This is a genomic window from Pseudactinotalea terrae, assembly GCF_009733845.1.
GTDB lineage: Bacteria > Actinomycetota > Actinomycetes > Actinomycetales > Beutenbergiaceae > Pseudactinotalea > Pseudactinotalea terrae.
In genome coordinates, this window is sequence record NZ_WNXZ01000003.1 from 168204 (window position 1) to 282385 (window position 114182).

The 114182-nt window shown below is 71.0% G+C and carries 105 protein-coding genes (2 of these 105 cut by a window edge); 65 read left to right on the top strand and 40 right to left on the bottom strand.

The genetic code is table 11. The features are described from left to right. On the top strand, positions 1–84 hold the 3' end of the coding sequence (locus GPA03_RS11615; protein ID WP_156252182.1) for an alpha/beta fold hydrolase. The gene continues 633 nt to the left of window position 1, outside the view; only the last 84 of its 717 coding nucleotides appear in the window; its start codon lies off the left edge, out of view; the stop codon is at positions 82–84. On the opposite strand, the gene GPA03_RS11620 is transcribed toward GPA03_RS11615, so the two are convergent. Then, entirely contained in the window at positions 85–855 is a 771-nt protein-coding gene (locus GPA03_RS11620) for an ROK family protein (RefSeq protein WP_156252183.1), read from the bottom strand. A gap of 46 nt (positions 856–901) precedes the next feature. Between GPA03_RS11620 and truA the strand changes: the two genes are divergently transcribed. Further along, the gene (gene truA / locus GPA03_RS11625) at positions 902–1759 is read left to right on the top strand and encodes a tRNA pseudouridine(38-40) synthase TruA (RefSeq protein ID WP_156252593.1); all 858 of its coding nucleotides are present in this window, start codon (positions 902–904) and stop codon (positions 1757–1759) included. A gap of 72 nt (positions 1760–1831) precedes the next feature. Here the strand turns inward: truA and GPA03_RS11630 are convergent, their stop codons facing one another. Next, on the bottom strand, positions 1832–2287 hold the full coding sequence (locus tag GPA03_RS11630) for a DUF5709 domain-containing protein (RefSeq protein ID WP_156252184.1): 456 nt from the start codon (positions 2285–2287) through the stop codon (positions 1832–1834). A gap of 338 nt (positions 2288–2625) precedes the next feature. Here GPA03_RS11630 and rplM point away from each other — a divergent pair, with 338 nt between their 5' ends. The 4 genes from rplM to GPA03_RS11650 all read left to right on the top strand — a co-directional run bounded on the left by rplM (position 2626) and on the right by GPA03_RS11650 (position 5973). Then, a complete protein-coding gene (gene rplM, locus GPA03_RS11635) occupies positions 2626–3075 on the top strand; it encodes a 50S ribosomal protein L13 (protein WP_156252185.1) in 450 nt (149 codons plus the stop codon). 26 nt (positions 3076–3101) lie between these two features. Beyond that, entirely contained in the window at positions 3102–3584 is a 483-nt protein-coding gene (rpsI, locus tag GPA03_RS11640) for a 30S ribosomal protein S9 (protein ID WP_156252186.1), read from the top strand. Between the two features lie 112 nt (positions 3585–3696). Then, positions 3697–5049, top strand: a complete 1353-nt coding sequence (glmM, locus tag GPA03_RS11645; RefSeq protein ID WP_156252187.1) for a phosphoglucosamine mutase — start codon at positions 3697–3699, stop codon at positions 5047–5049. A gap of 180 nt (positions 5050–5229) precedes the next feature. Continuing rightward, positions 5230–5973 carry a DedA family protein gene (locus tag GPA03_RS11650; RefSeq protein ID WP_156252188.1) on the top strand — a complete coding sequence of 248 codons (744 nt, stop codon included), beginning with the start codon at positions 5230–5232 and terminating at the stop codon, positions 5971–5973. 7 nt (positions 5974–5980) lie between these two features. Here GPA03_RS11650 and GPA03_RS11655 read toward each other — a convergent pair whose 3' ends face one another. Next, the gene (locus GPA03_RS11655) at positions 5981–7459 is read right to left on the bottom strand and encodes a carboxylesterase/lipase family protein (RefSeq protein ID WP_162458348.1); all 1479 of its coding nucleotides are present in this window, start codon (positions 7457–7459) and stop codon (positions 5981–5983) included. Further along, the gene (gene coaA / locus GPA03_RS11660; protein ID WP_156252190.1) at positions 7459–8409 is read right to left on the bottom strand and encodes a type I pantothenate kinase; all 951 of its coding nucleotides are present in this window, start codon (positions 8407–8409) and stop codon (positions 7459–7461) included. The genes GPA03_RS11655 and coaA overlap by 1 nt, the downstream gene beginning before the upstream one ends. A 467-nt stretch (positions 8410–8876) precedes the next feature. Between coaA and glmS the strand changes: the two genes are divergently transcribed. From glmS to rimI, 7 genes are all read left to right on the top strand, one after another. Further along, positions 8877–10736, top strand: a complete 1860-nt coding sequence (gene glmS / locus GPA03_RS11665) for a glutamine--fructose-6-phosphate transaminase (isomerizing) (RefSeq protein WP_156252191.1) — start codon at positions 8877–8879, stop codon at positions 10734–10736. Positions 10737–10739: 3 nt separating this feature from the next. After that, a complete protein-coding gene (locus GPA03_RS11670) occupies positions 10740–11150 on the top strand; it encodes a holo-ACP synthase (RefSeq protein ID WP_156252192.1) in 411 nt (136 codons plus the stop codon). Then, complete coding sequence (locus GPA03_RS11675) at positions 11147–12637, top strand: NAD(P)H-hydrate dehydratase (RefSeq protein ID WP_156252193.1); 1491 nt, start codon at positions 11147–11149, stop codon at positions 12635–12637. The genes GPA03_RS11670 and GPA03_RS11675 overlap by 4 nt, the downstream gene beginning before the upstream one ends. A gap of 69 nt (positions 12638–12706) precedes the next feature. After that, a complete protein-coding gene (gene alr / locus GPA03_RS11680) occupies positions 12707–13831 on the top strand; it encodes an alanine racemase (protein WP_156252194.1) in 1125 nt (374 codons plus the stop codon). Further along, on the top strand, positions 13828–14319 hold the full coding sequence (gene tsaE / locus GPA03_RS11685) for a tRNA (adenosine(37)-N6)-threonylcarbamoyltransferase complex ATPase subunit type 1 TsaE (RefSeq protein WP_156252195.1): 492 nt from the start codon (positions 13828–13830) through the stop codon (positions 14317–14319). The genes alr and tsaE overlap by 4 nt, the downstream gene beginning before the upstream one ends. 120 nt (positions 14320–14439) lie before the next feature. After that, entirely contained in the window at positions 14440–15114 is a 675-nt protein-coding gene (tsaB, locus tag GPA03_RS11690; protein WP_156252196.1) for a tRNA (adenosine(37)-N6)-threonylcarbamoyltransferase complex dimerization subunit type 1 TsaB, read from the top strand. Further along, positions 15111–15599 carry a ribosomal protein S18-alanine N-acetyltransferase gene (rimI, locus tag GPA03_RS11695; protein WP_156252197.1) on the top strand — a complete coding sequence of 163 codons (489 nt, stop codon included), beginning with the start codon at positions 15111–15113 and terminating at the stop codon, positions 15597–15599. Before tsaB ends, rimI begins: the two co-directional genes overlap by 4 nt. On the opposite strand, the gene GPA03_RS11700 is transcribed toward rimI, so the two are convergent. Further along, a complete protein-coding gene (locus GPA03_RS11700; RefSeq protein ID WP_156252198.1) occupies positions 15532–16482 on the bottom strand; it encodes a permease prefix domain 1-containing protein in 951 nt (316 codons plus the stop codon). The genes rimI and GPA03_RS11700 overlap by 68 nt on opposite strands. After that, a complete protein-coding gene (locus GPA03_RS11705; RefSeq protein WP_156252199.1) occupies positions 16479–16823 on the bottom strand; it encodes a PadR family transcriptional regulator in 345 nt (114 codons plus the stop codon). The genes GPA03_RS11700 and GPA03_RS11705 overlap by 4 nt, the downstream gene beginning before the upstream one ends. 287 nt (positions 16824–17110) lie before the next feature. Here GPA03_RS11705 and GPA03_RS11710 point away from each other — a divergent pair, with 287 nt between their 5' ends. Further along, positions 17111–20152 (top strand): alpha-mannosidase, encoded by a 3042-nt coding sequence (locus tag GPA03_RS11710; protein ID WP_156252200.1) that lies wholly within the window; start codon positions 17111–17113, stop codon positions 20150–20152. 93 nt (positions 20153–20245) lie between these two features. Here GPA03_RS11710 and GPA03_RS11715 read toward each other — a convergent pair whose 3' ends face one another. Continuing rightward, positions 20246–21037 carry an SH3 domain-containing protein gene (locus GPA03_RS11715; RefSeq protein ID WP_156252201.1) on the bottom strand — a complete coding sequence of 264 codons (792 nt, stop codon included), beginning with the start codon at positions 21035–21037 and terminating at the stop codon, positions 20246–20248. Positions 21038–21111: 74 nt separating this feature from the next. Here GPA03_RS11715 and GPA03_RS11720 point away from each other — a divergent pair, with 74 nt between their 5' ends. From GPA03_RS11720 to GPA03_RS11730, 3 genes are all read left to right on the top strand, one after another. After that, positions 21112–21987 carry a sulfurtransferase gene (locus GPA03_RS11720; protein WP_156252202.1) on the top strand — a complete coding sequence of 292 codons (876 nt, stop codon included), beginning with the start codon at positions 21112–21114 and terminating at the stop codon, positions 21985–21987. Positions 21988–22143: 156 nt separating this feature from the next. Then, the gene (gene tsaD, locus GPA03_RS11725; RefSeq protein ID WP_156252203.1) at positions 22144–23199 is read left to right on the top strand and encodes a tRNA (adenosine(37)-N6)-threonylcarbamoyltransferase complex transferase subunit TsaD; all 1056 of its coding nucleotides are present in this window, start codon (positions 22144–22146) and stop codon (positions 23197–23199) included. After that, positions 23196–24863, top strand: coding sequence for a glycoside hydrolase family 3 N-terminal domain-containing protein (locus GPA03_RS11730; protein ID WP_156252204.1), 1668 nt, complete (start codon positions 23196–23198; stop codon positions 24861–24863). Before tsaD ends, GPA03_RS11730 begins: the two co-directional genes overlap by 4 nt. Before the next feature lie 33 nt (positions 24864–24896). Here the strand turns inward: GPA03_RS11730 and GPA03_RS11735 are convergent, their stop codons facing one another. The 3 genes from GPA03_RS11735 to GPA03_RS11745 all read right to left on the bottom strand — a co-directional run bounded on the left by GPA03_RS11735 (position 24897) and on the right by GPA03_RS11745 (position 26380). Beyond that, positions 24897–25400 carry an HAAS signaling domain-containing protein gene (locus tag GPA03_RS11735; protein ID WP_156252205.1) on the bottom strand — a complete coding sequence of 168 codons (504 nt, stop codon included), beginning with the start codon at positions 25398–25400 and terminating at the stop codon, positions 24897–24899. Beyond that, a complete protein-coding gene (locus GPA03_RS11740) occupies positions 25397–25741 on the bottom strand; it encodes a PadR family transcriptional regulator (RefSeq protein WP_156252206.1) in 345 nt (114 codons plus the stop codon). The genes GPA03_RS11735 and GPA03_RS11740 overlap by 4 nt, the downstream gene beginning before the upstream one ends. A 120-nt stretch (positions 25742–25861) precedes the next feature. After that, on the bottom strand, positions 25862–26380 hold the full coding sequence (locus GPA03_RS11745; protein ID WP_156252207.1) for an rRNA adenine N-6-methyltransferase family protein: 519 nt from the start codon (positions 26378–26380) through the stop codon (positions 25862–25864). Positions 26381–26512: 132 nt separating this feature from the next. On the opposite strand from GPA03_RS11745, the gene GPA03_RS11750 reads away from it, so the two are divergent. The 5 genes from GPA03_RS11750 to GPA03_RS11770 all read left to right on the top strand — a co-directional run bounded on the left by GPA03_RS11750 (position 26513) and on the right by GPA03_RS11770 (position 30992). Further along, on the top strand, positions 26513–27265 hold the full coding sequence (locus GPA03_RS11750; RefSeq protein ID WP_156252208.1) for an APC family permease: 753 nt from the start codon (positions 26513–26515) through the stop codon (positions 27263–27265). 153 nt (positions 27266–27418) lie between these two features. Continuing rightward, positions 27419–28354: an ABC transporter ATP-binding protein gene (locus tag GPA03_RS11755; RefSeq protein WP_156252209.1), complete on the top strand. Its 936-nt coding sequence runs from the start codon at positions 27419–27421 to the stop codon at positions 28352–28354. After that, the gene (locus tag GPA03_RS11760) at positions 28351–29109 is read left to right on the top strand and encodes an ABC transporter permease (protein ID WP_156252210.1); all 759 of its coding nucleotides are present in this window, start codon (positions 28351–28353) and stop codon (positions 29107–29109) included. Before GPA03_RS11755 ends, GPA03_RS11760 begins: the two co-directional genes overlap by 4 nt. Before the next feature lie 12 nt (positions 29110–29121). After that, a complete protein-coding gene (locus GPA03_RS11765; RefSeq protein WP_156252211.1) occupies positions 29122–30372 on the top strand; it encodes a sensor histidine kinase in 1251 nt (416 codons plus the stop codon). Then, complete coding sequence (locus GPA03_RS11770; RefSeq protein WP_156252212.1) at positions 30369–30992, top strand: response regulator; 624 nt, start codon at positions 30369–30371, stop codon at positions 30990–30992. Before GPA03_RS11765 ends, GPA03_RS11770 begins: the two co-directional genes overlap by 4 nt. A gap of 158 nt (positions 30993–31150) precedes the next feature. Here the strand turns inward: GPA03_RS11770 and GPA03_RS11775 are convergent, their stop codons facing one another. From GPA03_RS11775 to GPA03_RS11785, 3 genes are read right to left on the bottom strand one after another with little or no spacing between them, the layout of a single operon-like run. Beyond that, positions 31151–32290 carry a glutamate--cysteine ligase gene (locus GPA03_RS11775; RefSeq protein WP_156252213.1) on the bottom strand — a complete coding sequence of 380 codons (1140 nt, stop codon included), beginning with the start codon at positions 32288–32290 and terminating at the stop codon, positions 31151–31153. Positions 32291–32300: 10 nt separating this feature from the next. Further along, positions 32301–32891 (bottom strand): pyridoxamine 5'-phosphate oxidase family protein, encoded by a 591-nt coding sequence (locus GPA03_RS11780; RefSeq protein ID WP_156252214.1) that lies wholly within the window; start codon positions 32889–32891, stop codon positions 32301–32303. A 4-nt stretch (positions 32892–32895) separates the two neighbouring features. Beyond that, positions 32896–34104, bottom strand: a complete 1209-nt coding sequence (locus GPA03_RS11785; RefSeq protein WP_421958418.1) for a class I SAM-dependent methyltransferase — start codon at positions 34102–34104, stop codon at positions 32896–32898. Between the two features lie 145 nt (positions 34105–34249). Between GPA03_RS11785 and GPA03_RS11790 the strand changes: the two genes are divergently transcribed. From GPA03_RS11790 to GPA03_RS11810, 5 genes are all read left to right on the top strand, one after another. Next, entirely contained in the window at positions 34250–35401 is a 1152-nt protein-coding gene (locus tag GPA03_RS11790; RefSeq protein ID WP_156252215.1) for a branched-chain amino acid ABC transporter substrate-binding protein, read from the top strand. Between the two features lie 107 nt (positions 35402–35508). After that, positions 35509–36504 carry a branched-chain amino acid ABC transporter permease gene (locus GPA03_RS11795; RefSeq protein ID WP_156252216.1) on the top strand — a complete coding sequence of 332 codons (996 nt, stop codon included), beginning with the start codon at positions 35509–35511 and terminating at the stop codon, positions 36502–36504. Then, positions 36501–37730, top strand: coding sequence for a branched-chain amino acid ABC transporter permease (locus tag GPA03_RS11800; RefSeq protein WP_156252217.1), 1230 nt, complete (start codon positions 36501–36503; stop codon positions 37728–37730). Before GPA03_RS11795 ends, GPA03_RS11800 begins: the two co-directional genes overlap by 4 nt. A 46-nt stretch (positions 37731–37776) precedes the next feature. Beyond that, positions 37777–38556: an ABC transporter ATP-binding protein gene (locus GPA03_RS11805; RefSeq protein WP_241681297.1), complete on the top strand. Its 780-nt coding sequence runs from the start codon at positions 37777–37779 to the stop codon at positions 38554–38556. Next, positions 38546–39265: an ABC transporter ATP-binding protein gene (locus GPA03_RS11810; RefSeq protein WP_156252219.1), complete on the top strand. Its 720-nt coding sequence runs from the start codon at positions 38546–38548 to the stop codon at positions 39263–39265. The genes GPA03_RS11805 and GPA03_RS11810 overlap by 11 nt, the downstream gene beginning before the upstream one ends. A 171-nt stretch (positions 39266–39436) precedes the next feature. Here the strand turns inward: GPA03_RS11810 and GPA03_RS11815 are convergent, their stop codons facing one another. Further along, on the bottom strand, positions 39437–40225 hold the full coding sequence (locus GPA03_RS11815) for an ABC transporter permease (protein WP_156252220.1): 789 nt from the start codon (positions 40223–40225) through the stop codon (positions 39437–39439). Beyond that, positions 40222–41103, bottom strand: a complete 882-nt coding sequence (locus GPA03_RS11820) for an ABC transporter ATP-binding protein (protein WP_156252221.1) — start codon at positions 41101–41103, stop codon at positions 40222–40224. Before GPA03_RS11820 ends, GPA03_RS11815 begins: the two co-directional genes overlap by 4 nt. A gap of 71 nt (positions 41104–41174) precedes the next feature. Here GPA03_RS11820 and GPA03_RS11825 point away from each other — a divergent pair, with 71 nt between their 5' ends. From GPA03_RS11825 to GPA03_RS11870, 10 genes are all read left to right on the top strand, one after another. After that, entirely contained in the window at positions 41175–42131 is a 957-nt protein-coding gene (locus tag GPA03_RS11825; RefSeq protein ID WP_162458349.1) for a TetR/AcrR family transcriptional regulator, read from the top strand. Positions 42132–42186: 55 nt separating this feature from the next. After that, complete coding sequence (locus GPA03_RS11830; protein WP_156252223.1) at positions 42187–43521, top strand: PrsW family intramembrane metalloprotease; 1335 nt, start codon at positions 42187–42189, stop codon at positions 43519–43521. A gap of 206 nt (positions 43522–43727) precedes the next feature. Continuing rightward, the gene (gene groES, locus GPA03_RS11835; RefSeq protein WP_156252224.1) at positions 43728–44024 is read left to right on the top strand and encodes a co-chaperone GroES; all 297 of its coding nucleotides are present in this window, start codon (positions 43728–43730) and stop codon (positions 44022–44024) included. 190 nt (positions 44025–44214) lie between these two features. Continuing rightward, positions 44215–45726: an IMP dehydrogenase gene (guaB, locus tag GPA03_RS11840; protein WP_156252225.1), complete on the top strand. Its 1512-nt coding sequence runs from the start codon at positions 44215–44217 to the stop codon at positions 45724–45726. A 63-nt stretch (positions 45727–45789) separates the two neighbouring features. Then, entirely contained in the window at positions 45790–46914 is a 1125-nt protein-coding gene (locus tag GPA03_RS11845; protein ID WP_156252226.1) for a GuaB3 family IMP dehydrogenase-related protein, read from the top strand. A 120-nt stretch (positions 46915–47034) separates the two neighbouring features. Next, positions 47035–48003 carry a Gfo/Idh/MocA family protein gene (locus tag GPA03_RS11850; protein WP_206673529.1) on the top strand — a complete coding sequence of 323 codons (969 nt, stop codon included), beginning with the start codon at positions 47035–47037 and terminating at the stop codon, positions 48001–48003. Positions 48004–48309: 306 nt separating this feature from the next. Continuing rightward, complete coding sequence (locus tag GPA03_RS11855) at positions 48310–49443, top strand: glycosyltransferase family 4 protein (RefSeq protein WP_156252228.1); 1134 nt, start codon at positions 48310–48312, stop codon at positions 49441–49443. Beyond that, positions 49440–50558 carry a glycosyltransferase gene (locus GPA03_RS11860; RefSeq protein WP_206673530.1) on the top strand — a complete coding sequence of 373 codons (1119 nt, stop codon included), beginning with the start codon at positions 49440–49442 and terminating at the stop codon, positions 50556–50558. The genes GPA03_RS11855 and GPA03_RS11860 overlap by 4 nt, the downstream gene beginning before the upstream one ends. A 16-nt stretch (positions 50559–50574) precedes the next feature. Continuing rightward, a complete protein-coding gene (locus GPA03_RS11865; protein WP_162458350.1) occupies positions 50575–51414 on the top strand; it encodes an SGNH/GDSL hydrolase family protein in 840 nt (279 codons plus the stop codon). Positions 51415–51424: 10 nt separating this feature from the next. Then, the gene (locus GPA03_RS11870) at positions 51425–51880 is read left to right on the top strand and encodes an NUDIX hydrolase (protein WP_241681256.1); all 456 of its coding nucleotides are present in this window, start codon (positions 51425–51427) and stop codon (positions 51878–51880) included. On the opposite strand, the gene GPA03_RS11875 is transcribed toward GPA03_RS11870, so the two are convergent. Continuing rightward, positions 51867–53063 carry a glycosyltransferase gene (locus GPA03_RS11875; protein ID WP_206673531.1) on the bottom strand — a complete coding sequence of 399 codons (1197 nt, stop codon included), beginning with the start codon at positions 53061–53063 and terminating at the stop codon, positions 51867–51869. The two genes, GPA03_RS11870 and GPA03_RS11875, sit on opposite strands and share 14 nt — an antisense overlap. 90 nt (positions 53064–53153) lie before the next feature. Next, on the bottom strand, positions 53154–53690 hold the full coding sequence (locus tag GPA03_RS11880; protein WP_156252230.1) for a hypothetical protein: 537 nt from the start codon (positions 53688–53690) through the stop codon (positions 53154–53156). Positions 53691–53797: 107 nt separating this feature from the next. Here GPA03_RS11880 and GPA03_RS11885 point away from each other — a divergent pair, with 107 nt between their 5' ends. Next, positions 53798–55198, top strand: a complete 1401-nt coding sequence (locus GPA03_RS11885; RefSeq protein ID WP_156252231.1) for a class II fumarate hydratase — start codon at positions 53798–53800, stop codon at positions 55196–55198. Positions 55199–55309: 111 nt separating this feature from the next. Here the strand turns inward: GPA03_RS11885 and GPA03_RS11890 are convergent, their stop codons facing one another. Genes GPA03_RS11890 through GPA03_RS11905 form a run of 4 tightly spaced genes read right to left on the bottom strand, consistent with a single transcriptional unit; the run spans position 55310 to position 59680 of the window. After that, positions 55310–56356: a glucose 1-dehydrogenase gene (locus tag GPA03_RS11890; RefSeq protein ID WP_156252232.1), complete on the bottom strand. Its 1047-nt coding sequence runs from the start codon at positions 56354–56356 to the stop codon at positions 55310–55312. Continuing rightward, positions 56353–58176, bottom strand: a complete 1824-nt coding sequence (locus GPA03_RS11895) for a glycoside hydrolase family 15 protein (RefSeq protein WP_156252233.1) — start codon at positions 58174–58176, stop codon at positions 56353–56355. Before GPA03_RS11895 ends, GPA03_RS11890 begins: the two co-directional genes overlap by 4 nt. Before the next feature lie 40 nt (positions 58177–58216). Then, positions 58217–59068, bottom strand: coding sequence for a sugar phosphate isomerase/epimerase family protein (locus GPA03_RS11900; protein WP_156252234.1), 852 nt, complete (start codon positions 59066–59068; stop codon positions 58217–58219). 60 nt (positions 59069–59128) lie between these two features. Continuing rightward, a complete protein-coding gene (locus GPA03_RS11905; protein ID WP_156252235.1) occupies positions 59129–59680 on the bottom strand; it encodes a cob(I)yrinic acid a,c-diamide adenosyltransferase in 552 nt (183 codons plus the stop codon). Positions 59681–59937: 257 nt separating this feature from the next. On the opposite strand from GPA03_RS11905, the gene GPA03_RS11910 reads away from it, so the two are divergent. The 4 genes from GPA03_RS11910 to GPA03_RS11925 are packed head-to-tail and all read left to right on the top strand — an operon-like array spanning position 59938 to position 64091. After that, the gene (locus GPA03_RS11910) at positions 59938–60657 is read left to right on the top strand and encodes a hypothetical protein (RefSeq protein ID WP_156252236.1); all 720 of its coding nucleotides are present in this window, start codon (positions 59938–59940) and stop codon (positions 60655–60657) included. Further along, entirely contained in the window at positions 60654–61724 is a 1071-nt protein-coding gene (locus GPA03_RS11915) for a CbiQ family ECF transporter T component (RefSeq protein ID WP_156252237.1), read from the top strand. Before GPA03_RS11910 ends, GPA03_RS11915 begins: the two co-directional genes overlap by 4 nt. Beyond that, a complete protein-coding gene (locus GPA03_RS11920) occupies positions 61721–63316 on the top strand; it encodes an ABC transporter ATP-binding protein (RefSeq protein WP_156252238.1) in 1596 nt (531 codons plus the stop codon). Before GPA03_RS11915 ends, GPA03_RS11920 begins: the two co-directional genes overlap by 4 nt. Beyond that, on the top strand, positions 63309–64091 hold the full coding sequence (locus GPA03_RS11925) for an ECF transporter S component (protein WP_156252239.1): 783 nt from the start codon (positions 63309–63311) through the stop codon (positions 64089–64091). The genes GPA03_RS11920 and GPA03_RS11925 overlap by 8 nt, the downstream gene beginning before the upstream one ends. Positions 64092–64539: 448 nt before the next feature. Here GPA03_RS11925 and icmF read toward each other — a convergent pair whose 3' ends face one another. From icmF to GPA03_RS11970, 9 genes are all read right to left on the bottom strand, one after another. Further along, on the bottom strand, positions 64540–67776 hold the full coding sequence (gene icmF / locus GPA03_RS11930; RefSeq protein WP_206673532.1) for a fused isobutyryl-CoA mutase/GTPase IcmF: 3237 nt from the start codon (positions 67774–67776) through the stop codon (positions 64540–64542). A gap of 4 nt (positions 67777–67780) precedes the next feature. After that, positions 67781–68281: a GNAT family N-acetyltransferase gene (locus tag GPA03_RS11935; protein ID WP_156252240.1), complete on the bottom strand. Its 501-nt coding sequence runs from the start codon at positions 68279–68281 to the stop codon at positions 67781–67783. 125 nt (positions 68282–68406) lie between these two features. After that, a complete protein-coding gene (locus GPA03_RS11940; RefSeq protein ID WP_156252241.1) occupies positions 68407–68829 on the bottom strand; it encodes a hypothetical protein in 423 nt (140 codons plus the stop codon). 20 nt (positions 68830–68849) lie between these two features. Further along, a complete protein-coding gene (locus GPA03_RS11945) occupies positions 68850–69335 on the bottom strand; it encodes an SRPBCC family protein (protein WP_156252242.1) in 486 nt (161 codons plus the stop codon). A gap of 1 nt (position 69336) precedes the next feature. Then, positions 69337–69687, bottom strand: coding sequence for an ArsR/SmtB family transcription factor (locus tag GPA03_RS11950; protein ID WP_156252243.1), 351 nt, complete (start codon positions 69685–69687; stop codon positions 69337–69339). 70 nt (positions 69688–69757) lie between these two features. Beyond that, positions 69758–70954 carry an acetate/propionate family kinase gene (locus GPA03_RS11955; protein WP_156252244.1) on the bottom strand — a complete coding sequence of 399 codons (1197 nt, stop codon included), beginning with the start codon at positions 70952–70954 and terminating at the stop codon, positions 69758–69760. Continuing rightward, the gene (gene pta, locus GPA03_RS11960) at positions 70951–73029 is read right to left on the bottom strand and encodes a phosphate acetyltransferase (protein WP_156252245.1); all 2079 of its coding nucleotides are present in this window, start codon (positions 73027–73029) and stop codon (positions 70951–70953) included. The genes GPA03_RS11955 and pta overlap by 4 nt, the downstream gene beginning before the upstream one ends. 97 nt (positions 73030–73126) lie before the next feature. After that, positions 73127–74263: a hypothetical protein gene (locus GPA03_RS11965; RefSeq protein WP_156252246.1), complete on the bottom strand. Its 1137-nt coding sequence runs from the start codon at positions 74261–74263 to the stop codon at positions 73127–73129. Between the two features lie 51 nt (positions 74264–74314). After that, entirely contained in the window at positions 74315–76792 is a 2478-nt protein-coding gene (locus GPA03_RS11970) for a phosphoketolase family protein (RefSeq protein ID WP_156252247.1), read from the bottom strand. A 135-nt stretch (positions 76793–76927) separates the two neighbouring features. On the opposite strand from GPA03_RS11970, the gene GPA03_RS11975 reads away from it, so the two are divergent. Further along, the gene (locus GPA03_RS11975) at positions 76928–77734 is read left to right on the top strand and encodes an SURF1 family protein (protein ID WP_156252248.1); all 807 of its coding nucleotides are present in this window, start codon (positions 76928–76930) and stop codon (positions 77732–77734) included. 120 nt (positions 77735–77854) lie between these two features. Here GPA03_RS11975 and GPA03_RS11980 read toward each other — a convergent pair whose 3' ends face one another. From GPA03_RS11980 to GPA03_RS11990, 3 genes are all read right to left on the bottom strand, one after another. Then, positions 77855–78739, bottom strand: coding sequence for an endonuclease domain-containing protein (locus GPA03_RS11980; RefSeq protein WP_156252249.1), 885 nt, complete (start codon positions 78737–78739; stop codon positions 77855–77857). A 259-nt stretch (positions 78740–78998) separates the two neighbouring features. Then, positions 78999–80732: an ABC transporter ATP-binding protein gene (locus tag GPA03_RS11985; RefSeq protein WP_156252250.1), complete on the bottom strand. Its 1734-nt coding sequence runs from the start codon at positions 80730–80732 to the stop codon at positions 78999–79001. After that, entirely contained in the window at positions 80729–82510 is a 1782-nt protein-coding gene (locus tag GPA03_RS11990) for an ABC transporter ATP-binding protein (protein ID WP_241681257.1), read from the bottom strand. Before GPA03_RS11990 ends, GPA03_RS11985 begins: the two co-directional genes overlap by 4 nt. Positions 82511–82690: 180 nt before the next feature. On the opposite strand from GPA03_RS11990, the gene GPA03_RS11995 reads away from it, so the two are divergent. The 14 genes from GPA03_RS11995 (at position 82691) to GPA03_RS12060 (ending at position 96249) form a co-directional block, all read left to right on the top strand. Next, complete coding sequence (locus GPA03_RS11995) at positions 82691–83086, top strand: DUF3817 domain-containing protein (RefSeq protein ID WP_241681258.1); 396 nt, start codon at positions 82691–82693, stop codon at positions 83084–83086. 1 nt (position 83087) lies between these two features. Beyond that, positions 83088–83414, top strand: a complete 327-nt coding sequence (locus GPA03_RS12000) for a hypothetical protein (protein ID WP_156252251.1) — start codon at positions 83088–83090, stop codon at positions 83412–83414. A gap of 97 nt (positions 83415–83511) precedes the next feature. Next, positions 83512–85101, top strand: a complete 1590-nt coding sequence (gene guaA / locus GPA03_RS12005) for a glutamine-hydrolyzing GMP synthase (protein ID WP_156252252.1) — start codon at positions 83512–83514, stop codon at positions 85099–85101. 46 nt (positions 85102–85147) lie between these two features. Further along, positions 85148–86320 (top strand): glycosyltransferase family 4 protein, encoded by a 1173-nt coding sequence (locus GPA03_RS12010; RefSeq protein WP_156252253.1) that lies wholly within the window; start codon positions 85148–85150, stop codon positions 86318–86320. A gap of 122 nt (positions 86321–86442) precedes the next feature. Then, positions 86443–86700 carry a hypothetical protein gene (locus GPA03_RS12015; protein WP_156252254.1) on the top strand — a complete coding sequence of 86 codons (258 nt, stop codon included), beginning with the start codon at positions 86443–86445 and terminating at the stop codon, positions 86698–86700. A gap of 31 nt (positions 86701–86731) precedes the next feature. Beyond that, the gene (locus GPA03_RS12020) at positions 86732–88072 is read left to right on the top strand and encodes a DUF6895 family protein (protein WP_156252255.1); all 1341 of its coding nucleotides are present in this window, start codon (positions 86732–86734) and stop codon (positions 88070–88072) included. A gap of 15 nt (positions 88073–88087) precedes the next feature. Further along, on the top strand, positions 88088–88426 hold the full coding sequence (locus GPA03_RS12025) for a hypothetical protein (RefSeq protein WP_156252256.1): 339 nt from the start codon (positions 88088–88090) through the stop codon (positions 88424–88426). A 248-nt stretch (positions 88427–88674) separates the two neighbouring features. Next, positions 88675–89940: an ABC transporter substrate-binding protein gene (locus GPA03_RS12030; RefSeq protein WP_156252257.1), complete on the top strand. Its 1266-nt coding sequence runs from the start codon at positions 88675–88677 to the stop codon at positions 89938–89940. 59 nt (positions 89941–89999) lie between these two features. Beyond that, positions 90000–90941: a carbohydrate ABC transporter permease gene (locus GPA03_RS12035; RefSeq protein WP_156252258.1), complete on the top strand. Its 942-nt coding sequence runs from the start codon at positions 90000–90002 to the stop codon at positions 90939–90941. Further along, positions 90938–91792, top strand: a complete 855-nt coding sequence (locus tag GPA03_RS12040; protein WP_156252259.1) for a carbohydrate ABC transporter permease — start codon at positions 90938–90940, stop codon at positions 91790–91792. The genes GPA03_RS12035 and GPA03_RS12040 overlap by 4 nt, the downstream gene beginning before the upstream one ends. Beyond that, complete coding sequence (locus tag GPA03_RS12045) at positions 91789–93738, top strand: DUF8034 domain-containing protein (protein ID WP_156252260.1); 1950 nt, start codon at positions 91789–91791, stop codon at positions 93736–93738. Before GPA03_RS12040 ends, GPA03_RS12045 begins: the two co-directional genes overlap by 4 nt. Next, complete coding sequence (locus GPA03_RS12050; RefSeq protein WP_156252261.1) at positions 93735–94517, top strand: RraA family protein; 783 nt, start codon at positions 93735–93737, stop codon at positions 94515–94517. The genes GPA03_RS12045 and GPA03_RS12050 overlap by 4 nt, the downstream gene beginning before the upstream one ends. Beyond that, the gene (locus GPA03_RS12055; RefSeq protein ID WP_156252262.1) at positions 94496–95437 is read left to right on the top strand and encodes an aldo/keto reductase; all 942 of its coding nucleotides are present in this window, start codon (positions 94496–94498) and stop codon (positions 95435–95437) included. Before GPA03_RS12050 ends, GPA03_RS12055 begins: the two co-directional genes overlap by 22 nt. Next, positions 95434–96249 (top strand): amidohydrolase family protein, encoded by an 816-nt coding sequence (locus GPA03_RS12060; RefSeq protein ID WP_162458351.1) that lies wholly within the window; start codon positions 95434–95436, stop codon positions 96247–96249. Before GPA03_RS12055 ends, GPA03_RS12060 begins: the two co-directional genes overlap by 4 nt. Here the strand turns inward: GPA03_RS12060 and GPA03_RS12065 are convergent. Together GPA03_RS12065 and GPA03_RS12070 are read right to left on the bottom strand one after the other, a co-directional pair. Beyond that, positions 96237–96908 carry a GntR family transcriptional regulator gene (locus GPA03_RS12065; RefSeq protein ID WP_156252264.1) on the bottom strand — a complete coding sequence of 224 codons (672 nt, stop codon included), beginning with the start codon at positions 96906–96908 and terminating at the stop codon, positions 96237–96239. The genes GPA03_RS12060 and GPA03_RS12065 overlap by 13 nt on opposite strands. 117 nt (positions 96909–97025) lie before the next feature. Then, complete coding sequence (locus GPA03_RS12070) at positions 97026–101129, bottom strand: Ig-like domain-containing protein (protein ID WP_241681259.1); 4104 nt, start codon at positions 101127–101129, stop codon at positions 97026–97028. Positions 101130–101425: 296 nt separating this feature from the next. Between GPA03_RS12070 and GPA03_RS12075 the strand changes: the two genes are divergently transcribed. Together GPA03_RS12075 and GPA03_RS12080 are read left to right on the top strand one after the other, a co-directional pair. Next, positions 101426–101905, top strand: a complete 480-nt coding sequence (locus GPA03_RS12075) for a DUF456 domain-containing protein (protein WP_241681260.1) — start codon at positions 101426–101428, stop codon at positions 101903–101905. 70 nt (positions 101906–101975) lie between these two features. Then, complete coding sequence (locus GPA03_RS12080) at positions 101976–102746, top strand: SDR family oxidoreductase (protein ID WP_156252266.1); 771 nt, start codon at positions 101976–101978, stop codon at positions 102744–102746. A 23-nt stretch (positions 102747–102769) separates the two neighbouring features. Here GPA03_RS12080 and GPA03_RS12085 read toward each other — a convergent pair whose 3' ends face one another. The 3 genes from GPA03_RS12085 to GPA03_RS12095 are packed head-to-tail and all read right to left on the bottom strand — an operon-like array spanning position 102770 to position 108042. Next, complete coding sequence (locus GPA03_RS12085) at positions 102770–104788, bottom strand: alpha-glucosidase (RefSeq protein ID WP_156252267.1); 2019 nt, start codon at positions 104786–104788, stop codon at positions 102770–102772. Further along, positions 104778–106229 (bottom strand): glycoside-pentoside-hexuronide (GPH):cation symporter, encoded by a 1452-nt coding sequence (locus tag GPA03_RS12090; protein ID WP_206673533.1) that lies wholly within the window; start codon positions 106227–106229, stop codon positions 104778–104780. Before GPA03_RS12090 ends, GPA03_RS12085 begins: the two co-directional genes overlap by 11 nt. Positions 106230–106257: 28 nt before the next feature. Beyond that, entirely contained in the window at positions 106258–108042 is a 1785-nt protein-coding gene (locus tag GPA03_RS12095; protein ID WP_156252268.1) for a lipase family protein, read from the bottom strand. A 123-nt stretch (positions 108043–108165) separates the two neighbouring features. Here GPA03_RS12095 and pcrA point away from each other — a divergent pair, with 123 nt between their 5' ends. From pcrA to GPA03_RS22880, 3 genes are all read left to right on the top strand, one after another. Then, complete coding sequence (pcrA, locus tag GPA03_RS12100) at positions 108166–110628, top strand: DNA helicase PcrA (RefSeq protein ID WP_156252269.1); 2463 nt, start codon at positions 108166–108168, stop codon at positions 110626–110628. A gap of 116 nt (positions 110629–110744) precedes the next feature. After that, positions 110745–110981 (top strand): type II toxin-antitoxin system VapB family antitoxin, encoded by a 237-nt coding sequence (locus GPA03_RS12105; RefSeq protein ID WP_156252270.1) that lies wholly within the window; start codon positions 110745–110747, stop codon positions 110979–110981. A 148-nt stretch (positions 110982–111129) separates the two neighbouring features. Then, positions 111130–111321 (top strand): type II toxin-antitoxin system VapC family toxin, encoded by a 192-nt coding sequence (locus GPA03_RS22880; protein ID WP_241681261.1) that lies wholly within the window; start codon positions 111130–111132, stop codon positions 111319–111321. A 46-nt stretch (positions 111322–111367) separates the two neighbouring features. Here GPA03_RS22880 and GPA03_RS12115 read toward each other — a convergent pair whose 3' ends face one another. Further along, positions 111368–111757, bottom strand: coding sequence for a hypothetical protein (locus GPA03_RS12115; RefSeq protein WP_156252271.1), 390 nt, complete (start codon positions 111755–111757; stop codon positions 111368–111370). 152 nt (positions 111758–111909) lie between these two features. After that, a complete protein-coding gene (locus tag GPA03_RS22460; protein ID WP_162458352.1) occupies positions 111910–112518 on the bottom strand; it encodes a TetR/AcrR family transcriptional regulator in 609 nt (202 codons plus the stop codon). 75 nt (positions 112519–112593) lie between these two features. Between GPA03_RS22460 and GPA03_RS22465 the strand changes: the two genes are divergently transcribed. The 3 genes in view from GPA03_RS22465 to GPA03_RS12130 are tightly spaced (at most 31 nt apart) and all read left to right on the top strand, a layout consistent with a single transcriptional unit that may run on beyond the window. Next, entirely contained in the window at positions 112594–113034 is a 441-nt protein-coding gene (locus tag GPA03_RS22465) for a DUF6463 family protein (protein WP_162458353.1), read from the top strand. A gap of 31 nt (positions 113035–113065) precedes the next feature. Continuing rightward, positions 113066–113929, top strand: a complete 864-nt coding sequence (locus tag GPA03_RS12125) for an alpha/beta fold hydrolase (protein WP_156252273.1) — start codon at positions 113066–113068, stop codon at positions 113927–113929. Continuing rightward, positions 113926–114182: the 5' end (the start) of an EamA family transporter gene (locus GPA03_RS12130; RefSeq protein ID WP_206673534.1), read on the top strand. The gene runs 595 nt beyond the window's last position; only the first 257 of its 852 coding nucleotides appear in the window; the start codon lies at positions 113926–113928; the stop codon falls past the right edge of the window. Before GPA03_RS12125 ends, GPA03_RS12130 begins: the two co-directional genes overlap by 4 nt.

Sequence of the window (114182 nt, forward strand, 5' to 3'; positions counted from 1 at the left end):
CTGGTGGCCCTTGACCAGCCGCAGGCCTTCTGCACGGTGCTGATGGACGTCGTCGAGCACGCGGATGCGAGCGCTGCGCCCTGACTACGCCTGCCCAGGCAGCGACCACACGCGCACGCCGCCGACGATCCCGGCCGAGTTCGGGACGATGACGACGTCGTCGCCCAGCTTGTCGAGCACGGTTGCCACGATCCGGCGCGAGTTGCCGCCGCCCACGTAGAGGCGGTCCCACAGGTACATCGGTCGCAGCCCGTCGATCACGCGCCGCACGCGGCGCGACCACATGGCGTCACCGAGCCGGAGCCGCTCGTGCTCGCCGATGTACTCGTCATAGGTCAGGCCCCACTTGACCGGCCCCTGACTGAGCTCGAGATGAGGAGCGAGCCGGCCGCCGTCGAACATCGCGTTGCCCAGGCCCGTGCCGAAGGTGAGCATCAGCTCGAGCCCGGTCCCGGCGATCACACCGGCGCCGTGGACCTCGGCGTCGTTGAGCACGCGGGCGGGCAGGCGCAGCTCGTGCTCGAGCGCGCGCTGCATGTCGAACCCGGACCACGCGTTCATGAGCTCGGGGAGCACCTTGGTCCGAGGGCCGGAGCGGGTCACGTAGTGCGGGGTCGCGACGACGACGCCGTGCCGGATCATGCCCGGCATCCCCACCGTGACGCGGCCCGCCTCGGGGAGCTTCGCGGCGAGATCGGCGACGACGCCGACGAGCCGCTCGGGCGGCAACGGGTAGGGGGTGGGCGTGCGGACCGGTTGCGCGATCATCGTGCCGGAGGCGTCGAGCACCGACGCCTTGATCCCGCCCCCGCCGCAGTCGACCGCCAGGGTCGGCGGGTCGCCGCTGTAGTCCACCAGCCCAGGGTAGAGGGCTACCGTGATCTCCGTGGCAGACGCTGGGCTGGTGAGGCTGAGACTCGACCTTGCTTACGACGGCGGTGCGTTCGTCGGGTGGGCACGCCAGCCCGGTCTGCGGAGCGTCCAGGGCGAGCTCGAGAAGGCGCTCGGGACCGTGCTGCGGCTCGGTGAGCCGGCCTCGCTGACGGTCGCCGGTCGCACCGACAGCGGGGTCCACGCGCGCGGGCAGGTCGCCCACGTGGATGTCCCGGTGGTCGCGTACGAGGCGTCGCCTGGCCGCAGCGACCGACCGCCGGCGGAGGCGCTGGCCCGCCGGCTGTCCGGGGTGCTGCCCGCCGACGTCGTGGTGCATCGCGTGAGCGTGGCGCCCGCGGGATTCGATGCGCGGTTCTCAGCGATCTGGCGGCGCTACAGCTACACGGTGGTGGACACCGAGGGGCGGCGGGACCCGCTGCTGCGCGGCTCGCAGCTATGGCACCCGCGCAGGCTCGACGTCGAGGCGATGGACGCCGCGGCGCAGCAGCTCGTGGGGGAGCACGACTTCCTGGCCTATTGCAAGCCCCGCGAAGGCGCCACGACGATCCGCGAGCTGCTGGCCTTCGGCTGGCGGCGCGTGGGCGGGGTCGTGGTGGCCGAGGTCCGTGCCGACGCGTTCTGCCACTCGATGGTGCGCTCGCTCGTCGGTGCCTCGCTGGCGGTGGGGGAGGGTCGCTGGCAGGTGGCGCGCCCCCGGGAGCTGCTCGAGCGGGCGCAGCGGGACAGCACGGTCACCGTGGTACCCCCGGGTGGCCTCGTGCTCGAGGAGGTCGCCTACCCGCCCGATGACGCGCTCGCCGACCGGGCGAGCGTGGCCCGGTCGCTGCGCACCGCCGTCGTCCCCGACCCCCACCGGTCGAGGTGATCGGGGACCTTCTGCTGGCCGCGGTTTGCCTCGACCCCGCCAGGCCGGGGCCAGGGGGTGGTGGTCCCGGGGTCAGTCGGTGTCGTCGGTGTCCGGCTCGGGCTCGGTGAAGACGTCGACAGGGTCGTTCTCGTCGCGGTACTCGGGCTCGAGGTGCACTGCGGCCTCTTCCGCGCCGGCGGCGCCGCCGGCCACCCCGGCGTCGTGGGCGAAGCGGTCGGTGCCCCGACCGGCGTCGTCGATGTCCTCCAGACGGCCGGCGCGGTCGGGCTGGCTCTCGCCCGCTGCCTGACCGGGTTCCGACTCCCACACCTCGGGCTCCTCGGCCCGCAGCTGCTGCGCGGTCTCGTCGTCCGGGTCCAGGCCACCCATGCTCTGGATCGGGTCACGGTCGGGAGGGGAGTACCCCTCGTCGAGCAGATCGTCGACCCCGCGGTCAACCAGCGTGTCCTCGCGGGGGAGCTGGTCGTTGTCGCCCTCAGAGCCGAGGGCGGGGTCTGTCGAGGTGCCAGGAGTGTTCTCGGTCATGGTTCTAGTGTGCGTGATTGCTCGCGCGTCTGGCAGGCGAACGAGGGGTGCCGATGACGCCGAACGGGTAACGTGCCGAAGAGCACAGCGGCTGTCTGTCGGCTCGCTTTGACCCACACCGTGCTGGCAGGTACCCTGGGACGTCGTTGTGCGTGCTCACGTGTGCATGCGGTGGCCCTGGTTCCCACACCGCAGCGCTCGTGTACCGCCCGCGAAGACCACAGCTCTGCTCTCCGGTCCGCGTGCGTCCGCAGCCCACGATCACCTTGCCGGGTTCGTGAGTGTGGCGCGGTGCGACCGAGACAGGGAACTACACCAGATCGAAGGCTCCACTAACCGTGCGTACTTATACCCCCAAGGCCGAAAGTGCGGCCGCCGAGCGCAGCTGGTACGTCATCGACGCTACCGACGTCGTCCTCGGCCGTCTCGCGAGCCAGGCCGCCACGCTGCTGCGGGGCAAGCACAAGCCCACCTTCGCGCCGCACGTCGATGGTGGTGACTTCGTCGTCATCATCAACGCCGACAAGGTCGCCCTCACCGGCAGCAAGCGCGAGGACAAGATCGCCTACAGCCACTCCGGGTACCCGGGCGGGCTGAAGGCCACGAGCTACGCCCAGCTGCTGGCGACCCGCCCCGAGCGCGTCGTCGAGAAGGCGATCCGCGGCATGCTCCCCAAGACCTCGCTCGGGCGTGCACAGCTGCGCAAGCTCAAGGTCTACACCGGCGCAGAGCACCCGCACAGCGCACAGCAGCCCCAGCCGTTCGAGATCACCCAGGTCGCGCAGTAAGCGCGCCTGACATCAAGGAGTAATCAGTGGCGCAGCCCACCATCGACGTGACAGAGGACGAGGCCCCCTCGTCCTACACCTCCGAGTCCGCCGCCCCCGAGGGCCGTGGCCAGTCCGTGACCGCCCCCGGCGCCGCTCTCGGCCGCCGCAAGGAGGCCGTGGCACGTGTTCGCCTCGTGCCCGGCAGCGGCGAGTGGAAGGTCAACGGGCGCTCGCTCGAGACCTACTTCCCGAACAAGCTGCACCAGCAGCTCGTGAACGCTCCGTTCACGATCCTCGAGCTCCAGGGCCGGTTCGACGTGGTCGCCCGCATCAACGGTGGTGGCCCCTCGGGCCAGGCCGGTGCGCTGCGCCTCGCGATCGCTCGCGCGCTCAACGAGATCGACGGCGAGGCCAACCGCGCCACGCTGAAGAAGGCCGGCTTCCTCACCCGTGACGCTCGCGTCACGGAGCGGAAGAAGGCTGGTCTCAAGAAGGCCCGCAAGGCCCCGCAGTACTCCAAGCGCTGATCTCGCGACGGCGCGAGTCACGCTGCAACGTCATACGGACGGTGGAAGCTCTTCCACCGTCCGTATGACGTTGTGCGGGTAGTTTGAGCGACGCACAGCACGGAAGGTGGCCATGAGCCGACTGTTCGGGACCGACGGGGTCCGTGGACTCGCCAACAGGGAGATCACCGCTGATCTCTCCCTCCGCCTCGGGGCCGCCGCCGCGCGCGTCCTCGCCCAGCAGGGCACGTTCGAGGGGCACCGCCCCCGCGCGATCGTGGGCCGTGACCCTCGGGTGTCCGGCCAGTTCCTCTCCGCCGCCATGGTCGCCGGCCTCGCGTCCGCAGGTGTCGACACCGAGGACCTGGGCGTGCTGCCGACTCCTGCGGTCGCGTACCTGACCGGCGCGGAGGATGCCGATCTCGCGGTGATGATCTCCGCCTCGCACAACCCGATGCAGGACAACGGCATCAAGTTCTTCGCGCGCGGCGGGCACAAGCTCGACGACGCCGTCGAGGACGCGATCGCGGCCGCGCTCGACGAGGACTGGGAGCGCCCCACCCACGCCGCCGTCGGTCGTATCACGCTCGACCGGGGCTCCTCCGGCGAGCGCTACGTCGAGCACCTGCTCCGCACCCTCAACCACGACCTCACGGGCCTGCGCATCGCGGTCGACTGCGCCAACGGCGCGGCGAGCGAGGTGGGTCCGGTCGTGCTGCGCGAGGCCGGCGCCGAGGTGATCGTCATCAACGCCTCGCCCGATGGTCGCAACATCAACGAGAACTGCGGCTCCACCCACCCCGAGCAGCTGCAGGCCGTGACCGTGGCCTCCGAGGCGCACCTCGGCGTCGCGTTCGACGGCGACGCCGACCGGTGCCTCGCCGTCGACCACACGGGCACTCTCGTGGACGGCGACCAGATCATGGGTGTCCTTGCCACCGCGCTCAAGGAGCGCGGCGCGCTGGCCCACGACACGCTCGTCGTCACCGTGATGAGCAATCTCGGGCTGCTGCTCGCGATGCGCGAGGCCGGGATCACGACCGTGCAGGCAGGGGTCGGCGACCGGTACGTCCTGGAGGCGATGCGCGCCGGCGGGTTCAGCCTCGGTGGCGAGCAGTCCGGCCACCTCATCCTCGCCGACCACGCCACCACCGGCGATGGCGTGCTCACGGCGTTGCAGCTCGCCTCGCGCGTGGCCCAGACCGGACGCACGCTCGCTGACCTCGCCTCCGCCGTCGAGCGCCTGCCGCAGGTGCTGATCAACGTCTCGGGCGTCGACAAGGCGCGAGTGAGCGCGGACACCGAGCTCACCGATGCCGTGGCAGCCGCCGAATCCCGTCTCGGCGACACCGGTCGCGTGCTGCTGCGGCCCTCGGGCACCGAGCCGCTCGTGCGCGTGATGGTCGAGGCTGCGACCGCCGAGCAGGCGCAGCGGGAGGCCGACGGGCTCGCCGGGGTCGTCGCGGCCCGCCTCGCACTGAGCTGAGCAGTCTGCTGCGGGCCTCGTATCCGCCCAAAGGATGACATCGGCCCGGTAGCGACGGTCCTGTCGGGGGATTCACCCGGGGGACAACCCCCAGCATGATCAGGGATTACCAGATAGCGCGATGACATACCCCGCGCATAGCGTTGTACCTGATCAGTCAACAGTGGTGGAGGATCGACCATGCTCGAAGGGCTCGCTGAGGCCGCAGACACGGCGGCAGCGTGGTTGGCGAGCCTCGGTGACATGGTGCTGGAGGTCGCGGCCACGCCGTGGAGCCTCGTGCTGCTGTTCGTGTTCACGATCGTCGACGGCTTCTTCCCGCCGGTGCCGAGCGAGAGCATCGTCATCACGCTCGCGAGCCTGTCGATGACCGGTGACGGGCCGCCGCTGTGGGGCATCATCCCGGTGGCGGCGCTCGCCGCCTTCCTCGGTGACGTGATCGCCTACACGATCGGGACGAAGGTGCCGTTGCGCCGGTTCCGGATCTTCCGTGGCAAGCGCGGTGCCCGCACCCTCGCCTGGGCGGAGCACACGCTGCAGCACCGTGGCGGTGCCTTCATCCTGGCGGCGCGCTACATCCCGATCGGGCGGGTCGCGGTCAACATGTCAGCGGGCGCCCTCGACTTCCCACGCCGCCGCTTCGTCCTGTTCGCGGCCATCGGCGGCGTCTGCTGGGCGGTCTACTCGACCCTGCTGGGCATCGGTGCGGGTGCCGTGCTCAAGGACCAGCCACTGCTGGCCGTGGGGGTCGGCATCGTGCTCGGCATCGTCATCGGCACGCTCGTCGACGTCGCGATGCGGAGGATCTTCGGTGGGCCCCAGGTCGAGCCAGAGCCAGAGCCAGAGCCAGCGGCCGCGACCGAGGCCGAGCCGCTCGTGTGCGAGGACCCGGAGGGTGAGCGGGCGGTCGTCGACGCGGTCTGAGCCCCGCTCAGATCACCTCGAGACCGAGCCTCTCGAACCGGTAGGGGTCGCGGCCGAGCCAGGGAGTCTCGTCGTAGACCTTGGCCACCGGGGCGTCGTTGGTGAAGGGCTGCCAGGGCACGACGGCGGAGCGTACGAAGGTGGCGATGTCACCGCTCATCTCGGTCGCCAGTGCAGCCGGTGGGCGCTCGCCCGCGATCCGATCGACGCGAACCCCGTCGAGGGCGTCCCAGGCGAACGGCAGGTCGATGCAGTGGCGCGCCGGCCCGTCGGTGGGGTGCCAGCGGAAGTCCCAGACCGCCACGGGTGCCCCGGCCCGTTCCCGCGCTCCGGCGACCTGCAGCACCGTCATCCGGAACACGCGGTCGCTGAGCGCCTGGCCCAGCAGGGCAGCAGCGGTCAACCCGGGGTAGGCGCGGGGGTAGGCGCGTGCCAGCGGCGCCGCGAGCCCAGCGGCGCCCAGCACGGGTGTCGGCGTCGTGCGCCCCAGCAGCTGCTCCAGCGGCGCGGTGCTGAGGTTGAACTCGTGACTGGTGGAACCGATCATGACGGGCCGGTCGTCGGACGCGGCTAGCGCCGGGAGCGGGTCGGGGATCAGGTCGGTGCCCACGATCGGTCCCACCTGCGTGAGCTGCCCCGTGCGGGACAGCGCGCGATGCAGGTGCCCGAGGCTCGACCACGGACCGTAGGTGTCCAGCTGCCTGTCGATCACGGCGAGCTGCTCGCGCGACAGGCCCTGCCACCCGGCCAGCGTGTTCGCGACGCCGTGCTCACGTGAGAGCCGCGCTCCGAGGCGCCCTGCGTCGTCGGGATCGATGTCCGGCAGCGGGGCCGAGTGGATGACGGCCCCGCGGAAGAGGCCACGGGCGGCGGGCGAGGCGAGCAGCGCGAGCACGAGACCGCCGCCGGCGCTCTGACCACCCACGGTGACCCGGTCGGGGTCACCGCCGACGCCCGCGATCTCCTCCGCGACCCAGCGCAGCGCGGCGATGCAGTCGAGCACGCCGCGGTTGTCGGGGGCGCCGGGGATGTGCCCGAACCCCTCGATGCCGAGGCGGTAGGTGATGCTCACGACGACCACACCGGTGCGAGCCATGCTCGCGCCGTCGAACCAGCCGCCGTTGGGCGTGCCGCTCAGGTAGCCGCCGCCGTGGATCCAGACGTAGACGGGCAGCGGGCCTGCGGCGTCCAGCGGTGCCGTGATGTTGAGGTTGAGGATCTCCTCGCCCGGTGTGGTGGGCTCGGGGATCGAGGAGGTCTCCGAGTCGGGCGGCAGCAGCGGGGTCGCGCCGAACTCAATCGCGGCCCGCTCACCCTCCCACCCAGGGTGACGCACCGGCTCCCGAAATCGCAGCTCCCCGGTCGGGGCGGCGGCGTACGGGACGCCGCGGAACCGCGCGAGACCGGCTCCGGCGTCGACCTGGCCGCGCAGCACACCGGCCCGCGTGGTGAGCACGGCTGGACCGTGCGAGGGGGCCAGTGACATCAGATCCTCCGCAACCGCACTCGTTCGATCCGGTGCTCGGCGTCCTTGGTCAGCACGAGCGTGGCACGACCGCGCGTCGGCAGCACGTTCTCGACCAGGTTGGGCTCGTTGATCGACGACCATATCTGCAGGGCTCTGTCGCGGGCCTGCGCGTCGGAGAGGTCCGCGTAGCGGTGGAAGTAGGAGCGCGGGTCGGCGAACGCCGTCGAGCGCAGATCGAGGAACCGGTCCACGTACCAGCGGCGCACGTCGGCGACCTCGGCGTCGATGTACATCGAGAAGTCGAAGAAGTCGCTGACGGCGAGCGACCCCCCACCCTCGGCGGTGACCCTGGCGGGGGCCAGCACGTTCAGACCCTCGACGATCAGCACGTCGGGGTTGCGCACCACGATCCGCTCGTCCGGGACGATGTCGTACGTCAGGTGGCTGTAGACCGGGGCGGAGACCTCGGGTGCGCCGCCCTTGACCCGCTCCAGGAACCGCAGCAGCGCCCGCCTGTCGTAGGACTCGGGGAAGCCCTTGCGGTCCATCAGGCCGCGCCGCTCGAGCTCGGCGTTGGGGTAGAGGAAGCCGTCGGTGGTCACGAGCTCGACGCGCGGGGTCTGCGGCCAGCGGCGCAGCATCTCGCGCAGCAGCCGGGCGGCTGTGGACTTGCCCACGGCCACCGAGCCCGCGACGCCGATCACGAAGGGGGTGGCGTGCGTCCACTCGCCCAGGAAGGTCGAGGTGGCGGTGCGCAGGTGCTGCGAGGCCTCGACGTACAGCGTCAGCAGGCGCGACAGCGGGCGGTACCCGGTGTCGACCTCGCGCAGGTCGATCGGGTCGCCCAGGCCACGGAGGTTGTCGATGTCGGCCTGCGTCAGCGGCAGCGGTGTCGACTCGGCGAGCTTGCTCCACTCGGTGCGGTCGAACTCGACGAACGGTGCGTCGTCGCTGATGGAGACGGTCACGGGCACACACTCTGTCACTGCTGGTGGCGTGACGCACAATCCGTGGCCAGTGGCGCACCTGGGGGTCCATGGGGGGCGTTGCTGGCCGCTGAGCTGCCGATGCCGGGCGCGGGTGGCCGCTGGCGCACCAGGCTCCCCGCTTCGGGTCCGTCCGGTGCGCGAGCGGTTCTGCTCGCTGGCCACGTTGCGCAAGTGACATCTCGGCGGGAACTGCTACGTATCGGTGGGCCCGGCGTTGCGGAAGTGACCTCGGGGTGAGAACTGCAACGCCACGCCAAGCCGCGCCGCGTTCGGTCGCAGTGGTGGCGTAGGGCCCAGCTTGCGGGGGCGCGATGAGGGGGCCCACGCGCGTCGCCGCAGGATCCGCTCCCTCGTGTGGTCGCCACCGTGAGGGAGCGTGGGGTCCGGGGCGCCGCGCGCACAGCGGGATGCGGAAAGCCGTGACGGCGCCGTTACCCTTGTCCCTCATGTGCGGCATCGTGGGATACGTCGGCCCTGACACGCCCAGTGATCGTCCTCTCGAGGTGGTCATCGAGGGGTTGCGACGCTTGGAGTACCGCGGCTACGACTCGGCGGGAGTCGCCGTGGTGACGCCGGAGGGACTGGCCAGCGCCAAGAAGGCGGGCAAGCTGACCAACCTGATCTCCGAGCTCGACTCGCGCCGGATCCCGGCGGGCGTCTCGGCGATCGGGCACACCCGGTGGGCGACCCACGGCGGTCCCACGGACGCGAACGCGCACCCGCATCTCGCCGGTGGCGGCAAGCTGGCGCTGATCCACAACGGCATCATCGAGAACTTCCACCAGCTCAAGCGGGAGCTGATCGAGCAGGGCGTCACGTTCCTCTCGGAGACCGACACCGAGGTCGTCGCGCACCTGCTCGCCGGCGCGCACGCCGAGACCGGTGACATCACGACGGCGATGCGCGCCACCGTGGCCCGCCTCGAGGGCGCGTTCACGCTGCTCGCCGTGCACGCGGACCAGCCCGGCACCGTGGTGGGCGCGCGTCGCAACAGCCCGCTGGTGATCGGCCTCGGCGACGGCGAGAACTACCTCGGCTCCGACGTCTCCGCGTTCATCGCGTACACGCGTGAGGCGATGGAGATGGGTCAGGACCAGGTCGTGACGATCACGGCCGACAAGGTCGAGGTGACCGACGCCCAGGGCAACCCGGCCGAGGCGAAGCGGTTCACGGTCGACTGGGACGCGAGCGCCGCCGTCAAGGGTGGCTTCTCCTCCTTCATGGAGAAGGAGATCCACGACCAGCCGCAGGCGGTGGCCGACACGCTGCTGGGGCGCGCGGCCGAGGACGGCCGGCTCGTGCTCGACGAGATGCGGATCCCGGAGTCCGTGCTGCGCAGCGTCGACAAGATCGTGGTGATCGCGTGCGGCACGGCCGCCTACGCGGGCCACGTGGCCAAGTACGCGATCGAGCACTGGTGCCGGATCCCCACCGAGGTCGAGCTCGCGCACGAGTTCCGCTACCGCGACCCGGTCGTGAACGAGCGCACCCTCGTGGTCGCGATCAGCCAGTCCGGCGAGACCATGGACACGATCATGGCGGTGCGGCACGCCCGCGAGCAGGGTGCCAAGGTGCTGGCGATCGTCAACACCCACGGGTCCACGATCCCGCGCGAGTCCGACGCGGTGCTCTACACGCACGCCGGCCCCGAGGTGGCCGTCGCCTCCACCAAGGCGTTCCTCGCGCAGATCACCGCGTGCTACCTGCTGGGCCTCTACCTCGCCCAGCTGCGCGGCAACAAGTTCCCGGACGAGATCGCCGAGGACCTCGCGCAGCTGCGCGCGATGCCGGAGAAGGTGCAGCGGATGGTGGACCAGGCCGAGCAGGTGCGAGAGGTCGCACGCGAGATGAAGGACGTGCCCACGGTCCTGTTCCTCGGCCGGCACGTCGGTTTCCCGGTGGCGCTCGAGGGTGCGCTCAAGCTCAAGGAGCTCGCCTACATCCACGCCGAGGGCTTCGCGGCCGGTGAGCTCAAGCACGGTCCGATCGCCCTGGTCGAGGAGGGGCAGCCGGTCTTCGTGATCGTGCCCTCGCCGCGTGGCCGCGACCAGCTGCACGGCAAGGTCATCTCCAACATCCAGGAGATCCGGGCGCGGGGTGCACGCACGCTCGTCATCGCCGAGGACGGTGACGACGGCGTGGAGCCGTTCGCCGACTACGTCTTCCGGGTGCCGCAGACCCCCACGCTGCTCGCGCCGCTCGTCACCGTGGTGCCGCTGCAGATCTTCGCGGCCGAGCTCGCCAGCGCCAAGGGCCTCGACGTCGACCAGCCGCGCAACCTGGCCAAGTCCGTCACGGTCGAGTAGGTCATGACCTCCGACGGCGGAGCTCCCCCTGCGTCCCCGGGCCCGGCTGGGTCCGTGGTCGGGGTGGGGATCGACGTCGTGGACGTGACCCGGTTCCTGCTCGCGCTCGACCGGGCACCCCGGCTGCGGGAACGGTTGTTCACCCCGGCCGAGCGGGATCTGCCGCCGAACTCGCTCGCGGCCAGGTTCGCGGCCAAGGAGGCCATCGCGAAGGCGCTCGGATCCCCCGGCGGCATGCGGTGGCACGACTGCACCGTGCACCGCGTGGTCGGTGGGCCGCCGCGGGTGGAGATCACCGGCACGGTTGCCGAGGTGGCGGATCGGCTCGGGGTCACGCACTGGCACCTGTCGATCTCGCACGACGCCGGCATCGCCTCGGCGATCGCGATCGCCAGCGGCGGGGGTTCCCGATGATCCGCGGCTACCCGGCCGAGGCGATCCGTGCTGCTGAGGCGCCGGCGCTCGCAGCGGGGGAGCCGTTGATGCTCCGCGCCGCCGACGCGGTGGCCGAGGCGGTACGGCTGCGGCTGGCCGGCGAGACCGACCCCGCGGTGCTGGTGCTCGTCGGTGGCGGTAACAACGGTGGCGACGGCTTGTACGCGGCCGCGGTGCTGGCGTCGGTCGCGCGGGTGAGCGTGGCGCTGGCACGGTCGGATGTGCACGCCGGGGGACTGGACGCGGCGCGGGCTGCCGGGGTCGAGATCCTCGACGTCGGCGCCGACCCCTCGGGCCGCGTGCTGGCGGCCGCGGCCGAGGATGCGCACGTGTGGGTGGACGCGCTCGCCGGCATCGGCGTGCGGGGTGCGTTGCGGGGTGCGGCGGCAGAGATCGTCGAGGTGCTCACGGCGGTGGCCGACGGGGCACCGGTGCCGCCGGTGGTGATCGCGGTCGACATCCCGAGCGGTGTCGACGCCGACACGGGCGCGGCTGCGGGGCCGGTGCTGGCCGCCGATCTCACGGTGACGTTCGGCGGCGCGAAGGCCGGGCTGCTGCTGCCGCCGGGGGACCGACTGGCGGGTGAGGTGCAGGTGGTGGCGCTCGGCCTCGACGAGGATCTCGCGGCTCAGATGCCGACGGTGTCGAGGCTGCTCGCCGCCGATGCCGCCGACCTCTGGCCGGTCCCCGGGTTCGCGGACCACAAGTACACCCGGGGCGTGCTCGGTGTGCTCGCCGGCTCGGCCGGCTACCCCGGGGCGGCCGTGCTCTGCACCGGCGGCGCGCTCCGGACCGGCTGCGGCATGGTGCGATACCTGGGTCCGGAGCGCGCCGAGCAGCTGGTGCTCTCCCGCTGGCCGGAGGTCGTCCCGGGCTCCGGGCGGGTGCAGGCCTACGTGGTCGGTCCGGGCATCGGTCCCGACGACGACGCCCGCCGCGCCGAGATCGCGGCAACGATCGAGACCGCGGTGAGGGACGCCGTCGGGTTGGTGGTCGATGCGGGTGCCCTGGACCTGCTGCCTCCCGGCGAACAGCTGGCCGGTGTCAGGGTGGTGCTCACCCCGCATGCGGGCGAGCTCGCCACGCTCCTGGGAGCCAGGGGCGAGCAGATCGATCGGGAGGCTGTCGAGCAAGATCCGCGCCGCTGGGCCGCCCGCGCGGCCGAGCTCACCGGCGCAACCGTGCTGCTCAAGGGTGCGACCACGGTGGTCGTCGCACCCGACGGCGAGACCTACGCCCAGGCCGACGGCACCGGCTGGCTCGCCACCGCCGGCTCCGGCGATGTCCTCGCGGGCATCCTCGGCGCGCTGCTGGCGGGGCTCCCGGATGTCTCGGTCGCCCGGGTGGCCGCCCTGGCCGCGCTCGTCCACGGCCGCGCCGGTCGTGCGGCGTCGAACGGTGCGCCGATCGTCGCGACCGACGTCGTCGACGCCCTCCCGGCCACGATCCGCGCGCTGCTGGGGTAGTCGGGGCGGGGAGCAGCGAGCTCGGTGTTGAACGCGGGGGTGAGGCGGGCGGGCTGGCACACTGACGAGGTGAGTTCGTACCCGGCGCGCGTGAGCGTCGATCTGTCGGCGATCCGCGGCAACGTCGAGCGGCTGCGCGAGTACGCCGGGCCGGCGCAGGTGATGGTGGTGGTCAAGGCGGATGCCTACGGGCACGGCCTGATCCCGGTCTCACGGGCCGCGCGCGATGCCGGCGCGAGCTGGCTGGGGGTCGCCCAGCTCAGCGAGGCGCTCGCGCTCCGCAACGCCGGCGACACCGGCCGGCTGCTCGCCTGGCTCTACGCCCCGGGAGCGCCGCTGGCCGAGTGCATCAGTGCCGACATCGATCTCTCCGTCCCCGCGCCGTGGGCGCTCGGCGAGGTGCGGGCAGCCGCGGCCGAGGCCGGCAGGCCGGCGCGGATCCACCTCAAGCTCGACACCGGGATGGGTCGCAGCGGCCAGTTCCTGCCCGAGTGGACGCTGATGCTGCAGGAAGCCGTGGCGGCACAGACCGAGGGGCTGGTCGAGGTCGTCGGTGTCTGGTCGCACCTCGCGCGTGCGGACGAGGTCGACCACGACAGCGTGCGGGCCCAGTTCGAGGTGTTCGCCGAGGGCATCCGACTCGCCGAGGCCGCGGGCGCGCACCTCGAGGTGCGCCACCTCGCCAACTCCGCCGCCACCCTGACCGAGCCGGCGGTGCACTACGACCTCGTGCGCCCGGGGCTGGCCTCCTACGGCCTGTCCCCGCTCCCCGGCGTCGAGCCGAGCCGCCTCGGACTGCGCCCGGCCATGCGTCTGGAGGCCGAGCTCACGGTGGTCAAGGACGCCCCCGCCGGTCAGGGCGTCTCCTACGGCCACACCTACACCACCCGCTCGGACACGCAGCTCGCGGTCGTCCCGCTCGGGTACGGCGACGGCATCCCTCGCCACGCCAGCAACGTCGCCGAGGTCCAGCTCGGTGGGCACCGCTACCGGATCGCCGGCCGCGTCTGCATGGACCAGCTCGTCCTCGACATCGGCGAGGCGCAGGCCGCCGCGGGCGACCGGGTGATCCTGTTCGGCCCCGGCGACGACGGCGAGCCCACCGCGCAGGACTGGGCCGAGGCTGTCGGCACCATCAACTACGAGATCGTCACCCGCGTGGGCGCGCGGGTGCCGCGGGAGTACCTGGGATGAGCACGACCATCGACCTCCCGGACGCCGAGCAGACCCGAGCACTGGGCGAGCGGCTCGCGACCGTGCTGCGCGCGGGCGATCTCGTCGTCCTCGTCGGCGATCTCGGTGCCGGCAAGACCACCCTCACGCAGGGCATCGGCGCGGGGCTGGGGGTGCGCGGCCAGGTCGCCTCACCCACGTTCATCATCGCGCGCGCCCACCCCTCGCTCGGCGACGGACCCGACCTCGTGCACGTCGACGCCTACCGCCTCGGCTCGCTCGACGAGGTCGACGCGCTCGATCTCGACTCGACGCTCGAGGACTCGGTCACGGTCGTCGAGTGGGGCGAAGGGCTGGTCGAGCAGCTCAGCGAGAACTGGCTCGAGATCCGCCTCGAGCGGCCCCGTGGTGGCGACGGCGCCGCCGACACCCGGGTCGCCCGCGTCACGGGGCACGGGCCGCGCTGGGCCGGGGTCGCGATCCGGGGGGACGAGCCGGGCGAGGGGTGACCCAGGATCCACGCCCGGGGCAGCAGCAAACCGATGGCGTTGCCCGAGGGCCTCGAGCGTGGGATCCGTCTCACCGCGCCGCGGCGCGGGGCGGCCGGTCACGCTCCTAGAGTGGAGCCCATGCGTTGGTTGGCGATCGACACCTCGGGCGGAACCACGGTGGGCGTCGTCGAAGCGCCCGACGGCGGAGCTCTCCTCGAGCTGTCCTCGCTTCGCAACCCCGACCCCCGTGGGCACGTCGAGGCGCTGACCCCGATGATCGGGCGGGCGTTGGAGGAGGCCGGGCTCAGGCCCTCCGACCTGGACGCGGTGGTGGCCGGCACCGGCCCCGCCCCGTTCACCGGCCTGCGCGTCGGGATCGCGAGCGCGGTGGCCTTCGCGCGCGGTGCCGGCTGCGACGTCCGCGGCGTCTCTTCTCTCGACGCGATCGCGTGGGCCACGACCGGCTCGGTCGTCGTCACCACCGACGCCCGCCGCCGCGAGGTCTACTGGGCTGCCTACGCGAGCGGGCTCGGCCCTGCCGACGAGGACTGGTGCGTGCACGGGCCAGCGGTCGGACCGCCGTCGGACGTGCTCGACTGGCTCTCCACCCACCGCGCCCGGGCGGTCGGCCCCGGCACGACGCTGTACCCCGAGCTGGCGAGCGAGGGCAGCGAGGAGCCGACTGTGACGCCGATGGGGCTCGTGGCGGTGGCATGTGCGCGCAAGCGCGTGGGCGCGCCCACGCCGCTGGCACCCATGTACCTGCGCCGACCGGACGTGCACGTCGGGACCGGGCGCAAGCGCGCCACATGACGGCCGTCCTGCGGCCGCTCACCGCAGCAGACGTCGACCGCGTCCTCGAGCTCGAGGTGATCCTGTTCGGTCCGGGAGCCTGGACGCGGGGGATGTACGAGGAAGAGTTCAGGGCGGCCGGGAGGCGGTACGTCGCCGTCGAGGAGGCGGGCGTGCTGGTGGGCTACGCCGGTGCGCTCATCGCCGAGGAGAGCCACATCATGACGATCGGTGTCGCTCCCGAGGCCCGGCGGCGGGGATACGCCTCGATGATGCTCGCCGAGCTCATGCAGGCGGCCCGCCGTCATGGCGCGACCTCGATGATTCTCGAGGTCCGCGCCGATGACGACGGGCCGCAGCAGCTGTACCGCCGGTTCGGCTTCGAGCAGATCGGGATCCGCCCGGGGTACTACCAGCTCGAGGGTGTGGACGGCGTGGTCATGCGCGCCGACCTCGAGGGCGCCGCGCTGCCCGGACGAACCCCGCCGCCACCTCCCAGGCCGTGATCAGCAGGATGACGGCGGCCGCCACCACATCGCCGCGCTCGGTCTGACCGGTCCAGCCGAGGTGCTCGAGCAGCTCGGGGTTCAGCACGCGGTGCGTGAGCAGCAGCGGCACCACGATCGCCGCGAAGGCAACCGCGATCACGGCGTTGACCGTCGCCACCGCCCAGGTCCATCCCCGGCGGAAGAGCCAGACCGCGTGCACGGCCTCCACCACCAGCACCACGAGCAGCAGCACGAACCATGGGACCCACAGGTCGGGATTGAGGATCGGGATGCGGCCGTCGGCGCCCGAGACCGGCGAGCCGAGGTGCTGCCACACGAGCGCGACCGCTCCGATCGCCAGCGCCACCAGCGAGGCGATCATGTCCGAACGCCGGGAGCCGCCACCGGTGCCGGGAGCCTCGGGGAGCATGTCCGGGTTCCAGGCGCCCGGGGGCTGCGGCACGACCCGCTCGAGGACGGCGAACACGAGCGTGGTCCAGAACGCGACGTGCAGGGCGATCGAGAGGCCCGCCGAGATCCCGCCTCCGATCACGTCGCCGGCGTCGCCGCCGTCGGACCACTCGAGCAGCGCCGAGATCACCGCGACGATCGGCGCGGACGTGCACACCGCGATCAGGAGGACCCGCACGTAGGTGTAGAAGTACCGCGGTCCGATCAGGTGGCTGTTGCGCTGCCGGTACTGATCGCTGAGCAGCAGCGGGTCACCGAGGTCGGTCAGCGCCTGACGCTCGGCCTCCTCGGCGTCGTGCCCCTCCGCACGAAGGGCGGAGACGGTGTCGTCGATGCGCTCCTGGAGCTCGAGCCTGAGCTCCTCGCGCTCGTCGGTGCTCTGGACGAAGCGCGTGGCGGCGTGCACGTAGCGCTCGGTCAACGTACTCATGAGGTCTCCTCGGTGAGGGCGCGCAGGTGCTGATCGAGGCGGCGCCAGTCGGTCATCAGGTCATGGGCGAGGCGGGTGCCCTCCTCGCTCGTGCGGTAGAACTTGCGCGGTCGCGCCTCCTCGGTGTTCCACTCGCTGGTGAGCAGGCCCTGCTTCTCGAGGCGCCGCAGCAGCGGGTAGAGCGTGTTGGCATCGACGGCGAAGCCCTGGTCGGTCAGCGACTCCAGGAGCGCGTACCCGTACCCGGGCTCCCGCAGGACCACCAGGGCCGCGAGCACGACGGTGCCGCGCCGTAGCTCCTGGAGGTGGCCCGCGGTGATGTCGGGGTCGTCGGTGTTCATGAGTCACACCATAGTGTGTGTCACACAGCATTGCAACGGGGACATTGTGGTGACGACCGTCGTCCAGCGGGCACTGAGGTCGTGGTCCGGTCAGCGGCTGGCCTGGTCACGAGATCGTCGATGCGGCACGAGATCGCCCTCGTGCGGCGACGATCTCGTGCCGTACCGACGGTCTCGTGGGAGCGGCTCGCGGCTGCGGGCGCGGGAGCGGGGGATGTTTCGATCCGTCGTCCAACGCTGCAAGGATTGACCCGACCGCACAACGCGACCCCAGCACAGGAGCCGGAATGCATCGTCATGAGCCCATCGACGCACAGCGCGTCGCCCGTCATCTCTCCGACCGCATCGCGCCGGCCGCGACGAGCGTGGTGGTGCCGCTGGATGTCGAGGTGTGGGAGCCGGTCGCAGCCTCCGGCGTGGTGGGGCAGGCCGAGCCGGTCCCTGTCACCGAGGGGCTCGCCGCCGACTACCAGCCCTTCGAGGTCGGCTCGAGCTGGGGCCCGCCGTGGGGCACCACGTGGTTCCGGCTCACCGGGGTGGTCGCGCCGGAGGACCGCGACGGCGACCTCGAGGTCGTGGTCGAGCTCGGCTGGGCCGATCACTCGCCGGGCTTCCAGTGCGAGGGCACGGTGTACCGCCCCGACGGTTCGATCATCAAGGGCATCCATCCCCGGAACACCTGGATCCCGGTCGAGCTCGACGCCGAGGGACGGTTCCAGGTCTACCTCGAGGCCGCCTCGAACCCGGTCATCAACTCCTGGTCGAGCACCGAGCGCGGCGACGTGCTCACGAGCGACTCCAAGCGGCAGTACGAGCTCCTGCGTGCCGACATCGTGCGCGTGCACCGCGAGGTGCGTGAGCTGGTGAGGGATGTCCAGGCGCTCGAGGGCCTCGTGCTCACGCTCCCGGAGGACTCGCACCGCCGCGCCGAGCTCCGGGTGGCGCTCGACCGAGCGATGGACGCGCTCGACCTGCAGGACGTCCCCGCCACCGCGACCGCGGCGCGCGCGCGGCTGGCCGAGGTGATGAGCCGCCCGGCCGAGGGCAGCGCGCACCGGGCGATCGCCGTCGGGCACGCGCACATCGACTCGGCCTGGCTGTGGCCGGTCCGGGAGACCCGGCGCAAGGTCGCGCGCACGATCGCGAACGTGCTGCGCCTCGCCGACGACGGCGAGCCCATCGTGTTCGCCTTCCCGGCCGCGCAGCACTCCGCGTGGTTGCAGGCCGACCACCCGGACCTGTTCGCACGGCTGCAGACCGCCGTCGCGCAGGGTGTCGTGGTGCCGGTCGGCGGTATGTGGGTCGAGTCCGACGCGAACCTGCCCGGCGGCGAGGCGATGGTGCGCCAGCTCGTGGAGGGCGCCGCGTTCTTCGAGGAGGCGTACGGCTTCCGGTGCCAGGAGGTGTGGCTGCCGGACTCCTTCGGGTACTCGGGCGCGCTGCCGCAGCTCGCGCGGCTCGCGGGTGCGCGCTGGTTCCTCACGCAGAAGATCTCCTGGAACCAGGTCGACGACTTCCCGCACCACACGTTCCACTGGGAGGGCATCGACGGCAGCCGCATCCTCACGCACTTCCCGCCGGTCGACACCTACAACTCCGACCTGTCCGCCCGCGAGCTGCACCACGCGGCCAGCAACTTCCGCGACAAGGGTGCGGCGGGGACCGCGCTGATCCCGTTCGGGCACGGCGACGGCGGTGGCGGACCCACCCGGGAGATGCTCGCCCAGGCAGCGCGCACCGCGGACCTCGAGGGCTCGCCGCGGGTCACGGTGACCACACCGAGCGCCTACTACGAGGCCGCCGTCGCCGAGTACGAGAACCCCCCGGTGTGGGTGGGTGAGCTGTACCTGGAGATGCACCGCGCCACGTACACCTCGCAGGCGCGCATCAAGCGGGCCAACCGCACCGGCGAGCACCTGCTGCGCGAGGCGGAGCTGTGGGCCACCACGGCTGCCGTGCGCGCCGGCTACGAGTACCCGGCCGCCGAGCTCCAGCAGCTGTGGCGCACGGTGCTGCTCGGCCAGTTCCACGACATCCTGCCGGGCAGCTCGATCTCGTGGGTCTACCGCGACATGCTCGCCGAGCACGCCCAGGTGCAGGAGCGGCTCCACGAGATCATCGGCGAGACCCAGCAGCTGCTGGCCGGCTCCGGCGATCAGCCGATCTCGTTCAACGCCGGGCCGCTGGCCCGCGCGGGGGTGCCCGCGCTGGGAGGTGCGGTGATCGAGCAGGCGAGCTCCGCCGTCGGCGTCCAGGAGGACGGCGAGGGCTACGTGCTGGAGCACGAGGCGCTCAGGGTGCGCATCGACGGCGACGGCCTGCTGACGAGCATCTGGGACAAGGTGAACGAGCGCGAGGTCGTGCCGCCCGGGCAGCGGGGGAACCTGCTGCAGCTGCACCAGGACTTCCCTAACGCCTACGACGCGTGGGACGTGGACCCGTTCTACCGCAACAACGTGGTCGACATCGCGCACGCCGATGCCATCGAGAGCTCCTCGGACGCGGGCTCGGCGACCGTGACCGTGCGGCGCACGCTCGAGGGTCGGCCGGTCACCCAGACCGTGACGCTGCGCGCCGACGACCCCGGCGTGCACATCGGGGTCGAGGTGGAGTGGGCGGCCAAGGACAAGTTCCTCAAGCTCGGATTACCCGTGGACGTGCACACCGACCACGCGCGCTACGAGGTGCAGATGGGGCATCTCACCCGCCCCACGCACACCAACACCTCGTGGGACTTCTACCGGTTCGAGGTGTGGGCGCACCGGTGGCTGCACGTGGCAGAGCCCGGCTACGGCGTCGCGCTCGCGAACGAGGCGACCTACGGTTACGACCTCACTCGGCACCCGCGCGAGGGCGGCGGCACGTTCCACATGGTGCGCGCGAGCCTGCTCCGCGGGCCTGGGTACCCGGACCCGCGCACCGATCACGGCACGCACTCGTTCGGCTTCGTGCTCGTGCCGGGGGCGAGCGTCGACGACGCGATGGCGGCCGGCTACGCCGCCAACCTGCCGTTGCGCGAGATCACCGGCTCACCGGTGGAGCCGCTGGTGAACCTCGACGGCGGAGCCGTGGTCGAGGCGGTCAAGCTCGCGCAGGACGGCAGCGGTGACGTCGTCGTGCGCCTCTACGAGCCGCACGGTGCCCGGTCGACGGCGCAGCTCGCCGCCTCCTTCGACGTCGCCGATGTCACCGAGGTCGACCTGCACGAGCGGCCGCTGAGCGAGGAGACGGTGGTGGCGCCGTCGGCGATCGAGACGGTCGAGGGTGGGACCGTGAGCCTGCAGCTCCGCCCGTTCCAGGTGGTGACGGTGCGGCTCCAGCGGGCCTAGGAGCGGTGAGTGAGCACACCGACGGTGACTGCGCACACGGCACAGTGCGCTCTCACCGTCGGTGTGCGCACTCAGGGCCGGGCGGGCGGCGCGCTACGCGCAGTCGCCGGTGCCCGAGACACCGCGGGCGCACAGCTGGGTGGCGGTGACGCGGGTGACGGTGAAGGTGTCGTCGGCCTGCGCGGCGACCACGAACAGGCGGGCGCCGAGGACCGAGTCGTCGCCCTTGACCAGCACGTCGATGCGGACCTGCAGGTTCTCCTGCACCACGATCGGTCCGTACACGACGATCGCCTGCGGAGACCCGGTCTGGTCCCAGGCGGCGACCACGGCGTCGATCAGGGCGCGGCGGCTGTCACCGGTCGGGGGCGGGTCGAAGGTGTCGGTGACATCGCGGCTCGCGCCGGGCTCGGCGACGTAGCGGGAGATCACCCAGCCGACGTCGTCGCCCGCCCGGACCTGGTACCAGATGCCGGCCCCGCCGCCGAGGTCGCGGTTGCGGCCGGTCGCGACGAGCGGGGTGTCGGGCGCGAGCCGGGCGATGGAGTCGAACTCGATCCCCGGCCCGATGCGGAGGTTGAGGATCTCCTGGGCGTTCACGCCCACGATCAGCAGACTGGTGCCGGCCTCCGGGTAGCCCTCCACGACCGTGCCGGGCAGATCCTCCTCGGCGGGCGTGGTGGGGTCGGCTTCGGTGGGCTCCCCGGACGCGGTCGCGTCCTCGACCTCGGCCCCGGCCGCCGTGTCGGTGGGTGTCGGGTCGGAGGTGGGCGCCGTCGTCGTGCTCGGATCGGGGCTGGGATCGGTGACGAGGTCGCACGAGCCCAGCAGGCCCGCCAGGAGGAGTGCCGCGGCGGCGGCCGCGCTCGCCCGTGCTCGCTGCATGGCGCCAACCTACGCGGAGACCGGGCGGCGCCCTACGATGGCGGGCGGAGTGTGACGCGATCGGGAGGGGTGAGATGACCGAGGAGACCTTGCGCAAGGGCGTGCTCGTGGACGCCGAGGAGCTGCGCGCGCTGCTCGTCGAGGACGCCAGGCTGGTGCTGCTCGATGTGCGGTGGTCGCTCGCCGATCCCGACGGTCACCGCGCCTACAGCCTCGGCCACCTGCCCGGTGCGCTCTTCGTGGACCTCGACCAGGATCTCGCCGCCGCGCCGAGCCCCGAGCAGGGGCGTCATCCGCTGCCCGATCTCGAGGACCTGCAGGCGGCCGCGCGTCGCTGGGGGATCGACGACGGCGACCCGGTGGTCGTGTACGACGACTCCGGCGGCACCTCCGCCGCACGCGCCTGGTGGCTGCTGCGCTGGGGCGGGCTCACCGACGTGCGGATCCTCGACGGCGGGCTGCAGGCGTGGATCGGCCAGGGCGGGCTGCTCGAGGACGGCGACGTCCAGGTACCCCCCGGTTCGGTCGTGCTGACCCCGGGGAACATGCCGGTCGCCGAGGCCGACGACGTGGCCGACCTGCCCGGGCGTGGCGTGCTCCTCGACGCGCGCGCCGACGAGCGCTACCGCGGCGAGGTCGAGCCGGTCGACTCCCGCGCCGGGCACGTGCCCGGTGCGGTCAGCGCCCCGACCACGGACAACCTCCGCGAGGACCAGACCTTCAAGTCCGGGGGCGAGCTGAACGAGGTGTTCTCCGCCGTCGGGATCGAGAAGGAGACCGAGGTCGCGGTCTACTGCGGGTCCGGCGTCACGGCCGCCCACGAGATCGCGGCCCTGGAGACGATCGGCGTGCACGCGAAGCTCTACCCCGGCTCCTGGTCGCAGTGGTCGGCCGACGAGGCCCGCCCCGTCGCCACCGGCATCGAGCGCCCCGGCTCGTCCGTCACCTGACTGGCCCGACCACGGCGCCGAGTTCGTCCCCGACCGCCGAGCTCGTCGGGTGTGCCAGACGAACTCGCCGGTCTGCACCGAACTCGATGGGCGGGGGTGTGTGGCGGCAGGGCGAGCCGGCAGGGCGAGTGGCAGCGGGAAGCGTAAGGTGCTCGGGTGTCTGATGCACCGCTCGTTCTCGGGATCGAGAGCACCTGTGACGAGACCGGCGTCGCGCTGGTCCGAGGGCTCGATCTCCTCGCCGATGTCACCGCGTCCTCGATGGACGACCACGCCCGTTTCGGCGGGATCGTGCCCGAGGTCGCGTCGCGCGCGCACCTCGAGGCGTTCGGTCCCACGCTCGAGGCAGCTCTCGAGCAGGCCGGCGTCGCGCTCGAGGATGTCGACGCCATCGCGGTCGCGGCCGGCCCCGGGCTGAGCGGCTCGCTCGCCGTCGGAGTCGCCTCCGCCAAGGCCCTCGCGCTCGGGCTCGGGATCCCGCTGCACGGGGTCAACCACGTGATCGGGCACGTCGCCGTGGACGCTCTCGTGCACGGCCCGTTCCCCGAGAGGTTCCTCGGCCTGGTGGTCTCCGGCGGGCACTCCTCGCTGCTGCGGGTGGGCAACATCGCCACCGACGTCACCGAGCTCGGTCAGACCCTCGACGACGCCGCCGGCGAGGCCTTCGACAAGGTCGGCCGCCTGCTCGGCCTGCCCTACCCGGGCGGCCCGCACGTGGACCGCGCCGCCGCCGCGGGCGATCGCGAGGCGTTCGCGTTCCCGCGCGGGCTCTCGCGCCCCAAGGACCTCCAGCGCCACCCCTACGACTTCTCGTTCTCGGGTCTCAAGACGGCGGTCGCGCGGGTCGTCGAAGGGTTCGAGGATCGGGGCGAGGAGATCCCCGTGGCCGACGTCGCAGCCTCCTTCTCGGAGGCCGTCGCCGATGTCCTGGTCACCAAGACCCTCCGTGCGTGCGAGCTGAACGAGGTCGACACGGTCGTGGTCGGCGGCGGGTTCTCCGCCAACTCGCGCCTCCGGGGGCTCGCGGCGGAACGGTTCGAAGCGGCCGGCATCGAGCTGCGGATCCCCCCGATCCGCTACTGCACCGACAACGGCGCGATGATCGCGGCACTGGGCTCCGCCGTCGTGCAGGCAGGGCTGCCGGCCTCGCCGCTGGACATCACGATCGACTCCCAGATGCCGCTGACGCAGGTGGTGATGAGCGCCGCATGACGCGTCGCCGACTCGCCCTCGCCGCGCTCGCGGCCGCACTCGTGCTCGTCGGCTGCACGGACCCGAACGGGGGCGGCGATCAGACCTCGTCCGGCGAGCCCACGCCCTCGACCACCTCGCCCTCGGCCACCCCGAGCGAGACCCCGACGGCGGAGCCCACCCTGGCCTGGGGGCCCACCGAGGCCGAGCTCGAGCAGGCGATGACCGATGCCGCTGCGCTCAGCGACGAGGAGGCCGCCGGTCAGGTGCTCATCGGCACCTTCAGCGGCACCGACCCCGCCGCGGCGGGTGCGGCCGTGACCGATCTCGGCCTGGGCGGCGTCATCGTGTTCGCCGGGAACGTCGCCTCGCTCGAGCAGATGATCGCGGTCGGCGACGCCGTGCAGGAGGCCGTGGGCGCCACACGCGACTGGCCGGGCATCGTCTCGGTCGACAACGAGGGCGGCATCGTGCAGCGCCTCTCGGCGCAGACCGGGCCGTGGACCACGTTCCCGCCGTTCCAGGTCGCGGGCGCGGCATCGGGCAGCCCCGAGGTGGTCTCCGCCGCCTACGAGGCGATGGGCCGCGAGCTCCTGGCGAGCGGGATCACGATGAACTTCGCGCCGGACGCCGATGTCACGGTCGGCCCCTCCGATGTCACGATCGGGAGCCGCTCGGCCGGCTCGGACCCCGACCGGGTCGCGCAGACCGTGGTCGCCGCGTACGAGGGCTTCAGCGCCGGCGGCATGCTCACCAGCGCGAAGCACTTCCCTGGCCACGGCAGCCTCGACGTCGACTCCCACGAGAGCCTCCCGGTCCTCGACATCCCCACGGCGGAGCTCGCCTCGCGCGACCTCGTCCCGTTCGAGGCCGCGGTCGAGGCCGGTGTGCCGGCGGTGATGATGGGCCACATCGCCGTGAGCGACTGGGACCCGGGTGTGCCGGCGTCGCTCTCGCCCGCTGCGTACTCCTACCTGCGGGACGAGCTCGGGTTCACGGGCGTGGCGGTCACCGACGGCCTCGACATGGGGGCGCTCACGAGCACCTGGAGCGACGGCGAGATCGCCGCGCAGGCGCTCATCGCCGGGGCGGACCTGCTGCTGGGGCCGACCGATCTGCGGGCAGCGCGTGACGGCATCCTCGGCGCGCTCGCCGACGGCAGCCTGAGCCGCGATCGCCTCACCGAGGCGGCCGGCCGCGTGATCGCGCTGGTGCGGTGGCAGGCGGAGCTGGCGCAGCGGGCGGGTGCCGAACCGGCCGACGTCGGCGCGAGCGCTCCTGAGCTCGCGGACCTCGCGGCGGCAGCAGTGACGCTCGTCGCGGGGGAGTGCTCCGGCTCGCTCGCCGGCCCGCGCATCCACGTGCGCGGCGGCACGGAGGATGTCTGGAACGCGTTCGTGGCCACCGCCCAGGAGGCCGGGCTCGAGGTGGTGCCGCTGGAGCAGCCGGCCGACACCGACGTGCGGCTGTTGACCGCAGGTTCCGACGGCTCGGCCGCCGCCGATGTCGCGATCGCGCTGGACTCGCCCTACCCGCTCGCAGCATCTCCGGCGCAGACCCAGGTCGCGGCCTACGGCAGCACGCCCGAGGCGATGGCGGCCGCCGTCGCCGTGCTCACGGGCGCTGCGAGCGCACCCGGCCGGCTACCGGTCGAGGTCGGTGACCTGCCCGCCTCCGTCTGCTGAGCGCACGGGCGACCGGCTCGTGCTCGGCTGGCACTACCGCCGGATCGGCAGCGCCCGCCAGGCGGCAGACGCGACGAGGAAGCCGATCAGCGCAGCGATGGTGACCGGCCAGGACCAGCCGGACAAGCTCCAGGAGAGCTCGGCGTCGGTCGCGACCGCGACGATGTGCACCCCGAGGAAGTTCCCCTCCACGGTGCCGCCGCCGGCGCCGAGCACGCCGTCGGTCAGGCCGAACAGGTAGCCCATGCCGGCCAGCATCGCGATCAACAGCACCGCGCCCGCACCGAGCACCCCGAACGACCAGGACGGCCGCCGTCGGGGCTCGGCCTCGACCAGCTCACGAGCGAGGGCGCGCGGCTTCCCGAGATCCTCGATCGCCCGGGGCATCCCGACGTCGGCAGCAGCGTCGGCGAGGTTGGTGCGCAGCTCGTGGAGCACCTCACGGCGGCGGCGCCGGGACATCGGGTCGAGCCAGAGCTCGACATCCTGCAGGTAGCTCCATCGACGGAGGCGGTCGGTCAGCGACAGCGTGCTCACTGGTGCTCCTCTCGTTGGGCGGCGACGGCGTGCACCACGCCGCCCAGGTCGCCCCAGGCGGCGAGCGCGTCGCGGTAGTGGGCCTCCCCGGCCGGGGTGGGTCGGTAGTACTTGCGGGCAGGGCCCGACGGCGAGGGCACGAGGTGCGAGGTCAGCTTGCCCTCGCGCTCGAGCCGGCTCAGGGTGGGGTAGACGGTGCCGGTGGCGATGCCCTCGAGGCCCGCTGCCTGGAGCCGGGTCACCAGCTCGTACCCGTACGACTCGGCAGTCCCCAGCAGGCCGATGACGAGTATCGGCAGCACGCCTTTGAGGAGCTGGGGGTCCCGCTCGAACGTGCTCATGCGCACAAGTTATGCCCACTAGTAGGCAATGTCAATTAGCGTGACGATGTCACGGCCCGCATGCGGCCGTGTGCTGCCGACGAGCGCAGACGAGTCTCTGCGGGTGAGGGAACGAGCTGACTACCGGATCTGCAGCACGGCGGCGTCGACTCGCGGCGGCGGTCGGAACGCTGATCGAGGCACACGGAGGCCGACACGCAGCCGACGCCTGCGCACGCGGTTCCGTTCCGCCCAGCGCCGGGCCGCGGCCTGCTGGAGCACGAGGTCGGCGCTGAGCATCCCGGGTGCGGCGAGCAGCGAGCGCACCAGGGTGGTCGCGCCGTCGAACGGTGGGTTCGCCACCACACGGAACGGCCGCGACGGCAGCCGGAGCTCGGCGAGGTCGAGCTCAAGGACCCGCACGTCAGCCGCTGCGAACCGCTCGCGCAGCGCGGCGGCCCGCCGTGCGTGCAGCTCGACGGCGAGCACCCGCGCCCCGGCAGCGACCAGGGGAGCGGTCAGCGCGCCGTCGCCGGCGCCGAGGTCGAGCACGAGATCGCCGGGGCGGACGCCCGCCGAGGCCACGACGCGCTCGGCCCAGTCAGGGCTGAGCGGGTGCCAGCCCCATCGGCGTCGCGACCCGGAGCGATACCCGGACACGACGCACCATCGCGGTCATGAGAGCCATGGATGTGACCGTAGGCTGATCCAACCGGCGAGCGCACGGTGTTTTCTTGTTGTCCGTGCCATGAGTGTCGGTCGCTTGATCCCGCCCCAGGAGGAGACCTCGAAGTGAATGCGTCGGAGCGCCGTGCCGCCTATCTCGACGATCTCGGAGGTCTGCTGCGGCCCCTGACCGCGCTGCAGCGCATCGAGGTCATCGACGGCGTCCGCGACCGTATCGACACAGCGGTCGCGGCGCTCGGGCGCGAGCCCAGCGACGCCGACATGGTGCACATCCTCGAGGGGATCGGGTCGGTCGAGTCGGTCGCCCAGGAGGCCCTGGCGGGGCGCACCCCGGTCAGCGAGCAGGTCGGCCAGACGGCGTCGTCGAGCACGCCAGCCGTCAGCGCGCAGGCGCCCGCGGCGGTCCAGCGCACGCCCCGGCCCACGACCGAACGGAACTTCGACCTCTCCAGTATCCCGGCGATGGAGTGGCCCGACGACGCGGCGCCGCGACCCTCGATGACCCGCCGCTGGCTGCCCTTCGTGGTGCTGCTGCTCATCGGTCTCGGCTCGTTCTTCCTGATGTTCCTGCTGCCGGCACTGGCGCTGATCGTGGGCGCGATCCTGCTGTGGATCTCGCCGCTGTGGAGCAGGGCCGAGAAGGTGATCGGCACGGCGGTCCCCGCGATCGGGCTCGGCGCGTTCCTGCCCCTGGTCGCGCTCGGTGCGAGCGAGGGCGGCAACCCGATGCTCGTGATGGTCGGCTTCGTGCTCGTGCTGCTCGGTATCGCCGCCATGATCTTCGTCGCGCTGCGGGGGTTCCGCTCCGCGCGCGCGATCGACGTCGAGTACCCGGCGGTAGCCAAGCGCAAGCGCTGACAGTCAGCAGAACCCCGAGCTCGAGGTAGTCCATGACCGGGCGGGTTCAGGGGATAGCGCAGCGAGACCGGCCTCGGGGGTCAATCGATCGGTTGATGAGGGCGCAGCCACCTGCGTGATGTGCGCACCGGCGTCGGTCTCGATGCTGGGGGTATGACAGCCGACACGAGTGACCCCGCCGTCCTGGTCGAGGGTCTGCGCAAGACATACGGGAGCAAGGTCGCGGTCGACGAGGTGAGCCTCGCCGTCGAGCGCGGTGAGATCTTCGGCATCCTCGGCCCCAACGGGGCGGGCAAGACCACCACGGTGGAGTCGATCGCCGGGCTGCGCACCGGCGATGCGGGCAGGATCCGTGTGCTCGGCCTCGACCCGTGGACCGAGCGCGAGGCGCTGGTGCAGGTGCTGGGTGTCCAGCTCCAGGAGAGCAAGCTGCAGCCGAAGATCACGGTGCGCGAGGCGCTCGAGCTGTGGACGGCGTTCTACGACGACCCGGTGCCCTGGGCCGATCTGGCGGCGCAGCTCGGGCTGGCCGAGCATCTCGACCAGCGCTTCGGCCAGCTCAGCGGGGGTCAGCAGCAGCGGCTCTCGATAGCCCTGGCGCTCGTGGGACGGCCGCGGGTCGCGATCCTCGACGAGCTCAGCACCGGGCTCGACCCCCGCGCGCGGCGCGAGGTCTGGCAGCTGGTCCGCGACCTCCGCGAGGGCGGCGTCACGGTCGTGCTCGTGACGCACTCGATGGAGGAGGCCTCCGAGCTGTGCGACCGGATCGCGATCATCGACCGTGGCCGCGTGCGCGCCCTCGGCACGCCCGAGGAGCTCGTCCAGTCCGGTGGTGTCGCGACGATCACGAGCTTCGAGGCGGCCTCGATGGACCTGGAGGTTCTCCGAGGTGTCGCCGGCGTCGCCGCCGTGCGTGCCGAGGGCGACCGCGTGGTGGTCGAGGGCGGCGAGGACGTGGTCCTCGGTGTCCTCACGGCGCTCGCCGGCCACGGGATCGTGCCGCGCAAGCTGCGTGTCATCGCAGGCTCGCTCGATGTGGCCTACCTCGACCTGACCGATGAGACCAACGACAAGGTGGAGGCATCATGAGCCGGACCCTGATCAAGCCTGCGACGACCGCGGTGCTCAAGACCGAGGCGACGCTGTTCGCCCGCGAGCCGGCCTCACTCTTCTGGATCGTGGCGTTCCCGCTCGTGCTCGCGTGCGTGATGGGTGTGGTGCCCGGGTTCCGCGACCCCGATCCCGACCTGGGCGGCATGCGGGTGCTCGACCTGTACGTGCCGATCAGCGTGCTGCTGTCGATGATCATGGCGGCGATCATGTCGATGCCGCCCGTGGTCTTCGGCTACCGCGAGAGCGGGGTGCTGCGCAGGTTGCGCACCACCCCGGTGCGGCCGCTGGTGCTGCTCGGCGCCCAGGTCGCGATGCACGCGGGCGCGGTCGCCGCCTCGACCGTGCTGCTGCTTGCCGTGTCGCGGCTGCTCTTCGACACGCCCCTCCCGGCCGCCCCCGGGTGGTACGTGCTCACGTATGTGCTCGCGCTGCTCGCGTCGTTCGGGCTCGGCGCGATCGTGACGGCGGTCGCGCCCAACGCGCGGATCGGGATGGCGATCGGGATGCTCGTGTTCTTCCCCTCGATGTTCACGGCCGGCGTGTGGTTCCCCGTGCAGGGCATGGGCGGGATGCTGCAGCAGATCGTGGAGCTGACGCCGCTGGGCGCCGCCTCGCAGGCGCTCTACCAGTCGATGGCCGGGCAGGTTCCCGAACCCCAGCATCTGGCGGTGATGCTCGTGTGGATCACGATCACCTACGGCGTCGCCTCCCGCACGTTCCGGTGGGAGTGAGAGGATCGGGCCGTGGTTGCCTCATCGAGCGTTGAGCGGTGGGAGCGGTGGATCACGGTCGTGCCATTCGGGGCGCTCGTCGTCGCGACGGCTGCGGCGATGGCCGCCGGTCCCTCGATGGGGACCACCACGCCCACGGCGCGGCTGGTCGCCCAGCTCGCGCTCGCCGTCGTCGCGGCGGTGTACCTGTGGTGGTTCACCGTGGCGCGGCCAGAGCTGAGCGAGAAGCGCCCGTGGTCGGTCGGCTTCTACGTGGGGCGGACCGCGCTGGCGCTCGCGCTCACGCTGCTCAACCCGCTGTTCTGCATCTTCGCGTGGGTCGGGTACATCGACGCGCACGTGATCTTCCGCGGCCGGGCGCGCTGGCTCGCGCTCGGGTTCTCGGCGGCGATCATGGCGACCGGCCAGAGCGGCCGGCTGCCGCTCGTCCTCGACGGGCAGGCGGCGCTCTGGGTCGTGCTGCTGGTCGTGAACCTCGGTCTGGCGACCGTGTTCGCCAGCTACGGCAACTCGATGGCGGAGTCGAACACCGAGCGCGCCGCCACGATCAGCGAGCTCGAGCGGCTCAACGCCGAGCTCGAGGAGGCGCTGGCCGAGAACGCGCAGCTGCACGAGACGGTGATCGTGCAGGCACGATCCTCCGGCGTGCAGCAGGAGCGGCAGCGCCTGGCCCGCGAGATCCACGACACGATCGCGCAGTCGCTGGCCGGTGTGCTCGCCCAGCTCCAGGCGGCCCACGAGGAGACGGACCCGGCCGCCGTCCGGGCGCGCATGGGCAGGGCCCGGGAGCTGACCAGGGAGGCGCTGGCCGAGGCGCGGCGGTCGGTGATGAACATGGTGCCGGAACCGTTGAGCGCGAGCTCGCTGCCGGAAGCGGTGTCCGCGCTGGTCAGCTCCTGGGGAGCCACGAACGGCGTGCGGGCGCAGGCGGTGCTCGCCGGGGAGCCGCGTCCGCTGCACCCCGAGGTCGAGGCCACGGTGCTGCGGATCACGCAGGAGGCGCTCACCAACGTGATCAAGCACGCCTCGGCGAGCAGGGTGGGCGTGACGCTCACCTACGACGACGACGAGGTGGTCCTGGACGTGCGCGACGACGGCGTCGGTTTCGACCCGGAGGGCCCGACGCGGCCGACCTGCTTCGGGCTGCGCGGCATGCGCCAGCGCACGGATCGGCTCGCCGGCACGCTGGAGGTCGAGGCGGCGCCGGGGGCCGGGACCGCGATCTCGGTGCGGCTGCCGGCCCTGGAGCGGAGCGCTGCATGATCCGCATCGTCGTGGCCGACGACCACCCCGTGGTCCGCGACGGCGTCGCCTCGACCCTGTCCTCGACCCCCGGTCTGGAGGTCGTCGGGCAGGCGTCGGACGGTCCCGAGGCGGTCGAGCTGGTGGCGGCGCTGCAGCCGGATGTGGTCGTCATGGACCTGCGCATGCCTGGGGGCGGCGGCGTCGAGGCGGTGCGTGAGCTGCGCCGCCGTGGCGCTTCGGCTCGCGTGCTGGTGCTCACGACCTACGACACCGACTCCGACACGATCGCCGCTGTCGAGGCCGGCGCCACCGGCTACCTGCTCAAGGACGCGCCCACCGAGACCCTGGTGGCCGCCGTCCGCTCGACGGCGGCCGGTGAGGCCGTGCTCTCGCCCGCGGTGGCGAGTCGGCTGGCCTCGCACGTGCGGAGCCCGCAACGCAGCGCTGCCCTGAGCGCCCGGGAGCGGGAGGTGCTGGCACTGGTGGCCCAGGGCCGGTCGAACCGTCTGATCGCCCGCGACCTGTTCGTCAGCGAGGCCACCGTCAAGACGCACCTGGTGCACATCTACACCAAGCTCGGCGTGACCGACCGCGCCGCGGCCGTCGCGAGCGGCTACCGGCTGGGGATCCTCACCTGATCCGAGCCGCCGCTGGCGAGCGAACCCGCCCGGCCCGGCCTGCTGAGTGCGCACATCGACGGTGAGTCCGCACCGTGCACGGTGCGCACTCGCCGTCGATGTGCGCACTCAGGCGGGAGAGGCGGGAGAGGCGGGTGCCGGCGAGCCGGCGAGCCTGGTCACCGCGGGGGGAGGGGGCGCCCGGCGCGGAACTCCTCGACCAGGTGCGCGACCACGTGGTCGAGCGCGCCACCGTGGGCTGCGGCGACCGCGCGCTGGCGCTGGTAGGAACCGGTCAGACCCAGCACGCCCTCGAGCTCGTCGCTGCAGCCGAGATCGGCGGCCACCGGGCGCAGCGAGGAGATCAACCGGGCCAGTGAGTCCGTGACCAGCTCCTCGTTGCCGGCCTCGTCGAGGATGACGATCGCCTCCATGCCGTAGCGGGCTGCGCGCCACTTGTTCTCGGTGAGGAACCAGGGCGTGATCGTGGGCAGCGTCTCGCCGGCGTCGAGCCGGCGTGAGAGCCACTCCACGAGGGAGTGCACCAGCGCCACCAGGGAGGCGAGCTCGGCACGGTTCGTGACGCCGTCGAAGATCCGCATCTCGATCGTGCCGAACGTGGGCGAGGGCCGGATGTCCCAGCGGACCTCGTCGAAGGAGTCGATGACGCCGGTGTGCAGCATGTCGTCGACGTACCGCTCGAGCTCGGTCCAGGTGGTGATGTTCGTGAAGGGCAGCCCCGCCGTCGGGAGCTGCTGGAAAAGCAGGGCGCGGTTGGAGGCGTAGGAGGTGTCGCGGCCGTCCCAGTACGGTGAGGAGCAGGACAGCGCGAGCAGGTGCGGGTAGTACGTGAGCAGCGCGCCCAGGATCGGCAGCACCTTGTCGCGCCTCTCGATGCCGACGTGCACGTGCACGCCGTAGATCAGCATCTGCCGGCCCCACCACTGGGTGCGGTCGATCAGCGTGGCGTAGCGCGCCTTGTTCGTGACCTTCTGGTTCGCCCAGTGCCCGAACGGGTGCGTGCCCGCGCACATCAGCTCGACCCGCAGCGGGTCCGTGACCTCGCGCACGAGCGCGACGCTGCGGTCCAGGTCGGCCATCGCCTCGCCGACCGTGCGGCACACCCCGGTCACCAGCTCCACCGTGTTGAGCAGCAGCTCCTGCCGGATCGTGGGGTGCTGCGAGCCGTCCGCGGGAGCGACCGCGTCGAGCACGGTCTGCGCGACCTGCCGGAGGTCGCCCGTGTCGGAGTCGACCAGCGCGAGCTCCCACTCCACGCCCAGCGTGGAACGCTCCGACGGAGCGAAGTCCAGTGTCACCGGGACATCTTCACCCGCGTGAGCCCCCGGCGTCGGCCGGATGGGGAGCCTCTCGCTCCTCGAACGCAGGCAGCCCGTCGAGGCTCGTGGTGTTCTTGAGGGCGCGGTAGGCGCGCACCCCGTCGAGACCGCGGCGTTCCATGTTCGGGATCAGCATGTCGCGCTCGGTGGCGCCCTCGAAGAGCGGCAGTCCGTAGCCGCAGGAGTCGGAGACCCGCTCCACGTCCACCACGATCACTGCACGGGTCGCGATCGTCTCCGGGAACCGCGGCTGCCACCGCGCGAACTCCTCGTCGTAGATCGACACCACGCGCCCGCGGCCATGGAGCCGCAGGATCTTCGGCTGCCGCTCGAACGAGCAGAACATGACGGTGATGCGGCCGTTCTCGCGCAGGTGCGCGTGCGTCTCGGCGCCGCTCGCGGTGATGTCGAGGTAGGCGACCGTGTGCTCGTCGACCACCGCGAACGTGCCGTCGATGCCCTTCGGAGAGACGTTGACGTGCCCGTGCTCCGAGAGCGGGGCGGTCGCCACGAAGAACACGTGCTGCCTCGCGATGAACTCCTGCAACCGCGGCGTGATCGCCTCGTAGACCTGTCCCACGGGCTCAGCCTCGCACGGGTAGCGGTTCGACCACGATCACGCTCTGCTTCCCGGACAGCCGGGTCAGCACGATCGTCGCCTCCTCGGGTCCCTTGAGGCCGAGCTGCTGGCGCAGCTGATCCGGCACGACGGCGGTGCCTCGCTTCTTGATGGTCACTCGCCCCACGTTCCGGTCCCGGAGGTAGGCGCGCAGCCGTTTGAGCCCGAAGTCGAAGGAGTCGAGCACGCGGAAGCCGGCGGCGAACGGCGTGGGACGCTCCGCCGTCGTCGTGACGTACGCGATCGAGGGATCCACCAGGGTGCCGCCGAGGTCGGCGGCGATCCGGGCGACCAGGCCCGCGCGGATGACAGCGCCGTCGGGCTCGTAGAGGAAGCTGCCGAGCGGGCCGGACTCGGCGCGAGCCGCGGCGGCGTCGGCGTCGCCGGCCTGGCTGAGCAGGTGCGTGCCGCGCGCGCCGAGGAGCAGGGCGCTGCGGCCCGATCCCTCGGGGGCGAGCGGCCCGAACCAGAGGCCCGCCTCGACGACGTCGCCGTCGACGCTGACCCATTGCGCGTGCGTCTCGCTCGGCAGCGCCCGGTACGGGATCCCCGGGCCGACCTTGAGGCCGAGCGCAGGCACGGTGGAGCGCAGGGCCAGCAGCGTGTCGAGGTCGGGGGAGTAGGAGCGGGGGTCGAAGACCCGGGTGCCGCGGCGCGTGCGCCGGGCGGGATCGGCGAAGACGGCGTCGATCCCCTCGGCGGCCAGGTCGACCTCCAGCGCGTCCCCGTGGCGGACCGTGGTCGACTCGAAGGCGCGCAGGTTGACGGCGGCGATCGCTGCGGTGACCTCGTCACGCTCGACCGCGAGCACCGAGAGGCCGAGCGCGCCGAGGGCCATCGCATCGCTGCCGATGCCGCACCCCAGGTCGGCGACCTTGGTCACGCCGGCGTTCGCGAACCGTTGCGCGTGCCGTGCCGCGACCGCGAGCCGGGTGGCCTGCTCGAGCCCTTCGGGCGTGAACAGCATCTCGTTCGCGAACTCGCCGAACTTGCCCTGGGCCCGGGTGCGCAACCGGCTCTGCGTCAGCACCGCGGCGACCAGGTCCGGGTCCACGCCGCGCTCGCGCAGGCCGGTGGCGAGCTGGAGCGCACGGTCCTCGTCGTAGGGAGGCATCTGCGACAGCAGGCTCCACCCCTCCGGGGTCAGCAGCAGGTCGACAGCGCGCACGTCCACAGGGAGCGATCCTGCCAGCCCCCGTTACGACTGAGTAACAACTGAGCGGGTCGGCGGCGGCGGGTTGACGGCGGTGTTAGGTTCCACGCACCCCATCCGTTCGGGCGAGGACGCCCGACACAGACCTCCCGTGGAGGAACCCCGAATGACTCGATCCACGACCATCTGGCGCACCGCAGGCCTGCTCACCGCAGCCGGTCTCGCTCTCGCCGCGTGCGGAACCACCGGCGGCGACGGAGGCAACGGTGACGGCGGCGACGGCGGCGATGGAGGCGGCGACTGCGCCGGCGTCCTCGCGTACGTCGGCCCGCTCACCGGACCAGCCGCCAACCTCGGCATCAACATCGTGAACGGCTCGAAGCTCGCGCTCGAGCAGTTCCAGGAGGCGAACCCCGACTGCGAGGTCACGATCGAGGAGTTCGACACCCAGGGCGACCCGGCGCAGGCGAGCCCGCTGGTCTCAGAGATCGTCGGCAACGACGACATCATCGGCGTGATCGGCCCCACCTTCTCCGGTGAGACGGCGGCCACCGGCCCCGTGTTCGCCGAGGCTGGCCTGGTCACGGTCTCGCCCTCGGCGACCAACCCCGATCTCGCTCTCAACGGCTGGGACACCTTCCACCGCATCATCGGTAACGACGACACCCAGGCACCGGCCGTCGCTACCTACCTCACCGGCATCGACGCCCAGAGCGTGTTCGTCATCGACGACGCCTCCGAGTACGGCGCCGGTCTCGGAGCAGGCGTGGTGGAAGCGCTCGGCGACCTCGTGGTCGGGACCGAGACGATCCAGGTCGGCGACACGGACTTCGGTCCCGCCGTCACGGCCGTCAACGCCTCCGGCGCCGAGGCGATCTACTTCGCCGGCTATTACGCGGAGGCCGGCCTGCTCGTCAGCCAGCTGCGCTCCGGTGGCTATGACGGGCTGTTCATGTCCGGTGACGGCACGCTCGACCCGGGCTTCGTCGAGGCGGCCGGCGCGGCTGCTGATGGTTCGGTGCTGACGTGCCCGTGCGCACCTGCCGACGACGAGTTCGCCGCGGCCTACGAGGAGTCCGCGGGCCAGGCCCCGGGCACGTACTCGACCGAGGGGTACGACGCCGCGAACATCCTGCTCCAGGGCATCGTCGACGGGAACCTCGACCGTGCCTCGCTGCTCGAGTGGGTGAACAACTACGACGCCGACGGCGTCACCAAGCACATCCAGTTCGACGAGACCGGTGAGGTCGCCGAGGTCGTCGTCTACGCCTATCCCGTCGAGAGTGGTGAGATCCTGCTGGGCGAGCCGATCGAGTAGCTGCTGACCGCCCGGGGTCGACACCGATCCCGGGCGGTGCTCATGTTCGACGGTGGTCGGGGAGCTGGGCGCTCCCCGGCCACGCCCTGATGTGAGGAGCTTCCACGGTGCAGTTCCAGTACGTCCTCGACAACTTCGTCAGCCTGTTCGTCGGCGGTCTCGTGTTCGGCGCTGTCTACGCGCTCGTCGCACTCGGCTACACGATGGTCTACGGGGTGCTTCAGCTCATCAACTTCGCGCACTCCGAGGTGTTCATGTTCGGCACCTTCGCCACCGTGTGGGCGTTGTGGCTCATCGGCGCCGACACCTCGACCATGGGCGTCGCGCTCGTGCTCTCGTTGGCGTTCGCGATGGTGGTGTCGATGGTGACCTCCGGAGGCGTGGCGCTGCTGCTGGAACGCGTGGCCTACCGGCCGCTCCTGAAACGCGGGGCACCGCGTCTCGTGGCTCTCATCTCCGCGATCGGCGCCTCGTTCGTGCTCTCGGAGGCGATGGGACTGCGCGGTGCGATCGCCAGCGCGCTCGGGCTCGAGAGCGTCCTCGGTCGATACGTGGCCCGGTCCCGCGAGAACCTGGGACTTCCGACGGACCGCACCTTCACGGTGCAGTTCGAGATCTTCGGCTACGGGGTCACGAACCGCGACATCATCATCGTGGTCGCGGCCGTGCTGATGATGGTCCTCGCTGACCAGTTCATCCGACGTACGCGCACCGGCCGCGGCATCCGCGCGGTGGCGCAGGACCCGGAGACCTCGTCCCTCATGGGTGTCAACAGCACGCGCGTCATCCAGATCACCTTCCTCATCGGTGGTCTGCTCGCCGGTGCGGCAGCGACGCTCTACATGCTTCAGGTGGGCGCGACCCGTTACAACGCGGGCTTCATCCTCGGTGTCAAGGCCTTCACCGCGGCCGTGCTCGGCGGTATCGGCAACCTGCGAGGCGCCCTCCTCGGCGGTTTCGTCCTCGGCATCGCCGAGAGCCTGGGCGCCGGACTGTTCGGCGGCGAGTGGCGCTCGGTGGTGGCCTTCGTGCTGCTGGTGCTGATCCTGCTCTTCCGACCGACCGGTCTGCTCGGTGAGTCGCTCGGGAAGGCACGCGCATGAGCGGGACGACGACAGCAGGCGCGCCTCGGGCACCCCGCCGGGGAGCGCTTCTCGACGGCGTCCGGGCTCGCCTGCGGAAGACCCCGCGCTGGGCACAGTTCCTCTTCATGACGGCCCTGGCGCTGCTGTGCTACCTGCTGCCGCTACTGGAGCTGCCGATCATCTCGACGCCCGGCACGGACTTCGGTGGTGTCCTGTTCACCGTCGCGGTCTACGTGCTGGTCGCGGTCGGTCTCAACATCGTGGTCGGTTACGCAGGGCTGCTCGACCTCGGGTACGTCGGCTTCTACGCCATCGGCGCGTACACGGTCGGTGTACTGACCTCGCAGCACGCCACCTGGCCGTGGCTGCTCAGCCTGCCCGTGGCGCTCGGCGTGACGATGCTCTCGGGCGTGCTGCTCGGGTGGCCCACCCTGCGTGTGCGTGGCGACTACCTCGCGATCGTGACACTCGGCTTCGGTGAGATCGTGCGGCTGACGCTCATCAACACCGAGTGGCTCGGTGCCGCCCCCGGGATCAGCTCGATCCCGGCGCCGCCGAGCCTGCCGTTGATCGAGCTCCCCCACCTCGACTGGAGCACGGGTGTCCCACTCGTCGACTTCAGCGACACGACGACGTTCATCCAGTTCACCGTCACCGACCCGGTGCCGTTCTACTGGCTCGCGCTGACGCTCGTGATCCTGGTGCTGCTGGCTGACAAGCGCATCAAGAACTCGCGGGTGGGCCGCTCCTGGGAGGCAACGCGCGAGGACGAGGACGCCGCCGAGCTGATGGGCGTTCCTACGTTCCGGTTCAAGCTGCTGGCGTTCGCGCTCGGTGCGTTCGTGGGTGGCATCGCGGGCTCGTTGTTCGCGACCCGGCAAACCTTCATCAACCCCGAGTCCTTCACGCTGCTGATCTCCATCCTGTTCCTGTCCGCCGTCGTGCTCGGCGGCCAGGGCAACCGGTGGGGCGCCGTGATCGGCGCGATCGTGGTGGCGTACCTGCCCGAGCGGTTCCGCGGGTTCGAGCAGTGGCGTGTGCTGGTGTTCGGCATCGCGCTCATGCTGCTCGCGATCTACCGGCCGCAGGGGCTGCTGCCACCACGGCGCACGATTCGGGCTCAGCAGATGCGGGAGACCGAGGAGTCGCTCGAGACCGCCGACCCGACCCTCGTGGGCAGGGTCGCGACCGAGGACGGCGACGTCGGACGCGATGCCCAGGAGAAGGGGGAGGATCGTGGCTGAGCCGGTCGAGGCGCCGCCGAGCGCCGCGCCGATCCGATTGCTGGAGATGGACGACATCACGCTGCGGTTCGGGGGCGTGACCGCGCTGGACGGCGTGAGCTTCCACATCGACCAGGGCGAGATTCTCGGTCTGATCGGCCCGAACGGCGCGGGCAAGACGACGGCCTTCAACGTCATGACCGGGATCTACCGGCCGACGTCGGGTCGGGTGAGCTTCGACGGTCACCCGACGTCAAGGTTGAAGCGCTACCAGATCGCCAAGCGCGGCATCGCGCGCACGTTCCAGAACATCCGTCTGTTCAAGGCCATGACCGCGCTGGAGAACGTCATGGTGGGGGCCGATGCGCGTCACAGCACCGGACCCATCTCGGCCCTGCTGGGGCTGCCGAAGCACCGCCGTGAGGAGGAGGCGGGGCGGGAGCTGGCACACGAGCTGCTCGACTTCGTGGGGGTCCGCGGCCGCGCCGACGAGCTCGCGGGCAACCTCTCCTACGGCGATCAGCGGCGGCTGGAGATCGCGCGGGCGATGGCCACGCAGCCGAAGCTGCTGTGCCTCGACGAGCCGGCCGCGGGCTTCAATCCCTCGGAGAAGCAGGCGCTGATGGAGCTGATCCGGAGCATCCGTGACCGCGGTCTCACGGTGCTCCTGATCGAGCACGACATGCGGCTGGTGATGGGTGCCGTCGACCGCTTGGTGGTACTGGAGTTCGGGCGGAAGATCGCCGACGGCACCCCGGCCGAGGTCCAGAACGACCCGGGCGTGATCGCCGCATACCTCGGGGTGGACGAGGACGAGATGGGGGAGGTCGACGACGATGCTTCTTGAGGTGCGTGACCTCTCGGTCAACTACGGCCACATCGAGGCGATCCGCGACATCAGCTTCGATGTCCCCGAAGGTTCGGTGGTGACCCTGATCGGCGCCAACGGCGCCGGCAAGAGCACCACGCTCAAGACGATCTCGGGGCTGCGCAAGATGCGGACCGGATCGATCTTCTACGACGGGCAGGACCTGGCGAAGATCTCGCCCGACAAGCGCGTGCAGATGGGCATCAGCCAGGCGCCCGAGGGCCGTGGCATCTTCCCCGGCATGACCGTGCGCGAGAACCTCGAGATGGGCGCCTACGTGCGGCGCAACCGCAGCGCGGCCGCTCTGGCGCCCGACTTCGACCGGGTGCTGACGCTGTTCCCGCGACTCCAGGAGCGGATCAAGCAGCCCGCCGGGACCCTGTCCGGTGGCGAGCAGCAGATGGTCGCGATCGGCCGGGCGCTGATGGCCCAGCCCCGGCTGGTGCTGCTGGACGAGCCCTCGATGGGCCTGGCACCCAAGCTGATCCAGCAGATCTTCAAGATTATCGAGGAGATCAACGCCCAGGGCACCACGGTGCTGCTGGTGGAGCAGAACGCGGCGCAGGCCCTCCGCCGCGCTCATCACGCCTACCTGCTCGAGACCGGTGAGATCGTCCGCTCCGGCACGGGCGCGGAGCTCGCGGGTGACCCTGCGGTCCGCGCCGCCTACCTGGGCGGCGACATCTAGCGCGACCGGCCACCACTGGCCACCCGCCACATCGCCCCCGAGAGGGCGCAGGCCTGACGGCGGGGCGTGGCGAGCCACTCCCCGCCGTCACGCTTGCGCCCTTTCGGTAGCTGCAGCGACGCAGCCGGAACCGTGGCGGCAGGAGTGGCCGGGCAGCAGCGGCCGCCGTCGTCAGCGGGCGGTGCGGCGAGAGAAGGTGACGCCCACCAGCACCGCGGCGATCACCACCGCGCCGACGCACCACGCCACGCCCACCGGGCCTGCGCTGCCGAGCTCGGTGCCGGTGAGCAGGCCGCGGACCGTCTCGATGATCGGTGTGATCGGCTGGTGCTCGGCGAACCCCCGCAGCCAGCCCGGCATCGTCTCGACAGGCACGAAGGCACTCGAGACGTACGGCAGGAACAGCAGCAGGAACCCGTAGCCGTTGGCACTCTCCGGGCTCCCTGCCACCAGGCCGATGAACGCGAAGAGCGCCGTGATCGCCAGGATGTAGAGGGCGACGAGCCCCAGTGCGAGCACCCACTCGACCGGGTTCGCGGTCGGTCTGAACCCGAGCGCGACGCCCACGCCGATGACGATCCCGGTGGCCAGCAGGTTGCGCACCAGGCTCGCGACCACGTGCCCGACCAGGACCGTGGGGCTGACGATCGGGAGGGTCCGGAACCGGTTGATCGCTCCGGTGGTGAGGTCCCGATTCACCGACACCGCCACCCCCGAGGCCCCGAAGCCCGCGCACAGCAGGATGATCCCGGGCACCACGTAGGTGAGGTAGCTGCCGTCGCTGGCGATCGCGCCACCGAACACGTACGTGAACGTCAGCATCAGGATGACCGGCAGCAGGATGGCCATGAGCATGGCCTCGCCGTCGCGAAGGTTCTGCCGCAGGCTCCGCTCGACGAAGATGCGCGCGGCGCCCAGCGGGCTCGCCCCGCGCCCGGAGGGGATGGTCAGAGTGGTCATGCCGCCACCTTCTCCCGGTCGATACCCGAGCCGGTCAGCGACGCGAACGCGTCTTCGAGCGTCGGGCGCCGCAGCTCGACGTGCAGCCCGGCAGCATCCGAGCCCAGCTGAGCCAGGGCTGCGGCGACTCCGCCTGCCGTGCCGTCGGTGGTCAGCGTCCGGACGACCTCGCCGTCGCCGGTGGTCAGCACCAGCTCCTCGCCGCCGATGCGCGCCGTGAGCTCGGCAGCCGTCCCCTCGGCGACGATCCGCCCCTGCGCCAGCACCCCGATCCGGTCGGCCAGCGCTTCGGCCTCCTCGAGGTACTGGGTGGTGAGCAGCACGGTCGTGCCGGTGCGCGCGAGCGCCCGGATGTCGGCCCACAGCCGCCGCCGGCTGGTCGGGTCGAGCCCGGTGGTGGGCTCGTCGAGGAACAGCACCTTCGGCTGCTGCACCAGGCTCATGGCCAGGTCGACCCGGCGCGCCGTGCCGCCGGAGAGGTCGCGCACCAGCTTGCCGGCCGAGGCGCTCAGGTCGAAGGAGTCGATCAGCTCGTCCGCCCGGCCGCGGGCGCGGCGGGCGCTCATCCCGAGCAGCCGCCCGATCAGGACGAGGTTCTCGGCCGGAGTCAGCAGCGCATCGACAGCGGCGAACTGGCCGGTCACGCTGATCTGCTGCCGCACGCAGCGACGGTCCGTGAGCGGGACACCGCAGATCGAGGCGGTCCCGCCGTCCGGCTTCACGAGCGTGGTGAGGATGTTGACGAGCGTCGTCTTGCCGGCCCCGTTGGGGCCGAGGAGCGAGTAGATCCCGCTCGGCACGGTGAGGGTGAGGTCGGAGAGCACGACGGCGGAGCCGTAGCTCTTCCGGAGCGCGTCCACCTCGATCGCGGATGCCATCGGAAGACCCTTTCTGTGTATCGGACATACAGAGTATGGCATACACAGTGTGCGTTGCATACAGTAGCGCCATGGTTGAGGACGGACTGCCGCGCACCGTGGCCGTGGCCTGGGGCATCGCCGAGTCGCCGCAGCGCGGGCCGAAGCGCGAGCTGAGCCACGAGGGGATCGTCGACGCGGCGATCGAGATCGCGGACGCTGAAGGCCTCGACGCCGTCACGATGCAGCGGGTCGCTTCCACGTTCGGCTTCACCACCATGGCGCTGTACCGGTACATCGCGAGCAAGGACGAGCTGCATCGCCTGATGCTCGACGCCGCGGTGCAGACCGAGGAGCTGGCCGCCATCCCCGACGACGACTGGCGGGCCGGGCTCCGGGCCTGGGCAGAGCTGCTCGTCGGCTGCTACCGGCGGCACCCCTGGGTGCTGCATCTCCGGGTCGACGCGGACCTGCTGATCATGCCCAACAACATGGCGTTCGTGGACGCGGGACTTCGCGCGCTCCGCACGCTGGCGGTCCCGGGCGAGGAGCGGCTCGCGATCATCGTCACGTGCGCGGTGCTCGTCCGCGGGTTCTCGGGAGTCTCGGGCGACCTCGAGGGCGCGCAGATGTACTCCGACGCGACGGTCGCGGCGATCCGGGAGGTCGTGACCCCCGCCCGGTTGCCCGATCTCGCCCCGTTCGTGGCGTCGGGGATGTATCTGGGTGACGTGGAGGCGCCTGATCCGGGCGAGTTCGGCCCCGACCTCGAGTTCGCCCTGACCGCGTTCGTCGACGGTCTCGCAGCTCGCGCTGCCGGCAAGGTGCCGGAGCGGGTGGAGGAACCACCGCCGTCGACCCCCCGCGAGGCCTTCGAGAGAGCAGAGCGCAGCTGGCGCGAGGCGATCGCCGTCCGGAAAGCCACCGAGCAGCGGGTCAAGGAGATGTACCGGCGCGAGTCGGAGCTCGAGCGTGCGAAGAACGATGCCAAGGAGCTCATGAAGACGGCCGAGAGGATCGAGCGCCGCTCCTCGGGTGGGCACGGGTAGTTCGACCCCGTCGTCGAGGAGACAGCGTGCACCTCCGACCACTAGCGTCCCTGCGGTGACCAACCCGAACCAGCACCCGCAGCCGCAGCCGTTCCAGCAGGCGCCGCAGCCGGACGCCTCGCTGCACGGCTACCCGCAGCAGCCGGGACTCGCGCCGAACGGCTACCCCCAGCAGCAACCCGCGTACACCCAGCAGGGCTATGGCTATCAGCCGCAGGCCGTGCAGGTGCAGCCGCCGGCCGGAGCGATGATGCCCCAGCAGGGGATGGTGCCGTGGGCGGCGCCGAAGCGGAAGCGGCCGATCGCGCTCGAGATCGTGCTGGTGATCGTCGGTGGTCTGCTCGCGTCGGTCTTCGTGTGGCTGATGACGCTCATGACGAGCGGCTCCGCGGTGTTCGTGGCGGCCCTGCTGGGTCTGGTGCCGCTGGTGATGATCGGCGCCGTGGTGCTGTGGATCGACCGGTGGGAGCCGGAGCCGCGACTCCTGATGATCGGGGCGGTCTTGTGGGGCGGTGGCGTCGCGGTGGCTGTCGCGAGCCTGCTGAACGGCGTCGTCGGTGTGGCGATCGGGGAGGCGGTCGGCTCCGACCTGCCGCCCGAGATCGCGCCGGCCGTGTTCGGTGCGCCGATCGTCGAGGAGGCCGCCAAGGGGCTCGGGATCCTGCTGATCTTCTTGGTGCGTCGTCGGCAGTTCAACGGCCCTGTCGACGGCGTCGTGTACGCCGCGCTGGTGGCGTTGGGTTTCTCGGTGGTCGAGGACGTGCAGTACTTCGCGCTCAACGCCGATGACATGGGTTCGGTCTTCGTCATGCGCGCCCTGCTGAGCCCGTTCGGCCACCTCATCTACTCGTTGCCGATGGGTATCGCGCTCGGGTTCGCGGGGCGGATGCGGTCCAAGGCTTCCTGGCTGTGGCTGTTCCCGCTCGGGTACGTCGTCGGCGTCGGGCTGCACATGGCATGGAACGGGAGCCTGACCTACGTCAGCTCGCTCGGGGACATCCTCGCGATCTTCGTGTTCCTCAACTGGGTGCCCTTCGCGGTGCTCGCCGCGATCGTGATCTGGTTGCGGCGCCGCGAGTCGGCGGTGGTGCTGAACCGTCTGCGCGACTACGTGCCCAGCGGGTGGCTCACCGAGGAGGAGGCGCAGGGCCTGTCCTCGATGCGCGCGAGCCGGGCCGCTCGCCAGTGGGCGGCGCGATTCGGGGCGGAGGCCAAGAAGGCGATGCGCGACTACCAGCGCGCCGCGACCCGGCTGGCCTACGCGCGGCAGGACCTGTACACCGGGCATGCCGGGAATCGTGCTCGTATCGACGAGGGCGACCTGCTGAACGCCATGGCCCAGGCGCGTGCCGAGGTCGGTGCGCGTGCCCAGGCCGCTCAGGTGCGGTAGCACCGCCGGCGACCCGTCCACGGACCGACACTTTTAGCACTCGCCTTGACCGAGTGCTAACGCAAGCCTAGATTGTGACCGAGGGCTCCACTCGGAGCTCGTGACCGTGCCGAAGGGCCGGTCGTCGACCCCCGCGACGGCGACGACCAGTCACCGGTTCGGCCCCATGTCCTGATCAGTTGAGATAGCGAAAGGGGAGGTCCGTAGTGTCGGTCTCCATCAAGCCGCTCGAGGACCGGATCGTCGTCAAGACGAGCGAAGCCGAGCAGACCACGGCCTCTGGCCTCGTCATCCCGGACACCGCCAAGGAGAAGCCCCAGGAGGGCGAGGTCCTGGCGGTCGGCCCGGGTCGTGTCGACGACAACGGCAACCGCGTTCCCGTCGATGTCGCCGTCGGCGATGTCGTCATCTACAGCAAGTACGGCGGCACCGAGGTCAAGTACGGGGGCGAGGACCTTCTGATCCTCTCCGCCCGCGACATCCTCGCCGTCGTCGCGAAGTGAGCTGACGCCACCAGGCGCTCAGTCTCAGCCGCCGGCCCCGGTCACCCTCGCGGTGACCGGGGCCGTCTGCGTCGTGCCGCGTCGATCGACTCCGCGAGAGGGTCGAGGCATCGGCCGAGGTGAGGGACGTCACCGGTGAGGGAGGAGACGGGAGGTCGAGTCGCCGTCGGGCCCGACCTACACTGGCAGCGTGACGCAGCCGCCGACCGATCCGTTCGGTTTCATCGGACTCACCTACGACGACGTCCTGCTGCTGCCCGGGGAGACCGATGTCATCCCGAGCGATGCGGACACGACCACGCGCCTGACGCGAGAGATCTCGATGAAGATCCCGCTGGTCTCGGCCGCGATGGACACCGTGACCGAAGGTCGTATGGCCATCGCGATGGCGCGCCAGGGCGGCGTGGGGATCCTTCACCGCAACCTCCCGATCGCCGAGCAGGCGGCGCAGGTCGACCTGGTCAAGCGGTCGGAGTCAGGGATGGTCAGCGACCCGCTGACGATCGGTCCCGACGCCACGCTCGCCGAGCTCGACGCGTTGTGCGCCAAGTTCCGCGTGTCCGGCCTGCCGGTGGTCGACGGCGAGGGCAAGCTCCTCGGCATCATCACCAATCGCGACCTGCGGTTCGTCGACCTCAGCCGTTTCGAGACCACCCGCGTGCACGAGACGATGACGCGGATGCCGCTGGTGACGGCGCCGGTGGGCGTCTCGCGCGAGGAAGCCTCCACGCTGCTCGGCAAGCACAAGGTCGAGAAGCTGCCGATCGTGGACGCGGACAACAAGCTCACCGGTCTGATCACCGTCAAGGACTTCGTGAAGTCCGAGCAGTACCCGCTGGCCACGAAGGATGGTGAGGGCCGCCTCGTGGTAGGCGCCGCCGTCGGGTTCTTCGGAGATGCCTGGGAGCGGGCGACCGCGCTGGTCGAGGCCGGCGTGGACGTGCTGGTGGTCGACACCGCCAACGGGCACGCGCGCCTCATGCTCGACATGGTCCGCAAGCTCAAGTCCGACCCGCTCACCAAGGGTGTGCAGGTCATCGGCGGCAACATCGCCACTCGCGAGGGTGCGCAGGCGCTCGTCGACGCCGGCGTCGACGCGGTCAAGGTCGGCGTGGGCCCGGGGTCGATCTGCACCACGCGCGTGGTCGCGGGTGTGGGCGTGCCGCAGGTGACGGCGATCTACCAGGCCTCGCTGGCCGCCAAGCCGGCCGGGGTGCCGGTGATCGGCGACGGCGGCCTCCAGTACTCCGGTGACATCGCCAAGGCGCTGGTGGCCGGCGCCGACTCCGTGATGCTGGGCAGCCTGCTCGCCGGGACCGACGAGGCGCCCGGCGACCTCGTGTTCTCCGGCGGCAAGCAGTTCAAGCTCTACCGGGGCATGGCCTCGCTCGGCGCGATGCAGTCGCGCGGCGACCGACGCTCCTACTCCAAGGACCGGTACTTCCAGGGTGACGTCTCCGACGACGACGTGATCACCGAGGGCATCGAGGGCCGGGTCGCGTACAAGGGCGCCGTCGGGCAGGTCGCGCACCAGCTCACGGGCGGGCTGCACCAGTCGATGTTCTACGTGGGCGCCCGCACCATCCCCGAGCTCCAGGAGCGCGGCCGGTTCGTACGGATCACCGCCGCGGGCCTCAAGGAGTCGCACCCGCACGACGTGCAGATGGTCTCCGAAGCCCCGAACTACTCCTTCCGCGGCTGAGGCCCGGCCCGGCGGGGCCGCCGGGCGGGCGGGCATGACGACGGCGGCCGGTAGCCTGAGCCGGTGACTTACGAGATCGAGATCGGCCGGGGCAAGCGTGGCCGCCGTGCGTACTCCTTCGACGACATCGCCGTCGTGCCGTCGCGCAGGACCCGCGACCCCGAGGACGTGTCGGTGAGCTGGCAGATCGACGCCTATCACGTGGACCTGCCGGTGCTCGCCGCACCGATGGACTCGGTGATGAGCCCCGAGACCGCGATCCTGCTGGGCCAGCTGGGCGGCATCGGCGTGCTCGACCTCGAGGGTCTGTGGACCCGGTACTCCGACCCGGCGCCGGTGCTTGCCGAGATCGCCGAGCTGCCCGCGGACCGGGCTACCGCACGCATGCAGGAGCTGTACGCGGCGCCGATCATCCCCGAGCTCATCACCGAGCGGCTCGGTCAGATCCGCAAGGCGGGGGTCACGGTGGCGGGTGCGCTCTCCCCGCAGCGCACGCAGGAGCACTGGCGCACGGTGATCAGCGCGGGTGTGGACCTGTTCATCATCCGCGGCACCACGGTCTCGGCCGAGCACGTCTCCTCGAACGCGGAGCCGCTCAACCTCAAGCGCTTCATCTACGAGCTCGACGTCCCGGTGATAGTCGGCGGCGCCTCCACCTACACCGCCGCGCTGCACCTGATGCGGACCGGTGCGGCGGGCGTGCTCGTGGGGTTCGGCGGGGGAGCGGCTCACACGACTCGCACCACGCTGGGCATCCACGCGCCGATGGCCTCCGCGGTCGCGGATGTCGCGGCGGCTCGCCGTGACTACCTCGACGAGTCGGGCGGCCGTTACGTGCACATCGTGGCCGACGGCGGCGTGGGCCGCTCGGGCGATCTCGTCAAGGCGGTCGCGTGCGGCGCCGACGCCGTGATGCTCGGCGCCGCGCTCGCGCGCGCCACCGAGGCACCGGGCCGCGGCTGGCACTGGGGTCCGGAGGCTCACCACCCGCACCTGCCGCGCGGCGAGCGCGTCAAGGTCGGCACCGTCGGCACCCTGGAGCAGATCCTGGTAGGCCCGGGCAGCCAGGCCGACGGCACCGTCAACCTCATCGGGGCGCTCCGACGCGCGATGGCCACCACCGGGTACTCCGACCTCAAGGAGTTCCAGCGGGTCGAGGTCGTCGTCTCCCCGTACCACCCCGCCTGAGCCGCGCTCGGGAGCCAGCGGCGTGAGGCGAGCAGCGACAGCCCCGCACGCCACGCGCCCCACGACATCCGTGCGGCGGGCTCGACGTCGTCGTCAGCTGCTTGGCACGGGCAGATGAGCATGGCCCGGGTGAGGTGGGGCGTGATCGGGCTCGGTGACGTCGTCGAGCGCAAGAGCGGGCCGGCACTTCAGTCGGTACCGGGCTCGAGCATCGCCGCGGTGATGCGCCGCGACGGCGCCCGGGCGGCCGACTTCGCGCGCCGGCACGGCGTTCCCCGCTGGTACGACGACCCGCAGGCCCTGGTCGAGGACGAGGGCGTCGACGCCGTCTACGTCGCCACGCCGCCGGGAAGCCACGCCGAGCACGCGATCCGCGCCGCCGAGGCAGGCAAGCACGTGTACGTCGAGAAGCCGATGGGCCGTGCGGCCGTCGAGTGCGAGTCGATGATCGATGCCTGCGATCGTGCAGGAGTCGGGCTGTTCGTTGCCTACTACCGCCGGGCCCTGCCGCGGTTCGTCGCCGCGCAGGCTGCGATTCGCGACGGTCGGCTCGGCGAGATCGAGAGCGTACGGGTCACGCTGCTGCGCCGGTCCGCAGGCGGCGGCTGGCGGCTCGACCCGATCCTCTCCGGTGGTGGACTCTTCGTGGACCTCGCCTCCCATACCCTCGACTGGCTCGACCTGGCGGTGGGCGCGATCACCGAGATCGGTGGAACCGTCGACGGCGGGCCGGCCGAATCAGCGGTCTCGGCCTCGTTCTCCTTCGGCCCGACCGTGACGGGGCGCGGGCGTTGGGACTTCGCCGCGGATCAGGATCTCGACGAGGTCGAGATCCTCGGCAGCCGCGGATCCTTGCGGATGTCGGGCTTCGGTACCGATCCTGCGGTGCTGACCACCTCCGAGGGCACCATCCAGCTCCCGGCCGATCAACCGCCCGTGGTTCAGCAGCCGCTGATCGCGAACGTGGTCGGTTCGCTGCTCGGGCAGGCCGAGCCGATCAGCACGGGCACGACGGCGATCCGCACCACGCGCGTCATCGACGCCGTGCTCGCCGGGCACCGCGAGCGGCACGGGATCAGCTTCGGCTAGCCGCGGCGCGGACCGGTCAGGCGCGCCGCCGCGCCCCGCCGGCCGCTGTTCTCTCGAGTTCGTCGCTGACCGGCGAGGTCGTCGGGAGAACCCAACGACCTGGCCGATGTGGAACGAACTCGGCGGGTACGCGCCGGCAGGGCAGGCGGCCAGCAGCTCGTGGTGCCCGGGCACGCGACGGTCGCAGGGTGCGGGCAGGTGGTGACCGTAGGTGCAGCTGGGTCGCCCGTCGAGGTTCATCCCGCGTTCGCACGACACGCACCCAGGCATCTCCTCCCGGTCGCCCAGCGCTGGGGTGATGATCACGTGCGGATCGCGATCGTCGCCGAGTCCTTCCTCCCTCACACGAACGGCGTCACCGGGTCGGTGCTCCGGACCCTGACCCATCTGTTGGCCGGTGGTCACGAGGCGGTAGTCCTGGCCGCGGGGCACGGCGCTCCCGTGGATCACGACGGCGCCCCGGTCCTTCACCTTCCCTCGTTCGGTCTCCCCGGGTATCCCCAGGTGCGGCTCAACATGGCCGGGCAGCGGCGCGTGAGCGATCTGCTCGCCGCGGTCGAGCCCGACGTCGTGCACCTGGCGGCCCCGATGCTGCTCGGCCACAAGGGAGTGCGCGCCGCCGCTGCGCTCGGGCTGCCCACCGTGGCGGTGTTCCAGACCGACGTCGCGGCCTACGCCGAACGCTACGGCTTCCCCGGCTGGTCCGAACGCGTCTGGAACCGCATCAGCGAGATCCACGAGCAGGCGGACCTCACCCTGGTTCCCTCGACGCACTACCGCGACGAGCTCAGCGACCGCGGGGTGTCCAACCTGCAGATCTGGGGCCGCGGTGTCGACCAGGTGCAGTTCGACCCGGCCCGGCGCAGCGAGAGCGTCCGGTGCTCCTGGGGCGTGCAGCCCGGGGAGGTGGTGGTGGGGTTCCTCGGGCGGCTCGCTCCCGAGAAGCAGGTCGAGGACATGGCGGTGCTGACCGACATCCCGGGCGTGCGGATCGTCCTCGTCGGTGACGGGCCGGCGCGCGCGAGCATCGCGGCGGCGCTGCCGCACGCCGTCCTGGCAGGCCACCTCGCCGGTGAGGAGCTCGGCGCCGCGGTCGCCTCGTTCGACATCCTGGTGGCGCCCGGCGAGAGCGAGACGTTCTGCCAGTCGCTGCAGGAGGCGCTCGCAGCCGGCGTCCCGGTCGTCGCGCCGGCCGCCGGTGGTCCGCGCGACCTCGTGGACGTCTCCCGCACGGGCTGGCTCTACGCCCCGGGCGACCTCGCGGGGTTGCGCTCCGCCGTCGTCGACCTCGTGGGTGACGAACGCAAGAGGCGAGCGTTCGGGCAGGCGGCGAGGGCCGCCGTCGCTGATCGGACCTGGTCACGGATCGGCGACGAGCTCCTCGACCACTACCGCTGGGCCCGCTCGCACGCCGCCGGGTCGCGAGGAGGTGCGCGGTGAACGCTGAGCAGCGGCACATCGTCGCCGTCGCGAACTTCTTCGGCCCGCGGACGGGCGGCCTCAAGACCGCCCTGCTCGCGATCGGGCAGGGCTACCGCGCCGCCGGGCACCGGTACAGCCTCGTGGTTCCGGGGGAGCGTGACGACGTGATCGAGACCGCCGCCGGACCGATGTACACGGTGGCCGCACCGGTGGTGCCGGGGTCGGGTGGTTACCGCGTCATCGTGCGGACCGGCGTGGTGCGACGCCTGCTCAGCGCGCTGGCGCCCGACCGCGTCGAGCTGTCCGACCGCACCACGCTGCACGGACTCACCCGCTGGGCACGTGCGCGGGGGATCCCGTGCCTGCTGACCGCGCACGAGCGGCTCGACGGCGTCCTCCTCAGCGCGGGCGTGCCCCACGGCCTGGCCACGGGATTGGCTGATGCGCGGAACCGCGTGAGCCTGGCGTCGGGGGCGGTGCTGGTCGCGACCACAGCATTTGCGGCGCAGGAGCTCGAGCGTGTGGGCGGACGGCCCCACCGCGTGCCGCTGGGCGTGGATCTGGACGCGTTCGCGCCGGTACCCCGGCGGCGCCACGAGAGCGTCGAGCTGCTGCTGTGCAGCCGGCTCTCGCGCGAGAAGCAGCCCGCGCTGGCGATCGCGACGGTGCGGACGCTGCTCGCGCGAGGTGTCGACGCGCACCTCACGGTGGCCGGGCACGGACCGTTGCGAGCTGCCCTGGAGCGGCAGGCGACCGGGCTGCCGGTGCGGTTCCTCGGCTTCGTGTCCGGTCGCGCTGAGCTCCGCCAGGTGCTGGGCACGGCAGACATCACGCTCGCGCCGGGACCGATCGAGACCTTCGGGCTGGCGGCACTGGAGAGCTTGGCCTGCGGCACCCCGGTGGTCGGCAACGCGGCCTCCGCGCTGCCCGAGGTGATCGGCGACGGCGGTATCACCGCGACCGGTTCCCCCGAGGCGTTCGCCGATGCCGTGCAGGCCTTGCTGCGGATCCCGGAAAGAGCGCGGCGAGATGCTGCGCGCCGCCGCGCGGAGACCTTCCCGTGGCATCGCACGACGGCCGCGCTGCTCGCGCTCGCGCCCGAGCCGCAGGAACCGCTGCCCAGCCAGGTCTGAGACGCCAGGAGGAGCTGTGACCACCACCATCCCCACCACGATCCGCAGTCGGACCTCACCACGCCCGACCCCACTGCTGTGCGCCCTCGGAGACTCGGCGAGCGCGGGGGTGGGCGATCGGATGTCCACCGCCTCCCGCGCAGGCGTCCGTGACCTGCCCGGCTGCGGCTGGCCCGTGCACCTGGCGAGCGCGCTCGGGACGAACATGCGCAACCTCGGTACCAACGGCGCCCGCGCACGCGACGTGCTCGCGGACCAGCTCCCGCTCGCCGTGGCCGCACGACCTGAGCTCGCCACCGTGCTGATCGGTGGCAACGACGTGCTCCGCGGCGACTTCGACATCCTCGAGGTGAGTGCCGCACTCGCCTCCGTCACGAGCTGCCTGCTCGACGGCGGGACGCAGGTCGTGCTCGTCGTGCCACCTCAGATCGGCCCCGACCTGCCTGCGCCGAGCTCGGTACGACGCGTCCTCGGCAGCCGGATGGCGCATGTGCGGCAGGCGACCCGAGAGGTCGCCGCCGCACACGCACGCGACGGGCTGCTGCTGGTGGACGCCGACCCGCTCCGTGCCGTGGCACGCGACGTCATGCACGTCGATCGGATCCATCCCTCCCCACGTGGGCACCGGCTGCTCGCGGAGCTGGTCGCGGATGAGCTCGGCGGCCGGGGCTGGCCGAGGGTCGGCGTGGTCGACGAGGTGCCACCGGCTCCCGGCGTGCCGGCGCGGGTCGCGTGGATGCTGGTGCGGGGTGCGCCGTGGTTCGTCCGGCGCAGCCGTGACCTGCTGCCGGAGCTCGTCCGGGTCGTCGTCAGCGAGGAACGACAACGCCGCCGGCGCGGGCGGGCGCCCGCGTAAAGTGCGGCGGGTGCTGCACTTCACCGAGTACGACACCCGACTGGCCGGCTACGCGGTCATCACCCGCGAGGACACCATCCTGCTGACCTGGTTCAACGGCGCGAAGCCCTGCTGGTCGCTGCCCGGTGGCGGGATCGAGTTCGACGAGTCCATCGAGGAGGGCGTGATCCGGGAGGCGAAGGAGGAGTCCGGGTACGACATCGTGCTCGGCACGCTGCTGGGCACGCACTCCTTCACCGATGTCGATCCCGACCGCGCCCGACCCTTCAAGTCGGTGCGGATCTTCTACAGTGCCGAGATCACCGGCGGCACCCTCGGCACTCTCGAGGTCGGCGGCACCACCGACTACGCGGAGTGGGTCTCGTTCACGGATCTCGCCGACCAGCCCTGTGCCGAGATCGTCGACCTCGCCGTGGGCTACGTGCGCCCGGACCGGGTGCGGCGGCCGCAGGTCAGCGGGCGCTGAGGAGAGCGCGGTACGTCTCGACCGTCGACTCGGCCACATCGCCCCAGCGGCGCGTCAGGGCATGCTCCCGGCCGGCCGCCCCGAGCGCCGCGACGCGTGCCGGGTCGCCGAGCAGCTCCGTCACCGCATCGGCCCACTGCTCCGGGTCCCAGCCAGGCAGCAGGACGCCCGTGACGCCGTCGATCACCGACTCCGCCAGCCCGCCCGTCAGGGCGGCGACGACCGGCACCCCGCTGGCAGCCGCCTCCAGAGCAACCAGCCCATAGGTCTCCGAGTGCGAGGGCACCAGCACGAGCGTGGCCGCCCGCATCAGCTCCGCGAGCTCGTGGCGACCCTGCGGACCCACGAGGGCGACGTCGTCGGCAACTCCTGTCGACTCGGCCAGGCGGGCGAGCGAACGGGGGTACTCCTCATCGCTGGTGGCTCCGCCGGCGACGACCAGCCGGGGCCGGGGCTCGCCAGGGCCGCGGCGTGAGATCACCCCGGCCAGCGTCTCGATCGCGAGGTCGATCGCCTTCAGCGGCTCCAGGCGTGCCGCCGCGAGCAGCACGGGCTGCTCGCCGGCGTCGTCTCCGGGTCGGAACAGGTCCGCGTCGACACCGGGATGGACGACATGCAGGATGCCGGGATCCGCGCCGAGCCGGTCGACCACCGTGCGCGCCTCGGCGTCGGAGATCGCGATCACGGCGTCGGTGCTGCGGGCGAGCCATGCCTCTCCCTCGAGCCGGGCCGGCGACTCGGGCCGTTCCCCCTCGGACAGGGCGGTCTGCGGCGGTGCGGCGATGCTGTGGAAGGACTGCACGTGCAGCACCCCGAGCTCGCGCGCCAGCGGCAGCGCAGCCACGCCGGAGAACCAGTGGTGGGAGTGCAGCACGTCGACCTCCGGCTGCTCCCGTTCGAGCGCGGCGGCGAACTCCTCGATGAGGTCGTCGTGCTCGTTCTTGAGGATCGTGCGGGCAGGCCCCACCGGCAGCCGGCGCACGCGCACCCCCTCGAGCACCTCGTCCTGGGCGGCGCCCTCGCTGCTCAGCCGCGTCCACACGGTGACGCGATGCCCGGCGGCCGCCATCGCCACGCTCGTCTGCTGCACCACCACGTTCATGCCGCCCACATCCCCGGAACCGGGCTGCTGGAACGGGTCGGTGTGCAGGCACACGACGCCGATGCGCAAGGGGGAAGGCACGTGCGCATTCTCCCCGAAGGTGACCACCGCCGTCGGACCGATCTACAGACCGGACACGCCGCAGCGTCTCTTGGCCGCCGATGCCGGGGCTCAGGTCGTCGCGAACGCCTGCCTGAAGAGCACCACGGCCAGCACGATGCCGACCCATGGACCGACCACCCCGAGCCCGATCGCGACGATGCCCTGCACGACGCCTCGCTTCTGCGCGAGCGCCACGATGCCTTGGACGATGGCCCACAGACCGAACAGGAACCAGACCAGCAGCCCGTTGAGCAGCGCGATCGCGAGCAGCGCCACGGTGTTGCCGGCGCCGCCGTCGAGCGAGGCTGGCGAGAGCAGGCCGACGGCGATCAGGGCGTTGATCGTCGAACCACCGAGGGCGATCAGCCCGGCGACGAGCGCGACCCAGCCCAGCGCCGGGGACGTCGACCGTGGTGGGACCTGACGACCCGAGTAGTCGACGTACGCGTCCGGGGCGGCGTACCCACTCGCATCGATAGCGTCACCGGAGCGGTCAGCAAGGGGATGGCCGCCGCCCATGGGCTGGCCCGAGTACTCGGGCGGGAACGAGCCGTACGGTCCGCTCGGAGCGGCGCCGTCAGGGGTCTCGCGCTGCGGTTCAGCCATACCCCGGAGTCTCCCAGACCGGTGCTTCGGCTAGCAGGTCCGGGGCCGGGCACAGGTCCCCGTGGTGGGATACTCGAGGCGCCCTGAACCCCCTGACGGAGTGGACGATGACTGCGAGCGACGAGCACGCCGAGTACCGGATCGAGCACGACACGATGGGGGAGGTCCGGGTCCCGAAAGCGGCGAAGTACCGGGCGCAGACCCAGCGAGCGGTCGAGAACTTCGCGATCTCCGGCGTCGGGATCTCCCGCCACCACATCGCGGCGCTCGCTCAGATCAAGCGAGCAGCAGCTCTCGCGAATGCCGAGCTCGGCGTCATCGATCAGGCGAGGGCCGACGCGATCGTGGCCGCCGCCGACCGCGTGATCGCCGGCGAGTTCGACGCGCACTTCCCGATCGACGTGTTCCAGACCGGTTCGGGAACGTCCTCGAACATGAACACCAACGAGGTGATCGCCACGCTCGCGACCGAGGCGGGCACCGAGGTGCACCCGAACGACCACGTCAACGCGAGCCAGTCCAGCAACGACGTGTTCCCGGCATCGATCCACATCGCGGCCACGGAGGCCGTCATCAGCGAGCTGCTGCCGGGGCTCGAGACCCTTGCGATCTCGCTCGAGGCGAAGGCCACCGAGTTCGCCGAGGTGGTCAAGGCCGGCCGCACGCACCTGATGGACGCCACGCCCGTGACGCTCGGACAGGAGTTCGGCGGCTACGCCCAGCAGATCCGTAACGGGATCGCGCGAGTCGAGGCTGCGCTGCCGCGGCTGGCACAGCTGCCGCTCGGCGGCACGGCTGTGGGCACCGGCATCAACACCCCGCCCGGCTTCCCGCAGCGCGTGATCGCGCTCGTGGCCGAGAACACGGGGCTACCTGTCACCGAGGCGCCGAACCACTTCGAGGCGCAGGGCGCGCAGGACTCGCTGGTCGAGGCGAGCGGGGCGCTGCGCACGGTCGCGGTCTCGCTCGTGAAGATCTGCAACGACCTGCGGTGGATGGGCTCCGGGCCGCGTACCGGGCTCGGCGAGATCGCGCTGCCCGACCTGCAGCCGGGTTCCTCGATCATGCCGGGCAAGGTCAACCCGGTCATCCCCGAGGCCACGCTGATGGTAGCCGCCCAGGTGATCGGCAACGACGCGACGATCACGTTCGCGGGTGCCTCCGGCAACTTCGAGCTCAACGTCATGCTGCCGGTCCTCGCGCGGAACCTGCTCGAGTCGATCAACCTGCTCGCCAACTCCTCGCGCGCGCTCGCAGGCACGTGCGTGGACGGCATCACGGCCAACGTGGAGCACGCGCGTCAGCTCGCCGAGTCCTCGCCGTCGATCGTCACCCCGCTCAACCGGGTGATCGGGTACGAGGCTGCGGCGAAGATCGCGAAGCACTCGGTCACGCAGGGGATGACCGTGCGCGAGGCCGTCATCGACCTCGGGTACGTCGAGCGCGGTGAGGTCACCGAGGAGCAGCTCGACGCGGCGCTCGACGTGATGTCGATGACCCACCCGTAGCGGGCGTCGTGCGGGACAAACTCCACGCTCGATGGGCTCAACCCGGCTCCGCAACCGGTTGCGGCGGGTTCGAGCGTGGACTTTGTTGCAGGGACAGCACGCGGGAACCGGTCACGCCTGGAGGTCGATGACCACCTTCACATCGCCGTCGTGGGGCTCGAACGCCTCGGTGGCCCGCTCGAGCGGGACCCGGCGGGTGATCAGGCGCTCCAGCCACGCGAGGTCGGCACGGGAGAGCGCCTCGACGCCTGAGCGGTAGTGCGAGAGGTTGGCGTTGACCGAACCCACCACGACGTCGTTCTCCAGCACGATCTCGCGGTTGGCCGCTCCCACGTCCACCTGGACGCGCCGCCCGGCCGACGAGACCCCGGTGAGGCACGTGATCCCGTAGGAGCCGGTCGCCGCGATGGCGTCGATCACCACGGCGCTCGCACCGGTCGCCTCGATCACCACGTCCGGCGTGAACGACTGGGCCACCTCGCTCACCGAGGTCGCGTGGTAGGTCGCGCCGAGGTCGGCCACGAGGGTGGGCTTCGGACCGTCGGTGACCCGGTCGAGGACGTGCACGTCGAGACCGCGCTGCACGCCGATCATGGCGGCCAGCAGGCCGATCGGCCCGGCGCCGGTCACCAGCACCCGCTCGGGCTCGTACCAGGCCCGACTCCCGATCCGGTCGACCTGCTCCCACGCCTTCGCGACCACCGTGGTGGGTTCCAGCAGCACCCCGACGCGCTCGAGCGCTGCCGGGATCGGGACGGCGTAGTCGGCCTCGACCACCCACTGCTGGCTGGCGAAGCCGTGCAGGCCCTTGATACCGCGCTCGGTGTACCGGCCGTTGCGGCACATGTCGAACTCGCCGTGGGCGCACGCACCACACGGGACCGGGTCGGGGCGGCGGACCACCCCGACCACCAGGTCACCGGCTGCGAAGCTCCCGGCGGGCTGCCGCACCCGGCCCAGCGACTCGTGCCCCAGCACCAGGCGCTGCTCGCCCGGCGGAGCGGTGCCGTACTCGGCGGCCGCGATCTCACGGTCGGTGCCGCACACGCCGACGGCGAGCCCGTCGACCAGCAGCTCGCCGTCCCCGGGCGCCGGCGGCGTCATCTCGGCCACCGCCAGGGTGCCTGTGCGGCCCGGGATGCACGTCAGTGCTCTCATCGGATGTCCCCAGGTTCCGCCGTCGAGGTCTTCGCAGGGATCGCGCTGCCCAGATGGAGGGCTGCGTTGACGAGCCCCACATGACTGAACGCCTGCGGTGTGTTGCCCAGGTGGCGGCCGGTCACGGGGTCGTACTCCTCGCTCAGCAGGCCGAGATCGTTGCGGAGGGTGAGCAGCCGCTCGAACAGGGCCACCGCCTCGTCGCGCCGGCCGATGCCGAAGAGGGCGTCCACGAGCCAGAAGCTGCAGATGAGGAAGGTGGCCTCGCTCCCGGGGAGCCCGTCCACGCGGTCGTCGGCGTGCGTGTGGTAGCGCAGCAGCAGTCCGTCCTGCGAGAGCTCGCGCTGCACCGCCTCCACCGTGCCCACCACACGCGGGTCGTCCCACGGCAGGAAACCTACGCGTGGGATCAGGAGCAGCGCCGCGTCCAGCCCCTCGGAACCGTAGAACTGCGTGAACGTGTTGCGGCGGGTGTCGAACCCGCGGCGACACACGTCGGCGTGGATCTCCTCGCGCAGCGCCCGCCAGCGGTCGACCGGCCCGGCGAGCCCGTGCTCCTCCACGGCCTTGATGCCACGGTCGACACCCGCCCACGCCAGCACGCGGGAGTGCACGAACGCCCGCCGCGGGCCGCGCACCTCCCACAGGCCGTTGTCGAGGTCGGACCAGTGACCCTCGAGGAAGTCGAGCAGCGCGCGCTGCAGCGCCCAGGCGTCGTCGGTCGCGGCAAGACCGCTGCCGCGCGCCAGGTGCAGGCAGTCCAGCACCTCGCCCCAGACGTCGAGCTGGAGCTGGCTCGCGGCGCCGTTGCCGATGCGCACCGGTGCCGAGCCCTCGTACCCGCTCAGCCAGTCGATCGTGTACTCGGGGATACGACGGCGGCCGTCGAGCCCGTACATGATCTGGAGGTCGGCCGGGTCACCCGCAACGGCGCGGAGCAGCCACTCCCGCCACGCCTTGGCCTCCTCCACGTAGCCGGTGCCGAGCAGAGCCTGCAGCGTGAAGGTCGCGTCGCGGAGCCAGCAGAACCGGTAGTCCCAGTTGCGGGAGCCGCCGAGCTCCTCGGGCAGGGACGTCGTGGCGGCTGCGCAGATGCCGCCGGTGGGCGCGTACGTGAGGGCCTTGAGCGTGATCACGGAGCGACGCACGGCCTCCGCCCACGGGCCGTCGTAGTCGATCCGACCCGCCCACTCGCGCCAGTACTCGGTCGTGCCGGCGAGCGACGCGGCCGCGCCGACCGGCGTCGGCGCCGGGAGGTGCGACGCGTGGTGCATCAGCACGAACGGCACCGAGTCGCCCTCGCGCAGCACCCGGCGGGCGGTGAGGTCGCCGTTGTGCCGGGTGATCTCGACGGGCGTGCGGAGCACGACGGCGTCCGGTCCCGCGACCGCGCTCACCTCACCCTCGTCGGTGGTCACCCACGGGACCACGCTGCCGTAGTCGAAGCGCAGCCGCAGCTCCATCGACATCGCCACCTCCCCGCGGACGCACTCGACGATGCGCACGACATCGGCGGCCGCTCCCCGTGGCGGCATGTGGTCGATCAGGCGCAGCGTGCCCTCAGGGGTGTCCCACTCGGTCTCCAGGATGAGCGTGTCCGGGCGATACCGGCGCCGCGTGCAGGGGCCGCCGCCCTCGGGCCCGATACGCCAGAAGCCGTTCTCGGCATCGCCGAGCAGGGCGGCGAAGCACGCGGGGGAGTCGAAGCGAGGAACGCACAACCAGTCGATCGAGCCGTCCCGACCGACGAGCGCTGCCGTCTGCAGGTCGCCGATCAGCCCGTAGTCCTCGATCCGCTGGCTCGTTCGTGTCGTCGGCATGCCTTCACGCTACGACCGCCGGCAAGCCCGATGCCTGATCTCAGCCGAGGAGATCGCCGAAACCGAGCTCGACCAGGTGTCGGTGGGAGAGCGCGAGGGCGTCGAACTCGTCGACGCCGTAGGTCGCATCCTGCTCGACGAATGCATGAGGGGCATCGATCTCGACGGCGGTGCGCACGATCTGCTCCATGTCCAGGGTGCCTTCGCCCACCTCCGCGAACTGCACACCGAAGAGCGCCTCGCGCACGGGACCGGGATCGCCCGCGCGCAGCGCCTCGTAGGCCTCGGCGTTCGGGAGCGCCAGCCGGTAGTCCTTCAGGTGCACGAGCGCGACGCGGTCGCCGTAGTGGCGCAGCGTCTTGACCGGGTCGAGCCCGCCGCGATGGATCCAGTGCACGTCGAGCTCGAGCTGCACGAGCGGGGCGGTGTCGAGGATGACGTCGAGCACCCGATCCCCGCCCACCCGCGCGAACTCGATCGCGTGGTTGTGGAAGCAGAGGGTGACGCCCTTGTCCGCGAGGACAGGTGCGGCCTCGTTCGCCTGCCGTGCGGCTGCGCGCAGGGTGTCGGCGTTCTCGTATGCCGCTGTCGGGAACATGCCGATCCGCACGAACCGGCTCCCGAGCTGGACGGCCGCGTCGGCGACCCCCTGGGCGTCCTGCGTCAGGGAGTGGCCGTCGTCAGCGGTCAACGGGGCGCTGGTCGCATCGACCGCGACGCCGTGCTCCCGGGACGCGGCGGCGATCTCCGCCACGTTCTCCGGCGTCATCGCGAGGGCAGAGATCTCGATCGAGCGGTAGCCGATCGCGGCCACCCGACGCAACGTCTCCGTGATGCCGAGCTCCGCGAACCGCGTGCGAAGCGTGAACCCCTGAGCGCCGATGGTCGTCATGGCAAGACGTTAGGAGTCCCACCACCTGCGCGCACAGACTTGCCGCGCGTTGCCAGGGCGTCAGCCGCGGCTGGTCGGTTCCTCGTCACCCGCCGCGCGGCGGGCGAGGACGAACAGCAGGTCCGAGAGGCGATTGAGATAGCGGCGAGCGTCATCGCTCACGTGAGCGCCGCGCTCGGATGCCGCGATGGCACACCTCTCGGCCCGCCGGGCAACCGTGCGCGCGAGGTCGAGCGCAGCCTCGGTCGGGTGGGAGCCCGGCACGATGAACACCGGCCGCAGCGGCCGGGCGGTGATCTCGGCGTCGATCCGGGCCTCCAGCGCGGCGACCATCGCAGGGGAGACCCGGGAGACGCCGTCCTCGAGCTTGTCGCGGCGCTCGGGGTGGGTGGCCAGATCGGCGCCGACGACGAACAGCTCACGCTGCAGCGCCAGCAGGTCCGCGGCGAGGTCGGCGTCCGGGCACGCCGCCCGCGCCACTCCGAGGACCGCCGTGAGCTCGTCGACCGCGCCGTACGCATCGACGATCGCGTCGGCCTTCGAGACGCGGCCACCGTGGAAGAGCCCGGTGGTGCCGTCGTCGCCGGTCTTGGTGTAGATCGAGGAGGCCATCTGGTGAGCATGCCACCCAGCAGGGATGGCGGTGCGCGAGAATGGGCCCACAACTCCACACCCGCACCGGGACCAGGGGAAGTCGGTCGAAACCCGACGCTGACCCGCAACCGTAGATCGCGCACCGCGATGAGCCGGATCGCCTGCCCGGAGCGAGAGGAACCCACCGCCGTGGTCTGCGGATGGGCCCGAACGGGCGGCGCTCCGGCGCGTGCTCGGCTGGGTCGTGCCGCGGACCCTTCACGAGAGCCGACGCCATGACCAGCAGCACCGCCCGCATCGCCACCACCGCCGTGCTCGGGGCGGTGACCCTGATGACCTCGGCCGCGGTGCTCGCCGCACCGGCGAGCGCGGACGCGGTGGCCGTCGCCACCCAGGACTGCGACGGCGTGACCGTCGTCGTCGACTTCACCGATCTCGGCGGCGCGGTCGAGACCGGGTGCGCCGAGGGCGACCCGGCGTCCGGCCGCGAGGCACTCGAGCTTGCTGGGTTCACCCCCGCCGACGGCGCCACCCCCGGCCTCATCTGCACGATCGACGCCCAGCCCGACCCGTGCCCCACCGAGTTCGAGGGCAGCTACTGGGCGTACTGGCAGGTCATCGACGGCGAGTGGGCCTCCTCGCTGGTCGGTCTCGACGAGGCCGACCCGACCCCGGGCGGGATCGAGGGCTGGCGCTACAACGACGGCTCCGCCCCGCCTCCGCTGCCTGGCTCGGACGAGGAGGGCAACGAGGGCACGCCCAGCCAGGCAGCCACCGACGAAGCCTCGGCAACCGAGACGACCGCCGATGCGAACCCCTCGACCGCCGCCAGCATCGACCCGGATGCTGCCGAGGAGGACACCGCGGACGGCGGCGTCAGCCCGGCGCTGTGGGTGGCGATCGGCGTCGTCGTGCTCGCGCTGGTGATCGGTGCGGTCGTCCGCGTCACCGGCGCCCGCGCCGAGAAGGAAGCGCCCGGGTCGGACGAGAGATGAGCACGACGGCGGTCGCCGAGCAGACGCCCCGACCCACGCTCGCGGGGCTTCACCCGCTCGCGTGGTGGGCGTGGGCGCTCGCGCTCGCCGTCGCGCTCAGCCGCGTGACCAACCCGATCGTGGTGGTGCTCCTGGCGGTCGCGATCACCGGGGTCGTGCTGATGTGCCGCAGCGCGGGCCGGTGGGGTCGTGCGTTCCGTGGTTACCTCGTGCTCGCCTGCGCGGTGGTGGTGATCCGGCTGGTGTTCCACCTGCTCGTGGGGGTCGACGGCGGAGGTCCGGTGCTGCTCGACCTGCCGCGTCTGGAGCTGCCCGCCTGGGCAGGCGGGCTCGATCTCCTCGGACCGGTGCGCCTGGGCGGACTGCTCAGCGTGCTCTACGGCGGGCTCGCGCTGGGTGCGCTGCTGCTCTGCTTCGGCGCCGCGAACAGCCTCGCCGACCCGATCCGGGCGCTGCGGAGCCTGCCGGCAGCGCTGCACCCGATCGGCACCGCTGTGGTGGTGGCGGTGACGGTCGCGCCCCGGCTCGTGACCTCGTTCGCCCGGGTACGCCGGGCACAGCGGCTGCGCGGCCTCTCCGCGACGGGCTGGCGCGGCCTGTCGGCGACCGTGGTGCCGGTGATGTCCGATGCCCTCGACCACGCGCTCGCGATGGCCGCCTCGATGGACTCGCGCGGGTACGCCCGCACCCTCTCCGCGCGGCGCGACGTGGGGATCGCGCTGACCCTCGCGCTCGCGGCTGCGGTGGTCGGCACCTACGGGCTGCTCGACGGGCAGGCACCGCGCTGGCTCGGCGTACCGATGCTGGCGCTGGGCACGGCGGTCGCGGTCGTGGCCGGCTGGGTGGCCGGCCGACGCGCGCAGCGCACCCGCTACCGCCCGGACCGCTGGGGAGTGGCAGAGACGTTCGTCGCCGGGTGCGGTGTCGCCGCGGCGGCGATCGCGCTGCTCAGCCCCACGCTGCGGCAGACCGGGCTGCCCGGCGCGCCGCCGCTGGCATGGGAGGCGGTCGCGGTCGCTGCGCTCGCGGCGATGCCCGCGATGCTGGGGCGGGGAGCGAGCCGATGATCAGGCTCACCGACGTCACGCTGACCTACCCCGGGGCGAAGGCGCCTGTCCTCGAGGAGGTGAGCTTCGCCGTCGAGCCCGGGGAGCTCGTGCTGGTGGTCGGCGGCACGGGCTCGGGCAAGTCGACGCTGCTCGCGGCGATCACGGGCAGGTTCCCGCACAGCACCGGTGGTGAGCTGCGCGGGCAGGTGCGGGTGTCCGGGCGTGACACCCGGGAGCACCGGCCGCGGGATCTCGCGGACGTGGTCGGTGTGGTCGGGCAGGACCCGGAGGCCACGTTCGTGACCGGCACCGTGGAGGCGGAGCTCGCCTACACGCTCGAGCAGCTCGGGCTCCCGGCGGCGGTGATGCGCACGCGCGTGGAGGCGACGCTCGACCAGCTCGGGCTCAGCGAGCTCCGGAACCGTGCGCTCGACGAGCTCTCGGGCGGCGAGCAGCAGCGGGTCGCGATCGGGGCCGTGCTGACCGCGCACCCGCAGGTGCTGGTCCTCGACGAACCGACCTCCGCGCTCGATCCCGCCGCAGCAGAGGACGTGCTCTCCGCGGTGCACCGGCTGGTGCACGACCTCGGGCTCACGGTCGTGCTGGCCGAGCACCGGATCGAGCGAGTGGCCGGGCTGGTGGACAAGGTCGTGCTGGTCAAGGACGGCCGCGTACGCGTGGGCGCGCCGGCCGCGCTGCTGCCCGAGTACGAGGGCGCGCCGCCTGTCGTGGCGCTCGGCCGACTCGCCGGGTGGCAGCCGGTGCCGATCACGGTGCGTGAGGCGCGCCGGCAGGCGGGACCCTTGGCTGCTCGGCTGGGTGCGGCACCGGTCGCCCCGGCACGTCGCGTCGGCGAGCGGCTCCTCAGTGCGCGGCGGGTGAGCGTCCGGCACGGGGTGACCACCGCCGTCGACCATGTCGATCTCGACCTGCACGCGGGTGAGGTCGTGGCGCTGATGGGTCGCAACGGTGCGGGGAAGTCCTCGTTGCTGTGGGCCCTGCAGGGTTCGGGCCGGCGTGCCAGCGGTACCGTGCGCCTCGCGGACGGCGTGGACACCGCTGGGCTCTCGCCCGAGGTGGCGCGCTCGAAGGTGACGTTGTTGCCGCAGCCCGCCTCCGACCTGCTGTACCTGCCGGGCGTCGCGGCAGAGTGCGCGGCCGCTGACGGCGGCACCGGGCGGGCCCGGGCCGAGCTCGACGCGCTCGTGCCGGGCATCGGCGACGACACCGACCCGCGCGACCTCTCCGAGGGGCAACGGCTCGCGCTGGCGCTCGCGGTGCAGCTGAGCGCCGACGCCGCCGTGGTGCTCCTCGACGAACCCACGCGAGGGCTCGACGGCGGTGCGAAGGCCGTGCTGGCTGCTCGCATCCGCGAGGTGGCCGGGCAGGGCAGAGTCGTGGTGGTGACCACGCACGACGTCGAGTTCGCGGCCACGTGCGCGGACCGGGTGGTGGTGCTCGCGGGCGGTCAGGTGGTGGCCGACGGCGCAGCGACCGACGTCCTCCGCGCCTCGCCGATGCTCGCTCCCCAGGTGGCGAAGGTGCTCCCGGACGCGGGTGTGCTGACGGTGGCGGACGTCGCCACCAGGTTGGCAGCCCGTGATGGGTGAGGCGATCCCGCTGGGGCTCCGCTCCGCCGTCGTGCTCGGGATGGCCACCCTGGTGGGCGTGCTCGCGTTCTGCTGGCCGCTGATCGTCGACACCGGCGCGATCCTCGACGACGCCACCGTCGCTCCGCTGGTGCTCGGTGTGGTGCTGCTCGGCGTGCTCGCGGCGGTGCTGGTGGCCTTCGGCGAGGACGGCCTCGACGTCCGCGCGGTCGCGATGCTGGGCCTGCTCGCAGCGGTGGGGGCGGTGCTGCGGCCGCTCTCGGCCGGTGCGGCTGGCATCGAGACCGTGCTGGTGCTGGTCATCCTGGGCGGTCGCGTGTTCGGCGCCGGTTTCGGGTTCGTGCTCGGTGCGACCACGTTGTTCGCGTCGGCGCTGCTGACCGGCGGGGTCGGCCCGTGGTTGCCGTTCCAGATGCTCGCGGCGTCCTGGGTGGGGCTGGGCGCGGGGCTGCTGCCGCGCCTGCGACGCGTGGGCGGCTGGGGTGAGATCGCGCTGCTGTGCGGCTACGGTGCGGTGGCCGCTGTCGTGTTCGGCTTCGCGATGAACCTGTCGTTCTGGCCGTTCACGCTGGGCATCGGCAGCGACCTGTCCTTCGTGCCAGGTGGCGAGCTGGGCGAGAACCTGCGCCGGTTCCTCACCTTCAGCGTGGCCACCTCGCTGGGGTGGGACCTGCTGCGTGCGGTCACCACGTGCCTCGGCCTGGCCGTGATCGGCCGCGTGGTGCTGCCCCTGCTCCGCCGCACCGCCACCCGCGCCCGCTTCACCCACCCCTGACCGATTTCAACGCACTTCCGACCGGGGAACGATTTCAACGCACTTCGGGCACAGCCCGTCCCAAGTGTCGAAAGTGCGTTGAAATCGTGGTGGTGTCGAAAGTGCGTTGAAATCAGGCTCTTCTGCTGCACCTGTGGGTTCAGCCGGGGTGCGGGGCGTCGCCTTTGCCGCAACGCCACGGTGGGCTGGGCGTTGCGGAGGTGACATGCGGGTGGGGAACCGCAACGTCGCCGTGGCTGGGTGTCGCCGCCCTGGTAGCAGCAGCCGGTTCCGCGTGTCCTGGGTGGGAGCCCGCGCGGTAGTCCGCGGCGCGAGCAGGTGGTTGTGCTGCTTGCTGCCACCGAACAGGGGGTGCTGCCCGGAATGGAGCGCTATCCGGGCAGAACCCGCTGGTCGGCGGGCGCACCGGGCAGAACGTGACCTAGAGATGGGTCAGGAGCGCCTGGGATCAGACGTTGCGGCGGTAGCGGCCGCCGACGTCGAAGAGGGTCTGCGTGATCTGACCGAGGCTCGCGACGCGCACGGTGTCCATGAGGACGTCGAAGATGTTGTCGCCCGCCAGGGCGGCCTGGCGGAGCCGCTCCAGCGCTGCGGGGGCGTCCTGCGCATGGCGCGCCTGGAACTCGGCGAGCCGCAGCACCTGACCCTGCTTCTCCTCCTCGCTGGAGCGCATCAGCGCCACCGGTGCACGCTCCTCCTCGCCCTCGGGCGCGCGGAAGGTGTTGACCCCGATGACGGGCAGCGAGCCGTCGTGCTTGCGCATCTCGTACAACATCGACTCGTCCTGGATCCGCCCGCGCTGGTACCCGGTCTCCATCGCGCCCAGCACGCCGCCGCGCGCGGAGATCTGCTCGAGCTCGCTCAGCACCGCCTCCTCGACGAGGTCGGTCAGCTCGGTCAGCAGGAACGACCCCTGGTTGGGGTTCTCGTTGAGTGACAGCCCCCACTCGGAGTTGATGATCATCTGGATCGCGAGCGCCCGCCGCACCGACTCCTCGGTGGGTGTGGTGATCGCCTCGTCGTAGGCGTTGGTGTGCAGGCTGTTCGCGGAGTCGTACAGGGCGATCAACGCCTGCAGGGTGGTGCGGATGTCATTGAAGGCGATCTCCTGCGCGTGCAGGCTCCGGCCCGAGGTCTGGATGTGGTACTTCAGCTTCTGAGAGCGCTCGCTCGCGCCGTAGCGGTCCCGCATGACGATCGCCCAGATCCGGCGCGCCACCCGGCCCAGCACCGCGTACTCGGGGTCCATGCCGTTGCTGAAGAAGAACGACAGATTCGGTGCGAAGTCGTCGATCGCCATGCCGCGCGCCAGGTAGGCCTCCACGTAGGTGAAGCCGTTGGCCAACGTGAAGGCGAGCTGGCTGATGGGGTTCGCCCCGGCTTCAGCGATGTGGTAGCCGCTGATCGACACCGAGTAGAAGTTCTTCACCTCGTGCTGCACGAACCACTCGGCGATGTCGGCCATGACCCCCAGCGAGAAGTCTGTCGAGAAGATGCAGGTGTTCTGACCCTGGTCCTCCTTGAGGATGTCCGCCTGCACCGTGCCGCGCACCGTGCGCAGGGCGTGCGCGCGGACGGCGGCTGCCTCCTCGCCCGACGGCGTCCTCCCGTGCTCCTGCTCGAACCTGGCCAGCTGCTGGTCGATCGCCGTGTTGAGGAACATCGCCAAGATGGTGGGCGCGGGCCCGTTGATCGTCATCGACACCGATGTCGACGGTGCGCACAGGTCGAAGCCCGCGTACAGGGTCGCCATGTCGTCGAGCGTCGCGACGGAGACGCCGGAGTTGCCGACCTTGCCGTAGACATCGGGCCGCTCCGCCGGGTCGTTGCCGTACAGCGTCACCGAGTCGAACGCGGTCGACAACCGCGTCGCCGGCTGCCCTTGCGCGAGGTAGTGGAAGCGCCGGTTGGTGCGGGCAGGATCGCCTTCGCCCGCGAACATCCGCGCGGGGTGCTCGTCGGTGCGGCGCCGTGCGAACACTCCCGCCGTGAACGGGAAGTGCCCCGGCAGGTGCTCGCAGCGAAGCCAGGTCAGCAGGTCGCCGTCGTCATGCAGCCGCGGCAGCGCGAGGCGCGGCACCTCGGTGCCCGCGAGCGAGATCCCCGGCTCGGCCGTGCGCGCGGCCTCGGCCTGCTCCGGCCAGGCCACGAGCAGCGCTCGCGCCCAGGGCGCGATCTCGCCGTCGACGGCGGCACTCGCCTCCTCGAGGTGGGCCACCGGCAGACCACGTTCGCTCAGCTCGGCGACCGCACCCCGCAGGTGCTGCGACCGGCGCACGAGCGCACCCTGCTGCGCCGTCGATGCGTGGTAGCCGCGTACCAGGGCGGCGGACTCGGCGAGGTGCTGCACACGGCTCGCCGGGATCAACGGGGAGACCCGGGTCGAGACCCGCACGCCCGTCTCGCCCAGGGTCGAGGAGGTGACGTCCAGCCCGTACCTGGCGAGCGCGTCCCGCAGGAACCCCCACAGCCCGGTGACGCCGTCGTCGTTGAAGCGTGAGGCGACCGTCCCGAACACCGGCAGCTGCTCGTGCGGCGTGGTCCATGCCTCCCGGCTCCGTGCGACCTGTCGACGCACGTGCCGCAGCGCGTCCGGAGCGCCTGCGCGGTCGTACTTGTTGACCACCACGGACTCGGCGAGCTCGAGCATGTCGATCTTCTCGAGCTGCATCGCGGCACCGAACTCGGGTGTCATCACGTAGATCGGGACGTCCACGTGGTCCACGACGTCCGCGTCGCCCTGGCCGATCCCCGGGGTCTCGACGATCACGAGACCAGCACCCCACGCCGCCGCCGCAGCGATGACGTCGTCGAGGCACGTGGGCAGCCCAGACCCGGCCACCCGGGTCGCGAGGGACCGGAAGAACACGTTCTCGCCGTCGAGCGCGTTCATGCGGATGCGGTCGCCGAGCAGCGCGCCGCCGCGGCGGCGCGAGGGGTCGACAGCCAGCACCGCTACCCGCAGGGAGTCGCCCAGATCCAGGCGGAGTCGGCGCAGCAGCTCGTCGGTCAGTGACGACTTGCCGGCGCCGCCGGTCCCGGTGATCCCGAGGACCGGCACGGTCAGCTCGGCGGCTCGCGAGCGCAGCTGTCCCAGCAGGTCCTCATGGAGCGCCTCGACCTCCAGCGCGGTGATCGTTCGTGCCAGCGCGCGGCGGTCCCCCCGCAGCAGCGCGCTGAGATCGGCGACCGGCGCAGGCGTCACCGCCGGATCCACGTCAGCGGTCGACACCACGGCGTTGACCATGCCCGGCAGCCCGAGGCGCTGACCGTCCTCGGGGGAGAAGATCCTCGCCACGCCGCGGGAGTGCAGCAGCTCGATCTCCTCGCTCACGATCACGCCGCCACCGCCGCCGAACACCGGCACGTGCCCGCATCCCGCTCGTTCGAGCTCGCTCAGCAGGTGCGTGAAGTACTCGACGTGCCCGCCCTGGTAGGAGGAGATCGCGACGGCCTGCGCGTCCTCGTCCGCTACGGCGCGCACCACCTCCGCCACCGAGCGGTCGTGACCCAGATGAATGACCTCGCACCCCTGCTGCTGCAGGATCCTCCGGATGATCGTGATCGCGGCGTCGTGGCCGTCGAACAGGCTCGCCGCCGTGACCACCCGGACCGGGTGGGTGGGCACGTGCAGCCCGGGCTGCACGTTCGTCTCGACCTCGTCGTCGAGACCGGGCCGGCTCATCGGCTCAGGCGAGCCGCAGGATGATGTCGTCGACCATCCGGCCCCGCATGGCATCGAAGCCGGTGTCCTGTCCGATGTGCTTGAAGCCGTTGCGCTTCAGCACCACCAGCGATGCCTCGTTGCTTCGATTCTGCCGCGCGAAGATCGGCCGCTCGGGGACGACGTCGTCGAGAAAGATCCGCAACGCGTTCGTACCGATGCCGCGGCCCCAGTACTCCCGGTCCACCCAGTACTTCACGTAGGGGCGTTCCTCGTCCTCGAACTTCTCGATGTGCCCCACCACCCCGTGGTCCGGGTCGTCGGCGAGCGCGATCGTGCGCGTCACCGCGGTGGGGGAGCGGCGCAGCTTCGCCCAGTACGAGTCGAACGCCTGCGGGTCGGTGCCGTCCTCGACCGAGGACGACGCCATCGACTGTGCCTGCGGATCCTGCAGGTAGGAGTAGAACGCGTGCAGGTCCGCGTCCTCGACGTCACGCAGCACGATCGCTACGGGGTTCTCGCTCATCACACCTCAGTTGTTCGGGGGCGGCGGGGCGGTCCCTTGCATGCTATGCCCCGTCCCGCACCCCCGGGTCCGAACACGTCGGCCAGGCGCCCGACGGCGATCCCGAGCGCCGGTATCTCGGGTCGTCATCGGCCTCGTCCCCGCTCCTGTGCGCTCACCGGGAACCGCGGTGTCTCGCCGAACCAGCGCCACAGCAACCGTGCCGACGCCAGAACGATCGTCAAGAACGCTCCTTGTCCGATGAGCCCGGCTGGCGACAACACCCCGCTCGCCGCCTGCACCGTGGCGTTGACCGCGACGTCCGTGACCATGATGACGACGCCGAGCACGACCCCGGTGCGCCGGCGCAGCAGCACGAGCGCGATCACGATGGGGTCGAGCACGGTCAGCGAGACCCAGAACAACCGGATCGGAGTCGGGAAACCCTGGTAGCTGCCGGTGCCGGCGCTGACGATGTCTGCGACATGGCTCGCGGTCCCGACGAGGAACCCGAGAACCCAGACGACCCGGATCCCGCTCGCGAGGCGGGTCCGGGTCGGGTGGTGCATGGATCCAGGCTAGACGCGCCTCACGCGGCCACCAGCGAGTCGATCTGGCCCATCGCCTCGGTCATGCCCTCGGCCATGCCCATCTCGGTCATGGCCGTGAGCTGTTCGGCCGAGCGGAACCTGGTCTGGACGCTCATACGAGTGCGGTCGCCGGCCGGCTCGATCGTCACGGTGACCGTGCCGTAGTCCTCGGGATCGGTCGGCTCACCGTCGTCGCCGGCGAAGCCGTCCTTGAACACGAGCCGGTTCGGTGCATCGGTCTCGACGATCGTGAACCAGCCGTGGCCCTTGGAGCCGTCGGGTCCGGTCATGAAGTAGCGGCTCTCCCCGCCCGGTTCGAACTCATGGCGGTGAAACGTCGCGGGCCAGGTCGGTGGTCCCCACCACTGCTCGAGCTGGCGGTGGTCCGCCCACAGCTGCCACGCCCGCTCGGGTGTGGCGTCGATCTCGGTGACGACCGTCAGCGTCAGGTCGTCGGTGTCCAGACGGGTGTCGAGGACAGGCATGTCAGTCTCCTTGCGTCGTGTCGGTCTCGGCGAGCAGCGCGTCGATGCGTGCCACCCGATGCCGCCAGAGGTGCTCGTAGCTCTCCAGCAGCGACTTCGCCTGATGGATGACATCGAGGCCCGCGTGCACGATCTGCTCGCGCCCGCGGCGAACCTTGCGGACCAGCCCGGCGCGCTCGAGCACTGCCACGTGCTTCTGCACCGCCGCGAAGCTCATCGAGTACCGCTCCGCGAGGTCCGACACCGACTGCTCGGCGTGCAGCACCCGCGTCACGATGTCCCGCCGCGTCCGGTCCGCCAGTGCGTGGAAGATCCGGTCCGCGTCGTCCTCGGAGAGCCCATGTACAACCATCGAGTTGTACGTTAGTCCATCATCGCCTGATGCGCAACCATGTGGTTGTGTGTCGTTGCGGGGATGGCGATCAGGCGCCGGTGACCCGCACGGCGTCCCGCGCGATCTCGAGCTCCTCGTTGGTGGGGATCACGAGCACACGCACTCGTGAGCCGGCCGTCGCGATGTCGCGAGGCTCCTTCGAGCGGGCGCGGTTCGCCTCGCCGTCGACCTCGATTCCCAGGCTTTCCAACCCGCGAAGGGACAGCTCGCGAACCTCGTCGGCGTTCTCGCCGACCCCGGCCGTGAACACGATCGCGTCCACCCGGCCGAGGACCGCCAGGTAGCTCCCCACGTACTTGCGGACCCGGTAGCAGTAGATCTCCAGCGCGAGCTGCGAGGCCTCGTCACCGGCGTCGGCCGCCTCGGCGAGGTCCCGCATGTCCTGCCGCCCGGAGAGCCCGAGCACACCGGACCTCTTGTTCAGCAGGGTGTCGATGGCGTCGATATCCATGCCGGCGGTACGCGAGAGATGGAACACGACCGCTGGGTCGATGTCGCCGCTGCGGGTCCCCATCACCAGGCCCTCGAGCGGCGTCAGACCCATCGAGGTGTCGACCGAGACCCCACCGCGCACCGCACATGCCGATGCCCCGTTGCCGAGGTGGAGGACGATCGTGTTGGTCTCCGCCACCGGCTTGCCGAGGAGCTCGGCAGCCTGCCGGGAGACGTAGGCGTGCGAGGTGCCGTGGAACCCGTATCGGCGGATGCGGTTCTCGGCGGCGACTTCACGGTCGATCGCGTACGTGTGCGCGACCGCCGGCATCGAGAGGTGGAAGGCGGTGTCGAACACGGCCACATGGGGAAGGTCGGGGAACTGCTCCCGCGCCACCCGGATGCCCGCGGCGTTGGCGGGGTTGTGCAGGGGTGCGAGGTCGGACAGGTCGTCGATGATCGCCAGCGCGTCGTCATCGATCTGCACCGAGTGCCCGAACCGGGCGCCACCCTGCACGACGCGGTGCCCGACGGCGACCAGGCCTGCCTCGGCCAGGTGGGGCCCGTGCTCGGTGAAGGCCTCCGCCATCGCCGCCATCGCCGCCGCGTGGTCGGGGACCTCGACCTCGATCCGGAACTTCTCGCCGTCGACCGTGTGGGTGAGGGCGCCCGTGCCGGAACCCCCGATGCGCTCCACCAGACCGACGGCGAGCGCCTCGCCACTGACCGCGTCGACCACCTGGTACTTGAGCGACGACGAGCCGGAGTTGATCACCAGGACCGGCTTGCTCATCGTGCCGCTGCCTGCGCCGCGACCGCCTGGGCCTGGATGGCCGTGATCGCGACCGTGTTGACGATGTCCTGCACCAGCGCTCCTCGCGACAGGTCGTTGACGGGCTTGCGCAGTCCCTGCAGGACCGGCCCGACGGCGACAGCTCCTGCCGAGCGCTGCACCGCCTTGTAGGTGTTGTTGCCGGTGTTGAGGTCGGGGAACACCAGCACGGTCGCGTGCCCGGCGACCTTCGAGTCCGGCATCTTCGAGGCCGCGACCGAGGGCTCCACCGCCGCGTCGTACTGGATCGGTCCCTCCACGATCAGCTCGGGCGCTCGCTCCCGCACCAGCGCGGTCGCGCCGCGGACCTTGTCCACGTCGGCGCCCGAGCCCGACTCACCGGTCGAGTAAGAGAGCATCGCGATCCGCGGGGCGACGCCGAACTGCTGAGCCGTGGCTGCCGAGGAGATCGCGATGTCGGCGAGCTGCTCCGCCGTCGGGTCCGGGTTGACCGCGCAGTCGCCGTAGACGAGCACGCGGTCCTCGAGGCACATGAAGAACACGGACGACACGATCGAGACCCCAGGCGTGGTCTTGACGATCTCGAAGGACGGCTTGATCGTGTGGGCCGTGGTGTGCTGCGCGCCCGAGACCATGCCGTCGGCCAGACCGAGGTGCACCATCATCGTGCCGAAGTAGGAGACGTCGACGACGATCTCCCGGGCCCGGTCCACCGTCATCCCCTTGTGGGCTCGAAGCTCGGCATAGGTGGTGGCGAACCGCTCGCGCAGCTCTGTGTCGGTGGGGGAGATCACCGTGGCGGCGGAGAGGTCGAGACCGAGCTCGCTGCCGCGCGCGCGGATGGTCGCCTCGTCACCGAGGATCGTCAGATCGACGACGTCACGCGCCAGCAGTGTGCTCGCGGCACGCAGGATGCGGTCGTCAGATCCTTCAGGCAGCACCACATGCTTGCGGTCGGCGCGCGCCCGTTCGATGAGGTCGTACTCGAACATCAGCGGCGTCACCACCTCCGAGCGGGGCAGGTCGACAGCCTTCAGCAACGCCGCGCCGTCGACGTGCGAGGTGAAGTTCCCGCGCGCGGTGTCGAGCTTGCGCTGCGACCCGGTGGAGAGCAGACCGCGGGTCTCGGCGACACGTCGGGTGGTCTCGAACGTCCCGAGCCCGGTGGACACCAGCGGCAACCTCTGCGGCAGCCCGGCCACCAGGCGGGAGACCTGCTCGGAGGGCAGGAAGCCGCCGTTGAGGATCATCCCCGCGAGAGAGGGGAAGTTGTCGGATGCGTGAGCCGCCACCATCGCGAGCACCACCTCGGAGCGGTCGCCGGGCACGATGACCACACCGCCGTCGACCAGGCGGTCGAGGATGTGGTCCATCGTCATGCCTCCGACGATCAGCCCCTCGGCCTCGCGGTCGAGCAGCTCGGCGTCACCGGCGACGAGCTCGCCGTCGACCGCGTGCATGAGGTCCGCGACGGTGGGCGCCGACAGCAGCGGCACATCCGGCATCACCCAGGTCGGCACCGGCTCGCCGCTCAGCACGTCCTTGATCTCGGCAAGGTGCTCGGGGTCGGCGCGGTTCGCCACGACCGCGACCACCTCGGCGTGCCCGGCCGCGAGCTCGGCGGTCGCGATGTCGACCATCTGCCGGACGTCGTCGGCCCGGCGCCTGAGCGCGGAGACCACCAGCACGACGGCGGAGCCCAGGTTGGCGGCGATCCTTGCGTTGTAAGCAAGCTCGGTGGGCCCGGCGACGTCGGTGTAGTCCGACCCGACGATCACCACGACGTCGCACAGGCCCTCGATCTGGCGGTAGCGGCGGATGATCTCACCGAGCGCGGCGTCGGGATCGGCGTGCACGTCGTCGTAGGTGACACCGATGCACTGGTCGTAGTCGAGGTCCACGCCGTCGTGCGCGAGCAGCAGCTCGAGGACCGAGTCCTTGCCCTCGTCGGCGCGTGCGATCGGGCGGAACACGCCCACCCGGACCTGCGCAGCGAAGAGCTCGACCAGCCCGAGGGCGATCGAGGACTTGCCGGTGTGTCCTTCGGGGGACGTGACATAGACGCTGCGCGCCATGGAGCGGCTCCTGCTCATCGAGGCTGGGACCGCCGGGCTGCGTTCCCGCATGTGATTGTGCCCTGCCTCGTGATGGGTCGATGCCGCGCGGGCGCCCTCAGCGCAGGACGAGCGTGGTCGAGGCGAGCTTGGTGCCCTCGCTGCGGTCCAGGCCGTGGTTGGCGCTGCCGCCGGGCTTGTAGACGCGCAACGTGACTTGCCCAGCGGGGCCTGTCCAGGTCATCGTGTAGCGGCCGGTCTCGCGCACATGTCCGGTCGCCACGGTCACCCAGGTGCCGCTGACCAGCCGTTGCAGGTAGATCGTGGTGTTCGCGGCGTCGTAGACCGACGGCGCGGGCCAGGCGTTCCCCGTGACGGTCACCGTGCGGCCGCTCACGGCGAAGCGGGAGTTGGCCTGCCACTTGACGTAGGGAAAGAGCGTGGTCGCCGCCTGCCAGGAGTACCCCCGCGAGCCGTACCTCCCGTACACGTGGATCACGGGTCGGTCGAGCTCCCCCTCGCTGCCGACGACGCGGGCGGCGGGCAGGGCGAGATATCCGGTGGCGTCCGCCTGCTGCAGGGGGGTTCCTGAAGGCAGCGTGGACTGGGGAAGGTTGAACGGGTCGCCGCCTCGCCAGGGAAGCCACGGGGCCCGGACCGCCGTGCCGTCGGAGCGGTCGGTGACGCGTGCCTGCGGTGTCCACATCTCGTTGCCGGTCACGACCTTGACCGGGCTGCCGAACACCGGCTGCACCACCCACTGCGGACCGGCCGCCGGATCCCCGAGCTCGACGACGAGGCCCCGGTCGCTCACGTCGATCGCGTCGAAGGCGAAGGTCTCGATCTGGGTGACCTGCCACGTGCCCGTGTGCCACGGGGTAGCCGTGATGCTGGCCCGCCAGACGCCGTCGGTCGCCGTGCCGGAGACCCGCGTCAGCGCGTACCAGCCGAGGCGCTGCGGTGGCCGCTCGGAAGACGTCACCCACGGCGCGTCGTCGACGCGCTCCATCTGGACCGACAGAACGTCGTTGTGCACGCCGTTGAAGATCTCGTCGGGGATGCTCTCGCTCGACTGCAGCGACACCTCGACCACCAACCGCCCGAAGCCGTCCTCCAGCCCATCGGCGATGGGTGAGACCACGACGTCGCCGATCGTGACGGCAGCAGCTGCCGGCGGTGCTGACGCGACCGAGCCGGCGCCGAGGAGAACCGCACCGGCGAGTGCGAGCGAGGCGAGCCGACGGCGTTGTGTCATGGGCCATCGTCCCGCCCGCGAGAGCGGATGTCCAGAGATGCATGGTGGCCGTTACTCGTTGTCGCCGCCGGTCGAGGTGGTGCCCTGCACACCGGCGGTGTCGACCTGGTCGGCGGCGTCGGGCCACACCCAGTCTCGGACCTCGGGGATGTCGTCGCCGTGGTCGCGGGTGTACTGCCGGGCGCGCAGCCGGGCGTCGGCCATCTGCTGACGCAGCCCCGCCGCCTTCGCACCGAGCGAGGGCACCCGGTCGATGACGTCCATCACGAGGTGGTAGCGGTCGAGGTCGTTGAGCATCACCATGTCGAACGGCGTCGTGGTGGTGCCTTCCTCCTTGTAGCCACGTGCGTGGATGTTGCTGTGGCCGTGGCGGCGGTAGGTGAGACGGTGGATCAGCCAGGGGTAGCCGTGGAACGCGAAGATGATGGGTGCATCGGTGGTGAAGGTGGTGTCGAAGTCCCTGTCGCTCAGCCCGTGCGGGTGCTCGGCAGGATCCTGCAGCCGCATCAGGTCGACCACGTTCACGACGCGGACCTTCAGCTCGGGAAGGTGCTGCCGAAGCAGGTCCGCCGCGGCGAGCACCTCGAGCGTGGGGATGTCGCCCGCGCACGCGAGCACGACGTCTGGGTCCTCACCCTGCACCTCCGTGCCGGCCCAGTCCCAGATTCCCAGACCGCGCGTGCAGTGCGCGATCGCCGCGTCCATGTCCAGGAACTGCGGGCCAGGCTGCTTGCCGGCCACCACCACGTTCACGTAGTCCTTGCTGCGCAGGCAGTGGTCGTAGGTGGAGAGCAACGTGTTCGCGTCCGGCGGCAGGTAGACCCGCACGACCTCCGCCTTCTTGTTGAGCACGTGGTCGAGGAAACCTGGGTCCTGGTGGCTGAAGCCGTTGTGATCCTGCCGCCACACGTGCGAGGAGAGCAGGTAGTTGAGGCTCGCGATCGGCCGCCGCCACGGGATCTCACGGGTGACGTCCAACCACTTGGCGTGCTGGTTGAACATCGAGTCGATGATGTGGATGAAGGCCTCGTAACAGTTGAAGAGACCGTGCCGCCCGGTGAGCAGGTAGCCCTCGAGCCAGCCCTGGCACTGGTGCTCGCTCAGCATCTCCATCACCCGGCCGGCGCGCGCGAGGTGGTCGTCGGAGTCCTCGGGCAGGAGCTCGGCGTTCCACTGCTTGCCGGTCGCGTCATAGACCGCCTGCAGCCGGTTGGACGCCGTCTCGTCCGGCCCGAAGATGCGGAAGTTGTCCGGGTTGCGGCGGATCACGTCGGTGAGCCAGGTGCCCAGCACCTTGGTCGACTCCCCGAGGGTGCCGCCCGGAGCCGGGACGTCGACGGCGTACTCCCGGAAGTCCGGCAGCCTCAGGTCCCGTAGCAGGAGCCCACCGTTGGCGTGCGGGTTCGCGCTCATGCGGAGCGCGCCCGCCGGGGCCAGGGAGGCGATCTCCGGACGCAGCGTCCCCGCTTCGTCGAAGAGCTCCTCGGGTCCGTAGGACTCCAGCCAGGAGTGGAGCACCTCGAGGTGCTCCGGGGTGTCTCTCGCGCTGGCGAGCGGGACCTGGTGAGCCCGCCACGAGCCCTCGGTGCGTTTGCCGTCGATCTCGGGTGGGCAGGTCCAGCCCTTCGGCGTGCGCAGCACGATCATCGGCCACGACGGGCGGTCGGTGTCGCCCTCGCGCGCGGCCTTCTTGATGGCCGCGATGTCGTTGAGCACCTCGTCGAGCATGCGGGCGAACCGGCGATGGAACTCGCGCGGTGACTCCTCGTCGAAGCCGGCCACGAACTCATACGGCGTGTGCCCGTACCCGCGCATCAGGTCCGCGAGCTCTTCGCTCGGGATCCGTGCCAGCACCGTGGGGTTGGCGATCTTGTACCCGTTGAGGTGCAGGATCGGGAGCACCACGCCGTCCTGAGCGGCGTTGAGGAACTTGTTGCTGTGCCACGCGGTCGCGAGTGGGCCGGTCTCGGCCTCGCCGTCGCCGATCACCGTGGCGACCAGCAGGTCGGGGTTGTCGAAGGCAGCGCCGTAGGCGTGCGAGAGCGAGTAGCCGAGCTCACCACCTTCGTGGATCGAGCCGGGCGTCTCGGGGGCGACGTGGCTGGGGATGCCGCCCGGGAAGGAGAACTGCCGGAACAGCTTGCGCATGCCCTCGGCATCGGTGGTGATGTCCGGGTAGGTCTCGGTGTAGCTGCGTTCGAGGTAGGAGTTCGCCACGAGGCCTGGCCCGCCGTGCCCGGGACCGGTGATGTAGATCGCGTTGGTCGACCGGTCGGCGATCGCCCGGTTGAGGTGCGCGTAGAGGAAGTTCAGCCCGGGGGTGGTGCCCCAGTGGCCGAGCAGCCGTGGCTTGACGTCATCGCGCGTCAGATCGCGTTCAAGCAGTGGGTTGTCGAGCAGGTAGATCTGGCCGACCGACAGGTAGTTGGCCGCGCGCCACCAGGCGTCGATGCGGTCGAGGGTGTCGGTGTCGAGGTCGGTGACCTCGCGAGCGGGCCATGCGCTTGCCTCGGGGATGGTCGTCGTCATGTCAGCCCTCCTGTTGTCACGCCCCACGATTCACCATCCAACGACACGGCGCCAGAGATTGTGTCGGCCGTTGGTCCCGGTTCGCCCCCGCGGCGGGCTGCATGACCACTCCTTGCGGCGACTTACCCTTGGGGCGTGCGTGACTGGGTACGAGCGGCGATCACTCCCCGCATGCTGGGGATCTTCGCGCTGCTGCTCGTCGGGGCGATCGTCTGCGTGCGGCTGGGAGCGTGGCAGCTCGACCGAGCTGTCGGCGCTGCAGAGCAGCAGGCCGCCATCGAGCAAGCCGCGCGCGAGGACGACCCACCGGTGCCGATCGCCGAGGTCGTCGGTCCGCAGACATCGTTCACGCAGGCGATGGTGGGCCAGCGGGTCGAGGTCACGGGCACCTGGGAGCCGGACCTCACGTACTGGGTGCCCGGTCGTGACCTCGCCGGCGAGACCGGCTATCTCCTGGTCACCGCGCTCCGCGAGGACAGCACGGGCGCGCTGCTGACGGTGCTGCGCGGCTGGGTCGCCGAGAAGGACCCCGCCTATCTCGACCTGCCCGACGGGGCCGTGACCGTGATGGGGTTCATCGACGGCTCCGAAGCCGCCGAGACCGGCATCCGCGCCGACCCGGGCGGTGAGATCGACTCGATCAGCGTCGGGGCCCTCGTCAACGTCTGGGGTGGGCCGATCTACGCGGGCTACGTCATCCTCGTCTCCGCCGAGCCCGGGGGAGGGGCGCCCGGAACGGCCCCGGATGGCCTCGACCCGGTGGCCGCGATGCCGCCGCCGGTGCTGCCCTCCGGCGGCCTCAACCTGCGCAACATCGCGTACGCCGCGGAGTGGTTCGTGTTCGGCGGCTTCGCGCTGGTCCTGTGGGGCCGCATGGTCCGCGACGAGGTCCGCGCCCAGCGTGCGCAGCGCGCCGAGAGCGCGGCTGCTGCACCCGCCTGAGCAGTTGCCCGTGGCACGCCCGCCGGCCGCCGCTCGAGCGCGCCGACACCGGCGAACCCCGCCCGGCCCGTGGCACGAAGTCCACGCTCGATGACGCTACCGGGCGTGTGCAACCGGTTGTCACGCCATCGAGCGTGGAATTCGTCCCAGCGACTCCAGCTCGGTGCGGTGCCGCGCGAGCTCGATCCCGGCCCGGATCTGGCGGAGCACGTTGTCGGGGTCGTCGCGCAGGCGACGGTAGGTATAGCGCAGCACCGTCCACCGCGCGAGCTGGAGCGAGTTCTGGCGATCCCGATCGGACTCGAACACCGTGCGATCGGTGTGGAACTCGTAGCCGTCGACCTCGATGACGAGCTTGATCCCCTTGAACGCGATGTCCAGGAAGTACTCGTGGCCGTCGAGTGCGATCGGTTCGTTCGCACACCAGCCGGTGATGCCAGCGGCGTGAAGGATCTTGTGGGCCAGCCGCTCGGCCGTCGACCACGGCTCGGCGCGTGAGTCGAGCAGGAGCCTTCGCCGAGCGCGGTTCCCGCGGCGGTAGGGCGTGGCAGCCAGCGCTTCCTGGAGGTCGGAGATGCGCACCATCTTCGAGCGCAGCACGTTGTCGATGGCGTCACCATCGGTCGGGACAGCCAGGTCGAGCGCCGTCAGGGCCGGGTGCGTGAGCAGCGACTCACCCCGGTTGATCACGAGATCGGAGGGGATCGCACGCCTTTCGAACCGGTATCCAGGGCGCTGCAGTGTCGTCTCGCATGCGACATCGATCTGGGAGACCGGGAGCTCGCGCCAGAACGTCAGCGACGCAGCGATCGAACCGAACAGGATCGCATCGGGCCGCCAGGCCGCCGCGGCTGCGGCACGCCAGAACGGGTTCGCGGCGACGTCGGCCCGCAGGTACGTCCCGGGCAGAACACCGACGAGCTCCCCGGCGGTCGCGAGGCGCGACACCGTGGACGGGCTCAGGTAGCTCTGGCCGCGGCGGACCAGGCGCGGTAGCGGAGGCATGAAGGCCACGATGAATCAGACGATGTGGATGGCGCCGTGGCCTGGCAGGGATGCTGTGGACAACGGTGCATCGGACCGCATCTGTGGACAGCCATGCGGGCTGGGACAAAGTCCACGCTCGATGAGCTCACTGCGGCGAGGCAACCGGTTGCCGCGTCATCGAGTGTGGATTCTGTGCCGCGGCCCGAGCCGCGGGCAGTGAGCCGTGGGTTCCGCCCGCCACCCCGCGTGGTCCGCAGCACGCGCTGCGGTCACCCGCCTACTCGCGCTGCCAGGAGTGCCAGAGGGCGGCGTAGGAGCCCTCGGCGGCGACGAGGTCGTCGTGCGGGCCGATCTCGTCGATGCGGCCGTCGGCGACCACGGCCACGCGGTCGGCGTCGTGAGCGGTGTGCAGCCGGTGCGCGATCGCGACCACGGTGCGGCCGTGCAGCACAGCCGACAGGGACCGCTCCAGGTGCCGCGCCGCGCGCGGGTCGAGCAGCGACGTGGCCTCGTCGAGCACGAGCGTGTGCGGGTCGAGCAGCACCAGCCGTGCCAGCGCGATCTGCTGCGCCTGCGCCGGCGAGAGCGTCACCCCACCCGAGCCGACCTCGGTCGCGAGCCCGTTCTCGAGCGCCACGACCCAGCCCCAGGCGTCGACCGCCCGCAGCGCGTCGGCGAGCTCGTCGTCGGTCGCGTCCTGCTTCGCGAGCCGCAGGTTCTGCGCGAGCGTGCCCACGAACACGTGGTGCTCCTGCGTGACCAGGGCTACCTGGCCGCGCAGGTCCTCGAGCTCGAGCTCCACCAGCGGTACGTCGCCCACGGTGACCTTGCCGCCGCTGGGCGGGTGGATGCCTGCGAGCATCCGCCCCAGCGTCGACTTGCCGGCGCCCGAGGGCCCCACGATCGCCAGCCGCTCGCCGGGCTGCAGGTCCAGGTCGATGCCGTGCAGCACGTTCTGGCCCTCGCGGTAGGCGTACTCGAGATCCCGCGTGTGGATGTCCTGCGCCGACGGCTTCAGGCCGGTCGCGACCCGGTCCTGCTGCACCAGCCCGACGCCGAAGATCCGCGCCAGCCGCGCCGTGCCCACCTGGATCTCGTCGAGCCAGAAGATCAGCTCGTCGACCGGGCCGATCACCTGGACGGCGTAGAGCAGCACCGTGGTCACCGCACCGACCGTGGCCTGACCCGTGCTCGCCAGGTAGGCGCCCCAGGCGAGGATCGCGATGATCGGCAGGATGAACGCAGCGTCGAGCCCGGGGAACAGCCAGGTCCGCAGCCACAGCGTGTACTTCTCGGCCTCGAACGCCTCCCGCACATCGGCGTCGGTGCGATCCCGACGGCGCTTGCCCAGCCCGAGCGCGTCGACCGTGCGCGCGCCCTCGACCGACTCCGTCAGCGAGCCGTTGATCGTCGCGTACGCCGCAGACTCGCGCAGGTAGCCGGCCGCCGCACGCTTGAGGTACCAGCGGCACGCGACCAGCAGGATCGGCAGGCCCACGAACATCCCGAGCGCAACCAGCCAGTTCGTCAGCACCGCGGCGAGCACGGTCAGCAGGATGCTGGCGGTCGCTACCAGCACGCGCGGGACCCCGAACCGCACCGTGAAGTTGATGCGATCCACGTCGTTGGTGGTGCGCGCGATCAGGTCGCCCGTGCCCGCACGCTCCACGGTGGACAGCGGCAGGGAGGTCACGACCTCGATCAGGTCCTCGCGCATCTGCGCGAACACCTGCTCTCCCAGCACGATCGAGGACCGCTGCGCCTGACGCACCAGCACCGTCTGCAGCAGCACGGCCACCGCCAGCGCAGCGGCCATCGTGTTGAGCGCGCTCGCGGTCGTGCCGGTCGACACGTCGTCGATGATCCGGCCCAGCAGCCACGGACCTGCGAGCCCGGCCACCGCCGCGCCCGTGTGCAGCCCGACCACCTTGGCGAGCGAGCCCCGGTGCATCCTCAGCAGGTCGCCCACGCGTGCCCGCAGCACCGCACCGTCAGCGATCGGTAGCTTCATCGTGCACCTCCCTCAGGTCCGGCCAGCGCATGCTGGGTCTCGTCGCCGTCGTCGGCAGCCGCGCGGCTGACGACCCGTCTGTACGCCTCGGCCGCGGCGTCTCCCGCCGCAGCCCGTTCGAGCAGGTCGCGGTGGGAGCCGCGCGTGGCGACCACGCCGTCCACCAGGAACGCGACGTCGTCCACGACGTCCAGCACGAGCGGACTCGCCGACACGATCGCCGTCGTGCGCCCCGCACGCGCCTCGCGCAGGTTCGCCGCGATCCGCGCCTCGGTGTGAGCGTCGACGGCGGAGGTCGGCTCGATCAGCAGCAGCACCTCCGCGTCGGTGAGCAAGGCTCGTGCGAGCGCGACCCGCTGTCGCTGCCCGCCCGAGAGCGACCGGCCCTTCTCGGTGATCTCGCCGTGCAGCCCCGCCGGCAGGGAGTCGAGCACGTCGCGGGCATCGGCGACCCGGATCGCCTCCAGCAGCTGCTCCTCGCTCAGGTGCCCGCGCACGTCGAGCTCGGTCGCGAGCTCGCCGGTGAAGAGCGCCGGCGTGGGCTCGGACAGCACGATCCGCTCACGGACCTGTGCCAGTGGGAACTCCGTGAGCGGCACGCCGTCCCACGTCACCTCGGCCGCGGTGGTGTCGAACCTGGCCATCGTCGTCACGATCTCGGCGCTCGCGTCGGGATCGGGGCTGACGACGGCGACCAGCTGGCCCGGGCGCAGCTCGAGCCCCGACGGCTCGTGCCGCAGGGTCGCGCCCGCGGCGGGCGCGGGCGTGGTGCCGGAGTCCGTCACGTCGGAGGTGGTCCGCAGCACGCCGATCATCTTGCGAGCCGCCACGTAGGCACGGGTGCCGTTCTGCACCGCCTGCGTGGCGGCCCGCAGCGGCTGGGTGAGGAACGTCGCGTAGCCGTAGAACGTCACGAGCTGACCAGTGGTGATCTCGCCGGCCAGCGCCAGGTGCGCACCGAACCAGACCACGCCCGCGAGGAACAGACCCGGCAGCAGCACCTGCAGCGCGTCGAGCGTCGACTGCGTGCGGGCCACGGCCACGCCCGCGTGCCGCACCCGCTGCGACTGCTCGGCGTAGCGGCGCGCGAACGCCTCCTCGCCGCCGATGCCGCGCAGGATCCGCAGCCCGGCCACGGTGTCGGAGCCGATCGTCGTGAGCCGGCCGGACTCCTCGCGTTGCTTGGCCTGCTTGGCCTGCAGCGGCTTGACGAGCAGCCCCAGCACAGCCGCCACCACAGGCAGCCCTGCGAGCACGGCCACGCCGAGCGGCACCGAGCTGCCCATGAGCACGAACCCCACGACGATGTAGGTCACCACGCCGCCCAGGAACCGGGCTGCGTGCGCGTAGATCTCACCGAGCCGCAGCGCGTCGGAGGCCACGGTCGCGACGACCTCGCCTGTCGGCAGCTCCTTCGTGATCGCCGAACCGGTGCGGGTCACGTGGTGGCCCACGAGCTGCGACGCGTTGAGCGAGGCGCGCAGCCAGTTCTGCACATCGAGGCGGTGCCCCACCGAGTTGGCGACCAGCGTCACGACCAGGACGCCGAGCAGCACGAGGCACCACCGCAGCAGCGGCTCGGTGAGCCCGTGCTCGAGGCCGTCATCGATCGCCCGACCGATCACGAAGGGCAGCGCGGCCTGGCAGACCGCGCCGAGGATGCCGAACGCGACAGCGGCTGCGAGCACACCGGACTGACGCCGCGCCTGCCACAGGAGGAAGGCCATCGGCGTGGTCAGCGGAGGGGTACCCGGATCGGCCTCGGGGAGTGGACGCACGAGGTGCAACGGTAGGGCTCGGATCACGGCAGGAGCGAGCTGATATCGGCTTATTCGCTCCGTCCGTGGCGAGCATCACCATGCCTGATCACCACCCGAGGTCGGTGCCCTCGAGCGCAGCGGCTCACGCCGTCGTCGGCCGTGTCTCACGATGCTCGCCGGAGCGGCGAGAATGAGGCGGTGAGCATCGAGAACAGCGAGCAGACGCAGCCACCGAACCCCACCCTCGACGCGCCCAAGGCGCGTGCAGCGTTCGCGCGGTACCGGGTGATGGCGTTCGTGACCGGCGGGATGCTGCTGCTGCTGTGCGTGGAGATGCTGCTGAAGTACGTGCTGCAGGTGAACGGGCCCGATCAGGCGGTGCTGGGGGACTGGATCGCGATCGTGCACGGGTGGATCTACGTGATCTACGCGGTCACGGTGTTCGATCTCTGGTCGCGCATGCGGTGGAGCTTCGGCCGGATCCTCGCGATGATCGCGGGTGGTGTGATCCCGGTGCTGTCGTTCATCATGGAGGCTCGTGCGCGCGGCTGGTTCGAGCAGCGGATGGCCGCTGACGCCACGAACGGGGAGTGACATGAGCTGGGTGACCGGAAAGATCTGGGAGCTGACCGAGACCGGCGAGGAGGCCGACCTCCTGGCCCTGATCGAGGAGCAGATCGAGCCGCGGTACGCCGAGCTGCACCCGGACGTCACGCTCGGGCTGATGCGGCTCGAGGGCCGGCGCTACCTCGCCACCCAGACGTGGCCCGACCGCGAGACGTGGGAGCGCACCACCTCGGGCGAGGCGTTCGAGCGGTGGTTCGACCACTACAGGCCTGTGCTGGCGCTCTGGGGCGCCGCCGCGACCTTCGTGCTCGAGTGGGCGGGCGAAGACATCCGAGGCGAAGCTTCTCGGATGTAGATAGGTGGTGGGCGAAGCCCTCGAAGGCGAAGCTTCTCGGATGTAGAAGGGGTGGGCGACGCCCTCGACGCAGTTTCGAACCCTCTATCCTGACCGGGTGTCATCGCCTTCTGACTCGCACCGCCCGGTCCTCGTCGTCGACTTCGGCGCGCAGTACGCCCAGCTGATCGCACGCCGCGTGCGCGAGGCGAAGGTGTACTCCGAGATCGTCCCGCACACCACGCCTGTGGCGGACATGGTCGCCAAGGACCCGGCCGCGATCATCCTGTCCGGCGGGCCGTCCTCCGTCTACGAGGACGGCGCCCCCCGTGTGGACCCTGCGCTGTTCGAGGCGGGGGTGCCGGTGCTCGGCATCTGCTACGGCTTCCAGGCGATGGCGGCGGCGCTCGGCGGCACGGTCGCCAAGACCGGGACGCGTGAGTACGGCGGCACCGCGGTGGAGGTCTCCGCGACCGGCATCCTGCTCGATGGCTCGCCCGCCGATCAGACCACCTGGATGTCGCACGGCGACGCCGTGCAGGCCGCGCCCGAGGGCTTCGAGGTGCTGGCCACCTCGCCCGGCTCGCCCGTGGCCGCGTTCGAGAGCCGCGAGCGGCGCCTGTTCGGGATGCAGTGGCACCCCGAGGTCAAGCACTCGACGCTCGGCCAGGCCTCGCTCGAGCACTTCCTGTACGACGGCGCAGGGCTGGTGGGGGACTGGACCCCCGGCAACGTCATCGCTGAGCAGGTCGAGGCGATCCGCGCCCAGGTGGGCGACGCCCGCGTGATCTGCGGGCTCTCCGGCGGGGTCGACTCCTCGGTCGCCGCCGCCCTGGTGCAGAAGGCGGTGGGCGACCAGCTGACCTGCGTGTTCGTGGACCACGGGCTGCTTCGCGAGGGGGAGGCCGAGCAGGTCGAGGTCGACTTCGTGAACTCCACCGGCGTGCGGCTGGTGGTGGTCGACGCGCGCGAGCAGTTCCTGCGGGCGCTCGCGGGCGTCACCGACCCCGAGACCAAGCGCAAGATCATCGGGCGCGAGTTCATCCGGGTGTTCGAGGAAGCGGCGCGCGGGATCGTGGCCGAGGGGCACGACGCCGCTGACGGGCCGGCCGAGGAGGTCCGCTTCCTCGTGCAGGGCACGCTCTACCCGGATGTGGTCGAGTCCGGCGGCGGTGAGGGTGCGGCGAACATCAAGTCCCACCACAACGTGGGCGGGTTGCCGGAGGACCTGCAGTTCGAGCTCGTCGAGCCGCTGCGCACGCTGTTCAAGGACGAGGTCCGGGCGGTCGGGCTCGAGCTCGGCGTGCCCGAGGCGATCGTGTGGCGGCAGCCGTTCCCCGGCCCCGGCCTCGGCATCCGGATCGTCGGTGAGGTCACGGCCGACCGGCTCGAGACCCTCCGCGCCGCCGATGCGATCGCCCGCTTCGAGCTGACCGCCGCCGGCCTCGACCGCGAGATCTGGCAGTGTCCCGTGGTCCTGCTCGGGGACGTCCGCTCGGTGGGCGTGCAGGGCGACGGCCGCACCTACGGTCACCCGATCGTGCTGCGTCCGGTCTCCAGCGAGGACGCCATGACCGCCGACTGGACGCGCCTGCCGTACGAGGTGCTGGCCCGCATCTCCACCCGCATCACCAACGAGGTGGCCGAGGTGAACCGCGTCGTGCTCGACGTCACCAGCAAGCCCCCGGGCACGATCGAGTGGGAGTGAGGCCGGGCGTGCGCCCGGTTCCGACGGCGGACATAGGCTGATCAGCGTGCGGATCGTCCACATCTCCGACTGCTACGCGCCCCGCGTGGGAGGCATCGAGACCCAGGTCCAGGATCTGGCGAGCTACCAGGCCGGCCGAGGGGACACCGTCCACGTCCTCACCGCGACCGCGCTCCCGAAGGGCACCGAGGGCGCGCAGGGCCGCAGCAGGTACCGCGCCAGCACCACTGAGGCGCCGGGCCTGCGCGTGCACCGCCTCGCCTCTCGCACCACGTTCGGACTGCCCGTCCACCCGCTCGGCCTGTGGCTGATCCGGCGCGCGCTGCGGATGCTCAAGCCCGAGGTCGTCCACGTGCACGCGGGTGTGGTCTCGCCCTTCGCCTACGACGGCGCCCGGGCGGCCCGCTCGCTCGGCCTCCCGCTGGCCATCACCTGGCACTGCATGCTCGACGGCGTCGAGAGCCTGGTCTCGGCCGGCGCCAAGGCGACCGGTTGGGACGATGCGCCGTTCGCGCCCAGCGCCGTGAGCACCGTCGCCGCCGAGCGGGTGGCCGATGCGCTCGACCGGACCGACGTCTCGGTGCTGCCGAACGGCCTCGACCTGGCGCCCTGGACAGCGGCGGCGGCGAGCCCCGTGCCGAGCGCGGTCCCGGGGGCGTTGCGGGTGGTCGCCACGCAGCGGCTGGCGCCGCGCAAGCGGACGATCCCGCTGCTGATGGCGGTCGCCCGTGCGCACGAGGCGCTCGGGCGCCAGCCCGACGGGACGCCCCGGATCCGCATGACCCTGGTCGGTGGTGGCCCGGCCGAGGGCCAGGTGCGCGCCGACGTGCAGGCGAACCGGCTCGAGGACGTGGTGACCGTGATGGGCAAGGCGCCGCGCGCGGTGCTGCCCACGATCTACCGCGACCAGGACGTGTTCGTCTCGCCGTCCATCCTCGAGGCCTTCGGGATCGCGGCGCTCGAGGCGCGTGCCTCGGGGCTGGCGATCGTCGGCCGCTCGGGCACGGGGCTGGGGGAGTTCGTCGAGGACGGCGTCAACGGTTACCTGGTGCCCTCCGACGCGGGGATCACCGACGCGCTCGTGCGGCTGGCCTCGGAACCCGAGCTGCTCGCCCGAATCAGGGCCACCAACGCCACGGTCGCGCCGGCGGTGGCCTGGCCGGACGTCTCGAGCGCCGCCGACGCGCTCTACGAGCGTGCTCTCGCTGCAAGCGTGTGATCGGTGAGCCGCCCCCAGCCGGGGCGTGTATCAGGACCCGTGCAGGCACCTCCTGATCGGTGAGACCGACTCTCGGCCGGCCTCCGCAGCCGGGCGTCCCCGGTATGAGTCAAGGAGTGGGTATGGGCGAGGACATGCACGACATGGTCGCCGAGCGGTTCGTCGGCTCCGGTGCGGTGGACTTCGACGCCACGGGAAAGTTCCTGGCTGAGATCGGTCCTGAGCTCACGCGCAGGGACACCGGTTTGCACGGGGTCGCGTTCGGGAAGTTCAGCATGCTCGCGTGCTTCCTGCGCGAGGACGACCTGGCCGGTGTCTTCAAGAACCTCGGCGACATGGCGAAGCTCAACGAGGCGGTCGACGTCTCGCGCATCTCGTAGAGCTGGCACGGTCATGGTGAAGGTCGCGTCCATGACCTCACCGGACGGGCCTCGTCTGGGACGCACCGGTCCGCTCCCGCCCGCAGGGCGCCGGTCGGTGCGTCCCGATGAGGTGTCCTGGCCGGTCGCGGGGCTGGCCCGGCGGCTGGGCGGGGCGCTGGAGCTGGCTACGGTCGTCGTCGAGGACTTCGGCGACGCCGGCTACGACGATCTGGAGCGCCCTGCGTTGTCGTTCGGCCCGGAGAAGGTGATCGCCGAGGCCGCGATGCTCGCCCACACCGCGTACGGCGCCAGCCCGCAGACCGACCTGCGCGTGCAGGAGCTGGTGGGTCGCCTCGCACCACGGGCCAGGTCGACGGCGGCGCTCGGGGACATGGCGCTCCGCCCCGAGATAGTCGTCAAGCGGGCCGTGCCCCACGTGCTGCTCACCGGCCTGGGATCGCAGGACGCCGAGTTCGACGACTTCGCCGCGGACAGGTGCGCGACGATCCTGGGGCACGCCGCTGACGAGCCCGCCACCGTGCTCGCGGAACGCCGGTGGCTGTGCTCGTTGTGGCCGCGACTGCCGCAGGTCGCACCGGTGCCGCTGCGCGGCTCCACGCTCGAGCGGGCGCTGGACCTACGGTCGGAGTCGCGTGAGGACGCCTACGGGCTCACGCACATGCTGTTCTACGTGACGGACTTCGGGCGCCGCCCGCCCGACGGCGATCTCGTGCGCGAGCCCCGCGCCGTGCTCGCCGACGTCGAGGGCTTGCTCGCTCGTTACCTCGACCACGGCGACTACGACCTGGTCGGTGAGCTGCTCATGGCCTGGCCCGAGCTGGGCGTGCCGTGGAGCCCGGCTGCCGCGTTCGCGTTCCGCCTGCTCGGTGCGGTCGAGGACGAGGTCGGGCTGCTCCCGTGCGGCAACGTGGACCCGGTGCGCCTGTCGCGCCTGACCGGCAGCGAGCGGACGCGCTATGCGCGAGCGATGTCGTACCACACCGCCCTCGTCATGGGATTCCTCTGCGCGGCGACGCTCCGAGCGCGCCTCCCAGGAGCGGTCGGCACGGCGGCGCCAGCGGGCTGGCGGCGGTTCCGGGAGCTCATCGACCCCGACGACACCAGCCACTGGCTCGCGGCGTTCGACGCCTCGCCGCAGATGACCAAGGCGAGCCTCGCGCCGTTGGTGCGGGACCTGGTGCTCACCCAGGCCATGCGTCAGCACGACCTGGCGCGAGCCGGTGAGGCGCTCGCCGTCGCAGCCAGGCTCGGCATGCCCTCGAGCGCGATGACGCGCGCCGTCAGCGATCGGTTGTGGGCGCTCGACCGGGCCAGTCGGGTCGCTGGGCGCCGGGCTCGGGCGCCGATTGGTGCCAGCCGTTCGATCTGACGTAGTGTCATGACCATGGAAATCGTTCACGGTGTTCTGCTGGTTCTCCACCTCATCGGCTGGGCGATGGTGCTCGGAGGCGTGCTTGCCTCGATGCGCCGGCCGCAGGTGCCGGCGGGGGCATGGCACGGTGCGCTCACCGCACTCGTCACGGGCATCCTGATGGTCGGCGTCCTCGAGATGGGCGACGGTGACCTCAACCACATCAAGATCGGCCTCAAGCTGCTGATCGCGCTCGCTGTGACGGTGCTCGTGTGGCGCGGCCGTAAGAAGGAGGACGTGACCACCGGCTACCTCGGAGCAATTGCCGGGCTGACCGCCCTCAACGTCGCCATCGCGGTGCTCTGGCGCTGAGCTCGACGCGCCCGGCTGGGCCGGGCGCAGGGGCCGCCGCCTGCCCGCCCCGCCAGTCCTCGGCTCGTCTGGCCCCGGGCCGGTGTCGAGCAGCTGACCCGCGACGAAGAACCGCCCGTTCGAGCCTTCGGCTCTGGGCGGTTCTTCGCGTCTCAGGCCAGGTCTCGCCGACACGGGTGGCGCGCTGAGCGATTATCGATTATTGTCTGGTCCGCTGACGAAGGCATCCGTAATCGAGAGGATCGACGATGATCAGAAAGCGCGCAGCCCTGGCTGTCATGGGCGTCGCCGCCGTGGCGCTGGCAGGCTGCTCCACCGCCGCCGGCGATGACAACGAGGGCGGAGGTGGCGACGTCGTCGAGCTGAGCATGCTCGTGAACGTCACCCCGAACCTGACCGAGGAGTTCTGGAACGAGCTGGTGGCGCCCTTCGAGGACGCCAACCCCGGCATCGACGTGATCGTCCAGAACCCGGGCGCCGAGGGCGTCGCTGCGGCGCTCCCGCGGCTGCTCGCCGCGGGAGATGCCCCCGACGTCGTGCAGTCGCTGCCTCCGACGCCGGACCTGGCCCCTGAGCTCGTGGACCTCTCGGGCTACGACTGGGCGACCAGCGGCCCGCTCGCCGAGCAGTACACGATCGAGGGCAAGACCTACATGGCGGGCATCGGGGTGCAGCTGCAGAGCCTGATGTTCTACAACAAGACTGCCTTCGAGGAGGCCGGCATCGCCGAGGTCCCCACGACGCTCGAAGAGCTCGACGAGGCGCTCGCGGCACTGTCCGCCGCAGGGTGGACCCCGATCCAGACCGGCGGCGACTGGATGAGCAGCCACGCACTGCAGGCGCTCGCGCTCCCGAGCGTGGTGGGTGAGGATCCGGAGTGGTTCGCCCACATGTCCTCCGGCGAGGTGACCTTCAGCGAGAGCTACGGCGCGTTCATCGAGCGCTACGCCGACTGGGTCGCAGCCGGCTACGTCCCCACCGAGGCGCTCGGGATCCAGTACCCGGACGCCGAGCAGGCGTTCCTCGCGGGCGAGAGTGCGATCTATCCGATGGGCAGCTGGTTCGCCGGCACCGAGGCGGCGGCCGAGAACCCCGCCGAGATCGGCGTCTTCCGCGCCCCTGCGATCGAGGGCGTCAGCGACCCCGCGATGGGCGCCAACATCGCGAGCCCGTACAGCATCCTGTCGGGCAGCGAGGTCGTCGACGAGGCCGCTCTCCTGGTGGAGTTCCTGACGACGGACGAGACCGCCGTCGTCGACCAGCTCGTCGTGGACGGCAACTTCCGCGACGGCTACGCCTACGAGACCACCGCGCTGGGTGATGAGCTGTTCCAGATCGTTGCCGACACCCCGTCGTCCTCGTACACCCCCACCGGGCAGGGCTACGGCGAGCGGCGGCTCCCCGCGGGCTACTCCGAGGAGCTGAACACCCAGACCCAGGCACTGATGGGCGGCACTGCTGCCGCTGACGTCATCAGCGCCATGGACGACTGGTTCGCGGCGAACGCAGGCTGACACAGCGTGGGCGTGGGTCTGAGCGACCCACGCCCACGCTCGGCCAGGAAGGCGAGGAGATGACAGCGACCGTGACAGCACCGCCGAAGGCGCCGCAGCAGCCACACGCGCGGGCACCGCGCCGCAAGCCCGTGCGATCGAGGCTGCCCGACCTGATCATGGCCGGGCCTGCCGTGCTGGTGTTCGTCCTCATGTTCATCGTGCCGATGATCCTGGCATTCGTGCTCAGCCTGACCGACTGGAACGGCTACAGCCTGAAGTTCGACTTCATCGGGCTCGAGAACTACCGGTTCGCGTTCCGGAACCCCCGCACGGTGGACGCCGCGATCTTCACCGCCGTCGTCGCCGTGGTCGGCACCACGCTCTGCAACATCGTCGGGCTCGCGGTCGCCGTGCTCATCGCGGCCCCCGGCAGGGTGAACACGGTGCTCCGCACGATCTTCTTCTACCCCTACATCATCAGCTCGCTGATCATCGGCTTCCTGTGGTCGGCGATGCTGCAACCGAACGGTGTCGCCAACTCGCTGCTGGGCCACGTCGGGGTAGGTCCACTGCCGTTCCTGATCGACGCGACCTGGGCGAAGGGGAGCGTCATCGCCACGATCCTCTGGTCGAGCTTCGGTTTCAACATGATCCTGTTCATCGCCGGCATCAAGTCGGTGCCGACCGAGTACTACGAGGCCGCCACGGTTGACGGCGCCTCCCGCTGGCAGCAGTTCCGTGCGATCACGGTGCCGCTGATCGCACCGGTGCTGACGGTCAATCTGGTTCTCACGCTCGTCGGGCTGCTCAAGGTGTACGACGTCGTGCTCGCGCTGACCGACGGCGGACCCGCCGCGGGTACCCAGACGATCGTCTACCAGATCCTCAAGGACTCGTTCGCTCGGTCGGCGCTCGGTCTTGGGGCCGCGCAGTCGGTCGTGCTCCTGATCGTCACCGCGATCATCGGACTGGCCGTCACGTTCGCCCGCCGTGGCGCCGAGCAGAAGGTGGCCGCATGAGCACGGTCCGAAGCCGCGGCACCCTCGCGGGCACCGTGCTGAAGTGGGTGGTGCTCACGGCCATCGCGCTCGTGATGCTGATCCCGATGTACATCCTGGTGATCAGCGCGTTCAAGCCGCAGGCCGAGATCATCCAGCAGCCGCTGCTGATCGACCTGTCGACCTTCACCCTCGAGTACCTGAAGGAAGCCCTGACCAGCGAGAAGTTCAACGTGGTCCGCGCGTACGGGGTCACGCTGTCCTTCGTCCTGATGGTCAACGTCCTCGGCATCGCGCTCGCCGCGCCCGTCGCCTACGTGATCGCCCGTGGCCGCAAGAAATGGCACCTGGGCATGCTGCTCCTGTTCGTCTCCGGTCTCTTCATCCCCGGTCAGGTCACCCTGATCCCGGTCGTGTTCGTGCTGCGGGTCCTCGGGCTCATCAACACCGTGCCCGGCTTCATCCTCTTCGAGACCGCCGCCACCCTGCCGGTCACGATCTTCCTCTTCAGCGCCTACCTGCGGACCATCCCACGCGACATCGACGAAGCGGCGGCACTCGACGGCGCCGGCCAGATACGCGCGTTCTGGTCCTGCATCTTCCCGATCATGAGGCCCGTGGTGGCCACGATCGTGGTGCTGAACTCGATCAGCGTCTGGAACGACTTCGTCTCGCCGCAGATCATCCTGGGTCCGAGCTCGGGCATCTACACGGTGACGACCGGCGTGTACTCGGCCGTCGGCCAGTACTCCACCGACTACACCGTGGTGTTCCCGACCCTGCTGCTCGCGATCCTTCCCGCCGTCATCTTCTTCGTGTTCATGCAGCGACACATCATCGGCGGCCTGGTGGCGGGAGCGACCAAGGGATGAGCGGAACGATCCGGACCGAGGCGATGCGCGAGATCCCGGCGTGGGCCGTGCTGCAGCGCCGCCTCTTCGACGCCGTCGAGACGGCGTGGCGCCAGTTCGCCGAGCGCTACACCGAGCCCGATGGTCGCCTCCGCTACAGCGGTCGCTTCGAGGACCGCGACGGCGTCGACGACCTTTACGAGCCCTTCTTCAACTGGCCTGCCTTCTACGTGCTCGGCGGCAGCGATGACGTGCTCACGGCCGCCAAGCACCACTGGTCGGGCGTCACGGCCCAGCTGACCGAGGCTGGCATGCTCACAGGCGAGTACGAGAACGGCTACGACTGGTTCCACCAGGGTGAGTCGCTCGTGCTCTTCTACGGGATCTGCGCGGCGGACCCGGGCGATCCGGCCTTCGCGCGCCGGGCTGCACGTTTCGCCGACCTCTACACGGATCCTGCACGTGGCAACTACGATCCCGACCGCAACATCATCCGGGCACCGCACAACGGTGCCCGCGGTGCGCTCGAAGGTCTCGGCCCGACCTGGCAGGCGTACTCCGCCGATCTGGTCCACATGGAGCCCTACGGGCTGCCGCTGCACGGACTGCCCGGCATCCGCAGCTGGGACGATCTCCGGTCGCCCGAGAACGCCCAGGCGATGGGGCGCGCCCTGCATCGTCGCGCCCGAGGAGACACCGCCGTCAATCTCGCAGCGACCTCGCTGGTCGCCAACCGATGGCTGTACGACGGCGACCCGACCGCCTCGTCATGGATCTCCCGCTATGTCGAGGGCTGGCACGAGCGAGCCCGTCGTAACGGCGGGCTGGTCCCGGACAACGTGGCACCCGACGGTGCAGTGGGTGGTCTGCATGACGGCCGCTGGTACGGCGGCCACTACGGCTGGACGTGGCCGCACGGGCTGCACTCGGTGGCCTCCGCCACCCTGATCGCCGGGCTGAACACCTCCCTCGTCACCGGGGACGGCAGCTTCCTCGACGTGACGCGCACCGCGCTCGACACGGTGCTCGAGCATGCGATCACTGCACCGCCCGCCCAGACGCCTTTCAGCCTCAGCCAGTTCTGGCGCGCCCGCTACGGCTCGGGGGTCGACGAACCCGCACTGCTGGTCCCGCATCGTCACGGCACCGATGGCTGGTTCGACTTCGGTCCGATGCAGCTGGAGTTCCCGCTCTGGCTGTGGTGGTGGACCCGCGAGGAGCAGGATCGTGCCCGTCTCCAGCGCGTGCTCGACGGCATGCCCGGGTCGGCGCGCGAGGTCCAGCCCTTCCGCGACAAGATGGAGTCGGGCCACGATGCGCCCTGGCTCGCCTATCTCGACGGTGACAATCCCGAGTACCCGGTCCGCGCCCTGTCGATGGCGCTGGGTCAGGTGGCCCGCCGGGTGGCGGTGATGGAGACCGAGCACCCCGACCCGGCGAACGTGCACCTGCACTACTGGCAGCGGGTCAACCCCGTGGTCACCGAGGTTCTCTCGCAGCTGATCACCGGCACGCCGCAGACGCTCTACAACGGCGGCCTGCCGTTCTCCGCGATCAGCTACGAGGACCTCGACCGGGGTCGCGCCGGACTGCCGCAGGATGTTGCCGCACTGGTGACGAACCTTGCGCGGGACCGCATGGAGGTCGAGCTCGTCAACCTGTCGCCGACCCGCACGAGACGCCTGCTGATCCGGGCGAGCGGGTTCGGCGAGCACCGGCTGCAGCAGGTCGACAGCTACGGCGAGGACGGCGGCGACTATCCCGGGCCCTCCACCGCGGAGTCCTCGCGCCCCGGTAGCCCGGTGACCGCCAGCGCGGAGGTCGATGGGGCTGTTCGGGTCGCGCTCGCGCCCTCGCACCGCACCCGGCTCACCCTTCGCACCAGACCCAGCACCCAACGACCGCACCACCGCGCGGCAGGCGCACGTGCCATCGCCGCAGCACGAACCGAACAGGGAACCAGATGACCGACACCGCCACCCAGCTGACACGACCGCAGATCGATCTCCCGGTGCGCGGTGAGCCCTACCAGCGTGTCTCCGCCGACGTGAGAGCCTCCCTCGAGCAGGTCTCGACCGCCACCGCGTGCGCGAAGCTGCACGCGATGGGGATCCGACGGACCTTCATCTCGGGACCGCGGCCGCTGATCCCGGGACAGCGCATGGTGGGGTCGGCGATCACCCTGCAGTTCATGCCGCAGCGCGAGGATCTCGGGTCATCCGCCGGTCAGGAGTATGCCGAGCGACACACCGCGCTGTGGGAGGTGCTGGAGGCCGTGCAGCCTGGTGACGTGCTGGTGGTGCAGGCCTATGGCAGCACGCACTCGGGCTGCATGGGTGACATCCTCACGCGCTACCTGAAGCGTCAGGGCGGGGTGGGGCTGGTGGTCGACGGCTGCATCCGGGACTCGGGCCGTATCCGTGAGCTCGAGCTGCCGGTGTGGAGCAACGGGGTGACACCGCACTACGCCTCGCAGTCCGAGCTGTTCCCGTGGGCCTACGACGTCCCGGTCGCGGTGGGCGGCTCGCTCTGCCTGCCTGGCGACCTGGTCATCGCCGACGACGACGGCGCTGTGGTCGTCCCGCAGGCCGCAGCGGCCGAGGTGGCCGCCGCGGCTCTGGACCACGAGGAGTGGGAGGTGTTCAGCCGGCAGCGTCTCGACGAGGGTGCAAGGCTGAGCGACTACTACCCGCTCACGCCGGACAGTCGCGAGGAGTACGAGGCATGGCGTTCCGTCCAGTCCTGAGGCCGGTGGCCGATCCAGGCTTCCCGTCGTGCTACGGACTCGGCTGCGCGCCGATCGGCAACCTGTACACGTCGGTCGCCGAGGCCGACGCGGAGGAGACCGTCGCCGCGGCGCTCGCCGCCGGCATCCGGTTCTTCGACACCGCCCCGCACTACGGTGCTGGCCTGAGCGAGCAACGGCTCGGGCGGGCTCTCGACGGCGTCCCCCGCGATGACCTTGTCATCGCCACCAAGGTGGGGCGCGCTGTCGTGGACGACGATGGTCGGGTCGTCGAGACCGGGCGGCTGGGGTCCGGAACGGTCTTCGACGGCAGCCGGGACGGCGTGCTCCGCAGCCTCGAGGGAAGCCTACGGAGGCTGCGCACCGATCGGGTGGACCTGCTCTACCTGCACGACCCACCGGACGTCGACGAAGCGCTGGGCTCGACGATCCCCGCACTGCGCGATCTGTTGGACCAGGGCGTGGTGCGGGCCATCGGGGTCGGCATGGTCTGGACCGAGCCGCTGACGCGGTTCGTGCGGGAAGCCCCGATCGACGTCGTGATGGAGGCCGGCCGGCTGACGTTGCTGGACCGGCGTGCGGACGAGGCGCTGCTGCCGGCCGCACGCGACCTGGGTGTCGGTGTCGTCGCAGCGGGCGTCCTCAACTCCGGTGTGCTCGCCGACCCTGTGGGCAGCCCCTACTTCGACTATTACCCGGCGTCTGCGGAGATCGTTGCCCGGGCCGAGGCGATGCAGCAGCTGTGCGCGCGGTACGGCGTCGAGCTCCGGCATGCCGCGGCACGCTACCCGTTGCAGCGACAGGGCGTCGAGGCGGTCGTGGTCGGGGCCCGCACCGCAGCCGAGGTGCACGACTGGGTGGCCGGGCTCGAGGTGGCGATCCCTGCCGAGCTCTGGCGCCTGTTGGACGAGGCTGCGTGAGGTACGTCGACGCCCATCTTCACCTGTGGAACATCGACCAGATCCGGTTGTCATGGTTTCGTGAGGGTGATGGTCTGCCCGCTCGGGCAACGGTCGGCGAGCTTCTCCAGGAGCTGGCACAGGCCGACGTGCCGGTGCCCGAGAGGGCCGTCGTCGTGCAGGCTGCCGACACGCTCGAGGAGCTCCGTTGGTTGCTGGCGGTCGCCGAGCAGGACCGGCTCGTGGGGGCGGTGGTGGCGCAGTACGAACCGCGCTCGGGCCTGTGGGCGGGCACCGCGCAAGCGGTGCTCGAGCATCCGGCGCTGGCGGGGATCAGGCTCGCGGTGCCCACCCGCGCGGCGGATCTGAGCGACGTGCCGGGTGTGGCTGAGCTCGCGGCGGGACTGGCCGGTGCGGGGCGGGTCCTCGAGATGCTGATCCGCCCGGAGCAGCTGGGCGCCGTGGCTGAGCTGGCCGCAGCACATCCCGATCTCACGATCGTGCTCTGCCATCTCGGTCTCGGCGCTGCCGAGCCGAGCGACGTCTGGCGCGACGGCCTCCGTGCCGTCGCCCCGCACGCGCGTGTGGCCGCGAAGGTATCGGGACTGCATCAGCCGGGCGGGGACGCAGCGAGGGTTCGTGGGATCGTGCGGGACGCCGTCGAGATCCTCGGCATCGACCGGCTGATGTTCGGCAGCGACTGGCCCATCTCGACCCGCACCTGCGGCTACTCGGAGACGCTCGCGCGTACCCGGGCGGCCCTGCCCGAGCTCAGCGCCGATGAAGCGGACTCGTTCTGGCGAGGGCTCGCGACGAGGCTCTACCTGGGCTGAGCGGTCTCGTCCGGCTCGAGGAGCGTGCCGGCGGCGTGACGGGCGAAGAGGTTCGCGGCAGCGTCCTCGTCGTCGGCCTGCAGCACCTGCAGCAGGCTCCAGTGCCAGTCCGCCACCTCGTGCCAGTCGCCCGGGTACTCCGGGTCGCCGAGGGCGTGCGTCGCGCGCAGACTGGGCTCGATGATGTCCCACATCCGGGGGAGATAGGGGTTGCCGCTCGCCTCGATCACCGTGCGATGGAACGCGAAGTCGAGCTCCCGGAAGGTGCTCAGGTTCCGTTCGGTGGCGGCCGCGTGCATCTTCTCGATCGTGTTGTCGAGCCTGCTGCGCATCTCCTCGCTGAGGTTGCCGCACACGAGACGCCCCGCGAGCGACTCCAGCGCCGTGCGAGCCACCCGCGCCTGGTGCACCTCGTCCTCGGTGTACTCGGCCACGAAGTTGCCGCGGTTGCGCTCGTGCGTGACGAGCCCCTCGTGCGCCAGCCGCTTCAGCGCGTCACGGACCGGTGCCTGACTCACCTTCCACTCCCGCGCGAGCTGTGACTCCACGAGCTGCTGGCCGGGTGCGAGCGTGGAGTCCTTGATCATGCTCTTGACCAGGTCATAGATCTGGTCGGAGAGCAGGCCTCGGGCAAGGCCCCGCGTCGTCATCTCCGTCATCCCCTCATCCTACGGGCTATCGCTAATCGCTAATGGGGGTCCTGCGAAAGGGTGCGAGCGTGACCCCGGGGTGCGGCCAGCCACGCCCCGGGGTCACGCTCGCGCGTTCGCGGTACCTCAGCCGCAGGTCACCGCCTCGTAGCTCACCGTGTAGCGCTGGTAGTGGCCGTGATCCTCGTGCCAGGAGTATCCGGCGACCGTCGCGGAGTCGGCCCCGACCGACGGGCCGCCCGTGGTGAACCCGTGGTACACCGCCTGACCGGGCTGCACCGCTGTGAACTTCTTGTCACCGTACGGTGTGGTCAGCCGGATGTCTGCCGGCAGGTCTGTCCGATTGACGGCATGCACGGCCACCACGGCCTCCTCGTCCCAGCACTGCGAGCGGACGCTGACCCGGAGGTCGACGTCGGTCTCGTGCTCGGGCGGCTCGGGCTCCTCGTCCTCGGCCGGCGTGAGCGTGAGCGTGCCGGTCTCGGCGTAGTGGTACACGTTGAGGTAGCCGGCCTCGGCGATCGCCGCTCCGGTCCCGGTGTCGAGACCGCTCCAGACCGCCACCCCGTCGACCCGCAGCACCACCTCCATCCCCTCGTCGGTGGCGGTGGTGCCGAACTCGATGACGTGCTCGCTGTCGGGTGTGATCGTGGTGTTCGGGACGACGTCGAGCATCGACTGACCCGGCCGCCAGCTCTGGATCTCGATCACGTCTTCCTTGATGACCACGAGGTAGCCCTTGTTGCTCCCGACCCAGCTCGGTGTGCCGGCCCGGTCGGAGCGGACCGCGAAGCCGTACCAGCCGCCCTCGAACGCCCCGAACGAAGCGTTGAATCGCAGCAGGCCGTCGGCGTACGTGGCGCCCTCGTAGCCGATCACGCCCTCGGAGGTGAGTCGAAGCGTGCCGCCGTCGAAGTCGGCGATGCCGTCACCGACCCAGCCGTCGGCGTCGGAGAGCTCGTCGGTGAGATCCGTCACCACGTACTCGCCCTCGACCACCTCGACGGCGATGCTCGCGATGAGCGTGGGGTCATCGGCCACGGTGACCGTCACCGTGGTGCTGCCCGGGGCGACCGCTCGGATGCGACCGAGCGCGTCGACCGTGACGACCGAGGGGTCGGACGACTCCCAGGTGAGCGCGGCAGTGGCATCGCTCGGCGTCAGCGTGGCGGTGAGCTGGCGGCTGCCGCCCGCCGCGAGGACGACATCGCTCTCGGCGATCGTGATCGACTCCGGCGCGGTGCGCACCAGCGAGAACGTGACGTCGTCGACGTCGAGATGGCTGAAGCCCGAGACGTAGAACCCGACCTTGCCCGAGGTGCCGGGGTTCGGGTTCGGGCCTGCGATCACGGCATCGCCGTCGACGGCGACCGTGACGCCGGTAGCGGCCACCGTGACGGCGACCTCGTACGCCGCGCTCGGCTCGAGCGCCTGCTCGGGAGCCAGGACGACCTCCTCCAGCACTGCCCAGCCGGAATCGTAGATACGCCAGCGCGGGCCGGCCTCGGCGTGCCGGTACTCGATGAAACCGCCGGCGTTGGCGCCGGTGCGGTCGTACATCAGGAGCACGCCACCCTCGGGCATCACCTCCGGCGTGGTGAGCTGGAACCGGAGCGTGTACTCGCCGAACGGCCGCGGATGCTGGCTGTTCGCACCGTTGACGATGCGGTACACATGGTTGCCGTCGGCATCCGCCACGATGCTCCGGTTCGGGTCGATCGGCCAGTCGTTGCCGCCGGACTCGAAGTCGGTGAAGTGAAGGATGCCATCACCCTCGACCACGACGACCCTGGCCTCGGAGACGATCGCTGCATCTCCCGCTGACGTGGCGGTCACGGTGGCCTCGCCCGGTGCCAGAGCGGTCACGGTACCCGTGGCATCGACCTCGACGGCCGCAGGGTCGCTGCTCACGTAGGTCACGCCGTCCTCGGAGGCGTTCCACGGCACCACCTGCGCCGCGAACGGCTGCGAGGAACCGAGAGGGAGCGTCAGCTGCTCAGCCGGAAGGTAGACACCGCTGACGTCGATCTGCGTGGGCGAGGACGGGTGACCCACCGTGCCCTGGGTCCCGATCTCACCGAACGGCGTCGGCTCGAACCCGGGGATCTGCTCGAACACCGGCGCATCGTCGGCGAACGTGAAGTCGCCGGTGCTGGGGTCGACGAAGCCCGGGTCGGTGTCGGTGACCCAGTTCTCGCCGTAGTTGAGGAGGTCGTGGACGTCACGTGCGCCCTCGGCGTTGACGTCGGCGGAGCGGGTCAGGCCCGGGTTCCACGTGACGTTGTTCTCGAAGACGTTGGTGTCCGGGTAGTAGTGGTTCTCCTCGAAGAACGTCAGCAGCTCCGGGTAGCGCTCGCCGTAGGGAGTGTCGATGAAGTCGTTGTTCTCCTCGAACAGCTCGATCCACGTCGGCATGTAGTCGGTGTCGACCTTGTTGCCCTCGTGATCGCCCATCCACATCTCATAGTTGTTGAAGGGGATGAAGGTGTCGATGAAGACGTTGTTCCGGGCCGTGATGTGGGAGCCCGAGCCGACCTTGATCGCGTCGTTGCCCATCCGGTAGAAGTAGTTCCCCTCGATGGTCAGACCCATCGTGAGGTTGTCCGGGTAGATGCCCTCCACCCCGAGCCTGCCGATACCGGTGTCATGGAAGTAGTTGCCCCGCATCACGGTGCCGCGCTGCTGAGGCGTTGCGCCGGCGTTCATGTAGATCGCACCGAGATCCTGGAACCTCTTGCAGATGTCATAGATCTCGTTGCGCTCGATCAGGTGATCGTTGCCGTGCACGATGATGCCCGGGTGCGGGGCGTCATGGATCTCGCTTCCCTCCACGGCGTTACCCACGCCGTCGAGCATCACGCCGGGGTTGTAGGCCTGGTGGTAGTAGGCGAAGTCGTGGATGTGGGTGTTGACAACACGGTTGTTGCCGGGCGTCAGGAGCGTCTTGTCGCCCCCCTGGAGGACGACGGCCACACCGCCGACGTGCTGGATGTGCGAGTCCACGACCGTGTGGTCGGTGCCACCACGGTTCACGGGGATGCCGTCGTAGGTGTAGCGGCCCGGGGAGTTGATGTAGACGCCGCCGTCGGTGAAGTTGCGGATGTCGCTGCTCGAGATGGTGACGGCCTCGCCACCGAGGATCACAGCCGCGAGCGCGCGACCGTACTCGAGCACCAGCTCGTCGAAGACGACGTGCGAGGCGCCGTCGGTGCGCAGCATCGGCTCCGAGAGCATCGAGACGGTCACCGCCCCGGTGCCGTGCTGGAAGCCCGCGTTGGGCTGGAAGTAGAGGATACCGGCGTCGCGGTCCACGTAGTACTCACCGGGGGAGTCCAGCTCCTCGAGCAGGTTCTCGAAGTGGTGGAAGTCCTCGAACCAGGTCTTCATCAGCCCGGACATCTCGCCGTAGCGCATCGTGAGCTGCTTGGTCTCGAGGTCGATCGAGGCGACCTTGTTGTAGGACCACTCCCAGGAGTAGCCGAAGATACCGTCCATCCAGATGTCCTCGGCCTGCGCCCAGTGCTGCGGCCGGTCGTAGGTGAAGCTGAAGACGCCGCCGCGGTCGTGGAGGTCGTCGTCGGCCCGGGTGGGACCGACGTCGATGATCTCGTCCATCTGGACGGTGTCGCCGTTGTTCGGCCAGCGTGCGAGCGTCATGCCCTCGCCTTCGACGAACAGCTCCATCGGCGGGATCTCGCTCAGGTCGTTCGCATACCAGTAGCCGTGCCGGCTGAGGTTCCCGTAGTCGGTGATGCCGGCGGCGTCGAGGTCGAGCTGCAGCACGGTGTCCCGTGCGTCGACATCGACGATCCGGTCCAGCACCGCGTCGTCGGTGACAGGTGCGAAGTCATCTCGGTCGAGCTCGAGCCCGCCGGTCAGGCGTGCGGTCTCGCCAGGGTAGGAGGCGTAGGTGACGGGTGACTCGGCTGTGCCGGAGTCCTCCGCGCCCAGCTCGAAGCTCTGGGTTCGGTAGTAGGAGCCCTCGCGGAGATAGACGGTCACCGGCCCATCGGGGAGGGTGCCGTCGGCACGATGCGTGCGAATGGCGTCGCGTGCGCCCTCGAGGGTCTGCAAGGGCTCCTCGAGGGTGCCGGAGGAGGAGTCGTCACCGCTGGGTGCGATGTAGAGCGTGAGCGGAGGGGTGTCGGCCTGCGCGGGCGCGAAGAGCCCGGCCAGCCCGAGGGCGATTGTGGTGAGCAGCGCGAAGAGCCGCCTGAGCATCGCTGACATACCGACCTTTCCGGCCACCGGCGGGTGGCGATCGTCGTTGATCCGGCCCGGATGGGCCGACAGCGATGGCGACGTTATCACTAATCGATAATCGAGGAACAGTGCCATCTCGAAGGGCGAACGGCGCCCGGCGAGCACCGCGGGTGGCGGCGAGGGCGGCACCCGCGGTGCGCGGACGGGACGATGGCGCTGCCGTGGCCCGAGTTCGTCGCAGCTCGCCGAGCTCGTCGCGAATACCCACCGAACTCGACGAGAAGGCACGAACTCAAAGGCGATGTGCTTGGCACACTGAGCCCGTGACGCTCTTCGAGCTGCTGTGCGCGGCCATCATGCTGGTGGGGCTGTTCGGCGTCGTGGTGCAGGTGCTGCCCGGCACGCTGCTGGTGCTCGGTGGCATCCTGCTGTGGGCCACGGAGTCGCAGACCGCAGCAGGCTGGCTGGTGCTCGGCATCGGCGTGATCGCGGCGGCAGCGGCGTGGGTGGGCAAGTACCTGCTGGCCGGGCGCGGGCTGAAGAAGGCAGCGGTGCCGAACCGGACGCTCGTCGTCGGGGGAGTGCTCGGCGTCATCGGGTTCTTCGTGATCCCCGTGATCGGACTGCCCTTGCTGTTCGTCCTCGGGGTCTACCTGGCCGAGCAGATGCGGCTCCGCGACCGCGCGAAGGCGTGGACCTCGACCAAGGCCGCGATCAGGGCCACCGGCGTCACGATCCTGGTCGAGCTGGCCGGCGCGATGGTGGCCGTGGGCGCCTGGGCGATCGCCGTCGTCGTGCGCTGAACCCTTCCCGCGCGAGGCTCACGCCGCCTACGTTGGTTCAGAGCAGCACCAACGACCAGGAGGAGGCACCATGCACGACAAGGTCGCGTTCGTGACCGGAGCCGGATCGGGGATCGGGGAGGCGTCGGCACGGCTGCTCGCTGCACGCGGTGCGCGCGTCGCCCTGGTCGGTCGCACCGAGGACGAGCTCGAGGAGGTCGCCGAGAGCATCCGGGGGGAGGGCGGCGAGGTGCTCACAGCTCTCGCCGATGTCAGCGACGAGGCCGCCGTCGACGAGGCGGTGCGTGCCACGCTCGAGCAGTTCGGCCGTCTGGACGTGGTGGTGGCCAACGCCGGGGTGAACGGTACGTGGGCGGGTATCGACGACCTCAGCGTCGAGGACTTCCGTTCGACGATCGACATCAACCTCACGGGCACCTTCATCACGCTGAAGGCGACTGTGCCGCACATCGGTCGCGGCGGCTCGGCCGTGGTGATCGCCTCGGTCAACGGGACCAGGATCTTCTCCAACTCCGGCGCGAGCGCCTACTCGGCATCGAAGGCCGGCCAGGTGGCCCTGACGAAGATGCTCGCGGTCGAGCTGGGGCCGCGGGGCATCCGGGTCAACGTGATCTGCCCCGGCGCGATCGACACCGAGATCAGCGACAACACCGACTCCCAGAACGAGGGCGTGAAGATCCCCGTGGAGTTCCCGCAGGGCACCATCCCGCTCACGGGTTCGGAGTCCGGCACCGCCGAGCAGGTCGCCGCGCTCGTCGGGTTCCTCGCCTCCGACGCGGCCGACCACATCAGCGGCACCGAGGTGTGGATCGACGGCGCGCAGTCCCTGCTCCAGGGGTAGCGCTCCGCCAGATCGTGCACGGGTCAGCCGGCCCGCACCCGTGCGACGAGGCACTCGTACGGGGCCATCGTGGCGCCTCGCTCCAGGCTCGGTGAGCCGAGAGCGACCTCGGCATCCGGCAGCCCTCGCGGCCGCCGGATCGTGCGGTCGGTGAGGTTGACCTCGATCAGCCAGGTCTCGGCTGTGCCCGGCAGGGTGCGGAGCCAGCCGAAGTAGCGTCGCGAGGATCGGGCGAGCGCTGTCATGCCGCCGTCGACCAGCGCCGGCTCGGCGCGCCGCAGGGCGATGAGCCGGCGCACGTGGTTCAGCACCGAGCCCTGGTCGCTTTCCTGCTCGGCGACCGTGAACCCGACCGACTCCTCCCGGCCAGGTTGCCACGGTGTCCCCGTGGTGAACCCCGTCGTCGGCCCGGGCTCCCAGCGCATCGGCACCCGCGCGTGATCCCGCGCACCCGGGAGCACGCGCGCCACCGCATCGGCCTCGGTCAGCCCGTCGGCTCGCAGCCTGGTCAGCCGGTTGAGCGACTCGACGTCGTGCAGCTCGGACGCCGATGTGAAGCGCTGGTCGATCGCCGCGATCTCCTGCCCCTGGTAGAGGAACGGGGTGCCCGGGAGCATCAGCTGGATGGTCACCAACGCCTTGGCGAGGGCGCTTCGCAGCGACGGGTCCTGGTCCCGGTCCCCGAGAACCTTGGACAGCATCCGCGGGTTGTCGTGGTTGTCGAGGAACAGTGCGAGCTGCGCGTCACCGCCCAGGCGCTCCAGCGAGCGGAGGTAGTGCTCCTTCAGGTAGCTGAGGTCGTAGCGGTAGTCGTCCCAGCGCGTGCGCCCCGGGCCGTCGAGCACATCGAAGTTGAAGACCATGTCGAGCTCGCCGCGGCCGGTGCCGGCCAGCAGTCGCGTCAGCTCCACCCCGACGCCGGGTGTCTCACCCACCATCACACCGATCGGGTCCGGCGGCAGCGGCTCGCCCAGTGCGCCGTCGGCACGGCGGCTGCGCGCGGTGGACATCGGTACGGGGTCGTCGGGCGAGCGGGTGAAGCCGTCGGTGCGCAGCTCACGCAGGTGCTCGTGCAGCCGAGGGCCGAAGAAGTAGTGCTCGATCCCGGGGAACTGCATGAGGGTGCCGATGGCCTCGTTGCCGTCCGGCAGACCGGGTCGCTTCGAGATGTAGTTGATGACGTCGAGGCGGAACCCGTCGATGCCGCGAGCTCGCCACCACCGCACGATCTGCGCGACCTCGGCGCGAACGCGCGGCTCCTCCCAGTTGAGGTCCATCTGCCCAGGGGCGAACAGGTGCAGCGCCCACCGCTGCGCCTGCGGCAACCACCGCCACGCGCTGCCACCGAAGAAGGACGCCCAGTTGTTCGGCGGCGGTCCGCTCCCGTCCTCGCCTGGCCTTCCCCGCCGCAGGTGGTAGTACGAGCCGTACGGGCCTTCCGGATCGGCGACGGCGGCGCGGAACCAGGGATGCTCGGCGGAGGTGTGGTTGACGACCAGATCGAGGATGATCCGCATGCCTCGCGCGTGGCAGCCGGCGATCAGCTCGTCGAGATCGGCGAGGGTGCCCATCTCCGCCATCACGGCGCGGTAGTCGCGGACGTCGTAGCCCATGTCCTCGTTCGGCGAGTCGAAGATCGGTGACAGCCAGACGCAGTCGACACCGAGGTCGGCGAGATGGTCCAGGCGCGCCAGCAACCCGCGCAGGTCTCCGACGCCGTCGCCGTCGGAGTCGGCGAAGGAGCGGGGGTAGACCTGGTAGAAGACCGCCCGGTTCCACCACGGCCTGTCGTCGGCGTCGGCGCGAGGCGACGCCTTGTGCCCGTCGCCGTGATCGGCCAGCAGGTCCAGCAGTGACGAGGTGATGTCGCCACCGAGGACCGGGCGCGCCAACCGGGCGGCAGCCCTCAGCGGCAGGTTCGCGACCAGGGGGTTGGTGACCCAGCGGGGCGAGCGACCGAGCTGCAGCAGCACCCTGTCGATCGCGTCGCGCCCTACCGGGTGGGCGTAGACGTCCTTGAGGCGAGGATGTTCAGCGGTCATCGTCGGCGCCCTCGACAGCCAGCGGGCGGGGGTCGGTGCCGGTGTCCGGTGGCAGCAGCACGGCCGCCTCGCGGCTGCTGAGCTCGGCGACGATCCCGGCGTAGGTGATCTCGTCGAGGCGGTACCTCCGGGACAGCACCAGCCAGCTGACGAGCACCAGGATCAGCGGCAGACCCAGCATCGCGAACGTGAAGATGGCGATGCCGCCGGCCGTGACGTCGGCTGCCGTGCGGGCCTCGTTGATGCCCGACAGGATCAGCGTCAGGCCGACCCCGCCGCTGGCCAGCGCGCTGGAGGCCTTGTAGATGAAGGGTTGCAGCGAGAAGGTGACCGACTCGTTCCGCCGACCGAGCTTCCACTGGCCGTACTCGACCGAGTCCGCGATGAAGAGCAGCATCAACAGCTGGATGAAGGCCTGACCGCTGAAGATCAGTACGCCTGCGATGCCGATGACCACCATCGACGTGCCGGCCAGGAGGAACACGACGTAGCCGAGGGCACAGGCCGTCGTCGCCAGCAGGTGGATGCCGCGCCTGCTCATGCGTGCCGCGACCAGCGGGAAGACGAGCAGCCCGGCGAGCTGTGTGACACCGAGGATCGCTGCGAACACCGGGTACATGCCGGCGTCGCCGTACACGTAGGTGAAGTAGTACAGGCCCAGACTCGTGGTCAGCGTGTACCCCGCCATGAACATCACCATCGACAACGTGACCCAGAGCAGCTGGTCGTTGCGCAGGATCACCGCGACCAGACCACGCAGCGGCGTCGGCTCCATGGGCGCTCCGACCTGCTGACGGGTGGTCACCAGGGTGATCGCCTGGAACACGAGCATGACCACGGCGACGCCGAGCGCGAGGGCGAGCCAGGCCCGCTGGGCCGAGCCGAGCCGGGCCTCGAGCGCTTCGGTCACCGGTACCAGGGCCACCACCAGCGAGAACAGCCCCACGTTCGCGCAGATGCGTGCCACGACGCCGATCCGCTCGCGCTCGTGCTGGCTGCGTGACAGCGAGGGCAGCATGCCGTAGTAGGAGATGTCGTTGACCGTGTACGCGACCTCCCACAGCAGATACACGCCCACGAACACGGCCACGAAGGCGGCGCCGTCCACACCCCAGTCCGAGAACATCAGCACGGTCGCGCCCGCCCATGCGATCGCTCCGACGGCGATCCATGGCTTGAACTTGCCCCACCGGGTCCGTGTGTTGTCGACGACCAGGCCCATCACCGGGTCGTTGACGGCGTCGAACAGCCGCATGATCACCAGCACGGCAGTGATCGCACCGAGCGTGGAGTTGGGGACCTGGACCACCTCGGTGAGGTAGACCATGAGGAACATGGTCACCATCGCGGCGACCATGTCGCGTCCGAGGGTTCCCAGGCCGAAGCCCCAGGTGTTGCGGCGCGAGAGCGTGTCGGCGCCGGCGCCGCTGACGGTGGTCACGGCCGCAGTCTGCCAGCGGCTGCCGCGCCTACTCCCCACAGGTATCGGTGACGGGTCCGCCGTCGAGCCGGTCCTGCGTCCATGACAGCAGCTCGGGGGCGAGCGCCGAGGCGGGTTCCACGAGGTCCACGTGGCCGAGGCCGGGGTAGGTGCGGTAGTCGACCTGCTGACCCGCCGCGCACAGCCCGTCGACGTAGGAGCTCTGGGCAGCCGGCGCGATGATCGTGTCCGACTCGCCCTGCGCCAGCAGCAGCGGCACCGAGAGCGTCGCGGGCGGGATGTTCTCCACGAGGCGTTGCCCGAAGGCACCCGTGGTGGGGTCGGTCGAGTAGACCTGCGGGTCGCGTGACTGGGCGAGCTCGTTCAGCACCGAGACGGCGGTGCCCGGGTCGCTCAGGCAGCGCTCGGACGCGCTGCGCACGAAGGGCGAGGACCCCGGGCGGATGTAGTCGTCCCACCGGACGTCCTCGTACACGCTGGTGTAGGCGGCCGCCACGAACGAGGCGAAGATGCTGCCGCCGAGCATCGAGGACAGGGTGTCGAGGAAGCCGGGCAGGTTCGAGGCCGGCGCGAGGGCCGCGACACCGGACAGCGGTACGTCGGGCGCGTACTCGGCTGCGACCGCCCCCACCCACAGCGCTGCGCCGCCGCCCTGGGAGTGGCCCCAGACGGCAGTCTGCTGACCGAACGAGGCGCTCTCGAGGCCACGTGCCGCCCGGACCGCGTCCAGTGCCGCACGGGCGCTGTCCTGCCCGATCAGGTACGGGTGCGGCCCCTCGGTGCCGAGCCCGATGTAGTCCGTGGCCACCAGCGCCCAGCCTTGCGCGAGGATCTCGGGCAGCAGGAACAGCGCACCGGACTCGAAGGGCTCGGCCAGCAGCGAGGGTGCACAGTGTCGCGCGAACCCCGTGGTGCCGTGCGTCCAGGCGATGACCGGGGCCTGGGTCACGCCGTCAGGGACGACCACGAGCCCGCTCGCGACGGCGGGCGAGCCGTCGCCGTGCGTGGTCGTGTAGAGGATCCGCCACGCGCTCGCACCCTCGGGCACCTCGCGCGTGAAGGGTTCGGAGCGGATCAGCGCGCCGGGCTCCTCGGGCACCGTGCGCGGGGCGGCATAGAACTCGTCGACGACGGCGGAAGGCTGCCTGAGCGTATAGCTCAGCCCGGCCGCACCCACGGTCAGGACGAGCACCAGCACCGCGGCTACCGTGCGCGACCAGCGCCGCCACGGACCTGCGCGCGGCTGCGGCTCAGCGGCCGGTGCCGGCCGCAGCGTCCCCCACACCAGCAGCGCGCCGGCGCCGCCCAGGCGCGCACCGAAGACTACCGCCACCACCAGCAACGTGATGTCGGGCCACAGCAGCGCGAGCACGCCGAGCACCACCCCGGCGAGCCCGAACGCGAGCTGAGCGACCCGCGCATCGAGCTGCGCCCTCGCCCGGCTCGCGACGATCACCCCGCGGATCCCGCTCGCGATCAGCGCGACGCCGACCACGAGCGCGACGGCACGCACGGTGAGCGCCGGCCAGCTCAGCACGAAGACGCCGCCCGCAGCCCAGAACCCGGCCACCACGCGGCGAAGCGTCCGGGTGCGGCGGTCGTCGCCGTCGTCGCGGTGCTCCATCAGCTCGAGGGCACCCGCCACCAGCATCGCCGCGCCGATGAGGAGGGCGAGCAGCCCCAGCGACGTCGCCGGTCGCGTCAGCACCACCATGCCGACCGCCACGGCGAGCACCCCGATCGCGAGCCGCCAGGGGCGCGGCAGCCGCCAGACCAGATCCCGCGGGGCTGCCCTCGGTGAGTTCGTCGACATCGCCCTCCAACCCGACCCAGGGAACAGCGCACACGCTAGCGCCTGAGGGGCGGCGCACCGTCGTCCACAGGAGGACGGCGGGGGCCGGCAGAGTCGGTGCCAGCGCCTACGCTGGGTGGTGCGATGACCTCTCTTTTCAGCGACCTCCCTCTGCCCGGTCTCGGTGGCGGCGCACGCCCCGATGCCGAGTCCCACCTCCCGCGTGTGATGGCACCCCGGGAGGGCCAGCGTGACCCCGAGATCCCCGACGGCGGAGCCCCACAGGGTTCCTTGGTCGCCGATGCGCTGGTCGAGGGGCTGAACCCCCCTCAGCGCGCGGCCGTCACCCACGCCGGCGGGCAGCTGCTGATCATCGCCGGCGCCGGCTCCGGCAAGACGCGGGTGCTCACGCACCGCATCGCCTACCTGCTCGCGACCGGGCGTGCGAAGCCGGGCGAGATCCTCGCGATCACGTTCACCAACAAGGCCGCCGCGGAGATGCGGGAGCGGGTGGAGGAGCTCGTCGGTCCGCGTGCCAGGACGATGTGGGTCTCCACCTTCCACTCCGCGTGCGTGCGGATCCTGCGCCGCGAGGCGAAGACGATCGGGCTGCGCTCCAGCTTCTCGATCTACGACGCCGCGGACTCCCAGCGCCTGATGACGATGGTGTGCCGTGAGCTCGATCTCGATCCCAAGCGCTACCCGCCCAAGGCGTTCAGCCACCGGGTCTCGGACCTCAAGAACGAGCTGATCGACCCGGATGCCTACCTCGCAACGGTGGGCAACAACCCGTTCGAGCAGAACCTCGCGGCGGCGTACCGGCGGTACCAGGAGCGGCTGCGGCAGGCGCACGCGCTCGACTTCGACGACATCATCATGACCACCGTGCACATGCTGCAGGCGTTCCCGGACGTGGCCGAGCACTACCGGCGCCGGTTCCGCCACGTGCTCGTCGACGAGTACCAGGACACGAATCACGCCCAGTACGTACTGGTGCGCGAGCTGGTGGGCATGAACGCCGATGGCACGTGGGCCACCGAAGGGGTGGAACCCGCCGAGCTCACCGTCGTGGGTGATGCCGACCAGTCGATCTACGCCTTCCGCGGCGCCACGATCCGCAACATCATCGAGTTCGAGACCGACTACCCGAACGCCGCGACGATCCTGCTGGAGCAGAACTACCGGTCCACGCAGACGATCCTCACGGCGGCGAACTCGGTCATCGCGCGCAACCCCGGCCGCAAGCGCAAGAACCTGTGGACCGACGCCGGCGCGGGCACGCAGATCGTCGGGTACGTCGCCGACAGCGAGCACGAGGAGGCGCGATTCATCGCCTCCGAGATCGACCGGTTGGGGGACTCGGACGACGTCAAGCCCGGTGATGTGGCCATCTTCTACCGGACCAACGCCCAGTCGCGTGCGCTCGAAGAGGTGCTGGTGCGGGTGGGGCTGCCGTACAAGGTGGTCGGCGGCACGCGCTTCTACGAGCGCAAGGAGATCAAGGATGCGATCGCCTACCTGCGGGCGATCGTCAACCCCGACGACGACGTCAGCATCCGCCGGATCTTCAACGTGCCCAAGCGTGGGCTCGGGGACCGCAGTGAGGCGATGGTCACCGCGTACGCCGAGCGGGAACGGATCAGCTTCGGTGCTGCTCTCGGGCAGGTCGAGGACGTGTTCGGCCTGGCCGCGCGCGCGATCGCCACGATCAAGGAGTTCGCGGCGATGCTCGAGCGGCTGCGGGGGATGTCCGCGGCGGGTGCCACCCCCGCGGAGCTGCTCGACACCGTGCTCGAGGAGTCCGGCTACCTGCGCGAGCTGCGCGCGAGCGACGACCCGCAGGATGCCTCGCGGGTGGAGAACCTCGCCGAGCTCCACGCGGTGGCGGCCGAGTTCGCCGAGTCCGACCCCGAGGGAGATCTGGGCGACTTCCTGGAGCGCGTGGCCCTGGTCGCCGATGCCGACCAGATCCCCGAGGGTGCGGGTGAGTCCGGCGTCATCACGCTGATGACCGTGCACACCGCGAAGGGTCTGGAGTTCCCGGTCGTGTTCGTGACCGGGCTGGAGGATGGCACCTTCCCCCATCAGCGCAGCCTCGCCGATCCGGACGAGCTGGCCGAGGAGCGCAGGCTGGCGTACGTGGCGCTCACCCGTGCGCGCGAGCGGCTGTACGTCTCGCGTGCCGCGGTGCGCACCGCATTCGGGATGCCGAACGAGCTGCCGGAGTCGCGCTTCATCTCCGATGTGCCCGAGGAGCTCATCGACTGGAAGCGCCGCGAGTCCTCGATGCAGCGCTACCGCGGCGGGTCGTTCACCAGCGGTGGCGGCTACGGGTCGACCGGCCCGCGCAGCTCCCGCCTGGCCGAGCGGCGCCAGCGCAAGGAGTCGGCCCCGCCCTCGCCCGATGCGCCGAAGTTCGGGTCGGCAACGCCTCGCGCGGACGTGCCGAACCTCGAGATCGGTGATCGCGTGACGCACGATGCCTACGGCATGGGTCGGGTGGTGGCGATCGAGAGCGGCGGCACCAACGCCGTCGCGAAGATCGACTTCGGCGAGGCCGGGACCAAGCGGCTGCTGCTGCGGTACTCACCGGTGACCAAGCTGTAGCCGTAGCGGTGTGAAGGCGACGTGCCTGGTGCCTCGGAATCGAACGGCACGCGGCCCAGGCCAGCACGGCGGCAGCGGACGACTGCGTTTCTACCGTGGTGAGGTCGACTTCTACCATGGGGCTGAACATCAAGAACGACCGCGTGCACGAGCTGGCGCGGGAGGCAGCACGCCGGACCGGCCGCAATCAGACCAGCGCGATCGAGCTCGCCCTGGAGCGGCAGCTCGCGGACCTTCGGCGCGAGGGCACCGATGCGGCACGGGTCGATCTGATCCACTCCATGCAGCGTGCGGTGGCCGGGGCGGATCTCGATACCGACTTCCTCTATGACGCGGACGGGCTGCCCCGGTGATCGTGGACACCTCCGCCGTCGTGGCTGTGCTCAAGGCTGAGTCAGGCTGGGAGGCGCTCGACAGCCGGCTCGCCGAGGATGAAACGCCGCGCATGTCAGCAGGGACCTACCAGGAACTCGCGATCGACTGCTCGAGGCGTGGGGTGTGGTGATCGAGCCCGTGACGGCGGAGCTCGCCCGCCTCGCGCGTGCCGCCTATCGGGACTTCGGGCGCGGCTCAGGACACCGTGCGCAGCTCAACGTCGGGGACTGCTTCGCCGACGCACTTGCGAGCCGATCGGGCGAGCCGTTGCTGTTCGTCGGTGACGACTTCTCCGCGACGGACCTCAGTAGCGCCTGATCGCTTGAGGGCCATCTCGCGGTGAACCCGGTGGCGCCGGCAGCGCTCACCAGGCCGAGCGCAGCACCCGGAGCTGCAGGACCGCGAAGGCGAGCACGGCGACGCCCTGGGCGACCGCCCACACGACGCCGGCGGTGGTCAGGTCGAACGGGTTGGCGATCGCGACCACGAAGGAGCCCACCGCCCAGACGATGTTGATCACCGCGAGCGCCTCGGGCAGAGCGGGCGGACGCGACGCCGATGAGGCCACGGCGACCAGGCCGACCGTGACCATGGCGAGAACCGCTCCGGCCGCGAGGTACAGCGCGGGACCGGCGCCGAGAAGGTCCGGCAGCACCTGGTGCAGCGCCACGTATGCGACCGCGTTGGCCCCGGTGACGGTGGCGTCGACAAGGAACCAGAACCGATGGGCCGGGCGGGTGGCGACCGTGCTCATCGAGCAGCTACCGACCGGGCCACGGGCTCAGGCGGATGCGTGAGCGGCTCGAGGTCTTCGGGGGCGGCTCGAGACCCGCTCGACACCGGGAGCCGGCTTCACAGTGACGGGATGGCTGCCCCGCGCGGTCACCGAGGTCGAGGCATGAAGCCTCAGGCGCGCGCGTCCGGCGCGGCACCGGTCAGCGTCGTCGTCAGCATGCGTGCGGTGGACCGAGCGAGCTCGGGAACGGCCGCCGGCTCTTCGTCGAGCATGATCACCCAGGCGAACAGCGGGCCGAGCAGGAGCGCGTGCACGACCGCGGGGTCGGGGCGTTGTGCCAGCTCTCCGCGATCGACGGCACGGTCGAGGAGGTCCTCCACGATCGAGCGCTCGACGGCGAGGTACTGCTGCTCGAAGGTGTCCCCGAGGCCCTGGTCGACGTGGATGTCGGCGAGCAGGCCAGCCATGACCTCGGCGGAGGACTGGGCGAGCTGGTGCGCGATGCGCGTCGTCAGGTGCTCGAGGTCGCCGTGCAGGGACCCGGTGTCCTCGGGAGGTGCCTCGCGCAGATCGTGCACGAGGATCGAGAAGATCATCTCCTGCTTGGTGGCGAAGCGCCGGTAGATCGCGGCCTTCCCGACGCCGGCGCGTGCGGCGACCGCCTCGACGGTGAGTGCCGCGTAACCGGTCTCGGCCAGCAGGCTCCGGACGGCGGCCCCGAGGGCGTCGTCGACCCGGCTCTCGCGGGGGCGACCGCCGGCTTGCGCAGGTCTGGCCATGGTGCCACTATACGAGTCTTGCAGTATCGGAACCGACAGACTCGAAACGTTGCTCGACCGACAGGAGAGCCAGTGATGGCCACGACGATCACGGGGCGGCCTCGCCCACGGCTGGAGAAAGGTCAACGCCTGACGGCGGCCGCTGGATGGGTCGCGGCCTCGTTGGGTGCGGTGCACGTCGTCGTCGCGCCCTGGGATGCTCGGGAGATCTGGTCGAGCGTCGCCGCGGACCGGTGGTGGAACGCCTTCACGCTCGACCGGGCGACGACGCTCGCCGAGCTCAAGCGCTCCGAGGCGTTCTGGGTGTCCATGGGCAGCTTCGGTGCTCCGATGCTGATTCTGGGCGCCTATCTGCTCTGGTCGGTGCGGCAGCGGCGCCGGGTGCCCGCGTGGGTGGGCGTCGCACTTCTCGTATGGGGACTGCCGTTCGTCGTCGTGCTGCCGGCCTCGCCCGGCTGGGCGATCCCCGTCACGGGGATCCTGGTGGTTCTCGGTGACCGGAGGGAGCGGCGATGACGTGCCGCAGCAGGCCGGGCGGAGGTGGTCGATGGAACGCCTGATCAGGGTCGGTGGCATCGATCTGTGTGTCGAGTCCTACGGCGAGCGGGACGATCCTGCCGTCCTTCTGCTGGCGGGGACGTCCTGCTCGATGGACTGGTGGCCGCCGAACCTGTGCCGCCAGCTCGCCGAGCGGGAGCTGTTCGTGATCCGGTTCGACCAGCGCGACACGGGCCGAGCGGCGCACGACGAGCCCGGGCATCCCTCGTACTCGTTGCCCGACCTGGCCATGGACGCCGTCGGGGTGCTGGATGCACACGGGATCGCGGTCGCTCACTGGGTCGGCTTCTCGCAGGGCGGCTGGGTGGCTCAGCTCGCCGCGCTGGACCACGCGGATCGCGTCGGCTCGCTGACGCTGCTCTCGACACGACCGACCGGGCACGGGGCCGCCGATCCCGATCTCCCGGAGGTTTCCGCTGCGCTCCTGGTGGCCTGGGAGGCCGGCTCGGCGGAGCCGAGCTGGGACGACCCCGCTGACGTCGTGGCGTATCTGATCGAGGGCGAACGGTCCCTGAGCGGGCCGGATTTCGACGAGGCACATGCGCGGAGCATCGCGGAGAGCTGCGTGCGACGTGCGCTCCAGGTGCGGTCGGCCGTGGTGAACCACCCCGCCGCGAGCCAAGGGCCGGGGTGGCGTCACCGACTGCACGAGATCGAGGTTCCGTGCCTGGTGGTGCACGGGTCCGAGGACCCGTTGTTCCCTCCCGGCAACGCCCGCGCACTGGTGGACGAGATCCCCGGAGCCCGGCTGGAGGTGTTGCCGGGAGTGGGGCACGAGCTGCCCCCGCGCACCTGGGCACGCGTGGTCGAGCTGGTGGAGGTGCAGGTCCGGACCTCGCCCGCCCCGCGGTGAACCAGCCTCTGCTCGGTGCCACCGCCGCGCTGGCGCTGGGCGCCGCGCTGGCCTACGGCCTCTCGGACTTCCTCGGCGGGATGGCGTCCCGCGCCCAGAGCGTGTGGGCGGTCGCCGCGATCAGCCAGGCCACGGCCGCAGCAGTGGCGCTGCCCTTCGCCCTGGCGACCTGGGTCGCACCCGAAGCCAGCACCGTCGGCTGGGCCGTGCTGGCCGGCGTCGGTGCAGGCGCCGGCAACGTGCTCGTCTACCA

Bases quoted from the DNA above. Each gene is read 5' to 3' on its own strand.
- GPA03_RS11630 (WP_156252184.1), bottom strand. From the start codon at position 2,287: ATGACCGAGAACACTCCTGGCACCTCGACAGACCCCGCCCTCGGCTCT.
- glmM (WP_156252187.1), top strand. From the start codon at position 3,697: ATGAGCCGACTGTTCGGGACCGACGGGGTCCGTGGACTCGCCAACAGG.
- GPA03_RS11650 (WP_156252188.1), top strand. From the start codon at position 5,230: ATGCTCGAAGGGCTCGCTGAGGCCGCAGACACGGCGGCAGCGTGGTTG.
- GPA03_RS11655 (WP_162458348.1), bottom strand. From the start codon at position 7,459: ATGTCACTGGCCCCCTCGCACGGTCCAGCCGTGCTCACCACGCGGGCC.
- glmS (WP_156252191.1), top strand. From the start codon at position 8,877: ATGTGCGGCATCGTGGGATACGTCGGCCCTGACACGCCCAGTGATCGT.
- GPA03_RS11670 (WP_156252192.1), top strand. From the start codon at position 10,740: ATGACCTCCGACGGCGGAGCTCCCCCTGCGTCCCCGGGCCCGGCTGGG.
- GPA03_RS11675 (WP_156252193.1), top strand. From the start codon at position 11,147: ATGATCCGCGGCTACCCGGCCGAGGCGATCCGTGCTGCTGAGGCGCCG.
- tsaE (WP_156252195.1), top strand. From the start codon at position 13,828: ATGAGCACGACCATCGACCTCCCGGACGCCGAGCAGACCCGAGCACTG.
- tsaB (WP_156252196.1), top strand. From the start codon at position 14,440: ATGCGTTGGTTGGCGATCGACACCTCGGGCGGAACCACGGTGGGCGTC.
- rimI (WP_156252197.1), top strand. From the start codon at position 15,111: ATGACGGCCGTCCTGCGGCCGCTCACCGCAGCAGACGTCGACCGCGTC.
- GPA03_RS11700 (WP_156252198.1), bottom strand. From the start codon at position 16,482: ATGAGTACGTTGACCGAGCGCTACGTGCACGCCGCCACGCGCTTCGTC.
- GPA03_RS11705 (WP_156252199.1), bottom strand. From the start codon at position 16,823: ATGAACACCGACGACCCCGACATCACCGCGGGCCACCTCCAGGAGCTA.
- GPA03_RS11710 (WP_156252200.1), top strand. From the start codon at position 17,111: ATGCATCGTCATGAGCCCATCGACGCACAGCGCGTCGCCCGTCATCTC.
- GPA03_RS11715 (WP_156252201.1), bottom strand. From the start codon at position 21,037: ATGCAGCGAGCACGGGCGAGCGCGGCCGCCGCCGCGGCACTCCTCCTG.
- GPA03_RS11720 (WP_156252202.1), top strand. From the start codon at position 21,112: ATGACCGAGGAGACCTTGCGCAAGGGCGTGCTCGTGGACGCCGAGGAG.
- GPA03_RS11730 (WP_156252204.1), top strand. From the start codon at position 23,196: ATGACGCGTCGCCGACTCGCCCTCGCCGCGCTCGCGGCCGCACTCGTG.
- GPA03_RS11740 (WP_156252206.1), bottom strand. From the start codon at position 25,741: ATGAGCACGTTCGAGCGGGACCCCCAGCTCCTCAAAGGCGTGCTGCCG.
- GPA03_RS11755 (WP_156252209.1), top strand. From the start codon at position 27,419: ATGACAGCCGACACGAGTGACCCCGCCGTCCTGGTCGAGGGTCTGCGC.
- GPA03_RS11760 (WP_156252210.1), top strand. From the start codon at position 28,351: ATGAGCCGGACCCTGATCAAGCCTGCGACGACCGCGGTGCTCAAGACC.
- GPA03_RS11770 (WP_156252212.1), top strand. From the start codon at position 30,369: ATGATCCGCATCGTCGTGGCCGACGACCACCCCGTGGTCCGCGACGGC.
- GPA03_RS11790 (WP_156252215.1), top strand. From the start codon at position 34,250: ATGACTCGATCCACGACCATCTGGCGCACCGCAGGCCTGCTCACCGCA.
- GPA03_RS11800 (WP_156252217.1), top strand. From the start codon at position 36,501: ATGAGCGGGACGACGACAGCAGGCGCGCCTCGGGCACCCCGCCGGGGA.
- GPA03_RS11805 (WP_241681297.1), top strand. From the start codon at position 37,777: ATGGACGACATCACGCTGCGGTTCGGGGGCGTGACCGCGCTGGACGGC.
- GPA03_RS11810 (WP_156252219.1), top strand. From the start codon at position 38,546: ATGCTTCTTGAGGTGCGTGACCTCTCGGTCAACTACGGCCACATCGAG.
- GPA03_RS11815 (WP_156252220.1), bottom strand. From the start codon at position 40,225: ATGACCACTCTGACCATCCCCTCCGGGCGCGGGGCGAGCCCGCTGGGC.
- GPA03_RS11820 (WP_156252221.1), bottom strand. From the start codon at position 41,103: ATGGCATCCGCGATCGAGGTGGACGCGCTCCGGAAGAGCTACGGCTCC.
- GPA03_RS11825 (WP_162458349.1), top strand. From the start codon at position 41,175: ATGGTTGAGGACGGACTGCCGCGCACCGTGGCCGTGGCCTGGGGCATC.
- GPA03_RS11850 (WP_206673529.1), top strand. From the start codon at position 47,035: ATGGCCCGGGTGAGGTGGGGCGTGATCGGGCTCGGTGACGTCGTCGAG.
- GPA03_RS11880 (WP_156252230.1), bottom strand. From the start codon at position 53,690: ATGGCTGAACCGCAGCGCGAGACCCCTGACGGCGCCGCTCCGAGCGGA.
- GPA03_RS11885 (WP_156252231.1), top strand. From the start codon at position 53,798: ATGACTGCGAGCGACGAGCACGCCGAGTACCGGATCGAGCACGACACG.
- GPA03_RS11890 (WP_156252232.1), bottom strand. From the start codon at position 56,356: ATGAGAGCACTGACGTGCATCCCGGGCCGCACAGGCACCCTGGCGGTG.
- GPA03_RS11895 (WP_156252233.1), bottom strand. From the start codon at position 58,176: ATGCCGACGACACGAACGAGCCAGCGGATCGAGGACTACGGGCTGATC.
- GPA03_RS11900 (WP_156252234.1), bottom strand. From the start codon at position 59,068: ATGACGACCATCGGCGCTCAGGGGTTCACGCTTCGCACGCGGTTCGCG.
- GPA03_RS11905 (WP_156252235.1), bottom strand. From the start codon at position 59,680: ATGGCCTCCTCGATCTACACCAAGACCGGCGACGACGGCACCACCGGG.
- GPA03_RS11910 (WP_156252236.1), top strand. From the start codon at position 59,938: ATGACCAGCAGCACCGCCCGCATCGCCACCACCGCCGTGCTCGGGGCG.
- GPA03_RS11915 (WP_156252237.1), top strand. From the start codon at position 60,654: ATGAGCACGACGGCGGTCGCCGAGCAGACGCCCCGACCCACGCTCGCG.
- GPA03_RS11920 (WP_156252238.1), top strand. From the start codon at position 61,721: ATGATCAGGCTCACCGACGTCACGCTGACCTACCCCGGGGCGAAGGCG.
- GPA03_RS11925 (WP_156252239.1), top strand. From the start codon at position 63,309: ATGGGTGAGGCGATCCCGCTGGGGCTCCGCTCCGCCGTCGTGCTCGGG.
- icmF (WP_206673532.1), bottom strand. From the start codon at position 67,776: ATGAGCCGGCCCGGTCTCGACGACGAGGTCGAGACGAACGTGCAGCCC.
- GPA03_RS11935 (WP_156252240.1), bottom strand. From the start codon at position 68,281: ATGAGCGAGAACCCCGTAGCGATCGTGCTGCGTGACGTCGAGGACGCG.
- GPA03_RS11940 (WP_156252241.1), bottom strand. From the start codon at position 68,829: ATGCACCACCCGACCCGGACCCGCCTCGCGAGCGGGATCCGGGTCGTC.
- GPA03_RS11945 (WP_156252242.1), bottom strand. From the start codon at position 69,335: ATGCCTGTCCTCGACACCCGTCTGGACACCGACGACCTGACGCTGACG.
- GPA03_RS11950 (WP_156252243.1), bottom strand. From the start codon at position 69,687: ATGGTTGTACATGGGCTCTCCGAGGACGACGCGGACCGGATCTTCCAC.
- GPA03_RS11955 (WP_156252244.1), bottom strand. From the start codon at position 70,954: ATGAGCAAGCCGGTCCTGGTGATCAACTCCGGCTCGTCGTCGCTCAAG.
- pta (WP_156252245.1), bottom strand. From the start codon at position 73,029: ATGGCGCGCAGCGTCTATGTCACGTCCCCCGAAGGACACACCGGCAAG.
- GPA03_RS11965 (WP_156252246.1), bottom strand. From the start codon at position 74,263: ATGACACAACGCCGTCGGCTCGCCTCGCTCGCACTCGCCGGTGCGGTT.
- GPA03_RS11970 (WP_156252247.1), bottom strand. From the start codon at position 76,792: ATGACGACGACCATCCCCGAGGCAAGCGCATGGCCCGCTCGCGAGGTC.
- GPA03_RS11980 (WP_156252249.1), bottom strand. From the start codon at position 78,739: ATGCCTCCGCTACCGCGCCTGGTCCGCCGCGGCCAGAGCTACCTGAGC.
- GPA03_RS11985 (WP_156252250.1), bottom strand. From the start codon at position 80,732: ATGAAGCTACCGATCGCTGACGGTGCGGTGCTGCGGGCACGCGTGGGC.
- GPA03_RS12000 (WP_156252251.1), top strand. From the start codon at position 83,088: ATGAGCTGGGTGACCGGAAAGATCTGGGAGCTGACCGAGACCGGCGAG.
- GPA03_RS12015 (WP_156252254.1), top strand. From the start codon at position 86,443: ATGGGCGAGGACATGCACGACATGGTCGCCGAGCGGTTCGTCGGCTCC.
- GPA03_RS12020 (WP_156252255.1), top strand. From the start codon at position 86,732: ATGACCTCACCGGACGGGCCTCGTCTGGGACGCACCGGTCCGCTCCCG.
- GPA03_RS12025 (WP_156252256.1), top strand. From the start codon at position 88,088: ATGGAAATCGTTCACGGTGTTCTGCTGGTTCTCCACCTCATCGGCTGG.
- GPA03_RS12030 (WP_156252257.1), top strand. From the start codon at position 88,675: ATGATCAGAAAGCGCGCAGCCCTGGCTGTCATGGGCGTCGCCGCCGTG.
- GPA03_RS12035 (WP_156252258.1), top strand. From the start codon at position 90,000: ATGACAGCGACCGTGACAGCACCGCCGAAGGCGCCGCAGCAGCCACAC.
- GPA03_RS12040 (WP_156252259.1), top strand. From the start codon at position 90,938: ATGAGCACGGTCCGAAGCCGCGGCACCCTCGCGGGCACCGTGCTGAAG.
- GPA03_RS12045 (WP_156252260.1), top strand. From the start codon at position 91,789: ATGAGCGGAACGATCCGGACCGAGGCGATGCGCGAGATCCCGGCGTGG.
- GPA03_RS12050 (WP_156252261.1), top strand. From the start codon at position 93,735: ATGACCGACACCGCCACCCAGCTGACACGACCGCAGATCGATCTCCCG.
- GPA03_RS12055 (WP_156252262.1), top strand. From the start codon at position 94,496: ATGGCGTTCCGTCCAGTCCTGAGGCCGGTGGCCGATCCAGGCTTCCCG.
- GPA03_RS12065 (WP_156252264.1), bottom strand. From the start codon at position 96,908: ATGACGGAGATGACGACGCGGGGCCTTGCCCGAGGCCTGCTCTCCGAC.
- GPA03_RS12070 (WP_241681259.1), bottom strand. From the start codon at position 101,129: ATGTCAGCGATGCTCAGGCGGCTCTTCGCGCTGCTCACCACAATCGCC.
- GPA03_RS12080 (WP_156252266.1), top strand. From the start codon at position 101,976: ATGCACGACAAGGTCGCGTTCGTGACCGGAGCCGGATCGGGGATCGGG.
- GPA03_RS12085 (WP_156252267.1), bottom strand. From the start codon at position 104,788: ATGACCGCTGAACATCCTCGCCTCAAGGACGTCTACGCCCACCCGGTA.
- GPA03_RS12095 (WP_156252268.1), bottom strand. From the start codon at position 108,042: ATGTCGACGAACTCACCGAGGGCAGCCCCGCGGGATCTGGTCTGGCGG.
- pcrA (WP_156252269.1), top strand. From the start codon at position 108,166: ATGACCTCTCTTTTCAGCGACCTCCCTCTGCCCGGTCTCGGTGGCGGC.
- GPA03_RS12105 (WP_156252270.1), top strand. From the start codon at position 110,745: ATGGGGCTGAACATCAAGAACGACCGCGTGCACGAGCTGGCGCGGGAG.
- GPA03_RS12115 (WP_156252271.1), bottom strand. From the start codon at position 111,757: ATGAGCACGGTCGCCACCCGCCCGGCCCATCGGTTCTGGTTCCTTGTC.
- GPA03_RS22460 (WP_162458352.1), bottom strand. From the start codon at position 112,518: ATGGCCAGACCTGCGCAAGCCGGCGGTCGCCCCCGCGAGAGCCGGGTC.
- GPA03_RS22465 (WP_162458353.1), top strand. From the start codon at position 112,594: ATGGCCACGACGATCACGGGGCGGCCTCGCCCACGGCTGGAGAAAGGT.
- GPA03_RS12125 (WP_156252273.1), top strand. From the start codon at position 113,066: ATGGAACGCCTGATCAGGGTCGGTGGCATCGATCTGTGTGTCGAGTCC.